Source organism: Streptomyces sp. cg35 (assembly GCF_050410835.1).
Classification (GTDB): domain Bacteria; phylum Actinomycetota; class Actinomycetes; order Streptomycetales; family Streptomycetaceae; genus Streptomyces.
This window is the reverse complement of record NZ_CP191268.1, coordinates 4843225-4953156: the sequence shown is the minus strand read 5'-3', so window position 1 is coordinate 4953156 and position 109932 is coordinate 4843225. Positions and strand designations below refer to the sequence as shown.

Sequence of the window (109932 nt, the reverse complement as noted above, 5' to 3'; positions counted from 1 at the left end):
ATGATCAGCCCCCGTAACTGAAAGCGTTACTGCACGTACGCGTATCCATCGGGGGGCGAGGTCCTGTGATCCTCACGGTCACCTTGAACACCGCGCTCGACATCACCTATCAGGTCAAGGCGCTGCGCCCGCACGCCTCGCACCGCGTCACCGAGGTCACCGAACGCCCCGGCGGGAAGGGGCTGAACGTGGCCCGGGTGCTCGCCGCACTCGGCCACGAGGTGACGGTGACGGGCTTCGCGGGCGGCGCCACGGGACGCACGCTCCAGGACCAGCTGCTCGGCTCCAAGGGCGTGTGTGACGCCCTGGTCCCCGTCAGCGGTTCGACCCGTCGCACGATCGCCGTCGTCGACGCCTCGACCGGCGACACCACCCAGCTCAACGAGCCGGGTCCGCTGATCTCCCCGGCCGAGTGGGCCGCCTTCCAGGAGACGTACGAGCATCTGCTGCGGTCCGCCTCCGCGGTGGCCCTGTGCGGCAGCCTGCCGCCGGGCGTCCCCGTCGGCGCCTACGGGACGCTGGTGCGGGCGGCGCGGGCCGCCTCCGTCCCGGTCCTCCTCGACACCAGCGGCGAACCGCTGCGCCGCGGCATCGCGGCCCGCCCCGACATGGTGAAGCCGAACGCGGACGAGCTGGCCGAACTCACCGGCTCCCACGAGCCGTTGCAGGCCATGAAGGACACCCGCAGGCGCGGCGCGCACGCCGTCGTCGCCTCGCTCGGCGCGAAGGGGCTGTGCGCCCTGACCCCGGACGGCGCCTGGCAGGCCCCCGTCCCCGAGCGACTCGCGGGCAACCCGACGGGCGCGGGCGACTCCGCGGTCGCGGGCCTGCTCTCCGGCCACGTCGAGCACCTGCCCTGGCCCCAGCGCCTGGCCCGCGCGGTCGCGCTGTCGGCGGCGACGGTGGTGGCGCCGGTGGCCGGGGAGTTCGACCGCGGGACGTACGAGTCCCTGGTCGGCAAGGTCGCCGTGGCAGAAAGAAGGGGCGCCGCCCAGGACCTGCCCGGTCCTGGGTGACGCCCCGTCAGGGTCGTGGTGCGGCTCAGCTCTTCTGGCCGTCCTTGCCGGTCAGCCACATCTGGTCGAGGTTCGCGTCGCACTGGTTGCCCTGCTCGCAGGAGACCGTGATCGCGTTCGTCCCCTTGGTGAGCTGGACGATGGCCCAGGTGTTCGTCCAGCCCTTCTCCCAGTCGCCTTCCTTGGCGCCGGCGAAGTTCTTCATGTTCAGCGGCCGGTCCTGCTTGGTGCCGTTGACGTTGATCGTCGCGTCGGAGTCCTTGCCGGGCACGCCGTAGTTCACGTACAGCCGGTAGGAGCCGTCCTTCGGGATGTCGTTGACGGTCCAGGTGACGCTCGCGCCGACCTTGTTGAACCCCGCGATGTACACCCCGCCGGCGGCCTTCGCGCCCTTGACGTCGGACGCGGTGACGGTGCCGCCGGCCAGCTTCAGCGCCTTCGCGTCGGTCTTGGGCAGGTCGAGCGGCTCCGCCGACGCCGACTGCGAGGGCGTCTCGCTGGGCTGCACCGACTGGGAGTCGCCGGACGGCTTGCCGGCCGCGTCGTCGCCCTTGTCGTCGTCCGAGCCGCTGCCCAGCATGGCGACGCCGATGCCGATGACGACGGCCGCGACCACGGCGACCGCGCCGATCAGCAGCGCCTTGGTGTTCGGACCGCGGCCCCGGCCGCCGCCACCGCGCCCGGGCGCCTGCGGCGGACCCGGCTGCGTCGGGGCGCCACCGCCGGGCATCGTCTCGGGTGCCTGGTAGTAGGCGTTCGGCTGGTTGTACGCGGCGGTCTGCTGCTGCGGCGGGACCTGCTGGCCGTACTGGCGCTCGCCGACGGTGCGGACCTGGTTGTACGAGGAGCGGGGATTCGGGTAGCCGTAGCCGCCGCCCCCGCCGCTGGGCGGGGTCGCCCCGGCCGCCTGTCCGTCGGCGTACAGATAGCCGAACGGATCGTCGTCCTCGGGCGTGGTGCTCGCGCCGTTGTTGCCGGGCGCCATCCCTGATCACTCCCTACGCGTGTGCTTACCGAGGCGAGCGTACCCGCTGCGAGTGACCCGAAGGAGTGGCCTTGACCTCACCGAAACCTGCGGACCGGGCCGCCGCGACCCGTCAGCCCGCGCGCCGGTGCTGCTTGGCACGTGATCTTTTCTCCACGTACATCCGCTGGTCAGCGGATTGCAGCACTTCTTCCGCGGTCATGCCGCAGTGGGCCCAGCCGATGCCGAAACTGGCCCCCACGCGCACCGCCCGGCCGTCCACCCGGATCGGCGGAATGATGGCGTTCCGCAGCCGGACCGCGAGGTCCTGTGCATCCGCGCGGCCGAGCCCGTCGGCGAGCACCACGAACTCGTCGCCGCCGAGCCGGGCGACCGTGTCCCCGTCCCGGACGCCGCTGGTCAGACGCCGGGCGACCTCGATGAGGACGGCGTCGCCCGCGTTGTGCCCGAACCGGTCGTTGATCGACTTGAAGCCGTCGAGGTCGCAGAAGAGGACGGCGAGGCCCTTCGTGCCGTCGTCGACGTCCTGCCCGTCCCCCTCGGGCGCGACCACGTGCACATGGTGGTCGAAGCCGTCGAACCCTTCGTACAGGCCGGACTGGTGCGGGACGGCGGCGGCGAAGTCGAAGCCGTGCCCGTTCGTGTCCGAGCCGTGCGCGGCGTGGGCGGCATGGGGGCCGTGGTCCCCGTAGGCCGCGTCGAGCGAGTCGATGGCGCTGGGCCTGCTGTCCTGCGGGCGCCGGCAGAGCCGGGCGGAGAGCCGGGAGCGCAGTTCGGCCGAGTTCGGCAGGCCGGTGAGGGAGTCGTGCGAGGCCCGGTGGGCGAGCTGCAGCTCGCGGCGCTTGCGGTCCTCGATGTCCTCGACGTGGGTGAGCAGGAAACGCGGCCCGTCGGCGGCGTCGGCCACCACGGAGTTGCGCAGCGAGACCCAGACGTACGTGCCGTCGCGCCGCCCGAGCCGCAGCTCCGCGCGGCCGCCCTCCGCGGAGGTGCGCAGCAGGGTGCCTATGTCCTCCGGGTGCACGAGGTCGGAGAACGAGTAGCGGCGCATCGCGGAGGCGGGGCGGCCGAGCAGGCGGCACAGCGCGTCGTTCGTGCGCAGGATCCGGCCGTGCTGGTCGCCGCCCATCTCGGCGATGGCCATGCCGGAGGGCGCGTACTCGAAGGCCTGCCGGAAGCTCTCCTCGCTGGCGCGCAGGGCCTGCTGCTCCCGCTCGAGCCGGACGAGGGCGCGCTGCATGTTGGCCCGCAGCCGGGCGTTGCTGATGGCGATGGCGGCCTGGAAGGCGTACATCTGCAGGGCCTCACGGCCCCAGGCGCCGGGCCTGCGGCCGTTGCGCGGGCGGTCGACCGATATGACGCCGAGCAGCTCACCGCCGGAGGCGCCGGTCGCGTACATGGGGGCGAAGAGGCGGTCGGAGGGGTGCCACTCGTCCTCGAAGCGGGGCGGCGGGCCGTCGGTGAACCACTGCGGCACGTCGTCCTCGTCGAGGACCCAGCCCTCGGTGTACGGGATGAAGCGCAGCTCGCCCCAGTCCTCGCCCATGGCCAGACGGCGGTCCCAGGAGGTGCGGGAGCCGACGCGGCCGGTGATGAGGGCCTCGGCGGCGGAGTTCCCGGCGAAGGCGGCGACGACCAGGTCCCCGTCGGGGCGTACGAGGTTCACGCACGCCAGCTCGTAACCGAGCCCGTTGACGACACCGTCGGCGACCGTCTGCAAAGTGTCGGCCAGGCTTCGGGCGGTGTTCATGTCCGCCATCACCTGGTGCAGCTGACGCAGGGTCGCAAGACGGACGTAGGGCTCCGACTCGGTCTCCATGCTCAGTTCTCCCCGAGACCTCGACAGCACTCCAGAATTCTGATCGGCTCGCTTCGCACGTGCAGGAGCACGTTCATTTCGTAGTGTCGACCGCCACTGAATCACAGCGAGCTGTGCACTCGGTACACAGGGTCAACAAAATATGGCTCCTGTGACTCAAGTCACAGCAGGATATGAAGGGTTGGAGGACGATCCCGGGGGCATTCTGTGCGTTTGCCGAACGCGGGAACCGGGACGGGACGGAGCGAACCGGAGCATATCCGCGCAGCGTCCGCCGAGGGTCCTAGGACCGGTCTCGGCCGTCGGTCCGATGTGGTGCGGCCGAGCACGGGGCTAGCGTCGGAAGCGTGTTGAAAACTCCCCCTGCCACGCCAGCACTCCCCTCCCCGCACGTCCCGTCCGCGACCCCGTCCGCCGGGCATCCTGAGGGGGTGAGCAACGACGAGTTCCGCGCCGCCCTGTCCCGTCTCGCCGCGGGTGTCGTCCTGCTGACCTCGCACGAACCCGCGCTCGACCCCGACGGCCCCGCCGGGGAGGACGCGGGCATGACGGCGACGGCCTTCATGTCGGTCTCGCTGGACCCGCCGCTGGTCCTGGTCTCGCTGCGCAACGGCTCCCGCATGGACGACCTCCTCGACGAGCAGCCCCTGTGGGCGGTGTCGATGCTCTCGGAGTCGCAGAGCCACATCGCCGGGCGCTTCGCCATGAAGGGCCGGATCAGCGACCGGCTGCTGTTCGAGGACATCCCGTACGTACGGGGCGAGCACACGGGCGCTCCGCTGGTGGGCGGGGCGCTGGCGACGCTGGAGTGCCGGACGGAGCGGCGGGTCCCCGCGGGTGACCACACCTTGGTCATCGGCCGGGTCCTCGGCGCGGCCCTGCCGAGCGCGGACGGGGGCCCGCTGACGTATTTCCGGGGGCGGTACCGGGGACTGGGCTGAGCCCCGCCCGTCACCGGGCGCTTTCGTTGACGGGTGCGGGTGAGTGAGACCCCGCCCCCCTGAGATGGCGCACGCAGTGCGCATCTCAGGGGGGCGGGGAACTGCGCGAGAAGCCCCACCGGACGCGCACCCGGCGACGAGACCGGCAAGCGGCACCCCCGTGACCGCCTACCAGTCCCGCGCGGAGCGCCCCCGCTTGGTCTCGGAGCGCGCCTTCTTCTCCCGCAACCGGCGCTCGTTGATCCCGCGGGGCACACGGGTCGGCCGGCGCGGCTTCGGCGGCGGCGCCGAGGCCTCCGCCAGCAGCGCCGCGAGCCGCACCGCCGCCGTCTCCCGGTTGCGCCACTGCGAACGGTGCTCGGAGGCCCGCACGGAGACGACGCCGTCCACCAGGCGGGACGCGAGCCGCTCCAGGGCGCGCGCCTTCCACACCTCGGGCAGCGCCTTCGTGGCGGCCAGGTCGAAGCGGAGCTCCACCTGCGAGTCGCTGGTGTTCACGTGCTGTCCGCCCGGCCCGGACGACCGCGAGAAACGCCACAGGAGCTCGGCCTCCGGAAGGACGACCGAGCCGCGGATGGGATAGGGACCGGACATGTCTCCATGGTCGCGTGCGCGGGCCGCTCCGTCACCCGGTTTTCAGCCGGGTAAAGAAAGTAAAGACACCTGGAACCTCCGGTACCCGCTTCGCGTTCATAGGGGTACGAGTAGCTTCGGCTACGCACGTACGAACTTAACGAGGGAAGGGACTCCCGCAATGGCTGTAAGCCTGTCCAAGGGTGGCAACGTCTCGCTCACCAAGGAGGCTCCGGGCCTGACCGCCGTCACCGTGGGCCTCGGCTGGGACGTCCGCACCACCACCGGCACCGACTTCGACCTCGACGCCTCGGCGATCGCGGTGAACACGCAGGGCAAGGTCTACTCGGACGGCCACTTCGTGTTCTTCAACAACAAGCAGACGCCGGACCAGTCGATCGTGCACACCGGTGACAACCGCACCGGCGAGGGCGCCGGCGACGACGAGGCGATCAACGTGAACCTGGCGGCGCTGCCCGCCGACGTCGACAAGATCGTCTTCCCGGTCTCGATCTACGACGCGGAGAACCGCTCGCAGAACTTCGGCCAGGTGCGCAACGCGTACATCCGCATCGTGAACCAGGCCGGCGGCACCGAGATCGCCCGCTACGACCTCTCCGAGGACGCGGCCACCGAGACGGCGATGGTCTTCGGCGAGCTGTACCGCAACGGGGCGGAGTGGAAGTTCCGCGCCGTGGGCCAGGGTTACGCCTCGGGCCTGGTCGGCATCGCGCAGGACTTCGGCGTGAACGTCTGATCTCGCTGAGCGGCCGAGGGGCGTACCGGCGGACGACGCCGGTACGCCCCTCGCACTCTTCTCCCGCGGGGCCGCCGGTCACGTACGAGCCCCTGGAGAAACCTCACAGGGAAACCATGGGAACCGGGAGCAACTGCCCGCTCTTGCACCGGTTTGTGATCCGCTCCCGGCGCCGGCCGCCGCCGATCACTCCGCCGCGAAGCCGTTCACGACCGTACGATCCCGTCCGTGAATCTGCGCCGCACCCTCTCCCTCGCCGTGGCGACCGCCGCCGCCGTCCCCGCTTTCTGTCTGGCCACCGCCCCGGCCTTCGCCGCCCCGGGCGTGACGGCCGAGGAGTCCGCGCGGCCGACCTACGCCGAGCTGAAGAAGGCCGCCGACGACGCGGACACGGCGTACGAGAAGGCGGCGGCCGACAAGAAGGCCGGCCTGGAGAAGCTGCACGCGCTCTTCGACGCCCTCGACCACGACGACACGAACCCGCTGCGCGCCGCCTTCCTCACCGCGGACAAGGCCGCCACGGCCGCCACGAAGGACCGGGAGAGCGCGGACGCCGCCGTCACCGCGGCCGAGGAGAAGCTCGCGAACGCGGACGAGGCCGGCAAGCCCGCCGCTCAGCAGGAGCTGGAGGCGGCCCGCACCGCCGCCTCGAAGGCCGCCGACGCCGAGCGGGAGGCCAAGGCCGAGCGCAAGAGGACGGCCGACGCGATGGACGACGCGCGCGTCGCGGCGAGCCGTGACTACAACGCCCTGATCAACGCGGAGAAGAAGGCCGCCGAGGAGAAGAAGAACGCCCACGAGGCGCTCGACACCGCCAAGGAGTGCGTGCGCACGGACGATCTGACGGTGCTGGCCGAGGGCCTGCCGCGGAAGGTCGTCGCGGGCACCACGACGGACTTCTCGCTGACCGTCGCCAACAGCACCGACCGCACCCTGACCGTGCGGCCGTTGATGCTGTTCCGGCTGGACGCCACGAACGACCGCCAGCACTTCATGACCGTCAAGTGGTCGCGCGACGGCGCCCCCTGGCAGGAGCTGGAGCAGGACAACGACCACCCGACGACCATCGAGGCGATGAAGCCCGGCTCGTCCGCCGAGGTGCGGCTGCGCCTCACCCTGGCGGAGAAGACCCCGGCCATGAAGGCGTTCGCGCTCGTGGCGGGCGACGCCGCCGACGCGTACAACCCGTGCGTGCTCGGCCCGATGAAGCGGTACGACTTCTCCGTACTGACGGCCGGCAGCGACGCCGGCACCCCGGGCGACGCCGGCCCCGGTGACGTCCCCGACAAGGACCGTCCCGAGCCCGGTCACACCCCGCAGGGCGGCACCTCCGGTGAGCCGGCCGGGTCCACCGGCGGCAGCGGCGGTCAGCAGCACGACGGCGATCTGGCCTCCACGGGATCCTCCGGTGCCGTGCCGACGCTGGCGCTCGCCGCCGGCGCCGTGGCACTCGGCGCGGGCGCCGTGGTCGTCGCGCGGCGGCGACGCACCGACGCCTGAGCCGCACCGGGCGTCCGGGGCTCCTACGCTCGCCCCATGATCCTCGAACCGCTCGACCCCGGCCCCGACCACGCGCTGCCCGGCGAGGTGCTCACCGAGGTGACCGAGCTGTACGCCGCCCACCGGGAGTTCTTCGCCCTCAGCGGTGACTTCCCCGACCCGGACGGCATCACCGCGGCGCAGGTCGCGGTCGCGCTCGCCGACGAGCTGGCGCAGCCCGGCGCCGAGGTGCTGCTCGCGCGGGCCGGCGGACGGCTCGCCGGGATCGCCGTGACGCTCGAACGGCACCCCGATCCGGCCGACCCGGACCCGTGGATCGGGCTGCTGATGATCGACCCGGCACGTCAGCGCCGGGGACTGGGGCGGGAGTTGGCGTCGGCGGTCGAGGAGCGGTTCCGGGCCGCCGGGCGGACCGCCGTGCGCCTCGCCGTGCTCGACGCCAACACGCAAGCCCTCGCTTTCTGGACCGCTCTGGGCTACACGGAGATCGACCGCCGCGCGGACATTCAACGCGGGCGTCCCTGCCGGGTGTTGAGGAAGCAGCTCGCACGCTAGGTCCTGTCAGGCGTGGTCCGGCTTCCCGTCGCCGTACAGCCAGACGTCCCAGACGTCCGCGAGCGCCTCGGCCTTGCCCGGGTTCTTCTTCTCGACGTACGCCGTGAAGTCGTCGGTGTCGGCGTTGCCGTACTTGTGGGCGGCGGGCCAGCTCTTCAGCAGGGCGAAGAACGCGGTGTCGCCGACCGTCTCCCGGATCTTGTGCAGGACCATCGCGCCGCGCTGGTAGACGGGCGTGTCCGAGACGTGCGCGGCGCTGGACGGTTTCGCGGGCGGGAAGGACCAGATGTCGGCGCCCGCCGGGCGTTCGTACAGCGCGTCGAAGGTCTGCTGGGCCGTGTCGCCGTCGTGGTCCTCGTCCCACAGCCACTCCGCGTACGTGGCGAAGCCCTCGTTGAGCCACATGTCGCGCCACGACTTCGGTGTGACCGAGTCGCCGTACCACTGGTGGGCCAGCTCGTGGACGAGGGTGCCGAGGTCGGGGGCGCCGGGGAAGACGGGCCGGTTCTGGGTCTCCAGGGCGTACCCGGCGTCGCCGTCCCGGTCGACGATCGCGCCGGTGGAGGAGAACGGGTACGTCCCGAACCGCTTCGTCTCCCAGGTGATCACCTCGGGGAGCCGGGCGAGGACCTTCTCGCTCGCCTCGGCCTCGTACGGGTCGACGGCGGTGTACACCGGCAGCCCGGAGCCGGTCGTGGAGCGGTGCGTCTCGAACCGGCCGACGGCGACGGTCGCCAGATAGCTCGCCATGGGCTGCGGCACGTGCCAGGCGTAGGTGGTGCGCCGGCCGTCGGCGGACTTCCGCTCGCTCTTCAACTCGCCGTTGGAGACGGCCTGTACGCCCTTGGGGACGGTGACCGTGATGTCGTACGTGGCCTTGTCGGAGGGGTGGTTGTTGCCGGGGAACCAGGCCATGGAGCCGGTGGGTTCGCCGAGGCCGAGCGCGCCGTCGGCGGTGCGCAGCCAGCCCTCCTCGGAGCCGTCCGGGTCGGTGATCGTGACGGGCTCGCCGGAGTAGCGGACGGTGGTGCGGAAGGTGCCGCCCTTGGGCAGTTCGTCGTGCGGGCGCACCGTCAGTTCGTGCCCGGCGCGGCTGCCCACGGCCCGCTTCCCGTCGACGGTGACCCGGTCGACGGTCAGCCCCTTGAGGTCGAGGTTGAACGCGCTGAGGTCCTGGAGCGCCTTCGCCGTGATGTCGGCCCTGCCGGTGAGGCGGCGGGTGTCCGGGTCGTAGGCGAGGGCGAGGGCGTAGTGGGTGACGTCGTAGCCGCCGTTGCCCAGCTTCGGGAAGTACGGGTCGCGCAGGCCCGCGGCGCCCGGGGTGCCGTGGACGCCGCCGGAGCAGGCCGGGAGAGCGGCGAGGGCCAGCAGGAGAGGCAGGACCACGAGGCGGTGGGGGGTGCGCACCTCGTGATCCTATGACCCCTTCCGTCCCGCGGCCGGGACCGCGCCCGGCCCCAGGACCTGTTCCCGGGCCCTCACAGGACGGCGATGCCCAACGGCCTGTCCCCGGCGGCCAGTCGGCGGGTGTCGCCGCTGTCCAGGTCGACGACGGTGAGGCCGTTCCAGTAGCCGTCGCGGGTGAAGCCGCCGGTGACGTAGGCCGTGCGGCCGTCGGCGGAGACGGTGACGTCCTCGTGCGGGCCGTCGAGCGGGATCACCTTCTCCTTGCCGTCCTTCGCGCGGACGGTGAGGGACGGGCCCTCGTCCCTGGACGGGTCGATGGGGCCCGTGCCGACGACGAGGAGGGTGCCGTCGGGGGTGATCGTGGTGCCGTGCTGGTGCGTGTTCGCCGTCATCCGCTCGATCGTCGAGCGGCCGCTGTCCGGGTCGACGACGACGAGCTTCTCGCCCTCGAAGGGGAACAGGAGCTTTCCGTCGGAGGGGCGTACGGCCGCGTAGTGCGGCTTGAGCCAGGAGCCGAGGCCGCCCTCGGTGCCGTACGGGGCGACCTCGATGCGGCGGGTGGCGTCGAGGTCGGCGGGGTCGACGACGGTGACGTCGAACGAGTCGTGGTCGGTGGCGTACACCTGCCCGCCGTCCCGCGAGACGTCGACGTCGAAGGGACGGCGGCCGACGTCGGCGGTGCCGGTCACCTTGAGGCCGCGGGTGTCGACGACCTCCAGCGTGCCGTTGCCGTCGGGCACGTTGACGCCCACGTAGACGTGCTTGCCGTCGGGCGCGAGGGCGATGCCCATGCCGCCGCCGCGGTACTCGCCGTGCGTCGGCTCGCCGAGGTTCGCCGTCTCGTACGGGACGAGGGCGGTGCGCGTACGGCGGTCGGTGTCGACGACGGCGACGCCCTCGGCGGTGGCGACCCAGGCCCGGCCGTCGTCGCCGACGGCGAGACCGTAGGGGGCGGTGCCGACCTTCACCGAGTCGATCGCGCCCTTGTCCGGGTCGATGAAGGTGACGGTGTCGGCGCCGAAGTCGGTGACGAGAAGGGTGCCGTCGGGCGTCCTTCCAACGGGCTCGGTACCGGCGGGCTGCCGCTCGGCCGGGGCCGACGGACGCGGACTCGGCTTTTCCTGCGGTGAGTTGTCGCCGGTCGCGGCGCATCCGGCGAGCAGGGCGACGGCCGTCGCGGCCAGGACCAGGCGCCTCACCGTACGGCCCGCAGCAGACCGGCGATCTCCGTGAAACCGCGCCGCTCGGCGTGCTCCAGGGCGGTGACGCCGTCGCCGTCCGGCAGGCCGGGGGTGGCGCCCGCCGTGATCAGCAGCTCCACGATCTCCTGGTGCGCGCGGCCCCCGTCGCCGAGGATCACGGCCTCCAGCAGGGCGGTCCAGCCGAGGCGGTTGACGTGGTCGACGTCGATGTCGGTCTCGCGCAGCAGGGCGCGTACGTATTCGACGTGGCCGCGTTCGGAGGCGGGGATGAGGGCGATGCCGCCGAACCGGTTGGTCACCTTCAGGTCGGGGCGGGCGGGCAGCAGGGCCCGCATCATCGCGACGCTGCCGGTGACGCCGGTGACCAGCCAGGGGCTGTCGTCGCGGTCGTCCTGGGCGTTCGGGTCGGCCCCCGCCTCGACGAGTGCCTCCGCGGCGGCGACATGGCCGTGCAGGGCCGCGAGGAGGAGGGGGGTGCGGTAGCGGTCGTCGCGGGTCTCGGGGTCGGCGCCTGCGCTCAGCGCGCTGCGGACGGTGTCGGTGTCGCCCTGGGCCGCGGCTTCGAGGAGGGTGCGGTTGTGGGGGTTCATGGCGTGCGGATCCTCGTCTGCCGGGTGCGTTCTGTCTGCCGGGTGCGCGTTGCGTCGTGGCTGGTCGCGCAGGTCCCCGCGCCCCTACTGGGGCACGGGGACCTGCTTACCCGGTACTGGGGGAACCTGCCTACCCGGTACTAGCGCAGCGCGGCCACGCCGGCCTGGGCGAACTTCTCGTCCAGGTCGCCGGAGGGCGTGCCGGCCACGCCGATGCCGGCGATCGGGGCACCCTTGGCGGCCACGGGGGCGCCGCCGCCGAGGAACAGCGTGCCGGGGATGTCCTTCAGCGTCGGGGCCTTCTCCAGGCGCTTGGCCAGCTCGGACGTCGGGGCGTTCCAGGAGACGGCGGTGAACGCCTTCTTCTGGGCGGCCTCGTAGGCCTGCGGGCCCGCGCCGTCGCCGCGCAGCGTCAGGATCGTGTTGCCGTTGCGGTCGACGACGGCGACGGAGACCTTCTGGTTCTCCTTCTTCGCGGCGTCCAGCGCGGCCTCGGCGGCCTTGGTGGCGGACTCCAGCGTCAGGTGCGTGGTCGTCGTGGTGGTGCTGCTCTTGGCGTCCGCGGCGGGGGCGGCGGCCGGGGCGGAGGCGTTCGCGGAGACCGCGCCGAACGTACCGGCGGCGACGGCGGCGATCACGGCGCCGCTGGTGACGATGGTGGAGCGGCGGGAGAGCTTCTTCATGGGGAGACTCCTGAGTTCCTGGGTGAGGGCGGGTCGGCGTGGCCGGTGTTCCTTCCGCTCTCCAGCCTGGGTCCGGAACCGGGGCAGGGCCGTCGGCGTTCCGGCTGCTCGCGGGCTGCCGAGCGGCCGATGCCGGGGTCATCCGATCGGTTGACCCCGGGGGCGCGGGGGCCCGCGACAATGGGAGTGTTTGCCCAGTTCGGAGCCGCGAAGGGAGGTGCGGGACCATGCCGGAGAGCCAGCGGGCGCGGATCGGCCGGACCGACGAGATCTTCGACATCGACGAGAGCTACGACGCGGACACCCGCCGCCTCAGCACCGTCATGCACGCCGCGTTCTTCGTGCTCCTCGCCGTGGCCCTGGCCCGCTTCCTGCTGCGCCACCCCGGCGGCGCCCGCACCCCGTGGATCATCGCGCTGTCCGCCGTACTGGCCCTGGCGTACGTCGCGGGCCTGGTGCGGGGCATCGCGGAGCGGTCCCGGGCGCGGCAGCGGCTCTGGCTGGCCCTGGTGGTCGTCCTGTGGGTGGTGCTGGTCGTGCTGGCGCCGAGCTTCGGCTGGTGCGCGGTGCCCCTCTTCTACACGGGCCTGCGCATGCTGCCGACCCGCGCCGCCCTGGGCCTGGCGGCGTTCCTGACGGTTCTGGTCGTCGCCGCGCAGCTGCGGCTCGCGGGCCGCTGGGACCTGGACCTGGTGCTCGCGCCGCCCGCCGTCACCATGATCGCCACCGCCGTGTTCCTCACGATGGAGCGGCAGGCCGCACGCCAGCGCGCCCTCATCGACGACCTGATCCGCACCCGCCGGGAACTCGCCGCGTCCGAGCGCCGCGAGGGCACGCTCGCCGAACGCCAGCGGCTGTCCATGGAGATCCACGACACCCTCGCGCAGGGCCTGTCCAGCCAGCAGATGCTGCTGCAGGCCGCGGACCGGGTGTGGGAGTCCGACCCGGGCAAGGCCCGCGCGCACGTGCGCACCGCCGGGTCGGTCGCCGAGCACAACCTCACCGAGGCCCGCCGCTTCGTGCACGACCTGGCCCCCGCCGATCTGGCGCTGGGCCTGGCGGAGGCGCTGCGCGCGGTCGCCGCCCGCGAGTCCGGCGACCGCCTCACGGTCCGCGTCCATGTCGACCCCCTCGGCGAGGACGGCCGCGTCCCGCACCTGCCCGACCGGGTCCAGGGCGCCCTGCTGCGCATCGCCCAGGGCGCCCTCGCGAACGTACGGGAGCACTCCGGCGCCGCCACCGCGGCGGTGACGCTCACGCTGCTCGACGATCAGGTGGTGCTGGACGTCGCGGACGACGGCCACGGCTTCGACCCGGCGACGGCGGCTCCGCCGGGGGTGCGGGGGCACGGTCTTCCGGCGATCCGGGCCCGGGTGAGCCAGCTCGGCGGCACCCTGTCCATCGAATCGGCGCCCGGCGAAGGAACGGTGCTCTCGGCGGCGGTCCCGCTGGATGCGGCCCCCCAAGAGGCGCGGGGAACCGCGCGACCGGCCACGACGGACGCGCACGCGGCACACAGCACACACCCGGCAGACGAGGACCCGCGGACATGACCCCGAGCAACGCTTCCAGCCCCGTCAGAATCCTGCTCTGCGACGACCACGTGGTCGTACGCGCGGGACTCCTCGCCCTCCTGGACAGCGCCGAGGACATCGAGGTGGTCGGCGAGGCGGGCACCGGCGAAGAAGCCCTCGCGCTGGCCGCCAAGCTCTCCCCCGACGTCGTCCTGATGGACCTCCAGCTCGGCGCGGGCATCGACGGCGTGGAGACGACCCGCCGTCTCACGTCCGCTCCCGGAGAGACCCCGCACGTCCTGGTCCTCACCACGTACGACACCGACGCCGACATCACCCGTGCCATCGAGGCGGGCGCCACGGGCTATCTCCTCAAGGCCGAGCGCCCGGAGGAACTCTTCGCCGCGATCCACGCCGCCGCCCAGGGCCGCACGGCCCTCTCCGCGCCCGTCGCCAGCCGCGTCATGGCCAATATGCGCAAGCCGCGGCCCAGCCTCACCGGCCGCGAGCGGGACATCCTCGCGCAGCTCGCGCACGGCCTGGGCAACCGGGAGATCGCCAAGGCCCTGTTCATCAGCGAGGCCACGGTCAAGACCCACCTGGGCCGGATCTACGACAAGCTCGGCGTGGACACCCGGGCGGGCGCGGTCGCGGTGGCGAAGGAGCAGCGGCTGCTGCCGTGAGCCGGGACGCCGCCGGTCGCCCGCACCGCGCGTCGCCGGGCCCGCGGGGGCGTGACACCATCCCTTACGTGCTCGACATCGGCTACGCCCTCTCCCGCCGCTTCCCCGACCCGCCGCAGACGGACTACCGCCGCGCGGACGTCCGCGCGCTGCGCCACGACCTGTTCTGCGGCGACGTGTACCTGGCGGACACGAAGGCGGACCGGGAGCTGTCCACAGCCTGGGGATGGGTGCCGGTGCTCGACTTCGCCTGGGCGCTGTGCGACATCGTCGAGCAGGTGGACCGCGACCCGCGCGGCAGCCGCAGCGCCACCCCGCAGTACGCGGAACTGGACTTCACCGAGTCCACCGACCGGATGCTCTTCGAGCGCCGCTTCGGCTGGGTCGACATCGAGGCCGACTGGATGCCGGGCGACGAACCGCCGCTGACCTTCTCCCACTCCGAACTGCGCCGCGAGGCACGGGACTTCCTGCACGATCTCGTCGCCGACCTCACCGACATGCACGAGGACCTGGCGGACAACCCGGCGATCTGGGACCTTCAGGCCCGCTTCCCCCGCGTCCCCGTCAAGCCCTAGACGCACCGGCCCGGAGCCGTGGAGCCCTACCCCTCCACCCGCACCCCGAGCTGCGCCGCGAACGCCGGGGCCAGGTCGAAGAGCTGGGGCGCGGAGATCACCGCCCCGCCCAGCCGGTCCACGCCCCGCGCGATGCCCAGCTCGGCCGCGCCCCGCAGGTCGACGTCCGCCAGCGTGGCGCCCGTGAGGTCGGCGCCCTTGAGGACGCACCCGGGGAACTCCACCCGCTCCAGGCGGGCGCCCCCGAAGTCCGGCTCCACCAGCACGCACCCGTCGAACACGACGTCCTTCAGCCGCGCCTTGCGCAGGTTCAGATAGTCGATCTTGCCGCCCCGGATCACCACCCGCTCCAGGGCGGCGCCGTGCAGCTGCACCCCGCCGAGCCGCGCGTCCGCCACCTCCACGTCCCGCAGTGTCGCCTCCGCGAGATCCGTGCCGACGCCCCGGATCCCGGTCAGCACCGAGTCCAGGATCCGGGCGCGGTTCAGCGCGGTCCCGTCGAAGCCGCAGCCCTCGATCGCGCAGTCCATGAACCGGGCCCCGATCCCCTCCTGCCCGGCGAAGTCCGCGCCGGCGAACTCCACGCCGTCGTAGTCCCCGTCGGGCTCCAGCCGGCCGCCGTCCGCCCACGGCACCAGCTCGGGCAGCCGCACCTCCGGCCGCCGCGCCCGCTTCACCTTCGCCACTCCGCCACGCCTGTCTGCCATGCCCCCCATGCTGCCCGCCGCCACTGACAATCCCCGGCACCGGACCGCCCTTGACCTCAACCGGACTTGAGGTCGAAGACTGGCGTCCCGGAGCCACTGATCCACGTATCCGACGGGGGAGCGCCCATGCACGCCATCCGACTGCACGCCTTCGGCCCGGCCGAGAACCTCACGTACGAGAAGACCGAGGACCCCGAGCCGGGCCCCGGCCAGGTCCGCATCGCGGTCGCGGCCGCGGGCGTGCACCTGCTGGACACCGCGATCCGCAGCGGTGTGCGGGGCCCGCTGCCCCGGCTCCCGGACCTGCCCACGATCCCCGGCCGTGAGGTCGCGGGCACCGTCGAGTCGCTCGGCCCAGGCACCGACCCGTCCTGGCTCGGCAAGCAGGTCGTGGCCCACCTCGGGTTCGCGCCCGGCGGCTACGCCGAACTGGCCGTCACGGACGCCGCCCGCCTGCACGAGATCCCGCCGGGCCTCGACGCCGCCCAGGCCGTCGCCATGATCGGCACGGGCCGCACGGCGCTCGGCATCCTCAACTTCACCGAGGTCACCCCGGAGACGGTCGCGATCGTCCCCGCGGCGGCGGGCGGCATCGGCACGCTCCTCGTCCAGTACGTGAAGCACGCGGGCGGCACGGTCATCGGCCTGGCCGGCGGCCCGGCGAAGGCGGCACAGGCCGCGGCGAACGGCGCGGACCTCGCCCTCGACTACAAGGACGCCAACTGGCCCGACCTGGCACGGGAGTTCCTCGACGCGCGCGGCGAGCGGGCCACCGTCCTCTTCGACGGGGTCGGCGGCCCGGCCGCGCTCGCGGCCCTCGACCTGCTCGGCCCCGGCGGCCACCACGTCGTCTTCGGCTGGTCCGACCAGGGCATCGGCGCCGGCGGCCCGCAGCTCCTGGACGAGACGGAACGGGCCCGCCGCGGCCTCGTCCAGGAAGAGGTCCTCGGCCCGGCGATGATGCGGAAGGCGGGCGGCGACAACCCGATCCGCACCCTGGAACTCGCCGCCCTCGACCTCGCGGGCCGCGGCATCCTGACCCCGGCCGTGCACCGCTTCCCGCTCGCCGGGGCCGCGGCCGCGCACCACGCGCTGGAGACACGGGGCACGACGGGCAAGGTCGTGCTGGAGCCGTGACCGTCAGGCGGAGCACATGACCGGCGAGCTCCCGTGCCGCGCCGCGAGCGGGCGTACCCCGGGCTCCCACTCGTAGGAGAACCGGCCGTCCACACACGGGGTCCGCGCGCGCAGCAGATAGTTCTCCACCAGCTCCTCCAGCAGGTCCTCGGCCCGCTGTTCGGCGATCCCGAGGGCCGCGGCGGCCAGCACCGGCGTGAGCCGGTCGGGGGCGCCTGGCGACAACAGCGCCTGCGCCAGGGGCCGCGCCTCGGCGGGCAGCGTCGCGAGGGTCCGGTCGAATCCGGCCCGCACGCCCAGCGGATCGCCGTCGGCGCCCGCGGACGCGAGCACCCAGGTGGTGGCCTGCAGGGCTGTCCAGTGCGGGCGGCGGCGCAGCTGCGCGGCCACGGCGAACAGCGCGCCCGGCAGTCCCCGGCACAACCCGGTCAGTCGCCGCAGGCCCTCCGGGTCCATGGTGATCCGGTGGTGGGGCACGGAGGACGTCAGCAGGTGCAGGCAGTCGGCGAACGGCAGTCCGGCCAGCTCGACGTGGACCGCCGACGAGGACACGAACAGCCGGCGGCGGCTGCCGATCACCACCGCGCAGCCGGCGCCGGACGGCAGCAGCGGCAGGAGGTCCTGCGCGTCGCACACGTCGTCGAGCACCACCAGGACGCGCAGGCCGGCGGTCCAGGTGCGGAAGAGCAGGCTCAGATCGGTCGTGCCCAGGCGCACCTGCTCCTCCGTCGCGCCGAGTCCACGCAGGAACGAGCGGAGGATCTCGGCGGGCCGTACCCGCCGGCCGGCGCCGTCCCGGAGGCGGGCGTAGAGCCGTCCGTCCGGGTAGTCGCCGCTCACCTGATGGGCGGCGTGCAGGCACAGCTCGCTCTTGCCCGTGCCGGGGGCACCGCCCACGACCACGATCGGGCGGTCCCCGCGCGCCCGGCCGGCCAGCGCCTCGGTGAGGCGGGCCAGTTGGCCGGCGCGCCCGGTGAGGCGCTCGCGCGGGGCGGGCAGGTGGCAGGGCACCCGGGTGGCGGCGGTCACGGCCGTGCGCCGTCCGGCGGGGCGCAGCAGTGCCTCGTCCGAGGTGAGCACGGCCGTGTGCAGGGCCTGGAGTTCGGGTGAGGGGTCGAGTCCCAGCTCGGTGGCGATCCGCTCACGGGCCCGCTGGTAGACCTGAAGTGCCTCGGCCCGCCGGTCCATGCGGTAGAGCGCTGTCATCAGGTTGCGCTGGGCCCGTTCGTTCGTGGGTTCCCGTGCGGTCAGCGAGGTGAGTTCGCCGAGTACCTCGTGGTGCCGGCCGAGGTGCAGGTCGGATTCGATCCGCAGGTGGTGCGCGCCGGTGCGCAGCTCGTGCAGGCGGACCGCCTCGGCCTGCAGCGTGGCCCCCTTGCGCACGTCCACCAGGGCGTCGTCCCGCCAGAGCTCCAGCGCTGCGGCCGCCGTGTCACGGGCGCCGGCGAAGTTCTCGTCGCGGAACTCCGCACGGGCCCGGTCGAGCAGCGGCTCGCACCGGAAGACGTCCACATGGTCGGCGGGCAGCGTCAGCTGGTAGCCGCCGTCGACCGTGCCCAGCAGCGGCCCGGCCCCCCGTACCGCGCCGCCGCTCCTCGGGTTGCCGAGCGAGAAGCGCTTCCTGAGCTGGTAGACGTACGTCTGCAGCGCGGTGTGGGCGCTGGCCGGCGGGTCGTCGTCCCACAGCTCGTCCATGAGCTGCTCGAAGCGCACCACCCGGCCGGCGTTCAGCACGAGCAGAGCCAGTGTCTGACGTACTTTCTGGGCGGCCGGCGCCAGATCGACGCGTTGATCGTCCTCATAGGCCTGGAGCGGCCCGAGAAGGTTGACTCTCATGAAGCTCCCCCTGACTCACGTTCGTTCGGTCCCCGTCACAGGAGTTCGTCGGCCAGCAGCTGCCAGCTCTTCGCGTACTCCTGTGCCAGCCGGGCCACCGAGTCCTTGCAGTGCGGCGGCAGGCCGGCGGCGATGTCCTCCCGGTGCCGGGCGAGTGCCGCGCCGGCCTCCATCAGACGCAGCAGCGAGCGGCCGGTCTCGGTGAACCGCAACGCCGGGTCGCGGCGCAGCATGCTGTGCAGCCGGTCCGCGTCCCGCGTCTCCTCCCCCGCCCCGGATCCGTCCGCCGGCCGCCCCCAGGCGTCCCCGCGCGCCATCCTGGCCCGCACCCCCGCGACCGTGCCCGGTGAGACGCCCGCCTGGCGGGCGATCTGCCGCAGCGACGCCTGCGGGTTCTCCCGCAGCAGCGCGGCGGCGCGCTCCCGGCCCGGACCGGGGTCCAGCGGCCGGGCCCGGCCGTCCCGGCCGACTCGTTTGTCGCCGGGCTCGGCGGCGCCGGCCAGCCGGCGCCGGATCGATGCCGTGCGGCTCGGGGACAGCCCGGCCAGTTTCGCCACCGCCCGGTCCGACCACTCGGGCCGGGCGGTGAGGATGTGCTCGGCGGCCGCGCTGCGTTCCCCCGCCGTCAGCGGCAGCCCGTGCGTGACATTGAGCGCGACCGCCAGCAGGCGGGCGTCCTCCGCGCTGCCGTCGAACCAGCGGACGGCGACCGTGGTACGGCCCCGCAGCTGCGCGGCGCGCAACCGGTGGATCCCGTCGACGACCGTCATGGACGCGCGGTGCACCAGCACCGGCGGCAGGGCTTCGCCGGCGTCCGCGAGCGCGCGGGCGTGCTCCGGGTCCTCCGTCGTGCTGCGGGGGGAGTCCGCCACCCGCAGCGCCGCGATCGGGGCCCGCTCCACCGGGGCGGTCTCCAACTCGCCGCGCAGCGCCAGCAGATGCTCCGCGTCCAGTCGCTCGGCCGACACCGTCATCGGGGCCTCCTGCCGGATCCGGTCGCCTCGGCCTACTGCCAGCCCGCGTCGTCCGACTGACGCGACGCGGCGCCGTCCGCCAGGACGTTCGTGCCCGGCGTCTGCCAGCCGGCGTCACGCGTCGACCGCTGCCAGCCCGCGTCGTCCGTGGCCGCGTGGATGTCGCGGATCTGCGACTGGGCGGCGCCTCCCGCCACCGACAGAACCGCCACGGCCGCCACTGCGAATGCTGCAATTCGACGCATCGTCGTCATGTCCCCTCGTGCATGCGCCCCGGTCAGGGGCCTTTCGGTCGCTCGTCGGGCGCCGATCGGCCCGACGACTGGATTCCACACCCGGCCGAGGGGCCTGAGAAGGGGTTTCGGGGTGGTCCCAGCGGCCATGTCCTGATCAGGACAGAGTCGGCGCCGGCTCCGCCCGCAGGAACGGCCACCCGCCGAGCTCCGGCCGGGCGGCGACCGCGCTCCACCAGGCGATGCACGCGGCCGTGCCGGCGGCCGCGGGCTCCGGGGCGAGCAGGTAGAGGCCGATGACCGGGCCCGCCCCGTCCTCCGTGTGCACGGAGACATGGCGGACCGTGGCGGCGGGGGCGGCGGACCGGACGACGGTCCCGGCCACGTCGGTGCCCGCGGGAAACGGCAGACCGTCCGGATGGGGCCCCAGGTGAATATGAACGAGGTGCATAAGCCGTCTTCGTCGTCCGGCCGGATCAAAGCCCGGCTCGGCAGGGCGATCGGCGTCACATCCCGGACGCAGATCCTTCATGTAAACTCCACAAGCATTTTTTGGAACGGGATTGTGTCCAGGGGGGAGGATCCCTTTGCTTTCTGGACTGGGAATAGACCCGGCTGCCGAGGCCGTCTACCGGACGTTGCTCGAGCAGCCGGACAGCGATGTTTCCGACTGGGCCGACGACCTCGGCCTGACGGAGCGCGAAGCACGGGAGGCACTGGACCGGCTGAGCAAGCTGGCCCTCATCAGACAGTCGTCGGCGCACGAGTCACAGGTGCGCGCGGTGAACCCCCTGCTCGGCCTCGAAGCGCTGCTCGCCCAGCAGCAGGCCGAACTCGCCGCGCACCAGCAGCGGGTGGAGGCGAGTCGCGCGGTGGTCGCCGAGACCATCGCCCAGTTCGCGCACCAATACGCCCCCGGGGCCGGCTCGGGATTCCATTTCCTTTCGGGTGTCGACGCCATCAGGGAACATCTCGAAATCCTGACCGACCGGGTCCAGGAAGAATTCCTCACCTTTGCCCCCGGCGGCCCGCAGACCGCGGAGAACATGGCGGCGTCCCGGCCGCTCAACCTCCGCCTGCTGGGACGTGGCGTACGCATGCGGACGGTGTATCTGGACAGCATTCGCCGTGACGCGGCGACCGTCGCGCACGCCGAATGGCTCGTCTCCCAGGGCGCCCACGTGCGTACCACTCCCACGCTTCCCAATCGTCTGATCCTGATCGACCGGCAGACGGCCCTCATCGCGGCCGACAGCCAGAACACCGGTGCGGGCGCCGTGGTCATCGACAATCCCGGAACAATTGCCCTGATTCACGCATTGTTCGAGACCGTGTGGCAGTCCGGACAGCTCATCGGCACCCGTCCGGAGCGCGTACCCGAGGCGCTCACCACGCACCAGACTGAGGTGCTCCGTCTCATGGCGCAAGGACTGACCGACGACGCCATCGCCCACCATCTCGGCGTCTCGGCCCGCACCGTACGCCGCACGATGGCCCAGCTGCTCACCGTGCTCGACGCCAGAAGCCGCTTCCAAGCAGGTGTGCAGGCGGTGCGGCGCGGCTGTCTGCCCAGCTCCGCCGAGTGACGCCGAGGGGGTGTCCAACCGTCCGCCGTGGACGGTTGGACACCCCCTCGCTTTTCCCGACAGGCCCTTGTCGCACCGCACTTGAGTCGCGGTTGAGCCGCCGCGGCCGGCCCCGTGCCACAGTCGGCCCATGCTTCACAGGCGTGCTGATCAATTTCTGATCGAACGGATAAAGCAAATCCGCCGGGGCCTCACGGGAACCCCGCTGATCCCTCTGGCGGACGAGCAGTGCGACATCGTCGCCAAGCTGGAATTCTGCAATCCTGCCGGAAGTACCAAGGACCGTTCGGCGCTGTGGATTCTGGAACAGGCAATAGGCCGCGGTGAGATAGCGCACGACACCACGGTGGTCGAGTCGTCGTCCGGCAATTTCGCGCTGGCTCTGGCTTTCTACTGCCGCATGCTCGGTATCTCGTTCGTCCCTGTCATCGACCCGAACTGCAACGAGGCCACCGAGGCCCAACTCCGCCTGCTCTGCGAGCGGGTGGAGAAAGTGTCCGTCCGTGATGCGGCGGGTGGATACCTGAAGACCCGGCTGTCCCGGGTCCAGGAACTGCTGGGCGAACTCAACTCGGCCTACTGGCCCAATCAGTACGCCAATCCGGATGCCCGCGACGCGCATTACCGCTTCACCGCGGGCGAGTTGATCGCGCAGGCCGGCCCGCTCGACTACCTCTTCGTCGGCGTGGGCACGGGCGGCACGATCGCCGGGCTCTCCCAGCGGATCAAGGAGGCCTACCCCGGCTGCGTGGTCGTCGCCGTCGACACCGAGGGTTCGGTGATCTTCGGGGGGCCACCGAAGAAGCGGCGGATCCCCGGCATCGGCTCCAGCATCGTGCCGCCGCTGTGCGGCCATGCGCTGATCGACCAGGTCGAGATCGTCTCCGAGGTGCGCGCCGTCGAGGCCTGCGCCGCCCTGGCCGCCAAGTACGGCCTGTACGCGGGCGGTTCGACCGGCAGCGCCTACGCCGCCGTCCAGGACTACTTCGCCCGTCACCGGCCCGGCGCGCACCGCCCCCGGGTCGCCTTCATCGCCGCCGACCGCGGCCATGCCTACGCCCAGACCGTCTACGACCCCACGTGGTTCCAGCAGCTGCGCGCGGAAGCGGTACAGCCCGCCCGCGTCGAAGCCCTGGCCGTCAACTGAAGGAGAAACACCCCGTGTCCACCCTGGCCCCACCGCCCATGACCGTGATCGGCGCGGGCGACATCGCCGCCGAGACGGACCGCAACCGCCCCGAGCTCGTCGAGGTCGTCCGCGCCGCCTACCTCGCGCACGACGCCGGACAGAGCTCGAACCCGCACAGCTCGTTCCTGCGCTTCCCGCACCAGGACCGGTCGCGCATCATCTCCCTGCCCGCCTATCTGGGCGGCGAGTTCGAGGTCGCCGGCAACAAGTGGATCGCCAGCTTCCCGGACAACACGCAGCACGGCATCCCCCGCGCCTCGGCCACTCTGATCCTCAACGACTGCGTGACCGGCTACCCGTTCGCCTGCATGGAGTCCTCGATCGTCTCGGCGACGCGGACCGCGGCCTCCGCCGTGCTCGGCGCCCAGACGCTGCTCGGCGCGCGTCGCGCCCGCCGCGTCGGCATCGTGGGCACGGGGCTGATCGCCCAGCACGTGTGGCGGTTCCTGCGGGATCTCGACTGGGAGATCGACGGCTTCCGGCTCTTCGACCTCGACCCGGCGGCGGCGGGCCGCTTCCGTGCCGTCATGTCCGAGGACACGGACGCCGAGATCGTGGTCGCCGACACGGTGGACGACGCCTTCACGGACTGTGACCTGGTGGTGCTGACCACGGTGGCCGGCGAGCCGCACCTGCACGACCCCCGGCTGCTGGCCCACAACCCGGTGGTGCTGCACCTGTCCCTGCGCGACCTCGCCCCCGAGATGATCCTCGCCGCACAGAACTTCACCGACGACGTCGACCACGCGGTACGCGAGCGCACCTCGCTGCACCTGACCGAACAGCGCACCGGCAACCGGGACTTCATCGACGGCACCCTCGGCGACCTGCTGCGGGGGCGGCTGCGCCGCCACCCCGGGCGTCCGGCGGTCTTCTCGCCGTTCGGGCTCGGCGTGCTGGACCTCGCCGTCGGCAAGTGGGTGCACGACCGGGTCGTCGCCGCCGGCCGGGGCCGCAGCGAGAGCGACTTCTTCACCGGAGTGGGGGTCTGACGCATGAGCACCTCACCCGCCCCGCAGGCCGCGGACGACCGGCACATCGTCGTGGTGAACCACGAGGACCAGTACTCGGTCTGGTTCGCCGGCCGCGAGCTGCCCGCCGGCTGGACCGCCACCGGCGCCCAGGGCACCCGCCAGGAGTGCCTGGACCACATCGAGCAGGTGTGGACCGATCTGACGCCGCGCTCCGTGCGGGCCGCACGATGACGGCCGCCGCCCTCGCACCCGCCTGGCTGCGCGGGCTGGGCAGCCGTACGCACACCGCGCGCAGCCGCCTGTTCGTCTTCCCGCACGCCGGCGCGGGCGCCTCCGCGTACCGCCTGGCGACGTACCTCCCGGACACCGTCGAGGTCTGCACGGTCCAGCTGCCCGGCCGGGAGAACCGGTTCGCCGAGCCGGCCCTGACGTCCCTGGACGACGCCGTGGCCGCGCTCGCGCCGCTCGTCGCGGACCACACCGGCCTGCCGTACGCCTTCTTCGGGCACAGCATGGGCTCCCTGATCGCCTTCGAGACGGCCCGGCGGCTGCGCGCACTCGGTGTGCGCCTGCCCGACCGCCTGTTCCTGTCGGGCATGCGCGCCCCCGGCCTGCCGGACCGCGACGTGCGGCACACGCTGCCGGACGACGAGCTTCTCGCCACGGCCGAGTTCGGCGGTGTGGACGCCGAGTTGCAGGAGCTGCTGCTGCCGCTGCTGCGCGCGGACCTGACGCTGTGCGAGACGTACACGCACCGCGACGAGGCACCCCTGGCCTGCCCCCTGACCGTTCTGGCCGGCTCGGACGACGACAGCGTCGACGGGACGGAGCTCGCCCGCTGGCGCGAGCACACCTCGGCCGACTTCGACATGCACCTGTTCCCGGGCGCCCCCCACCTCTACGTGCGCGGCGCGGAACAGCAGCTGGCACAGACGATCACGCGCACCTTCCCCGCACGGGGCTGAGAAAGGATCAGTTCATGGCGCCGACCACCCTGGTCGCACTGTGGGAGCGGCAGGCAGCCGCGACGCCCGACGCGGTCGCCGTCGTCGCGGGGGCACACCACGCCACCTACGCCGACGTGGACCGACGGGCCACGGCACTCGCCGTCGAGCTCCAGGCCCGCGGCATCGGGCCGGAGGGCCTGGTCGGCGTCTGCCTGGGCCGTTCCGTCGAGATGGTCGTGGCCCTGCTCGGCATCCTGAAGTCGGGCGCCGCGTACCTGCCTCTCGACCCGAGCTACCCGGCCGACCGGCTTCGGCACATGACCTCGGACTCGGGGGCCGGGCTGTGGCTGTGCGACGCCGAACACCGCGCTCAGGCCCTGGCGTCCGGCGCGGCCGACGTCCTGCTGGTCGAGGACCTCCCCGCGGAGCCGGCCGCACCGATCGCCCCGGCGGCACGGCCGCACCACCTGGCGTACGTCATCTACACCTCCGGCTCGACCGGCCTGCCCAAGGGCGTCGCCGTCGACCACGCGGCGATCGCCTCGTTCCTGCGGAGCGTGGCCGAGCGCCCCGGTCTCGGCGCGGACGACCGGGTCCTCGCGCTGACCCCGCTGTCGTTCGACATCTCGACGCTGGAACTGTTCCTGCCGCTGACCCGGGGCGCGACGGTCGTGATGGCCCCGCGGGCCGCCAACACCGACCCCGAGCTGCTGGCCGCCACCATCGCCGGGGAGCGGGTGAGCGTCGTGCAGGCGACCCCCACCACCTGGCGGATGCTGCTGGCGTCCGGCTGGACGGACGGGCACGGCCGGGTGCTGCTGTCGGGCGGCGAACCGCTCGACCCGCAGCTGGCCCGCGACCTGCTCGCCACGGGCGGCACCCTGTGGAATCTGTACGGGCCGACCGAGGCGACGGTGTGGGCCACCGCTGCCCGGATCGACGCCGTGACCGACCGGGTCACGGTCGGGACGGCCCTGTCCAACACCCGGCTGCACGTCGTCGACGAGGACGGGCGGGAGGCCGGACCGGGCATCACCGGCGAGCTGTGGATCGGCGGCGAGGGCGTGGCACGCGGCTACCTCGGCCGGCCCGCGCTGACCGCCGACCGGTTCGTGCCCGACCCGTTCGGGGACGCCCCCGGGCGCCTGTACCGGACCGGCGACCTCGCACGGTGGTCCGCCGACGGCACCCTGGAGGTGCTCGGGCGCAACGACCACCAGGTCAAGGTGCGCGGCTTCCGCATCGAACTCGGCGAGATCGAGGCCTGTGTGCGCAGCCACCCGCTCGTCGCGGACGCGGTGGTGTTCGTGGACCGCGAGGCCGTCGGCGGCGACCGGCTGGTGGCCTGCCTCGTCCCCGCGCACGACGCGGCGCACGCGGCCGAGGACCTGCCCCGCCAGGTGCGCGACCACCTCGCGCAGCAGCTGCCGGCCCACATGGTGGCCCAGGGCTACGCCGTCCTCGACGCCCTGCCCCGCACCCCCGCGGGCAAGGCCGACCGCGGCGCCGTCTCGCGCATCGCGTACAGCCCGGTCCGGACGGACGAGCCGCGGCCCGGCGACGCGCCCCTGCCGCCGCTCACCGCGGCGGTGTGCCGCGTGTGGGCCGACGTGCTCGGGCTCGACGACGTGTCCCCGTACGACGACTTCTTCGGTCTGGGCGGCCAGTCGCTCACCGCGGTACGGGTCGTGGCCCGGCTGCGCACCGAGCTCGGCGTGCCGGTCGACACCCAGTCGGTCTTCGCGCATCCGACACCCGCCGCGCTGGCCGCCGCGCTGGACGGTCCGGCGCCCTCGGCGACCGCGCCGATCCCCGCGGCGACGACCGCCGCACTCTCCTTCGGCCAGGAGCGGATCTGGTTCTTCGAGCAGCTGAACGAGGGGGTGCCCGCCTACCACCTGCCGGTCGTCCTGGGCCTGCCCGGCGGGCGCGTCGACCTGACGCTGCTGCAGGACTGCCTGTCCGCTCTGGTGCACCGCCACCCCGCGCTGCGCACGGCCCTCGTCGCCGTCGACGGCCGGGTCCGTCCCGAGCCGTGCGAGCCGGGCCCGGTGCCGCTGCGCCGCACCGAGGTCGCCGAGGAGGATCTGGACGCGCTGCTCACCGAGCTGATCCGAGCCCCCTTCGCGCTCGACCGCCCGCCGCTGCTGCGCGCGGACGTGCTGCGCACCCCGGACCGCGACGTCACACTGCTGACCATCCATCACATCGCCTGCGACGGGGCGTCGGTGGACCTGATGGTGCGGGAGCTGGGCGAGCTCTACACGGATCTCGCCGCCGGCCGCCGTCCCGCCCCGGCGCCGCTGCCGGTGACGTACGCCGACTACGCGGCCTGGCAGCGCGGGCGGCTCACCGGCGCCGAGCTGGAGCGGCTGCTCGGCCACTGGCGCACCCGGCTGTCCGGCGTGCCCGCCCTGGAGCTGCCGACCAGCAGGCCCCGGCCGGCCGTCGCGAGCCACCGCGGGCGCCGTGAACTGCTGCGCGTCCCCGCCGGCCTGGCGCACCGGCTGCGCGCGCTGTGCCGGGCGGAGGGCGTCACCCTGTTCATGGGGCTGCTGGCCCCGCTGCAGGTGCTGCTGGGCCGGTACGCCGACGAGAGCGACGTCGCTGTCGGCACCCTGGTCGGCGGCCGCACGCACCCCGAACTCGCGGATGTCGTCGGCTACTTCGTGAACACCGTCGTCCTGCGCACCGATGTGTCCGGCGACCCGACGTGGCGCGAGCTGCTGGGCCGTGTCCGCGAGGTCGCGCGGGAGGCCTACGCGCACCAGGAGCTGCCCTTCGAGAAGCTGGTGGCGCAGCTGTGCCCGGAGCGCGACCTGAGCCGCAACCCGCTCTTCCAGGTGCTGTTCGCCCTGCACGAGGAGCCGCCGGGCGGTGCCGTCACCGAGCTGTACGACCGCAAGGAGCTGGAGGGCCGGCTCGGCACCGCCCGCTTCGACCTCGCCTTCGACGTGACGGACCACGCGGCCGGCGCCGGTGACCTCAGCGTCTCCGTCGAGTACGCCACCGATCTGTTCGACGCCGAGTTCGTGCGGGGCCTCGGCCGGCACTTCCTGCGAGTGATCGAGCAGATGGTGTCCGGCGCCACGGCCCGGCTGTCCGAGCTGGAGATCGTCTCGGCCGGTGAGCTGCGCGCGCTCTCGCTGGGCGACCACGCCGAGCCGCTGCCCGAGCCGACCACCCTGGTGCGTCTGTGGGACCGCCAGGTGCGGAGCACCCCGGACGCGGTCTGCGTCGTGGGCGACGGCCGGTCGCTGACGTTCGCCGAGACCGACGCCCGGGCCTCGGCCCTGGCCGGGGAACTGCGGGCCAGGGGCGTCCGCCCGGAGAGCCTGGTCGGCGTCTGCCTGGAGCGCTCGGTGGAGCTGGTGGTCGCCCTGTTGGGGGTCCTGAAGGCCGGCGGCGCCTATGTGCCGCTCGACCCCGGCCACCCGGCGGACCGCCTGCAGTACCTGCTGGCCGACTCGGGCGTCCGGCTGGTCGTCACCGATCCGGAGCACCCCGCCTCGGCCCTGTTCGGCGACGGCGTGCGGCTCGTGGCGGTGGACCAGGAGCCCGGGACGGACCCCGGCCCGGCCGAGGAGGCGCAGTCGCACCACCTCGCCTACGTGATCTACACATCCGGCTCGACGGGCAACCCCAAGGGCGTCGCGATCACCCACGCCAACATCACGGGGTTCCTGGAGTGGAACCAGCGGCTGTGCCGGCTCACCGAGCGGGACCGGGCCCTGCTCAACCACTCGGTGGCGTTCGACAATTCGGTCTGGGAGATCTTCCAGTGCCTGGTGTCCGGCGCCGAGCTGCACCTGGCGGGCCCCACCGCCGCCTACGATCCCGAGGAGTTCCTGCGGGAGGTCGCCGAGCGCGGCATCACCACGCTCAACGCGACCCCTTCGCAGATGCGGATCCTGCTGGACTCCCGCACCGACCCGGCGCCCCGGCTGGCGTCCGTGCGGCTGGTGTTCACCGGCGCGGAGGCGGTGCCGCACGACGTGGCCCGCCGCATCCTGGCCGTCACCGCACCCGGGTGCCGGGTCTTCAACGAGTACGGACCCACCGAGGCGACCGTCACCTCGGCGTTCTGCCCGATCACCGAGGAACTGCTCGACCGGCACGCCCACCGCCCGAGCGTCCCGTTCGGCCGGGCGACCGACAACGCGCACCTGTACGTGCTGGACCCGCGGCTGCGCCCGGTCGCCCCGGGCTGTCGCGGCGAACTGTACGTCGGCGGCAGCGCGGTAGGCCGCGGCTATCTCGGCCGGCCGGCCCGGACTGCCGGGGCGTACCTGCCCGACCCGTACGCCGCGGAACCCGGCGCCCGGATGTACGCCACGGGCGACGTGGTGCGGCTGCTGCCCGACGGCAACCTGGTCTTCCTCGGCCGCAACGACCACCAGGTCAAGGTGCGCGGCTTCCGCATCGAGCTCGGCGAGATCGAGTCGGCGCTCCAGGACCATCCCGCCGTCGCCGACTGCGTGGTGGCCGTGCGCCGCACGCGCACCGGAGTGGACCAGCTGGCGGCCTACCTGATCCCCGAGCATCCCGGCCGCCCGGCCCCGGACCCGGCGGACCTGCGGGCCCACCTCGCAGAGCAACTGCCGCCGTACATGCTGCCGCAGAGCTACACCGCGATCGCGGAGATCCCCCTCACCCCGAACGGCAAGGTCGACCGGGACGCGCTGCCCGACCCCCGCCCGGGGACCGCCCAGGCCCCCGCCGCCCGCCGCGCCGTCACCAAGCAGCAACTGCTGGTGGCCGAGGTCTGGCGGGAGTGCCTCGGCGTCGAGGAGGACTTCGGGCCGCAGGACGACTTCTTCGACGTCGGCGGCACCTCGTTGACCGTCACCGCGGTCGCGGGCCGGCTCGGCGAACGGCTCGGGCGCCGGGTCCCCCCGGTCCTGGTCTTCAAAAACCCCACCGTCGCGGGCCTCGCCGAGGCCCTGGAGGAGGACACACAGCGATGAGCAGCACCGACAGCACGAGCGTCGTCCTCGTCGACGCCTATCCGTCGAGCTACGCGCTGGCACAGGCGTTCATGGACCGCGGCTGCGCCGTCGTCCGCGTACAGAGCACCGCGGAGGTGCCGCAGTGCTACCGCGGCACGTTCGACACCAGCGCCTTCAGCGACGACATCATCCACACCGGTGTCCTGGCCGACACCGTCGACGCCGTCGCGCGGCACGCGCCCGTCGCCGTCATCGCGGCCGGCGAGTACGGCGTCGAACTGGCCGACCGGCTCAGCGAGGCCCTCGGCGTGCCCACCAACGGCACCGCGCTCTCGCCCGCCCGACGCGACAAGTACCGCATGATCGAGACGGTCAGGGCGGCGGGGCTGCGCGCAGCCCGGCAACGGCTCGTCGAGGACGCCGAGTCGCTGAGGGACTTCCATCACGAGGTCGGCGGCCGGATCGTGGTCAAGCCGCTGCGCAGCGCGGCGAACGACGGGGTGACCGTCTGCGACACCCCCGAGGAGTCGGCGCTCGCGCTGAAGGCGATCCTGGGCGCGACGACCGTGTTCTCGGAGACCAACACCGCGGCCGTGGCCCAGGAGTACCTGGTCGGCGGCGAGTACGTGGTGGACACCGTCAGCCGGGACGGGGCGCACCGGGTCACCGACGTCTGGAAGTACAGCAAGATGTCCGTGCCCGGGGTCCGCGACCGCATCACCGGCGGCCATCTGATACCGCACGACGCGCCCCTGCGCGACCAGCTCACCGCGTACGCGTTCGGCGTCCTCGACGCTCTCGGCATCCGGCACGGCCCCGCGCATCTGGAGATCATCGTCACCGCGGACGGCCCCTGCCTGGTCGAGGTCGGCGCCCGCATCGCCGGCGCCAACACCCCGTACTACGCCGAACTCGGCGCGGGCGAGTCGCAGATCGGCTGGACCCTGGACGCCTATCTGGACCCGGAGCGCTTCCTGGCCGAGCACCGGCGCCCCTACCGGCTGAGCCGCCATGTCTCGGTGTGCTGGCCGACGGCTCCGGCCGGCGGCACCCTGCGTTCCTATCCCCTGCTCGACACGGTCCGCGCCCTGGAGAGCTTCAACAACGTGGAGATGTTCGTCCGGCCCGGCGACACCGTCGTCCAGACCGTCGACGACTCCACGAAGACCCTCGCGGTCGGCTTCGTCCACCCCGTGGCGGAGACCGTCGACCGCGACGTCAACGCCCTGCGCCATCTGGACGGGCCCGGGTTCTACGACTTGCATCGGAACTGACTGAATGAACACGCTGACCAACACCGCCCACCTCGTCGAGATCCCGGGGTTCCCGCCCTACGACCCCACGGACCCGGTGGAGAACGCCGTCATCACGCGCCTGGCGGGCAACTGGCACCGCCGCGCGACCGTCAAGCGTCAAGAGCCCCGGCTCGAGGACCTCTTCGACCCGGACCGCCCGGAGTACCCCGAGCGGATCGTGCCCTTCGCCGGGCACCCCGTCTGGGAGGGGCTGCCGCCCGAGGTGCGCAGCTCGATGCTGACCTGGGCCTGGCTCGCCTACAACCGGCACACCATCATGGCGGAGCAGCGCATCGCCAATCCCGCCTTCGCGTACGTCATCGAGGGCGAGTTCCCGTCCCTGGGCGGGCCGGCCCTGGAGGCATCGCTCGCCCAGGCCATGGTGGACGAGCAGTACCACACGCTGATGCACCTCAACGCCAGCGCGATCGCCCGGCACGAGCGCGGCATCTCGCTGCCCGACACCGTGCTGCCCGCCCCGCACATCGTGCGGCGACACGAGGAACTGCGGGCCGACTGCTCCGAGTCCTGGCAGCGCAAGCTCACCACGCTCGCCTTCGCGACCGTGTCCGAGACGTCGATCAGCGCGTATCTGCATCTGCTCGCCGACGACCCGGACATCCAGGAGATCAACTCGACGACGGTGAAGCTGCACAACCGCGACGAGATCTGCCACTCCTCGATCACCGGTGAACTCGCCAAGACCGTCTACGACTTCCTCGACAAGAAGCAGCGACGGTTCTTCGTCGACACGATGCTCACCGGCCTGGAGGCCTTCGTCGCCAACGACTACCGCACCTGGGAGCACATCCTCGCGCTGCACGGTGTCGCCGGCGCCGACCGCATGATCGACGAGGTCCGGCACGACGCACGGCGCACCAATCTGGTGCGCGACTTCAGCGGACTGCGCGGTCTGCTGTCCGAGATGGACCTGCTGGGCGAGATCGACTGGCCCTGGCAGGACGAGACCGAGGAGCGGTAGCACGTGTTCTCCACCTATCGACAGCTGTTCACCGAGCCGCGCGTCCGTCCCCTCATGGTGATCGGCCTGCTGGCCAAGATGCCGGGACTCGGCATCTCCTCGGTGCTGATCCTGCACACCGTCGGCAACCTGGACCGCGGATTCGCCGCGGGCAGTCTGGTCGCCGCGGTCTGGACGGCGGGTGCCGGTCTCGGCGCGCCCCTTCAGGGCCGCGGACTCGACCGGCACGGCCTGCGCCGGCTGCTCGGCCTGCTGGTCCTCGCGCAGGCCCTGTTCTGGGGGCTCGCCCATCTCCTGCCGTACCCGGCGCTGCTGGTCACGGCCTTCTTCGGCGGGCTGACCACGCTGCCCGCCTTCACCGTGATCCGGCTCGCCCTGGCCGGCCTGGTCACCGAGGAGAACCGGCACACCGCCTACGCGGTCGAGGCGATGACCACCGACATCGCCTACATGGCCGGACCCTCCATCGGCATCCTGCTCGCCTCGATGGCCTCCGCCACGGTGGCGTTCCTCGTGATGGGCGCGCTGCTCTTCCTGGCGGGCTGCGCCTACCTGTGGCTCAACCCGCCGCTGCAGCAGGCCCGTCCCGCCGACGGACCGAAGCCCGCCGCGCGCCACTGGCTGTCGGCCCGCATGGTGTGCGCGCTCGGCGTCACCGTCGCCTCCTCGGTCGCCGTGGTCGGCTTCGAGGTGGCCGCGGTCGGCACGCTCCAGCGGCACGGCCAGCTCGCCTGGAGCTGGCTGCTGCTGGTCCTCGCAGGCGTCGCCTCCGTGGCCGGCGGCTTCCTCTACGGCGCGCTGCGCCGTCCGCCCTCGGTCTTCATGGTGACCGCGGCCCTCGGCCTGCTGTGCCTGCCGATCGGTCTGGCGTCCCAGTGGTACTGGCTGTGCCTGATCGCCGTCCCGGCCAACCTGTTCGTCGCCCCGGCGCTGTCGGCGAGCGCGAGCGCGGTGAGCCGGCTGGCGCCCGACGACAGCAAGGGCGTGGCGATGGGCACCTATGCCAGCGCCCTCCTCATCGGCAACGTGATCGGCTCGCCGCTGGCCGGCACCTTCCTGGACCACGGCGGCCCCGTCGCCGCGTTCACCGCCGTCGGCGTGGCCACCGCCGGTCTCACGGCCCTCGCGTGGCTGTGCGACAGCCGTCTGCACGCCCGGCAGGCCCGGACCGACGCCGCCGCCGTACCGGCCGACACACTCCAGACCTCGGGAGTCCCGCAGTGAAGATCGCGATCATCGACGGTTACTCCACCGGCAGCCTGCTCGTGGACAAGCTCCGGCAGCGGGGCGTGGAGTGCGTGCACCTGCGCAGCCAGGAGATACCCCCGGCCCGGCTGCAGCCGTCCTTCGTCCCCGGCTCCTACACCCACGACCTCGGTCACTTCGCCGACCGGGCCGACGCGGTCCGGGCCCTGAAGGAGGCGCGCGTCGACCGGGTGGTCGCCGGCGCGGAGTGCGGGGTCGTGCTCGCCGACACCCTCGCCCACGAACTGGGCCTGCCCGGGAACGAGTTCACGGGCGTCGAGGCCCGGCGGGACAAGTACGCCATGGCCGAGCGCCTGGCCGCCGCCGGCCTGGCCGCCCCGACGAGCCTGCGCGCCACCGACCCGGAGACGGCCGTCGACTGGGCGCGGGCCGCCGGAACCACCGTCGTCGTCAAGCCCGCCGCCAGCGCCGGCACCGACAACGTGCACATCTGCTCCACCGCCGCCGAGGTGCGCGCCGCGGTCACCGCGGTCCTGTCCGGCGTCGACTACTTCGGCAATCCGAATCCGTCGGCCGTCGTGCAGAAGTACCTGGTCGGCACCGAGTACATCGTGAACACCGTCGCGGTGGACGGCGTACAGAAGGTCTCCGACGTCTGGCTGTCGGAGAAGACCGCGGGCCCCGACGGCGCGCCGCTCTACGACCACCAGCAGCCGTTGCCGATGCACGACCCGCGCGTGCCCGAGCTCGTCGACTACGTGGTGTCCGCCGTCGCCGCCCTGGGCATCACCGACGGCGCCGCGCACAGCGAGGTGATGCTCACCGCCGACGGCCCCGTGCTGATCGAGACGGGCGCGCGGCTCATGGGCGCCGTGCTGCCCGACGTCCTGGAGCGGTACTCCGGCACCTCGCACGTCGAGCTGCTGGCGCTCGCGCTCACCGACCCGGCGGCCTTCCACGCCTTCCGCGATCACGACGTGCGCTGGAGCCGGACCGTACGCAACGTCTGGCTGATCAACGACCGTGCGGGCACCTCCGGCGCCTGGCACGACCGCTTCACCGCCCTGCCGTCCTACGACCGGCTGGTGACGGGCGTCCGCGAAGGCGCCGAGGTGCGGCGCACCGTCGACATGGCCAGCTCACCCGGTTTCGTCTCCCTGGTCGCGGACCGCGCGGCCGACCTCGACCGTGACCAGGCCGCGATCCGCGCCATGGAGGCGGCGGGTCTGTACACGGACCGGTAGCAGGACCGGCCGGAGCCGCGCTGTAAGCCGGCTTGAACCGCGCTTGAGAAGCGCCTCCTACCGTCCCCACTCAGTGACGCCCTCGGCCCGAGGCCGACTGTGGCCGCTCGTTCCCGCCCGAACCCTCTGTGTCCCGGTTCGAAGATTGGATGTGTTTTTCTGGTGCTGATCAGCCGCAATGAAGGCAGCCGCTCGTGGCGCGAGGTCAGGGCGTCCTGCGCCGGCGTCGCCCGTGAGCTGCGGGCCCGCGGAGTCGACGGCTCCCACCGCGTCCTGCTGTCGGCCACGAACTCCACCGCCTCGGTGCTGACCACGTTCGCCCTGATGGAACTGGGCGTCTCCGTCGGCCTCGTGGACCGCGGAGTCACGCCCAACCAGTTCGCCCGCCTGGTCGAGGAGGCGAACGCCGACTTCTTCGTGTCCGACCACGAGGCGGAACAGGCCGCCTTCACCAGGCTCGACGCGACCTGGATCCCCCTGAAGGCGCTGGACGACGCGGCGGCGCACCCCACGGACGAGGTCAGCGAGCTGTCCTTCGACCGCTGGGCCGGGCGCGCCGACGCGCTGATCGTGTGGACGTCCGGCAGCCTCGGCCGCCCCAAGGGCGTGGTCCGCTCCGGCGGTTCGGTGCTGGCCAACGTCCAGCGCACCCAGGACCGCATGCGGTACACCGAGGACGACGTCCTGCTGCCGCTGCTGCCCTTCACCCACCAGTACGGCCTGTCCATCCTGCTGCTGTGGTGGCAGGCGAAGGCCTCCCTGGTGCTGCTGCCGAGCCGGCGCACCGACCTCGCCCTGGAGGCCGTCGTCGACCTGGGCGTCACCGTCGTGGACTCCGTGCCCGCCGTGTACGAGGGCGTGCTGCGGCTGCTGGACCGGGGCCGGACCAGCACCAGCCTGCTGGAGTCGGTGCGCATGTGGTGCGTCGGCGGGGAACCGCTCCAGGACGACCTGCAACGCCGCTTCACCGAGACGCTCGGCAAGCCCCTGCTCGACGGCTACGGCAGCTCCGAGGCCGGCAACATCGCCCTGGCCTCGGCCGACAACCCGTACCACTGCGGCCGCGCGCTCGACGGCATCACCGTGACCGTCGTCGACGACGAGGGCCGCCCGCTGCCCGCCGGAGAGGTCGGCGAGGTCGTCGTCCACACGCCGGACCTGATGGTCGGCATGCTGGAGCCGGGCGGCCGGGTGCGCGAGCACCAGCGCACCGTCCACCGCACCCAGGACCTCGGCCGGCTCGACGAGGACGGGAACCTGCGGGTCCTCGGCCGCAAGGCCGCCGTGCACCGTTTCGGCAACACGCTCTACCCGGACGCCATCACCGCCAAGGCCAGCGAGTGCGGCCGCCCGGTGCGGGTGGTGCCCGTGGAGAACGGCCGCTTCGGCACCGACCTCGTCTTCGTCGTCGCCGACCCGGAGGGGCAGCCGGCCGCCCACTGGCGGCGCGTCTTCGCCGGACTGGTCGCCGAGTACGAACAGCCCAACAAGGTGCTGGTGGTACCCGAGTTCCCCGAGCACACCAACGGCAAGGCCAACCTGACCGCGCTGCGCTACATGGCGCAGGCCGCACTGCGCAAGGGCGCCGAGCAGCCCGGGGAGAAGGCGAAGGAGGCCGCGTCCACCGGCCCGGCGATCCCCTTCGCCGACCGCATCACCGTGCTGCAGGACGTGGCCCGGCTGCTGAGCGAGCGCCGCGCGGAGGTGCTCAACATCCTCACCGAGGTCTCCCACCACCGTACGGCCGCGGACGAGATCGACGCCTCGATCGAGGCCCTGGAGGGTGCTGTCGCCGAGGTGTCCCGGCACAGTCCGCCCGCGGCCCGCCAGATCGCCGTGCTCATGCCGTCGAACATCCCGTTGTACGGCTACATCCTCTACGTCGTCATCCCCAGCCTGTACGGGCAGCGCATCGTCTTCCGGCCCTCGCGGATGATCGACGCGCAGACCCGCGCCCTGCACAAACTGCTCTCCACGGTCCACAGCCTGCCGCTCGAACTCGACGGCAGCGGGCAGCGCGAGTTCCTGGACAACGTCGGCAAGAAGTCCGACGTCCTGGTCTTCACCGGGTCCTACGAGAACGCCGAGCAGATCCGTGAACAGCTGCCCCGCGAGACCGTGTTCTGCTTCTTCGGACAGGGCATCAACCCGTTCGTGGTGGGCACCGACGCCGACCTGAACCGGGCGGTGGACGGTCTGATCCGGGTCCGCATGCTGAACTCCGGGCAGGACTGCTTCGGCCCGGACGTCGCCTTCGTCCACACCTCGGTGAGCGCGCAGTTCTGCAATCTGCTCACCCGCCGCGTCGAGGCCCTGCGCCACGGGAGCCCGCACGACGCCACCGCCGACTACAGCGGCATGTTCTACGAAGAGGCCTTCGACGCCACCCTGAACTACCTGCGCGAGAAGCGGGAGTTCGTCGCCGCCGGCGGCCGGATCGACTTCGTCGACCGCCATGTGCGGCCCACCGTGCTGATCCACCCGACGGACAGCCAGTTCCTGCCCCCGGAGATGTTCGCCCCGGTCTTCAACGTGGTGCCCTTCTCCTCCGCGGAGGAGCTCGCCGAGCTGCTGCGCCACCCGTACTACGCGGAACGCGCCATGGCCGCCTCGGTGTTCGGTTCCCTGCCGGGCATCGTCGAGTCCCTGCGCGAGCGCCACATGGTGAGCGTCGACGAGACGCTGATCGAGATCGAGGACGGCAACAAGCCGTTCGGCGGCCGCGGCATCCGCGCCAACTACGTCTGTGTGGACCGCAAACGGCACGCGGAACCACTGCTGCTGTCGAAGGCCGTCGCCGACCACCTCCCGGGAAAGTCATGAGCACCAGCAACGCACCCACCGCGGCCGCCGCCTGGGCGACCGCCGCATCCGTCCTGACCGCCTCCGGTGTCCGCACCGTCTTCGGCCTGCCCGGCGACGACATGTACGCCCTCCAGGCCGCGCACGACGCCGAGATCCGCTTCGTGCTCTGCCGCGACCAGCGCAACGCCGTGTTCGCCGCGACCGGGTACGCCATCCAGTCCGGCGAACCGGGCGTCGCCGTGGTCGGCAAGGGCCCCGCGGTCACCAACACCGTCACGGGCCTGCTCGAGGCCGCCGCCTCCGCGGCCCCGCTGCTGCTGCTCGCGGGCGGCACCGGCGCGCAGCACCGCGGCAGCGGCGCCTTCCAGGAGCTCGACCAGCTCGCGGTCGTCGCCCCGCTGGTGAAGTACGCGGCCCGCGTCGACCATCCCGACCGGCTGGTGCCGACCTTGCAGCGGGCCCTGCTGATCGCCCGGCACGAGCGCGGCCCGGTCTATGTGGAACTGCCCGAGCAGCTGCTCGCCGAGGCCACCGCCGCTACCCCCGAGGCCCTGGCCGCGCCGGCCGTCGCGGAGACGGCCCACGAGGTCGCCGCTCCCGTCGGCTCCGCCGCGCTGGACGCCCTGCGCACCGCCCGTCGCCCGGTGCTGGTGGTCGGCGGCGGTATGCGGCACGCCAACACCGACGGTGCGGTGGAGCGGCTGGCCGAGCGGCTCGGCGCCGCGATCGTCAGCACCGCCTCCGGCCGGGGCGCCGTCGACGAGGACCACCCGCACTTCTGCGGTCTGACCGGCCTGTACACCCCCGAGGCGGCGGCCGGGCTGTGGGCCGAGGCCGACTGCGTGGTGGCGCTCGGCAGCCGTCTGGAGGAGACGGCCACCTTCCAGTGGCCACAGGCCGTCGGGCGCGGGATCCCGGTCGTCCAGGTCAACATGGCGGCCGCCGACTTCGCGACCGCGTTCCAGGGCCCGAAGGTGCTGGCCGACGCCGGGCCGACCGTCCGGTCCTGGCTGGACCGGCTGCCCGAGCGGCCGGACGGCGGCCACTGGGCGCGCGCCGTGCACACCGAACTCGGCTCCGGGCACCGCGAGTTGCTGGCCGAACTGGCCGGCTCCCCGCAGCTGCACATCGCCGAGGTGCTGCGCGCCCTCGACGAGGAGCTGCCCGCCGATCGCATCCTGGTGCAGGAGAACGGCCTGCAGGACATGTGGTCGTACCAGTACCCGCTCTACTCCTGTGCGGCGGGCGCCGGATCCGTCGTGCCGTCGGAGCAGACCTCGCTGGGCTTCGGCGCCGCGGCCGCGCTCGGCGTCAAGCTCGCCGCACCCGGGCGGCCGGTCGTCGCCTTCGTCGGCGACGGCGCCTTCGCCATGGCCGGCGCCGACCTGCCCACCGCGGTCGCCCACAGCGGAGGCCTGCTCTACGTCGTGCTGCGCAACGGCGGCTACGGCTGGCTGCAGGTCCAGCTCGACCAGCGGCCGGAGCCGCTCGGCGACCACGCCTTCGTCGACCCCGAGACCGTCCGCGCCGAGGCGCCGGCCCTGCCGGGACTGCATCAGGTGACCGTGCGGGACAAGGCGTCCCTGGCCGGGGACGTGGCACGGGCCTGGGAGAAGTGCGCGGCCGGCGAGGTCGTCGTCCTCAACGTGCCGGTGCGCCTGGCCGACGCGATGTTCGGCGCCGACGTGGCCGGCGGGGACTTCCCCGTACTGCCGGGCGGTGAGTGAGCATGCCCGCCCACCGCAGGGTCGTCATCACCGGCTGGGGTGCCGTCACCCCCCTCGGCCTGAGCGTCGAGGAGACCTGGTCCGCGCTGATCGCCGGACGCAGCGGCATCGCGCCACTCACCGGGGTCGACACGACGGACCTCGCCACCCGCTTCGGCGGCGAGGTCAAGGGCTTCGATCCGTCCCGCCACCTCAAGCCCCCGCAGGCCCGCCGCATGGACCCGTACGCCCAGTACGCCTACGCGGCGGCCGCCGAGGCCGTGCAGCAGGCGCGCCTGGACCTGGACGAGGAGCAGGGGCAGCGCGCCGGGGTGCTGATCGGCAGCGGCTACGGCCCGATGTCCGCGCACGCCCGGCACTTCGCCGGCCTCGACGCCCACGGCCCGCGGCGGGTCAGCCCGTTCGCCCAGATCACCGGCGCCATGGACAGCGCCGCCTGCGAGATCAGCTTCCGGTACGGGATCACCGGCCCGACCCGCGCTCTGAGCACCGCCTGCGCCTCCGGCGCCGACGCCATCGGCGAGGCGGCCCGCTGGATCCGGCACGGCACCGTCGACGTGGCCGTCGCGGGCGGCGCCGAGCACATCCTCACCCGGCTCGACCTGGCCTCCAGCGGCAACGCCCGCGCCCTGTCGACCCGCAACGACGCCCCGCAGGAGGCCTCCCGCCCCTTCGACGCCGACCGGGACGGGTTCGTGATGAGTGCCGGTGCCGGAGTTCTGGTCCTGGAGTCCGAGGAGCGCGCCCTGGCCCGCGGCGCGACGATCCTCGCCGAGGTCGCCGGCTACGCCGCGACCTCCGACGCCCACCACTGGACCGCTCCCCACCCCGAGGGCCGTGGCGCCCGGACGGCGATGACCGCCGCTCTCGCCGACGCCGGCCTGACCCCCGCCGACGTCGACTACGTCAACGCCCACGGCACCTCCACCCAGGCCAACGACGCCGGTGAGACAGCGGCGATCCGGGCCGTCCTCGGCGAGCACGCCGAGCGGATCCCGATCAGCTCCACGAAGTCGATGACCGGGCACATGATCGGGGCCGCGGGCGCCGTCGAGGCCATCGTCGCCGGCCTCGCCGTCCGGCACGGAGTGGTGCCGCCGACGGTCAACTGCCACCGTCCCGTCGACCCGGACCTGAACTTCGTCCCGCACACCGCGCAGAAGCACCGCGTCGACGTGGCGATGAGCAACTCCTTCGGTTTCGGCGGGCACAACGCCGTTCTCGTCCTGCGTGCCTGGGAGGCCCACAGTGAGCACTGACGACACGACGCTGCCCGCCTACGGAATGCCGTTGCGCGCGCTGGCCAACGGCGAGGTGGACGCCGACGGCCATCTGCGCCGCAACCCCGCCGAGCTGCCGTGGAACCTGTTCCGCGTGCAGGGCCCGCTCGACGCCGGCCGCCTCGCCACGGCGGTCGAGCAGGTCACTCTCGCCACGGACGTCCTGCACCTGCGGCTGCGCTCCACTCCGGGCGGGCCGCGGCTGGTGCGCCGGGCGCCCGCCGCCCTGAAACTGGAGACCGTCGAGGTGACGGCCGCCGTGACCGACGGACGGCTCAGCGCGGAGGCGGCCGCCGTCCTCGCGCCGGTCTTCTTCGACAAGCCCGACCTGCGCCACGACCCCGTCGGCCGGATCCTCCTCGTGCGGGGTGACGACGGCGAGCAGCTGCTCGCGTTCGCCTTCGACCACTCCGTCCTGGACGGCTGGGCCCTCGGTCTGCTCACCCGGGCCGTCGCCACCGCCTACCGCAGCGGCGGCCACAGCCCGCGCGGGCGCGGCTTCGCCGACTTCGTGACCGGCCTGCCCGACGAGCGGACCCGCGAGGAGAGCCTGGCCCGCTGGCAGGACCTGCTCGCCCCCCACCCGCTGCCCGACCCGCCGCTGGGGCTGCCCGGCGCCGCCCAGGAGCCGCCCGCGTCCTACGTGAGCGACGGCCACTTCGACGGGCCGCTGCCCGAGCGGCTGGCCGCCGACCTGACCGCGGCCGCCGCCGGCACCGGACTGAGCCGCGCCGAGCTGCTGTTCGCCGCGACCGCCCTGGCCGCCGAGCTGTGGGCCGCGGGATCGCAGCCGCTGCTCAGCCTCCGGCACGGGCACACCCGCCCGGAGGACGTGCTGGTCATCGGCCCTCTCGTCGAACCCTGCGTCCTGCTGCCGCCGGACCCCGCGCCCCCGACCGTCGGAGCCTGGCTGGCCGCGCACAGCCGGACCAACGCCGCGCTGCCGCCCACGTACGGCCGCTCGATCCGTGAGGTCGCCCCGCTCGCGCCCCGCAACATCGGCGTGAACGTGCTGCCGCCCGCGCGGCCGCTGCCCCTCGGGCCCGGCGCCAGGGCGACGACCGCCTCGCGCACGTTCCTCGCCCCGCTGTGGCCGGACCAGCCGCCCGCCGAACCGTCGACCGCGGCGATCTGGCTGAACTACTACATGGACCGCCCGGACCGCGTCGAGGTGACGCTCAGCCACGACACACGCGTCGTACCGAGCCCCGGGCCGCTCCTCGACACCGTCCTCGCCGTGGTCGCCGCCGCCGCGCACGAACCGGACCTGCCCGTGGCGGATCTGCGCGCCCGCGCCGGGGACGGTGCCCCGTGACGGGCCTGCTGGCCGGCCGGACGATCCTGGTCACCGGCGTCCTCACCGACCGCTCCATCGCCTTCCACGTGGCACGGGCCGCGCAGGAGCAGGGCGCACGGGTCGTGCTGACCGGATACGGCCGCGTCTCCCTGGTCGAGCGCATCGCCCGCCGGCTGCCGGAGCCCGCCCCGGTGATCGAGCTGGACGTCACCGACGACAGGCAGCTGGCCACGCTCGCGGATCGGCTGCGCGCCCATACCGACCGCATCGACGGCGTCCTGCACGCCGTGGCCTTCGCACCGCCCGGTGCGCTCGGCGGCGGCTTCCTGACCGCTCCCCGGCAGGACGCGGCCCGCGCCTTCGACGTCTCCGCGCTCTCCCTCCAGGCGCTGACCCGCGCGCTGCTCCCGCTCATGGCGCCGGGCGCGTCGGTGGTCGGCCTGGACTTCGACGCCCGTCAGGTGTGGGCGGGCTACGACTGGATGGGCGTGGCCAAGGCGGGGCTGGAGGCCTGCGCCCGGTATCTCGCCGCCTACCTCGGCGAGCAGGGGATCCGGGTCAATCTCGTCGCGGCCGGGCCGCTGCGCACCCTCGCCGGACGGGCCACCTACGACGAGGCCACCGATCCGGCCGAGGCCGAGGCCGACTGGGACCGGCGGGCGCCGCTGGGCTGGCGGTCCGACGACTGCACGCCGGTGGCGAAGGCCTGTGTGGCCCTCCTGTCGGACTGGTTCCCGGCCACCACCGGGGAGATCCTGCACGTCGACGGCGGGGCGCACGCCATCGGGGACGGAGGGGTCCGTGCACGACACGCGCGCTGAAGTCCCGTCCTCTGTAGGCCCGTTCGAGGTCACCGCCGAGGCGATCGCCGAGTTCGCCGACGCGATCGGCGACCCGCATCCCGCGTACCGCAGCGCGGCGGCGGCCCAGGCGCTGGGCCACCCCGGCGTGATCGCCCCGCCCACCTTCACCGTGCGGCTGGCGGCCGGAGCCGAAGCGGCCGTGCTCGCCCGGCGCCCGCTCGGCCACGACTACACGTCGGCCCTCCACCTCGCGCAGGACTACCGTCACGACCGCCCCGTCCGGGGCGGTGACATCCTCACTGCCCACGGCAGGCTCGTCGAGGCGCGGCAGGCGATGGGCGGCGCCCTGGCGACGGTGGAGGTGGAGATCCGCGACGTGGACGGCACCCGCGTCACGACGTCCACCGCCCGGATCCTCTCCCGCGAACCGCTGCCCGCGCCGACGCCCTACGAGGAACTCGCCGAGCTGATCGGGCGGGACGACTTCGTCTGCCTGGGCGGCAAGGCGGCCCTGCGCCGTGGGGCGGTCTCCCACCGTCACTGCGGCGCTCTGGGCACCTCGGCGGGCGTCCGCGACACTCTGGACGCACTGAGCGGGTTCCTGGAGTCGTTCGCACCGGACGGGCGGCGCCTCGCCTCCTTCGTAGCCACCTTCGACCCGCTGCCGGACACCACGGAGCACACCTTCGAAGCGGCCGTATGGCGTCATCTTCAGGCCCTGCACGACGCGGACGGCCCCCACTCGTGGAGCGAGCACTACGACGCCGACCCCGCCTCCCCCCGTTTCGCCTTCTCCGTGGGCGGCCACCCCCTCTTCGTGGTGGGCCTGCACCCCGGTGCGTCCCGCCCGAGCCGCCGCTCCGCCCGGCCGGCCCTGGTGTTCAACTCGCATCTGCAGTTCAACGCCATGGGGCGCACCTTCTTCCGGATGCGCAAGAAGATCAGGGAGCGTGACCTGGCCCTGCACGGCTCGGTCAACCCGAGCCTGCTCACGTACCGGGACGAGGCACGGCACTACAGCGGGCGGCTGACCGAACCGGAGTGGACCTGCCCCTTCAGCGGACAGCCCGAGGAGCGCGGCCAGTTCCAGGAACGCCGGCCGTCCCCGGAGCCGGCCCCCGGCGCCGGCTAGATCCCCCGCCCCAGCAGCCGCCCCGCGATCTCCATCCCGTCGGCCGAGATCTCCCGCCCGTCCTCGACGTCCCACAGCGCGTTCTGCAGCACCCGCCCCAGCGTCCACGCCCGGGCCCGCTCCCGGTCCAGGCCCAGCACCTGCGTCATCGCGTCGAACCGCCACCGCACCTCGTCCGCCTCGAAGCGGTTGTCGAGCGCGGGCCACAGGTCGAAGCCCGGGTCCCCGGCCAGCGGCTTCGGGTCGATGGCGAGCCACGGCTCCCGCTCGCTCGCCAGCACGTTCTCGAAGTGCAGGTCCCAGTGCAGCAGCCGGTCCCCGGCCTCGTCCGCGACCTCGCGCACCGCCGCCGCGCAGGACGCCACGATCCCCCGCCGCACCGGATCGGCGATCCTCGGCAGCGCCCCCGGCACGTCCGCCAGCATCCGCGCCGCGATGTCCGCCAGGGTGCGCATCCCCTGCGGCGCGGGCCCGGCCGTGAGCCGTGCGAGCAGCTCGGCGATGACGAGGACGGCCTTGCGGGAGTCCTCCACGACGCTCAGCATCCGCCCGGAGTCGAGCCGTTCGAGCAGCATCGTGCCGGTCCCGGCGTCATGGTCGAGGAGCCGGACCGCGCCGTCCCCGCCCCACTCACGCAGCGCGACCGGCTCGCCCTCGGTCTCCTCGTCGAGGACCTGGAACTTCACCGCCGCGGGCACCCCGTCCGACCGCCGCACCACGGGCAGCACCAGCGCGGCCATCCCGTGCATGGCGGCGCCGTCGACCCGCAGGTCCCACCGCTCGACGAACTCCTCGATCCGGGCGGGCAGCGCCGCGATGAACGCGCGGCCGGCCTCCCCCGCGTACTCGTACTGCGACTCCACCAATCCGTCCGGAATGTCGATCACGTGCGCGACCCTACCGGCGTGCCTGAATCGACCATGCGTCATTTTTTCCGCCGCGCGGGCTCGTCCGTGTGGTCGTACCTGCGCAGCGCCCCCGGCACGTACCTCTGGCTGGCGGCGCTCTTCGTCACGACGGTCGCCGTGCACCACATGAGCCCGGAGTTCGAGCAGGACTTCCTGCGCCAGCGCTCCACGAACCTGCACGAACTGTCGAAGAACCCGATCCGGGTCCTGGTCTCCTCGGCGTTCTGGATCGACGGCAGCAGCTGGTGGCCGTACGCCGTGCTCTACACGGTCTTCCACGCGCAGGCGGAGCGCTGGCTCGGCACGGCCCGCTGGCTCGCGGTCGCCGCGGCCGCGCACACCCTCGCGACGCTGATCAGCGAGGGCGCCCTGCTGTGGGCGGTCCGGCACGGCCACGCGCCCACGTCCTCGGTGAACACCCTTGACGTCGGGGTGAGTTACGCGCTGGCGGGCGTCGTCGCGGTCCTCACGTACCGCATCGCGTCGCCCTGGCGGTACGCGTATCTGGCGGTGGTCCTCGTCGTCTACGGCGCTCCGCTCGTCACGGGCCGCACGTTCACCGACCTGGGCCACTTCACGTCGGTCCTGATCGGCCTGGCCTGCTACCCGCTGACGCGGGGCCGCGGCGAACCCTGGAACCCGCTGCGCCCGGCTAGGAGATCCCGGCCCGCTTGAGCACGGCCGCGAACGACGCCCGGTCGTACATCGCGTCCTCGCCGCCCCCGGCCTTCTTCCCGTCGATCGTCACGGCCGGCGTGCCCTGCACCCCGTCGTCGCGGAAGGCCCGCATCGCGTCGCCGACCCACTTCTCGTACGACCCGTCGCGCACGGCCTTGTCGAAGGCGGCGCCGCGCAGCCCGTCCACGGTGCCCGCGATCTTCAGCAGAAAGCCGTCCGTGTAGGCGTCGTCGGACTCGTCCTCGGGCTGGTTGGCGAAGACGGCGGCATGGAACTCGGCGAACCTGCCCGCGTCCACGGAGGCGCGCAGCGCGTTCGCCGCCTTCACCGAGCCCGAACCGCCCAGGTTCTTGTCGAGGAACGACGCGATCGTGTACTCGATCTTCACGTCACCGTCGGCCACCGGTCTCACCAGCGCCCGCGCGCCGCCCTCCTCGAACTTCTTGCAGAAAGGGCAGCGCGCGTCCTCGTACACCTTGACCGTGTGCGGCGCGTCCGCGTCGCCGACCGTGATGACGGCCCCGTCCGCGCGCGCGGGCAGCCCGGCGAGCCCGGCGGAGTCGTCGACGGCCCGCACCTCGGTGACCGTCTGCCGCGCCGGGCCCGAGGAAGAGCTGCCGCCGCCCGACGCGCAGGCCGCGAGCCCGGACCCGAGCCCCACCACGACCGCAGCCGTCACCGCACCCCGCACCGCGAGCCTCATACCAAATCCTCCTGAACCAGCCGGATCCGTCCAACCTACGCACGGCTCCGCCCGCGTCCACCCGCCGAACGGCCCGACCCCGCGGGACCAACGCCCTCTCCCCCCTGCCGCGAACCCCGCCCCACGCAGTAACGTCCACCGCCATGAGCAGCGCGAACAGCATCAGCGGCGGGGGCGGCCCGGCCAACGGCGGCATATCGTTCTGGTACGCGGACGACGGCATCCCCCTCGCCCGCGAGCCCCTGTCGGGCGACGCGAGCGCCGACGTCGTCATCGTCGGCGGCGGCTACACGGGGCTGTGGACGGCGTACTACCTCAAGAAGGCCGCCCCCTTCCTCCGCATCACGGTCCTGGAGCAGAAGTTCTGCGGCTACGGCGCCTCCGGCCGCAACGGCGGCTGGCTCTACAACGGCATCGCGGGCCGCGACCGCTACGCCGCCCTGCACGGCCACGAGGCGGCGGCCCGCCTCCAGCAGGCGATGAACGACACGGTGACCGAGGTCATCGACGTGGCGAAGGCCGAATCCATCGACGCGGACATCCATCACGGCGGCGTCCTCGAAGTCGCGTACACACCGGCCCAGTTGGCCCGCCTCAAGGCCTTCCACGCCACGGAGCTCTCGTACGGCGAGAAGGACCGCACCCTGCACGGCGCCCGCGAGACGGCGGACCGGATCCGGGTGGCGGGCGCGGTCGGCTCCACCTGGACCCCGCACGGCGCGCGCCTGCACCCGGTGAAGCTCCTCAAGGGCCTGGCGCGGGCGGTCGAGGACCTCGGCGTGACGATCCACGAGTCGACGCCGGTCACCGAGATCAAGCCGAAGCACGCGGTCACCCCCTACGGCACGGTCCGCGCGCCGTACGTCCTGCGCTGCACGGAGGGCTTCACCGCCTCCCTCAAGGGCCAGCGCCGCACCTGGCTCCCGATGAACTCCTCGATGATCGCCACGGAGCCGCTGACGGCGGCCCAGTGGGAGTCGATCGGCTGGGAGGGCCGGGAGACCCTGGGCGACATGGCCCACGCCTACATGTACGCGCAGCGCACCGCGGACGACCGCATCGCGCTCGGCGGCCGCGGCTTCCCCTACCGCTTCGCCTCCCGCACGGACAGCGACGGCCGCACCCAGCCCCAGACGATCGAGGCCCTCACCGAGATCCTGACCCGCTTCTTCCCGCAGCTCACCGGGGTCGGGATCGCCCACGCCTGGTCCGGCGTCCTGGGCGTCCCGCGCGACTGGTGCGCCACGGTCACCCTGGACCGCTCGACGGGCCTCGGCTGGGCGGGCGGCTACGTCGGCTCGGGCGTCGCCACCACGAACCTGGCCGCCCGCACCCTGCGCGACCTGGTCCAGCAGGACTCCGGCCAGTCGGGCTCCACGGACCTCACCACCCTGCCCTGGGTCAACCACAAGGTCCGCAAGTGGGAGCCGGAGCCCTTCCGCTGGCTCGGCGTCCACGGCATGTACGCCACGTACTACGCGGCCGACCGCCGCGAACTCACCACGCACACCGCGGACTCCTCCCGCCTCGCGAAGGTCGCGGACCGGATCGCGGGACGCCACTGAAACCGCCTGCCACCTCCCGCGACAACCCCAAGTTGTCGCGGGGGTACGGCAGTTGTTGGCCGCCCCGCCCCCGCGGGCGCTTGACTGCGGGCATGAACACAGACCTCACCCCCAAGGCCGTCGTCATCCGCTACGTCGAAGCCGTCGCCGCCGGCGACCTGGCCGTCATCACCGACTCGTTCGCCGAGGACGCCGTCTGGATCTACCCCGGCCACGACCTGCCGCTCACCGGCACCTGGAAGGGCCGCGACACGATCATCGAGGACTTCCTCGGCAAGGCCACCGGCACCCTCTTCGCCCCCGGCTCCACCCCCACCGTCACCCTCACCGGCGTCATCGCCGAGGGCGACAAGGTCGTCGCCGAATGGCACGCCGAGGGCGACGCGGCCACCGGCAGGCGCTACGACAACCGCTGCCTCGGCGTCTACACCGTGCGCGGCGGAAAGATCACCGAGGTACGGGAGTACGCGGACACCCGGCACGTGGGAGAGGTCCTGTTCGGCCTGTGACCGCCCGGGCGGGGAAGAAAGAGAGCCCCCTGTCGGATTCGAACCGACGACCTACGCATTACAAGTGCGTTGCTCTGGCCATCTGAGCTAAGGAGGCAGCCCGAGCAGTGTAACCAACCCGGAACCCTGCCCCTCGAAAATTTCGGCGAATCTCACAGGTCCCGACCTACTGACAGACCGGCCACCCCCCGGGTACGGTCCGATCAGTTCACCCGCGTGGACTAAACCAGTGCTTCACGCCGCTGCGGCAGCAGCCGTGGCGGCCCCACCTTTACAACGGATCGTCCGGCACGTTCCTGCCGGTGAAGGGGGCTTCACAGCCATGGCTTCTGTCACGTTCGACAAGGCGACCCGCGTCTACCCGGGTTCCACCAAGCCCGCGGTCGACGGCCTGGACATCGAGATCGAGGACGGCGAGTTCCTCGTCCTCGTCGGTCCCTCCGGCTGCGGAAAGTCGACCTCCCTGCGCATGCTCGCGGGTCTCGAGGACGTCAACGGCGGAGCGATCCGCATCGGTGACCGCGACGTCACGCACCTGCCGCCGAAGGACCGGGACATCGCCATGGTGTTCCAGAACTACGCGCTCTACCCGCACATGTCCGTCGCCGACAACATGGGCTTCGCGCTCAAGATCGCCGGTGTGAACAAGGCGGAGATCCGGCAGAAGGTCGAGGAGGCCGCGAAGATCCTCGACCTCACCGAGTACCTGGACCGTAAGCCGAAGGCCCTCTCCGGCGGTCAGCGCCAGCGTGTGGCGATGGGCCGCGCCATCGTGCGTGAGCCGCAGGTGTTCCTCATGGACGAGCCGCTGTCGAACCTCGACGCCAAGCTCCGTGTGTCCACCCGTACGCAGATCGCGTCGCTGCAGCGCCGCCTCGGCATCACCACCGTCTACGTCACCCACGACCAGGTCGAGGCCATGACGATGGGCGACCGCGTGGCGGTCCTCAAGGACGGTCTGCTCCAGCAGGTCGACTCGCCGCGCAACATGTACGACCGCCCGGCCAACCTCTTCGTCGCCGGCTTCATCGGCTCCCCCGCCATGAACCTGGTCGAGGTCCCGATCACCGACGGCGGCGTGAAGTTCGGCAACTCGGTCGTCCCGGTCAGCCGTGAGGCCCTCAAGGCCGCCTCCGACAAGGGCGACACCACCGTCACGGTCGGCGTCCGCCCGGAGCACTTCGACATCGTCGAGCACGGTGGCGAGGCCGCGAAGACCCTCACCAAGGACGCCAGCGACGCTCCGGCGGGCCTCGCGGTCTCCGTGAACGTGGTGGAGGAGCTCGGCGCCGACGGCTATGTCTACGGTGCCGCGCAGGTCGGCGGCGAGCACAAGGACCTGGTCGTCCGGGTCAACGGCCGCCAGGTGCCGGAGAAGGGCGCCCAGCTGCACGTCGTGCCGCGTCCGGGCGAGACCCACGTGTTCTCGACGTCGACGGGCGAGCGCCTCTCCGACTGACACCTCCGAAGTCGCCCGCAGGGCCCCGCGCTTCGGCGCGGGGCCCTGTGCGTACGCCCACGTTGTCGACAAATACCCCGGCAAATAAGACATTTAGGCCAGTGGCGTCAACGCCTAGGCAAAGAAACGTAGTTGTCCGTCGCTCGGTCGAGTGACTAAATGTCGCCAAATCATCACCGACCGCTACGCTCACTCGCGTGACGCACTCCGCTAACTACACCCAGAAGCCGCGCCGAGCCCGGGGCCGGGGCCCCGCCCGCCGCGCCGCCCGCACGCTCGCGTTCGTCCTGCCGGTGATGCTGGTGCTCTCCGGGACGCTCGCGGTCACCCGAGTCAACTGGTCCGGGAGCTCCTCGGACTCCATCCTCACGGCTTCCTCACAAGATGTCTCCGCGCGCGCCAAGTCGCGCGCCCCCCAGGACATCCTGCGCGACCGTCTCCTCCAGGAACTCCAGGAGGAGAACCCCGGCGTCGCGCTGACCCATCTCCAGCAGGAGATCGACCGCCGTCCCTCGCTCGCCAAGCACTGCATGTCGATCGCGAAGGCCCTGGGCCGCGCCGCCGTGCAGGCGTACGGACCGGCCCGCGCGCAGGGGTACGCCCGCCCGGTGTGCGACACCTCCTTCGCCTCGGGGGTGGCCGGCTTCCGCGCCTGAGCGCCCATGAGCTCGCGACAGCCCCGGCGGGCCGTGCGCACGTACAGTTCCGGTCATGACGACCGCTGAACCGGCCGCGCACGGCCCGCACTCGTATCCGCACCGCCCCACGCAGGCCGTCGTCCTGGCGGGCGGCCAGGGCTCGCGCCTGCGCCCGTACACCGACGACCGGCCGAAGCCCATGGTGGAGATCCCCGGCACGGGGACGCCGATCATCGGCCACCAGCTGACCTGGCTCGCCGAGGAGGGCGTCACCGACGCGGTCGTCTCCTGCGGCCATCTCGCCGAGGTCCTCCAGGAGTGGCTGGAGGAGGCCGAGCTGCCGCTGCGCGTCACGACGGTCGTCGAGAAGGAGCCGCTGGGCCGCGGCGGCGGCCTGAAGTTCGCGGCCGCGCACCTCCCCCACCAGGACCGCCCCTGGTACGCGACGAACGGTGACATCTGGACCCGGTTCTCGCTGCGCGAGATGGCCGACTTCCACCACGAGCGCGAGGCCACCGCGACCCTGGCACTGGCCCGGCCGCGCATCCCCTGGGGAGCCGTCGAGACGGACGCGTTCGGCCACATCACCGACTTCGTCGAGGCCCCGCCGTCGCCGTTCCTCATCAACGCCGGCCTGTACGTCTTCTCCCCCGAGTTCGCGTCCCTGCTCCCGGACCTCGGCGACCACGAACGCACCACGTTCCCCCGCCTGGCCCGCGCCAAGAGCCTGGCCGGCTTCCCGATCCCGCAGGGCGCGTACTGGCGGGCGATCGACACGGCGAAGGACCTCAGAGAGGCCGCCAAGGAGCTGTCCGCGCTGGGGCGTTGACCTCCGAGACGCATACGGCGACGGGGCCCGCACAAGAATCGTGCGGGCCCCGTCGCCGTACGGGAGGAACCGGATCAGCCGAGGATGCCGCCCACCAGGCCCGGCTTCTTGTCGGCGCCACCGTCGGAACCGCCGGACGACGAGCCGCCGTCCGAGGTGCCGCCGGTGCCCGTACCGCCGGACGTCGGCGCGCCACCGGTGCTGGCCGGGGGCTGCTGCGGCGTCGTCTGCTGCGGCGGGGCCTGACCGGCCGTGGTGCCCTGCGTCTGGCTGGGCGTGGTGCCCGCGCCGGTGGTGCCGGCGGTCTCCCGGGCGGCACCGCCGGGCGCACTCGGCGCGCCGGACGGGCTCGCCGTGGTGCCCTGCGTCGGGGACGACTCGGCCGCCGACGGGCTCGTGGACTGGCGCTGCTTCTTGCCGGGCTCCGAGGGAAGCGGGGAGCCGGGCAGCTCGTTGCGCGGGGCGTCGCCGGGGCCGGGCGCGGTGACCCGGTCGGCGTCGCGGACGGCACCGCCGAGCAGCGAGCCGATGAGCAGCGTGCCACCGATGACGAGCGTCGCGATGACCGTGCCGCGGCGCAGCACGTAACGGCGCAGGTCCCACAGGGCGGTGCGCGGTCCGAGCCGCCGCCAGGCACCGCCCGCGAGCCGTCCGTCGATCGAGTAGACCGGGGCACCGGCGATGATCAGCGGCGACCAGGCGGCGAGGTAGATGATGTCGGGCGCGTCGTAGACGGGGACGGTCTTCCAGCTGACGGTGAGCAGCAGCGCGGCCGAGAGCAGCGCGCCGAACACGGCGGCGACCCGCTGCCACAGGCCCAGGACGGTGAGCACACCGACGATGACCTGCAGGAACGCGATGACGAGTCCGGCGCCGACCGGGTGCTGGAGCGCCCAGTCGCGCATCGGCTCGGCGAGCCGCGCTCGCCGCCGTCGAAGTAGACGGGGTCGCAGAGCTTGCCCATGCCCGCGTAGATGGAGATGAATCCGAGGAAGACGCGCAGCGGAAGGAGGACGACGCCGAGGTTCATCCGGCGTCCGGGGTAGTAGGCGTGCCGGACGGGGCCGTAGCGCCGGGCGGCGGTGGTCTCCTGCTCCGACTCGTCGTCGGGTCCGTCGAACTCCTCGTCGTCGTAGGGGAGCCGGTCGAGCTCGCCGGTCTCCTCGAAAGCGCTGCCCGCCTGCCGCATCTGCTGCGGCAGGATCCGGGGGCCGTCGCCGCCCTGCCCGACGACGGGCGTCTGCGCGGTGGGCTCACCGTCGTACAGATCGAGGTCGTCGGCGAGGTCGCGGTCGAGGTCGACGCGCGGGATGACCTGCGTGGCACCGCCGTCGTCCGGCTCGCCCGCGCGCCGCGCGGACTGCAGGAGGCCGCTGGCGGCGAGGTCCCCGCCGCTCATGACGACGCGGCGCCGCCGGGCACCCGGGGTGCCCGCGGCCGTGATGACAGGGACGCGCGTGGTCGCCGCGTCGGCTCCGGAAACGCGCAGGGCGTTCATGTGCCGTGCGATGCGCGGGAGTTGCGTCTGCTGCGCCCTGGGAAGCTGCACGCGGAAACTCGCGTGGTTGACGATGACCTGCGCCGGGTCGCACGGAACCTTCACCATGCTCAGCGCGGGAGCGTCGTCGAATCCCGACGAGCGGTCCCCCGAGGGTGTGCGGGGCGTTCTGGTGTCCACACTCATCTAACCGAGTGATGTGTGTTTAGGACACTGCCTTGACCGCACCGAAATGTCCGGGCCCCGTCAAGGTCATGGGGCCCGGACCGGACGGAGGGCTCAGGCGCGGCGGCGCGCCGCCTCGTACAGCACGACTCCCGCCGCGACACCGGCGTTCAGCGACTCGGCGCCGCCCGGCATCGGAATGCGGACCCGGAAGTCGCACGTCTCGCCGACCAGGCGGGACAGGCCCTTGCCCTCGCTGCCGACCACGATGACGACCGGGCCGCTGAGTGCCTCCAGGTCACCGATCTCGTGGTCGCCGTCCGCGGCCAGGCCCACGATGGCGACGCCGGCCTTCTTGTACTGCTCCAGGGCGCGCGTCAGGTTCGTCGCGCGCGCCACCGGGGTGCGCGCGGCGGTGCCCGCCGACGTCTTCCAGGCGCCCGCGGTCATCCCGGCCGCGCGGCGCTCGGGCACGACGACCCCGTGCCCGCCGAACGCGGAGACGGAACGGACGACCGCGCCGAGGTTGCGCGGGTCGGTGACCCCGTCGAGCGCGACGATCAGCGGGTCCTGGCCCTCGTCGTAGGCGGCGGCGACCAGGTCCTCCGGGTGCGCGTACTCGTACGGCGGGACCTGGAGGACGAGGCCCTGGTGGTTGAGCCCGTTGGTCATGCGGTCGAGCTCGGGGCGGGGGGCCTCCATCAGGTGGATGCCGCCGCGCTCACCGGCGAGCTGCAGCGCCTCGCGCACGCGCTCGTCGTTGTCGATGAACTGCTGCACGTACAGGGTGCTCGCGGGCACGCCCTCGCGCAGCGCCTCGACGACCGGGTTGCGGCCCACGACCATCTCGGAGGCCGACTTGCCGCGCGGGCCGCCGGTGCGGCTGGAGGGGCGGCGGGCGGCCTGCTTGGCCTGGGCATTGGCGATGCGGTTCTTCTTGTGGCCCTTGCGTGCCTCGGCGGGCGGGGTCGGGCCCTTGCCCTCCAGGCCCTTGCGCCGCTGGCCGCCACTGCCGACCTGCGCGCCCTTCTTGCCGGACATGCGGCGGTTGTTGTTGGCGGCCATGACCTACCTGTCTCTTACGTGAATGTGTCGGTGTACGTCTATGAAGTGTGCCGCCCGATCGCGCGGGCGGCACATTCACCGGATGTCAGCGCGGTCCGAGGGACCAGCGCGGCCCCGACGGGCTGTCCTCGATGACCAGGCCGGACTGGCCGAGCTGGTCGCGGATGGCGTCGGCGGTGGCCCAGTCCTTGCGGGCGCGGGCCGACTCGCGCTGGTCGAGCACGAGCCGGACGAGCGTGTCGACGACGCCGTGCAGGTCCTCGCCGCGGTCGCCCTCGCCGGCCCAGTGCGGGTCGAGCGGGTCGAGGCCGAGGACGCCGAGCATGGCGCGCACCTCGGCGAGGCGGGCGACGGCGGCTTCCTTGTCGTCGGCCGCGAGCGCCGAGTTCCCCTGCCGGACCGTGGTGTGCACGATGGCCAGGGCCTGCGGGACACCCAGGTCGTCGTCCATCGCCTCGGCGAACGCGGGCGGCACCTCGTCGGCCGGGTCGACGACCCCGCCGGCCTTCTCCGCCACGCGCTGGATGAAGCCCTCGATGCGCGCGAACGCCGACTCGGCCTCGCGCAGCGCTTCCTCGCTGTACTCGATGGTGGAGCGGTAGTGCGGGGTGCCCAGGTAGTACCGGAGCACGATGGGCCGCCAGTGCTTGACCATCTCGGAGACGAGGACGCTGTTGCCCAGCGACTTCGACATCTTCTCGCCGGACATCGTGACCCACGAGTTGTGCACCCAGTACTTCGCGAACTCGTCGCCGAAAGCCTTGGCCTGCGCGATCTCGTTGTCGTGGTGCGGGAAGATCAGGTCGATGCCGCCGCCGTGGATGTCGAAGGCGGAGCCCAGGTACTTGTGGGCCATCGCCGAGCACTCCAGGTGCCAGCCGGGCCGGCCCCGGCCCCACGGCGTCTCCCAGCTCGGCTCGCCCGGCTTCGCGGACTTCCACATGGCGAAGTCGCGCGGGTCGCGCTTGCCGGTCTCGCCCTCGCTCTCGGGCTGCAGCAGGTTGTCCAGCTCCTGGTTCGACAGCTCCAGGTAGCCGGGGAAGGACCGCACGTCGAAGTAGACGTTCCCGTCGGCCTCGTACGCGTGGCCGCGCTCGATGAGGCCGCGCATCATCTCGACCATCTCGGTGACGTGGCCGGTGGCGCGCGGCTCGTACGTCGGCGGCAGGCAACCGAGCGCCGTGTAGGCGTCGTTGAACGCCCGCTCGTTCTCGTACCCGATCGACCACCACGGCCGGTTCTGCTCGGCCGCCTTCTTGATGATCTTGTCGTCGATGTCCGTCACGTTGCGCACGAACGTCACGTCGTAGCCGCGGTACGTGAACCAGCGGCGCATGATGTCGAAGTTCAGTCCCGACCGGATGTGCCCGATGTGCGGGGCCGCCTGGACGGTAGCGCCACACAGGTAGATCGAGACACAGCCCGGCGTGAGCGGGGTGAAGTCACGGATCTGCCGGGCGCTGGTGTCGTACAGGCGAATAGTCACCCCTCCAGGGTAGTGGGCCCGGAGGGGTGCCATGGGCCCGCCGGTGTCACAGCCTGCCGACGACCTTGCGTGCCCTCACCCGTACGACGACCCGCTGGGCGTCGTCGGCGGACGTCGGGTTGAACTCGGCGTACTTCTTGCCGGTGTACTTGAGGGACAGCTCGTCGATGAGCTCCTGGCCGCCTTCGGTGGTGATGTCGGCGGTGCCGCGGATCTCGGCGTACGTGTACGGGTTGTCGGCGGGCTGCACCAGGACCGTCACGCGCGGGTCGCGGCGCAGGTTCTTCTCCTTGCGGCGGTCGACGGTCGTGGAGAACAGGACGTCGTCGCCGTCGCGCTTGACCCACACCGGGGAGACCTGGGGGCTTCCGTCGGGCTGGATGGTGGCGACGTTGATGAAGACCTTGCTGTCGAGCAGTGCCTTGAGCTCGTCGGACAGCTGGGCGGACATGTGCTCACTCCTTCTCGGAGGACTTCTCGGGGGTCGGTTGACGCGTACCCGATCCTGCGGGAACACCCCGGGGCGCCGCGGCATTTCGCCGCCGATTGCGCGCGGGTGTCACCCACCGGGACAGGACCGCCGAGGCCAGCGGAACCGCCGCGAGCGCCGACCAGAGCGCGGGCGCGGGCAGGGTGAGCAGCGCGCCCGTGGCGGCGCTGCCGGCGAGCACGGCGAGCCCGGAGACGGAGGAGAGCGCGCCGGTGGCGAGGCCGAGGTGCCGTTCGTCGACGAGGTCGGGGACGAGGCCGCGGGCCGCGGGGACCAGGAGCATCTGGCCGAGCGTGAGCAGGACGACCAGGGCGCAGGCGGGCGCCAGGGCGTACGCGCCGTGCCGCGGGAGCCAGGCGGCGCTCGCCGCGACCGCCGCGAATCCGGCGGCGACGAGGACGAGTCCCCGGGTCAGCGCGGTGCGCGGGGCGAGGCGGCCCGCCGACCAGCGGGTGACGGGCAGCTGGGCGCCGACCACGAGCAGGGAGGAGAGGGCGAACAGCGGGCCCACCGCGTCCTGCGAGCCGGTGGTGCGGGTGAGCTCGACGGGCAGGGCCAGGTAGAGCTGGTTGTAGGCGATGAGGTAGCCGCTGTACGCGAGGCAGAGCGCGAGGAAGCGGGGGCGCGTGAAGAGGCCGCGGACGGCCCCGGCAGCGGCGGCGGGCCGGGCGCGTTCGGGCTGCCGGCGCGGCATGAGGCGGGCGTGCCCGGCCAGGACGGCGACGAAGACCAGGGCGCCCGCCAGGCACGCGGCGCGGAACCCGGCGAACAGCAGGGCCGTGCCGAGCAGCGGTCCGAGGAACGCGCCGGCCTGCCCGGCGGCCGAGAAGACACCGAGGACGTGGGCGCGCGGGAGGCCGGTGGCGCGCTCGTGGCGGACGGCCTCGCGGGCCGTCTCCGACTCGACGGCCGGGGAGAACAGGGCGGCGGCGAACCCGACGAGGACGACCGCTGCGACCACGGTGGCCGTGGTGGCGGCGAACGCGAGCCAGACGAATCCGGCGATGCGCAGGGCGCAGCCCGCGAGCACCACCGGGCGCGGGCCGAACCGGTCGGTGAGCGCGCCGCCCACGACGAAGAGGCCCTGCTGGCTGAAGGTCCGCAGGCCCAGGACCAGGCCGACCGCCCAGCCCGCGAGCCCGATGCCGTCGGTGAGGTGGGTGGCGAGGTAGGGCAGGACGGCGTAGAAGCCGAGGTTGAAGCAGAGTTGGGTGACGGTCAGCATCAACAGGTAGGCGTTCAGGTCGCCGATGCGCAGCCGTCTCGGGTGGGCCCGGTTCACGGGCGGTTCGCCGTGGCGGGTCCGGTCGTCCGTCGGGTGCGGCGCCGTCGTGGCCTGCCGCGCCGTTCCCCGCGCCCCTGGGGAGCCGAGGCCAGCGCCACCATCGCGCCGACGCACGCCAGCGCCGCCGCAGGGGCCAGGACCGACCACGGCGCCCGTTCCGCGTACGGCAGGTTCTCCATCAGGAGGCGGCCCCATTCGGGGGCGGGCGGCTGGGTGCCGAGGCCGAGGAAGCTGAGGGAGGCGAGGGCCAGGGTCGTGGGGGCCAGGCGCAGTGCCGCGTGCCGGGCGACCGGCGGCAGCACCCCGGTCAGGACGTGGTGGCGCAGGATGTGCCACGGCCCGGCGCCGTGCACGAGGGCGGCCTCGACGTGGCCGGAGGCCCGCTCCGTCTCGGCGAGGGCCGCGGTGTGCGCGGCGAGCGGCGCCCAGCCGACCGCGGCGACGGCGACGGCCGCCCCGGTCATGCCCGCGCCGAAGAGACCGGTGACCAGGAGCCCGGCGAGGATCGCGGGCAGCGCGTTGGCGACCTCGGTGAGGCCCGCGGTCCAGCGGGCCAGGCCCAGGGCCACCCCGGCGACGAAGCACGCCGCGCACACCGCCGCCGCGACGGCGAGGGTGCGCAGGGCGCCGTGTCCGAGCCGGGCGAGCACGTCCCGGCCGAGCGCGTCCGTGCCGAAGGGGTGCGCGCCGGACGGCGGGGCGAGCCGCGCGGCCAGGTCGACCTGGAGCGGGTCGCGGGTCAGCCCCCACACGATCACCGCGAGGAGCGCGACGGCCAGGGCCCCGGCCGCGTACCGCCGTGCGGGCCCGCCGCCGCGCTGCGGGGCCAGGCCGGGCAGCGCCCCCGCCTTCAGGGCCGGGCCGAGCAGGCGCCGCCGGACGAGCCCGACGACGACGGCGGCCGTCACCCCGAGCGCGAGGAGGACGATCAGGCAGCCCTGCAGGAGCGGCAGGTCCAGGTCGAGGGCCGCGGCGACGGCGGTGCCGCCGAGCCCCGGGATCGCGTAGACGGCCTCGACGGCGGCCGCGGCGCCGGTCAGGCCGACCACGGTGAGGCCCGCCTGCGGCAGCACCGCGGGCAGGGCGCGGCGCGCCGCGTGCCGGGCGATGCGCGCGCGGGGCATGCCGTTCGCCCGCCAGGTCCGCACCCAGGGTTCGGCGAACGCGGCGGGCAGCGCGTCCTGCCCGAGCCGCCCGAGGACGGCGCCCGCGGGGATGCCGAGGGCGAGCGCCGGCAGCACGGCCGAGGCGGGCGACTGCCAGCCCTGCGCGGGGAACCAGCCGAGCCGTACGGCGAAGAGCGTCGCGAGGACGGAGGCGAGCAGGAACTCGGGGAGCGCGGCGAGGATCCCGGCGCCCACCCCGTTCGGCGGCCGGGTGGCGCCGCGGCGCAGCGGCGGCAGGCACAGGGCGACGGCCACGACGACGGCGACCACCATCGCGTACGCCATCAGCGACACCGACACCCCGAAGGCGGCGGACACGTCGGCGCCGACGTCGGCGCCGGTCACCCAGGAGGCGCCGAGGTCGCCGTGCGCCAGGCCGCGCAGCCACTGCCCGAGGAAGGTGAACGGGCCCTCCCCCAGGCCCAGCTGATCGCGCACCTCGGCGAGCTGCCGCGGGGTCGTGGGCGCGTCGCCGTAGCGCGCGTGCAGCACGGTCAGCGCCGGGTCGGTGCGGGTCAGCCAGGGCAGCAGCGCGGTGACGGCGAGGAGTCCGCCCGCGGCGAGGACCCGTCCGATCGCGGTCTTCATGCGGAGCGCGTCTCCAGACCGACGAACTGTCGCTCGTAAGGGTCGAGGACGACTCCGCGCACCCCGGCGCCGACGCCCTGCAGATGTTCCTCGTGGACGACCGGCACGGCCGCGTCGGTGCGCAGGATCGCGGCCTCGGCGGCGAGCACGGCCCGCTGCCGTTCGGTCCCGGCGAGCCCGGCGGCCGCGCGCACGGCGGCGTCCACGGCCGGATCGCGCAGCTGGGAGATGTTGAAGCTGCCGCCGCTCGTGAAGTCGGAGGCGAGGTACGAGACCGGGTCGCCGGTGTCGAGCGCGGTGGAGCGCGACATCAGGAACGCGTCGTAGTCCCCGTCGAGCGCCCCGGCCTCCAGGCGCGCGTAGTCCTTGACGACGAGCCGCACCCGGAACCCGGCCCGCTCCAGCTGCTGCTGGAGCGCGGCGGCGACCTCGGGCAGCTCGGCCCGGTTGGTGTACGTGGCGAGCGTGAGGCGCTGCCCGCGCGGCGTCGCCGCCTTCGCGCGGCCGGTGACCGGGAGCTGCTTGCCGTCGGCCCAGGCGAACCCGGGGCCGAGCAGGCCGGTGGCGCGCTCGGCGTACCCCTCGTAGACGCTGCGCGCGAGCGCCGAGGTGTCCATGGCCTCGCGCACGGCGGCCCGCAGCCCGGCGTCGGCGAGCGGCCCGGTCCGCGTGTTCAGGTACAGGGTGGTGGTGCGCACGGTGGCGACCTTGCGGGCCCGGTCGCCGAGGACCAGGGCCTGCGCGGCGGGCACGAACTCGGCGAGCTCGATCTGGCCCGAACGCAGCGCGTTGGCGCGGGCGTTGTTGTCGGCGACGAAGGTGACGTCGACGCCGCGCGCCGCCGCCTTCCCGGCCCAGTGCCCGTCGAACCGGTCGAGCGTCGCGGACACCGCGCCGTTCAGCCGCGTCAGCGCGAACGGGCCGGTGGCGTGGCCGACGGGGTCGACCGCGCCGTCCTTCCCGTACGCGGCCGGGGAGAAGACGGCGAGGGACGGGTTGGCGAGCCGTGCGGGCAGCAGCGGATCGGCGGCGCCGGTGCTGATCCGCACGGTCCGCTCCCCCACCGCGCTCGCGGTCAGCTCCACGTCGCTGAGCACGCGCGGCCGCACCTCGGCCCGCCCGGCGGCCCGCAGCGCGCCGACGACGGCCGGCGCGGTGACGTCCCGGCCGTCCTGGAACCGCGCGCGGCGCAGCGTGAACTCCCAGGTCCTGGAGCCCGTACGGGTCCACTTCGCGGCCAGCGCCGGATGGATCACCCCGTCGGTGTCCATGCGGGTGAGCCCGTCGACGACGGCGAGCCGGCTGAGCAGCAGCCCGTCGTCGCCGTACGGGGACAGGCCCTGGGTGGGCGCGAAGGCGAGGTCGACGGCGATCCGGCCGCCGCGCGCGGTGCCGGTGAACGAACCGCAGGCACTGGTGAGCCCGATCCCGGCCGCCGCCAGCAGAAAGCCGCGGCGGCGCATCAGGCGACGGGCACGGGGACCGGCGCGGGCAGCGGCAGTTCGAAGTGGACGATGCCCTGGCCGCCGCCGGGCAGCTCGCGCTCGTCGCAGACCTCGTGGGCGAGGGCCCGCCAGAACGGTTCGGCGCCGGTCACGGCCGGGTCGGTGTGCAGGTAGAGCCGCTCGTATCCGCCGACGGCCGCGGCGAAGTCGGTCAGCTCGCGCACGAGGGCGCGGGCCAGTCCGTGCCGCCGGTGCTCGGGGCGTACGTAGATGCGGCACAGCTGGGCGGTGCTGCCGGACGGGAAGCGGTCGGCGACCCACTGCGGGTTGGGCGGCGCGGCCGGGCCGCGGTCGCGCACCCCGCCGGTGGCGACGATCTCCCCGCTCGGCACGTGCTCGGCGACGAGCAGGGTGCACCGCTCGGGGCGCAGATAGGCGGTGGCCGGGTCGATGATGTCGGCGTGCCAGCGCGGCACGTACCCGGACCTCAGATCGCGGTACACGGTGTCCAGCATGACGGCCCGGGCCCCGTCCACATCGCCGTCACCGGCCACGCGGATCACGTATTCACCCATTGCCTGACACTGCCTCACCACGACCGGACACCTGCCCAGCCATGCTAACTGCAACTGATGTGCAGCAAGCCGCCGGTCAGGAGCCGGCCGGGGTCCGCACCACCAGCGCGGTCGCGATCGCCATCAGGCCCTCGTCCCGGCCGGGGAAGCCGAGCCCGTCGGTGGTCGCGCCGGACACGGAGACCGGCGCCCCGGCCGCCTCCGACAGCACCTTCTGCGCCTCGTCGCGCCGCTTGCCGATCTTGGGGCGGGGGCCGACGACCTGCACCGCGACATTGCCGACGGTGAACCCGGCCTCGCGCACGATGCGCGCGGCCTCGGCCAGCAGGGTCAGCCCGCCGGCGCCGGCCCACTCGGGCCGTCCGGTCCCGAAGTGCTGCCCGAGGTCACCGAGCCCGGCGGCCGAGAACAGGGCGTTGCAGGCGGCGTGCGCGACGACGTCGGCGTCGGAGTGCCCGGCGAGCCCGGGCCCCTGGCCCTCCCACTTCAGCCCGGCGCACCACAGCTCACGGCCTTCCTCGAAGGCGTGGATGTCGGTCCCGATGCCGACCTGCGGAAGGACCATGTGGCCAGAGTGGTCAGAACCCATCGTTGGCCCTCCTGCGGGCGAGTACGGCCTCGGCGAGGACCAGGTCGAGCGGTCGCGTCACCTTGAACGCCTCCTCGTGCCCGGGCACGAGCACGACCTGCAGGCCGAGCCGCTCGACCATGCTGGCGTCGTCGGTGACGTCGTCGGTGACGGTCTCGTGGGCGCGCACGAGCGTGGCGTGGTCGAAGCCCTGGGGCGTCTGCACGGCGCGCAGCCGGGCCCGCACGGGCGTCGCGACGACGGGCTCGGGCGAGCCGTCGGCCGTCGGCACGACCTCCTTGACGGTGTCCGCGAGCGGCAGCGCGGGCACGACGGCCGGTGCCCCGTCGCGGACGGCCTCGATGACCGCGTCGACCGTGTCGACCGGGACCAGCGGCCGGGCCGCGTCGTGCACGAGCACGATGTCGATGCCGGGCGGCAGCGCGTCGAGCCCGAGCTTCACGGACTCCTGGCGCGACTCGCCGCCCGGCACGACGGCGAAGTCGGTCCGCTCGGGCAGGGCGTGGTCGGCGAGCAGGCTCTTGACCTCGGCGGCGCCGTCCGGCGGCGCGACGACCACGACGAGGGAGACGGAGCGGGACGCCGCCATGGCGCGGACGGCGTGGATCAGCATCGGGGTGCCATTGAGCGCGCGGAGCGCTTTGGGGGCGCCCGGACCGAGGCGTACGCCCCGTCCGGCGGCCGGAATCACGACCGCGGTGCGGGCGCCACCGGCAACGGGACGCGTTTCGTCAGACATCGCTTCCGTTCAGGTTTGTACGCTCGGGGGTGGTGGGTATGGCCACATCGTGTCGGGCGCGACTTCTTGACCGGACCCTTCCGTGACACTGGTCGAGCCAGCTGCCCGGGCCCGGCACACCCAAAGCGGGCGTTCCCGCCAGGGATATCCGGCAGGAATATGCGGGGGATGTGCGGGTACGAACATGCCGCAGCGCCCGGCGACACGATCAGCGTCAGCGGGCGCCACGGCATTGTTCCTACGCGGCGGCAGCGCGTATCAGGACGCGAGAACCTCGTCGAGCAGGGCCTCGGCCTTGTCCTCGTTCGTGTTCTCCGCGAGAGCGAGCTCGCTCACCAGGATCTGGCGAGCCTTGGCGAGCATGCGCTTCTCACCCGCGGACAGTCCGCGCTCGCGCTCGCGACGCCACAGGTCACGCACGACTTCCGCGACCTTGATGACATCGCCCGAAGCGAGCTTCTCCAGGTTTGCCTTGTAACGGCGCGACCAGTTCGTGGGCTCCTCGGCGTACGGCGCGCGCAGTACCTCGAAGACCCGGTCGAGCCCGTCCTGACCGACCACATCACGCACGCCGACGAACTCCGCATTGTCCGCTGGCACACGTACCGTCAGGTCGCCCTGGGCGACCTTCAGCACCAAGTAGGTCTTGTCCACGCCTTTGATCTGGCGAGTTTCGATAGCCTCGATCAGCGCGGCCCCGTGATGGGGATAGACCACGGTGTCGCCAACCTTGAACGTCATGTGACAGGTACCCCTTCCGTGGCTATCCAGGGTAACACGGAAACGGCGGGTTCTGAATGGCGTTTTCGCAGGTCAGGGCATATCTCGGGGCTTGACAACAACAACAGGAACGTGCTGCGGAGGGGTAGCGGAGCACGGTATTCGCAGGTCGGAGCGGCTCTCCGGCGGAGCCGAAACACGTACGTTACGGCTGGCCGAACAGGGCCTCAAGGGGTCGAACGTCCCGGTTTGCGTAGTTCGAAGCGATGAACTTCCGCTACTCCGTTCGTGGACCCGGAGGTCCGTTCGAGACGAATCCGGAATTGATCACCGCGATTCCCGGCTCCGAGTGATCGTTTTTCCGGACCGTCATGCATTCCTTACCGGAAATCCGCACGAGCCGCTGGACTGCGGTTATGTGAATGATGAACAGGGTGCCAATGGTGACCGTGGGGAGTGCGGGGAGCACGGGGTGTTCCGCTGCCGTCCGGCGGTGCTCCGCACGCCGTGACGGGGTCTTGGGGCGGGTCGGGTGCGATGACCTCGGAACGGCTCGGTAGCCTAAGGCCGCTGACAGTCCCTTAGGACGGCTTTACACACCTTGGATGCCGTCCGCTCCGCCCACGTTCAAGGAGATGCCGCCGCCGTGAGCAGCAGCCTTCGACGCGGCGCCCTCGCCGCCGCCGCCATCGCGTTCTCGATCGCCTCGCTCGCTGCGTGCGGTGCCGGCAGCAACGCCCAGACGCTCGAGGTCAAGCCGGACAACGCCGCGACCTCGGTCGGTGACATCAAGATCCAGAACGCCACCGTCATCACGCAGCCGGACCGTACGTCCAAGGGCCCGGCCGTGATCACCGCGACGCTCTTCAACAACGGCACCACGAACCAGACCCTCGACTCGGTCACGGTCGACGGTGTCGGCAAGACCGCGAAGCTGACGGGCGCCAAGGGTGGCTCGACCATCACGGTCCCGGCCGGCGGTTCGGTCGTCCTCGGCGGCAAGGGCAACGCCTCCGCCGAGCTGCCCAACAGCCGGACCGCGGTCCTCGACGGGAACGCCCAGGCGATCACGTTCGGGTTCAGCAAGACCGGTGACGTGAAGATGAAGGCGTTCGTGGTCCCGGCCGAGAGCTACTTCGAGAAGTGGGGGCCGAGCGAGATGCCGGCGACGCCGAGCACCTCGGCCTCGCCGTCCACCTCCGCCTCCGAGTCCGCGTCGGGCTCGCCGTCCCCGTCGGGCTCGGCTTCGGACACCGCGTCGCCGAACGCGGGCGCCACGGCGTCGGCCTCGCACAGCGCCGCGGGCCACTGAGCCGGTAGCCACGCGTACAACGCCTGAGGGCGGACCCCGAGCGATCGGGGTCCGCCCTCAGGCGTTGTACGGGGCCGCGCAGGCGGCGGCCTACGGCTCGAACTTGTAGCCCAGGCCGCGCACCGTCACGAGGTAGCGCGGGGCCCCCGGGTCCGGCTCGATCTTGGCGCGCAGGCGCTTCACGTGGACGTCCAGGGTCTTGGTGTCGCCGACGTAGTCCGCGCCCCAGACCCGGTCGATGAGCTGCATACGGGTCAGGACGCGGCCCGCGTTGCGCAGCAGCATCTCCAGGAGGTCGAACTCCTTCAGCGGGAGGTCGACCTTGGAGCCGGAGACCGTGACGACGTGGCGGTCCACGTCCATCCGGACCGGGCCCGCCTCCAGGGCCTGCGGGGCGACCTCCTCGGGCTCGCCGCGGCGGCGCAGGACGGCCCGGATGCGGGCGACCAGTTCGCGGGAGGAGAAGGGCTTGGTGACGTAGTCGTCGGCTCCTATTTCGAGACCGACGACCTTGTCGATCTCGCTGTCCTTGGCGGTCACCATGATGACCGGGACGTTCGAGCGGCCGCGCAGCTGGCGGCAGACCTCCGTGCCGGGCAGGCCGGGCAGCATCAGGTCGAGCAGGACGAGGTCGGCGCCGTTGCGCTCGAACTCGTCGAGGCCGTCGGGCCCGGTGGCCGCGATGGCGACCTCGAAACCCTCCTTGCGGAGCATGTACGACAGGGCGTCGGAGAAGGACTCCTCGTCCTCTACGACGAGCACTCGGGTCACGGAAGGACCTCCGGGGCGGCAGGAATGGATTCGTATGCGGTTGTGTGGTCGGGCCCGTGTGCGTCGTCTTCGTCGCGTACGTCTCCGGGGCCTGTGGCTCGAAGGGTCTTCTGGGGACCGCGGGTGGCGGCCGCCTCGGGCAGCCGCAGCGTGAAGGTGGAGCCCTGCCCCTCGGAGCTCCACACCGTGACCTCGCCGCCGTGCGAGGCGGCCACGTGCTTGACGATGGCGAGGCCGAGGCCGGTGCCGCCGGTGGCCCGGGAGCGGGCCGGGTCGACGCGGTAGAAGCGCTCGAAGATGCGCTCCTTGTCCTTGTCGGAGATGCCGATGCCCTGGTCGGTGACGGCCACCTCTATGAGGTCCCCGCCGGGTGCGGTCACCCGGCGCGCGGCTATGCCCACGCGCGTGCGGGCCGGCGAGTAGTTGACCGCGTTCTCCACCAGGTTCCCGAGGGCGGCGGCGAGCTGGCCGCGGTTGCCCCAGATCTGCAGGTCGGCGGTGCCTCCCGCGGCCATGGTGATCTGTTTGGTGGCGGCGGGCTGGCGGCAGCGGTCGATGGCCTCGGCGACGAGCTCGTCGACGCGGACCGGTTCGGCGTCCTCCAGCGGGTCGTCGTTCTGCACCCGGGAGAGGTCGATGAGCTCCTGGACCAGGCTGGTCAGGCGGGTCGCCTCGATCTGCATGCGGCCGGCGAAGCGCTCGACGGCCTCGGGGTCGTCGGAGGCGTCCATGACCGCCTCGGAGAGCAGGGAGAGGGCGCCGACCGGGGTCTTCAGCTCATGGCTCACGTTGGCGACGAAGTCGCGCCGTACAGCCTCGATGCGCCGGGCCTCGGTGAGGTCCTCGACCAGCAGCAGCACGAGCCGGGAGCCGAGCGGGGCGACGCGGGCCGACACGGCCAGGGCGTCGCCGCGGCCCGTGCCGCGCCGGGGCAGGTCCAGCTCGACCTGGCGTATCTCGCCGTCGCGCCGGGTGTCGCGGGCCATCTGCAGCATCGGCTCGACCGCGAGCTTCCCGCCGCGGACGAGCCCGAGGGCGTACGCCGCCGAGCTGGCCTTGACCACGCTGTCGCCCTCGTCGAGGACGACGGCGGAGGAGCGCAGGACCGAGAGGACCGTGTCGACACCGGGCGGAAGGACCGGGTCCGTGTGCAGGGAGGTGCGGGTGGGGCGCTTCTGGTCGCGTTCGCTCCAGCGGAACGCCAGCATGGCGATGACACCGGTGCACACTCCGGCGATCGCTGCTGCTGCGGCGACCGCCGCGTTCACGTCCATGTCTTCAGGTTATGCGGGGTGAGCCGGTCCTCCACAGCCGTCCGGGTGGTAGCTCGAACACTCGTCGCCCAGAGTTCACCTTGGATACGGGGTTGGTTCACTTGGGGTGCCGGATTCGGACGCGTACAGGGCCGAACGTGGGACCGTGGGGCTGATCCGGCCGCACGGAGAGAGAGGGAACGTTCGTATGCGTGACGCGTACCACGAGGAACTTGACTCGATCGGCGAGGGCCTGGTCGAGATGGCCCGCCTTGTCGGGTCGGCGATCGGGCGCGCCACCACGGCCATGCTCGACGCCGACCTGAAGCTCGCCGAGAGCGTGATCGCCGCCGATCAGAAGGTCGACGATCTGCAGCACGACCTGGAGGCGCGGGCCATAGCCCTGCTGGCGCGGCAGCAGCCGGTGGCGACCGATCTGCGGATCGTGGTCACCTCGCTGCGGATGAGCGCCGATCTGGAGCGGAGCGGGGACCTGGCGCAGCACGTCGCCAAGCTGGCGCGGCTGCGGTTCCCCGAGCGGGCCGTGCCGCACGACCTGCACGCGACCATCCTGGAGATGGGCCAGCTCGCGCAGCGTCTGATGGCGAAGGCCGCCGAGGTGATCATCACCAAGGACGTCGATCTGGCGATGCAGCTGGAGCAGGACGACGACGAGATGGACCAGCTGCACCGCACGCTCTTCCAGCACCTGATGGACGAGAAGTGGAAGCACGGCATCGAGACGGCCGTGGACGTGACGCTGCTGGGCCGCTACTACGAGCGGTTCGCCGACCACGCGGTCTCGGTCGCCAAGCGCGTCGTGTACCTGGTGACGGGTGAGCACGCGGACGAGGTGCAGGCGTCGGCCGCGGCCGTCGAGACCGCCTGACGGCACCTTCCGGTCCGTACGCCGGGGCCCCGCACCCCTGCCGGGTGCGGGGCCCCGCGGTGTCCGCCGGCGGGTCAGCCGCAGCAGCCGCCGCACTGGCACGGCGATCCCGACTGGCAGCCGCAGCCGCAGCCCGAGCCGCAGCCGCAGGCCCCGAGCAGCACCAACTGCGGGACGGGACGGCTCACTTGGACGGCGGCGACCGGCGCTTCGGGTGTCCGGTCGGGCCTGGGGGACTCGGCAGCCATGGGTTCCCTCCTCGGTGGCCTCCGCGGTGGAGTACCTCCCCCATTGCATGCCCAGCCGGACGGGCGCATCAACGGCGCATACGAGCGCGGCAGTTGACCACTGTGTGTCCAGCGGTGCCGATGGGGAGCAGGACGAGCACCGTTGCGGGTGCGAGTGCTTCGGCCGTCTTGGGCTGGCCGTCCGTTCGTCGCGGGCCCTACGGTGCGACGGTGACCCATGTGATCGTCCTCAACGGTGGCTCCAGCTCCGGCAAGTCGGGCATCGCCCGCTGCCTCCAGTCCCTGCTCCCCGGGCCCTGGCTCACGCTCGGCACCGACACTCTCGTCGACGCGCTGCCGTCGTCCGGCGCGGGCATCGACTTCGGGGCCGACGGCTCGGTGACCGTCGGGCCCGCGTTCCGCGAGGTGGAGGCCGCGTGGATCGCCGGGGTCGCCGCGATGGCGGCGGCCGGGGCGCGGGTCGTCGTGGACGAGGTGTTCCTGGGCGGCCCCGCCTCCCAGGACCGCTGGCGGACGGCCCTGCGGGGCCTGGACGTGCTGTGGGTCGGAGTGCGCTGCGACGCCGGGGTCGCGGCGGGCCGGGAGGTGGCCCGGGGCGACCGGGTCGCCGGGATGGCGGCGGCGCAGGCGGAGCTGGTGCACGAGGGCGTGACGTACGACGTCGTCGTCGACACGACGCGGACCGAGGCGCTGGAGTGTGCGCGGGAGATCGCGCGTCGCGTCGGCTGACGGCGACGGTCCCGGTACCGGTACCGGGACCAGGATTTCGGTACCGGTGGGGCCGGGGTCAGTCCTGGTGGACGACGTTCGTCCCCGGGCCGCCGGAGAGCGTGTCCCTGCCGGGGCCGCCGTACAGCCTGTCGTTGCCGCTGTTCCCGTACAGGGTGTCGTCGCCGCTGTTGCCGTACAGGACGTCGGCGCCCTTGCCGCCGTACAGGAAGTCGTTGCCGGTCCCGCCGTGGATCAGGTCGTCGCCGTCGTCGCCGGACAGGTTCTGGTCGGCCGCGCCCCCGTGGATGACGTCGTCGCCCGCGTCGCCGTGCACGGAGCTCGCGTCGCCGTCGGCGGTGAGCGCGTCGTCGCCCGCGCCGCCCTGCACGACGGCCCCGCCGCCGGCGGCGTGCACCGTGTCGGCGCCGTCGCCGCCGAGGACCACCGCGGCGGCGCCCACCGTGATGTCGTCGTCGCCCGCGCCGCCGAGCACGGCGTTGCCGTCGACGGTGCCGGTGTCGGTCAGCCGGTCGGCGCCTTCGCCGAGGCTGATCGAGGCGAAGTTGTAGGTCTGGCCGGTGGCGTTGTCGTAGCTGACGACGTCGTCGCCGTCGCCGAGGTCCAACTTCAGTGTGGCGTACGGGTCCTGGCTCTCCAGCGTGGTGACCGTGCAGGAGACCTTGGTGCGGTCCGCGCCGTCCGGGTACGCGCAGCCGGTCCCGGCGTCGACGGGGACGACGTCGTCGATCACATAGGTGATGTCCGCGGAGCCCTCGGTCCTGGAAGCCGTGACGGCCGCCTGGTTGGTCTGCCCGGCGGCGGCGGTGTAGACGGCGAAGTGGCCGCTGGAGTCGAGCGCGGCGGTGGCCGACGGGGTCGCGGCGGCGGCCGGGCCGCCGAGGACGGCCGGGGCGGCGAGCCCCGCGCCGAGAGCGAGGGTCAGCGCGGACGCGGCACGTAACGTCCGGCGGCCGATGAGGTGAGCGAGCATGACGAGCCTCCGTGGGGAGTGTGTGTCTCCGACGACCACAAGTGACTCGCCGAGGCGCCCCTTGGTTGCACCCCGCACATACGCCGCCGCGAGCTGCCCGCACATGGTCTGACCTGTGTCGATGGGTGAATCTATGGCGGCAGTACATCTACTGGCCGGGCATGCTTCGACGGAAGTTCACGGGGCGTCGTGCTGCTCGGCCTACGCCCATGACGACTGCCCCGCCGGGTGCTTACTGGGAGCGGCGGCCGAGCACACAGAACTCGTTGCCCTCGGGGTCCGCCATGACCACCCACGACTGCTCCCCCTGGCCGATGTCGACACGCCGGGCGCCGAGACCTTCGAGACGGGCCACCTCGGCGTCCTGGTCGTCGGGCACGAAGTCGAGGTGCAGCCGGCTCTTGGACTTCTTGCTCTCCTCCAGCAGGACGAACTCCAGCCCCGGCCGGCGATCCTGCTCCGGGCGGATCGCGAACTCCACGTCAGAGGTGTGGACGACAACCCAACCCAGCGCGTCGGCCCACCACTTGCCCAGGGCCTCCGGGTCCTCGGCGTGAACGATCACGTTGTGCCATTCCAAGGTCATCAGCCGAGCCTAGGCTCACCGGGGCCGTCCGCGCAGCGCAGTATTGCCAGTTGATGCCGGACCGCGGCGGTCACCCTGCGTTCGTCGTCGGTGGCGAGCAGGTCGAGCAGGGCCCCGCGCAGGACCGCCAGCGTCAGGGTGCGGCGGGCGGCACCGTCCTCTCCCCCGCGTTCCGGCTGCGGCTGGCAGGCGGCCAGCACGTCGAGCCAGTCGTCCACGGTGGCCTTGGCGAACCCGGCCCAGGGGCCGTCGGGCTCGACGAGGGAGCGGGCGTACGCCTCGGCCCACAGCCGCAGCAGCGGGCGGTGCTCCTCGGCACTGAGCCACCCCCACACCTGCTCGGCCGCGGGAACCAGGCCGACCGGGCCGTCGGCCGGGCGCAGGCTCGCCAGGAGCGCCAGTTCGTCGGTGCGGGCCCGCTCCAGCAGCGCTCGCACGAGTCCGTCCTTGTTGCCGAAGAGGAACATCAGCACGCGGGTGCTGGAGCCGATGGCCTCGGCCAGCGGGCGCAGCGACAGATCGGCCAGACCGTGCGCGAGCGCGTACTCGTAGGCGGCTTCGAGCAACTGGGTCTGGCGTGCGGACGGGTTTGCCGTCTTCGGGGGCATGGTCCTAGCCTAAGCCAACTGAAACAGTCGTGTCAGTAACGTAGAGCAACACATGGTTCCGGAGAGTGCGCAATGCCCAAGGAAGCCCCTCAGCGGCAGGCCGTGATCCGCCGCGCCGACCGTCCTGGCGACCTGGGCTGGGTGGTGATGGCCCACGGCGAGCTGTACGCGCGGCAGTTCGGCTTCAGCACCGATTTCGAGGTTCTGGTGGCCAAGATCGTCGGCGACTACGCGGCCAAGCACTCCCCGGCCGGCGAGGCGGCCTGGATCGCCGAGGTCGACGGCGAACGCGCGGGCTGCGTCTTCCTGGTCGCCGACGACCGGCCGGGAGTGGCCAAGCTGCGCGTCCTGCTCGTCACCCCGGCCGCCCGGGGGCTCGGCCTCGGCACCCGCCTCGTCGAGCAGTCCCTCGCCTTCGCCCGCGAGGCCGGCTACCGGCAGGTGACCCTGTGGACCACCGACAACCTGGTCTCGGCCCGCCGGATCTACGAGCACTTCGGCTTCACCCTCACGACCGAGGAACCCCACGCCGGTTTCGGCCGCGCTCTCGTGGGCCAGCACTGGGATCTCGACCTCTGAGGCGACCCTGGGAGCTGCTCCTGCTGAGGGCTTGCCGGATGCGCGCGCCACCGCGGCATCACATCCCCTCCCCACCACGCATGTCGAAGGCCCCTGACCGATGGTGCTGGTCAGGGGCCTTCAACACGCGCGGTGCCCGTCGATGGCGGCCGTTCCCCGCCGGGCCCTGGTCTACCGGGCACGGATGCGGCACGGTCGCCCCTCGCGGGCGCAGCTCAATTCGTGTGAGTCCGACCGTCGCGGACCCACGTCACCATGGTCAGGGCCGCGGTGACGAACATGAGAACGCTGAAGGTGGCGACGGATTGGACGTACTGCTCATAGCCGTTTGCACGGAGCTGGAGCGCGAGGGAACCGAGTGCGGTTCCGAGCATGGCGGTCACGGCGGCCATGGCGACGAACGGGCCCTTCGTCATTGGTACTTCCCCCAAGCCAAGAGACGACTGATCACCCTTGAGGCTACCTGTCCCCATGCCGGGAGTACCTGCCAAAGCCCCCGCCCCGCGAAGAACTCGCAGGTCGGGGGCTTTGGGTGTCGGGCTACTTCTTCTTGCCCTGAGTGTTGCCGGGGATCTTAGTGACCTGGGTTTTTGCTGATCAGGGGCAGTGGGTTCGGGCGCCTGGCGGTCGTCGTTGGTCGTCATTGGCCACAGTTGAGCAGCCTCGGACGGCCCAGGGACGGCCCAAACAGCCGGCCGACTCAGACCTCACTCATCCGGTAGGGCTCAGGCAACAGCGACAGCGGCACGCCAAGCACGCGTCCCAATAGGGCTCGTGCAACCACCTCGCGCTCTGTGTTCGGTTGGCCTGTTCTCATCGAAAGAATCAAGCGGTCCCGGGTGACGACAGCAGCACCCGTGAAGCTTGGGTCGGCGATCGAAGACTCCTCCAACGTGACGGCCAGTTCAGCGAGAAGCTCAGCCAGAGGGACGTCGAGAAGACGCTGAGGACTCAGCACCCTCTTGGCGTAGCCAGCCGTCCGCATTGGCATCTGCGCTTCGTCGTGCCTTGTCACGGGCCCATCTCCCTCAGCTGGCCTTGAACGGGTCGCCGGAGGTCTCCCCCAGGTTCGTTCCAGAACAACACCACGCTGAACGATGTCCCCGAAACGGTGAGGACAGAGACATCAGTGCGAGGACTGCGCTCAGGACATCAGCTTGGGAAGCTCTGGTGATCTAGGCGGAGTTGGCGGTCTGACCTGCGACGAAGTGGCATTCTGAGCCTCGACGCTGATGGCCCGTTGCACCGCCGTTTCCCGTAGTTCCCCGCCCAACCTGGCACGGGTCTGGCACGCCTGGCGGAACTCACCTGTCCTGGACGGAAAGGGCCCTGTACTCGTCCCATCCGGCCTCCGTCAGCGCCCACGGGTCGCCGTATGTCTTGAACGGCTTGAGTAGGCCAGCCTTGACCATCCGGTTCCGCTGCCAAGCCGTTCGGTTCTCCCACTTGATCTCGCCGTTGGACGGCTGTGGCAGGAGATCGGTATCAGTAAGTTGTGATCCGTACCGATCCCGCATGCGCCGAAGCACCGCTTGCTTCGAGCCTGCTCCGCTCATCTCGCCGAGGGTCGTGAGGAGCCAACGACCAAGCACCTCATGAGGTGTCAGGTTCATGTGGTCAATCTAGGATCGCGACACTAGCGGCGTCCGTTGAACCGGTGATCCTGTCGAAGACGTGAGGTCGGTGGAACGGCGGCTGCGTCGCCCAGTCCGCCACGCCCTGCGCCCTATCCGAACCGCGAGTCCTTGTTCTGCGCAAAGTCCGCGCACCCGACCACCCACGAGCGGTGATCTACATACGAGGGTTCCGCCAACTCTCTCCTCCTGTACATGGCATCACAGCTCAGCTCGACCTCGTCCCGGCTGCGTGTGTCCGTGGGGATGTACGTATCGGCGAAGGAGTCGTGGCACCCCGCCAGGTAGCTCTTCTTGTCGAGGCCCCCCGTATCCGCCCCGCCGTCATTCGTCACAGCGATGGCGACACCGGCGATGGCGAGGCCGGCGACTATGCCGACGAGGATCCGTCGCGTCTGCTGTCCCATGTCCCCTCCCTCGTCTCGGCAGGCTAGGGGTTCAGGCCGAGAATGCCTGCAACGATGCGGTGGAGGTATTAGACGGCGCCCGACCCCAACACCCAAGCCTTGATGGAGTCGCAGCTACGGCTGCACGCCTTCCCGTACTTGGGTACGCGTCCGCTCGGCTCCTTCCAGCCTGCGCATGTCCGCGACTGGGTGCGCCAGCTCCAAAAGAACGGCGTCAGGGGGTCGTATGCCCGGACGATCTACTCCAACGTACGGGCTGCTTTGAGCGCAGCCGTGGACGACGGACACCTTCCCCGGAACCCCTGTGCTGCCCGGTCCGTCCGGCCGCCGGTCGTCGACACGAAGCGCGTGCTCCCGTGGACGTCAGAGCGAGTCTTCGCTGTCCGGGCCAGCAGGCCCGAGCGCTTCCAAGCCATGGTCGACCTGGGCGCCGGTTGCGGGCTCCGCCAAGGCGAGATCCTCGGTGTCGCAGTCGACGCGATCGACTTCGAGTCGGACACGCTCCACGTGGTCCAGCAACTCAAGCTGAGCCGCAGCAAGGCCGTGTTCGCCCCGCCCAAGGGCGGCAAGCTGCGGGATGTACCGCTTCCCGGTCCGGTCGCTGACGCGCTTCGCACCCACATGAAGCGGTTCCCGCCTGTCGAGGTCACCTTGCCGTGGAAGGTGGCGGACGGGCCGCCAGTGACCAAGCGACTGGTCTTCACCGGGCCTCGGGGCGGTCACGTCTGGCGCACCTCGCTGAACGAGGAGGCGTGGAAACGTGCCCTGGCTGGCGCCGAGGTGATCCCTGTTCCTGAACGCGGACAGCCGTACGCCGAGTCCCGCGAGAACGGCATGCACGCACTCCGGCACTTCTACGCCTCGGTGCTCCTGGACGCCGGGGAGAGCATCAAGGCCGTCGCCGAGTACCTCGGGCACTCGGACCCTGGGCTCACGCTCCGCGTGTACGCCCACCTGATGCCGTCGAGCCAGGAGCGAACCCGCAAGGCCATCGCGTCTGTCTTCGAACAGCCACATGAAGGTTCCTCTTCTACTCCCCGCTTCACTCGGGAAATGTCACCCTTCTGGTTCGCGACTACTTGTTCACGACTACCGGCTCCCAACCTATTTCCCAAACAACTCCCGTTCGCTTCACTTCATAAGTGTCACTCTTCCAGTTCGCGACTACTTGTTCACGACTACCGGTTCCCAACCTATTTCCCGAACAACTCCCGTTCGCTTGTCTTCGCCACTAGTGTCCAACCTCCGATCCGCCCCATCCCACATCTACTGAAGTTCTACTCCAACGTTCTGAGACTCATGACTTCTCACCTAGTAAGGTGCGACGCTTCATGGCTGTTCAACGCCTGGAAGTGGAGACGTACAGACACCTCGAAGTGCAGACGTACAGACGCGCACAAGTCTCGAAGTGCAGACGTCTCGAAAAGTCTCTCCGAGAGACAACCAGAACCAGAAGACAGTGAGCAAACATTGCAACCTTGCACCCACTCCACAAACGGAACAGGCCCCTCCGGGGAATAACGGGTTCGCGCACAACAGGTTTTGCACATCAGAGGCGCGACGGGCTAAAGTCCTGCCGCACCGAAAAAGAGGGGCCACCCCTAGCCCGGGCGGCCCCTCACCCCCTTCGGTGCATTCATCGCTCCATCGACAGGAGAAATCATGAAACCCAAGGAGACGTCTATGGTGCCACGGCATACGCTCCAGATCGACCTCGCGCCTCGGGAGCTGCCGTTCTGGCTCCTCGCCGCTGGCGGAGCTGCACTGAGCGCACACGCAGGGGTCGCTCCCGTCTTCACGCTGCCCACGCTCTTCCTCGTGACGGTCCGGGCCCGCATCCGTCTCGTCTAGCCCCACGACCCAGAGGCGGCCCCAGCCCACCAAAAAGCCCCTCACCAGCAGCAAACCTGCTGGTGAGGGGCTCCTTCGTAGGCGCTTACTTCTTCTTGCCCTGATTCTTGACCGCCTCGATCGCCGCCGCGGCCGCGTCCGGGTCCAGGTACGTGCCGCCCGGCTTCACCGGCTTGAAGTCGGCGTCGAGCTCGTAGGAGAGCGGGATGCCCGTCGGGATGTTCAGGCCGGCGATGTCCGCGTCGGAGATGCCGTCGAGGTGCTTGACCAGGGCGCGGAGCGAGTTGCCGTGGGCCGCGACCAGGACCGTCTTGCCGGTCAGGAGGTCGGGGACGATGCCGTCGAACCAGTACGGGAGCATGCGGACGACGACGTCCTTGAGGCACTCCGTCTGCGGGCGCAGCTCCGGCGGGAGGGTCGCGTAGCGCGGGTCCTCGAACTGGGAGTACTCGGCGTCGCGGTCGAGCGGCGGCGGCGGGGTGTCGTAGGAACGGCGCCACAGCATGAACTGCTCCTCGCCGAACTCGGCGAGGGTCTGCGCCTTGTCCTTGCCCTGCAGGGCGCCGTAGTGGCGCTCGTTCAGGCGCCAGCTGCGGTGGACGGGGATCCAGTGGCGGTCGGCGGACTCCAGCGCCAGCTGGGCCGTGCGGATCGCGCGCTTCTGGAGCGAGGTGTGGACCACGTCGGGGAGCAGGCCGGCGTCCTTGAGCAGCTCACCGCCGCGGACCGCCTCCTTCTCGCCCTTCTCGTTCAGGTTGACGTCCACCCAGCCGGTGAACAGGTTCTTCGCGTTCCATTCGCTCTCGCCGTGGCGGAGGAGGATCAGCTTGTACGGTGCGTCGGCCATGGTGCCGAGCCTAATCGACCGCCCTCGTCGCCGCCGATTGACGGTGGTCGTCAATTGAGTGGCCCCCTCATATACCCCGGTCGTAAGTTACGTATGCCTGCCACACCGCTTACATAGACCCCGGGGGATGCACCCATGTCAGTCGCCGCGCTCAGACGTGCCGCCAAGGACTCTGTCGCCGGGCTCCCCCGCGAGTTCTGGTGGCTGTGGACCAGCACGCTGGTCAACCGGCTCGGCGGCTTCGTCCTGACCTTCCTCGCGCTGTACCTGACCGCGCAGCGCGGCTTCTCGGCGGCGTACGCGGGGCTCGTCGCCTCGCTCATCGGGCTCGGCGGCGTCATCGCCTCGATGCTGGGCGGGGTGCTCGCCGACCGGCTCGGGCGGCGGCCGACCCTGCTCGGCGCCCAGCTCGCCACCGCCGTGACCGTCGCCGTCCTGGCCTTCGTGCGCGACCCGGTCGGCATCGCCGTCACGGGCTTCGTGCTCGGTCTCGCCTCGAACGCGTCGCGGCCCGCGATCCAGGCGATGATGGCCGACATCGTGCGTCCCGAGGACCGGGTGCGGGCGTTCTCCCTGAACTACTGGGCGATCAACCTCGGGTTCGCGGTCTCCTCGGTCTACGCCGGTTTCCTCGTCGCCCAGAGCTACACCTTCGGGTTCCTCGTCGAGGCCGGGATGACCCTCGCGTGCGCCTGCGTCGTCTTCGCGAAGGTCAAGGAGTCGCGGCCGGAGCGCACCGCGGTGTCCGGCGTTCCCGCGCCGCCCGTCACCATGGGCACGGTGCTGCGCGACGGCCGCTTCATGCTGATGGTCGGCCTGTCCTTCCTCGTCGCCGTCGTCTTCACGCAGAGCTCGGTGGGGCTGCCGATCGTCATGGGCGAGACCGGGTTCTCCAGTGCGGACGTGGGGCTCGTCGCCGCGGTCAACGGCGTCGTGATCGTCGCCCTGCAGATCCCGCTCACCCGGTTCATCGAGCGGCGCGACCCCGGCCGGCTGCTCGCCGTCTCCTCGCTCCTCATCGGCTACGGCTTCGCCCTCACCGCCTTCGCCGGGTCGCTGGCCGCGTACGCGCTGACCGTCGTGGTGTGGACCCTGGGCGAGATGATCAACGCGCCGACCCAGTCCGGCCTCGTCGCCCGGCTCGCGCCCGCCGAGGGCCGGGGCCGCTACCAGGGCGTCTACACGATGTCGTGGTCGGCGGCCGCGCTGGTCGCCCCGCTGGCCGGCGGCTGGGTGCTCGACTCCGCCGGGGCCGGCTGGCTGTGGGCGGGGTGCGCGGCGCTCGGCACGGTGACCGCGTTCGGGTACTGGATGCTGATGCGGGGCCTGCCCGCGCAGGAGTCCGCGCAGGTCGCGGCGGTGCCCCGGATCGTGGAGAACGCCCCGGCTTGACGCGGCAGTCGGGCGGGTACGGAACCGTACATGTCCGAAGTCTCCAGGACCGACGAAGCGCCCAGAACCCTCGTGGGCGGCGTCGAAGTCGACGTGCCCAACAGCATTCCCGCGATCCGTGCGGCGCTCCCCACGCGGCGCCGCACGGAGTTCGACAAGGCCATCAACGCGGCCGGGGTCGACGAGATCCACGCCGTCATGCGGCACTGGATGCTGGAGGCCGTGCCCGACCCCGAGGCCGACGCGATCCTGGCCCGGCTCGCCCGCGACGAGGCGGAGAGGCGGGGCCCGGCTTGAGCCGTCGCCGCAGGCGCAGTGCCTGCCGAATCGCGTACGCCCCGCCCGCCGACGACACGCTGGCCAAGATGAGAGACGCCGACGCGTTCCGCACCGAGATGGCCCGCACCCTCGCCCACGACCCGTACGGACACGGCTCCAGCTCGGTGGCCGGTGAGCGCGACCGCCGCGAGGCGACGATCGGCGGGGCGATCGTCCTGTACTACGTCTCGGGGACCGTGCTCACCGTGACCGTCGTGCGGATGGTCGCGCTCGGCTAGCCCAGCGGGAGCTCGCGTTGGGCCTCGTACAGGTTGCGCGGGCGGACCACGTCCGTCGTCCCGTACAGCTCCAGACGGGAGCCCAGGTCACCCGTGAAGTCGGGGACGTCGCTCTGGTCGAACTCGCGGACCGTGTTGATGCCGACCGTCGCGCTCCACGGCGCGAGTTCGTCGATCCGCATCAGTCCCGCCCGCTCATTGGTGACCCTGATGTTCCAGTGGGTGAAGCGCGCCCCGAACAGCGGACCGGCGGACGCGTCGCCGCCGTGCCGGCCGTTGTTGTTCACGGTGATGTCCGTGCGGACGCATCCGAACGGCATGCCGCGGTGCGAGTCGAAGGTCCCCATCTCCATCACGCCGCGCGACCAGACGTTGTACGAGGACAGGCCCTCCACGTTGATGCCGTGCAGCTGTGTGCCGGAGGGGGCCGGGACCGTGCGGTCGGCGACGGTGAAGTCCTCGATCAGGTTGTCGTGCGCGCCCTCGCGGCAGAAGTACGGGTGGTGCGCGCCGCGTCCGCCGACCTTCGTGCGGCGCAGGGTCGAGGCCGAGGCGGCGACGAGGCCGAAGCCGTTGTCGACGTTCCACACCGTGACGTCGTCGACCCAGCAGTCGTACGTGCACTGGAGCGTGACGCCGTTGTAGCCCTTGTCGAGCAGGTGCGGCGCCTGCGGGGTCTCGACGGCTTCGAGGGTCAGGCCTTCAACTCCCGCGCCGGTCAGGGCCGTTACGTGGGTGGTGATCCGCGGGTCCCACTCGGGGCGTACGTCGAGGGGCAGCGGGCGCTCGAAGGTGACCCGGCTCCCCCGCACCGAGGCGATCCGCACCGGCCACTCGTAGGGGACGTACGAGGTCAGCTTGGTCTTGTCGTCCCAGTAGTAGGCCTCGGGGCCCGGGCCGCCGCCCGCCATGTGCTCCAGGAGCGTGTGGTCCGCGTCGTCGGCGAGCCGGAGCAGGACCAGGTCGCCCTTGCGCAGCTCCCCGGCGTCCGCGACCGTCACCGACCAGGAGCCGCGCCGGGCCGGTGCGACGGTCGTCAGGGTCCGCCATTCGTCGCGCTTGTTGCCGGTCCAGCCCTCGAAGGGCCAGGCCTTCGCCCTGATGGCGTCCGTGAGCGTACGGAACCGGTCCTCGGGGCAGAGCCAGACCAGGCCGCCCGCCCAGGACCAGGAGGACTTGTCGCCGCCGTAGCGGGAACCGTAGACGCCGATGAGTTCGGTGAGGTTCCTGGTCGCGTGGAGCTTCGTGCGGTCGCTGCCCGCGCCCTTGAGGACCACGTCGTCGTGGCCGATGTGGATCAGGCCGTCGATGCGGTACGTGCCCGGACTCAGGAGCACCGTGCCCCCGCCGGCCCTTCCGGCAGCGGCGAGGGCACGGTTGATCGCGGGGGCGCAGTCGGTCGTGCCGTCGGCGACCGCGCCGTAGGACTCGGCCCGCAGGACGCGGCCCGGGCGTGCGAGGCGGCGGCCCGTGCGGTGTCCGGCGCGGCCGACGTACGGGATCTGCGGGTGGGTGAAGGGAGCCTTGGTGAACTCGCGCCAGATGGGCGGGACGTGGCCCTGGCCGGCGGTGCCGCCCGCGCTCGCGGCGGAGGGGCCGGCTCCGATTCCGGTGACGGCGGTGGCCGCCACCGCGATCGCCCCGCCCAGCACGCCGCGTCTCCTGAGGTCCCGCACCGCTGCCACCCTTCACCGACGTACAGATATATGAACGACGTTCACGTGAGTGCCGGGCGCGAGCATGCCACGTGGGCCGCGGGCGCGGAAGAGGTCGGACGGCAGTCGATCGGGGTGGCGGGTCGGGCTACTTGGAAGGGCGCTCGATCAGATGCGTGAACGCGTCCAGGTTGCGCGTGGATTCGCCGCGCGAGACCCGCCACGCGTACTCCCTGCGGATCGCGGTCGCGAAACCGAGCTCCAGGAGGGTGTTGAACGCGCCGTCGGCCGCTTCGAGTACCGAGCCGAGCAGCCGGTCGAGCTCGTCGGGCGTGACGGCGGCGAGCGGGAGCTTGCCGGTCAAGTAGACGTCGCCGAGCTGGTCGACCGCGTAACTCACGCCGTACAGGCGGAGGTTGCGCTCCAGGAGCCAGCGGTGGACGCCGGCCTCGTTCTCGTCCGGGTGGCGGATCACGAAGGCGTTCAGGGACAGGCTGTGACGGCCCAGGCGCAGCGAGAGCGTCGTGGAGAGCTTGCGGGTGCCGGGCAGCTTGACGACGTACGAGCCCTGCTCCGGGCTCTCCCACTCCAGCTCGGCGTCCTTGAGCGTGGCCTCGACGATCTCGGCGGCGGTGGGGTGGTCAGCCAGGTGGTCAGCCATGGTGCGAGGGTACGTGACGGCGGTGTTCCTGCATGGCGGCGGTGTACACGTCGGCCGTCGCGGACGCGGCCGTGTCCCAGCCGAAGGACTGGGCGTGCCGGGCGGCCGCGGCCCCCATGCTGTCCACCAGGTGGGGGTGGTCGGCGAACTCGCGCAGCACGCGCGCGTAGCGGGCAGGTTCGTGGCCGTCGACCAGGAAGCCGGTCGTCTCGTGCCGCACGGCTACGGGCAGACCGCCCACGGACGCGGCCAGGACGGGCGTCCCGGCGGCCTGCGCCTCGATCGCGACGAGCCCGAACGACTCGTTGTAGGACGGCATCACCAGGAGGGAGGCGGCGCGGAACCAGTCCGCGAGCTGGTCCTGGCCGACCGGCGGGTGGAAGCGGACGACGTCCGCGATGCCGAGCCGGGCGGCGAGCTTCTGCAGGGCGGCGGGCTTGGCGAGGCCGCTGCCGCTGGGGCCGCCGACCACCGGGACGACGATCCGCGAGCGCAGCTCGGGCCGCTCGTCGAGCAGGACGGCGACGGCCTTGAGCAGGATGTCGGGAGCCTTGAGCGGCTGGATGCGGCCCGCGAAGAGGGGCACGAGCGCGTCCTGGGGCAGGCCGAGGCGGGCCCGGGCGGCGGCCCGTCCGTCGCCGATCCTGAACCGCTCCAGGTTCACGCCGGGGTGGACGACCGCGACCTTGCCGGGGTCGGCCTCGTAGTGGCGGACGAGCTCGTCGGCCTCTTCGGCGGTGTTCGCGATGAGCCGGTCGGCGGCGCGCACGATCTGGGTCTCGCCGATCACGCGGGCGGCGGGCTCGGGGGTGTCGCCCTCGGCCAGCGCCGCGTTCTTGACCTTGGCCATGGTGTGCATGGCGTGCACGAGCGGCACGCCCCAGCGCTCGGCGGCCAGCCAGCCGACGTGCCCGGACAGCCAGTAGTGCGAGTGCACGAGGTCGTAGTGCCCGGGGCGGTGGCCCGCCCACGCCTGCATCACGCCATGGGTGAAGGCGCACAGCTGGGCCGGCAGCTCCTCCTTGGCGAGGCCCTCGTAGGGGCCCGCGTCCACGTGGCGGACCAGGACGCCGGGGGCGAGCTCGACCTCGGGAGGCAGCCCGCCCGTGGTGGCGCGCGTGAAGATCTCGACTTCCACGTTGATCGCGGCGAGGCGCTTGGCCAGCTCCACGATGTAGACGTTCATCCCGCCCGCGTCGCCCGTGCCGGGCTGGTGCAGCGGTGAGGTGTGCACGCTGAGCATGGCGATCCGGCGGGGGCGCCGGTGGCCACCGGGAAACCTCAGCCGGGCCGGAGCCGCCCCGGAGCGGCGGAACCTGGTCACGTACTGGCTCACGTGGCGGGCCCTCCTTGGTAGGGCGAACAAGCGGTACAGCGGGCACGGCTCGAAGAGGGCGCAGGCCCTCTTCCAAGGGCGGCAACGCCGGAGGACGCCCCTCCATTTCCAGTTTGCCGAATCATTACCGTTCGGGCCTCAACCAAAGTCGCTCCCCGCGCAGCGCATACCCTCGTATCCATGGCCCCGCGTACCCCCTCTCGCCCCGTGGGAACAGTGACGCGAGGCACCACCAACCCCAACCGGCTCCGCCGCATGGACCGCTGGATCGCGGCCGTGCACGGGGCCGCGCTGCGGCGCGCGGACGACCCGGTGGCGGTCGACCTCGGCTACGGGGCGGCGCCCTGGACGGCCGTGGAGCTGCTGGCCCGGCTGCGCGGGGCCGCGCCCCGCACCCGCGTGGTCGGCATCGAGATCGAACCGGCCCGGGTCGCGGCCGCGAAGCCGTACGAGAGGGAGGGGCTCACCTTCCGGCACGGCGGCTTCGAGCTGCCCCTGGCGGCGCCGCCGGTGCTGATCCGCGCCGCGAACGTGCTGCGCCAGTACGACGAGGAGCAGGTCGCCGGGGTCTGGGAGCGGCTGTGCGGGCGGCTCGCGCCGGACGGCCTGCTGGTGGAGGGCACCTGCGACGAGATCGGGCGGCGGCACGTGTGGGTGGCGCTGGGTCCGCGGGGTCCGCGCACGGTGACGTTCGCGACCCGCCTCGGCTCCCTGCACACCCCGTCCGATCTGGCCGAGCGCCTGCCGAAGGCGCTGATCCACCGCAATGTCCCCGGCGAGCCGGTGCACGCGTTCCTGCGGGACTTCGACCGCGCGTGGGCGGCGGCCGCGCCCTACGCCTCCTACGGGGCACGGCAGCGCTGGATCCGTACGGCACGGGCTCTGACGGCCGACTGGCCGGTGGTGGACGGCCCCGCGCGGTGGCGCCAGGGCGAACTGACGCTGACCTGGGACGCGTTGGCGCCCCGCGCGTAGTTCACCCACCGATGGGCAGTCGGTAACCGCTCGCCGGGAACGATCACAGGGCGCCGTTCGTCACATCGTGCGGGGTCTGTCGTATTCGGCGCGCACGTGGCACCATCCCGGAAGCGCACGCATGTTACTGACGGTAAATCAGGTTTGTCTCGGCTGTGGGGGCGGAGCGGATGAGCAAGCGGAGCACGACGACGATGGCGGCCGTGGCGCTGGTGTGTGCCGTGACCGTGCTGACGGCGCCGGCCGTGGCCTACGCGGCACCGTCTCCCGAGCCGTCCCCTTCGGGCTCCCCCTCGGCCACCGCGTCAAGTGCGCCCGAGAACAAGGATCTTGAGGCTGTCCGCAAGAAGATCGAGAAGCTGTACCACGACGCGGCGGTCGCCACCGACGAGTACAACGCGGCGGAGGAGAAGGCCGACAAGCAGTCCGTCGAGATCGTGAAGCTGGCCCAGCGGATCGCGGCGGGGCAGAAGAAGCTGGAGCGCCTGCAGAGCAGCGCGGGCGCGGCGGCCCGCGAGCAGTACCGCACGGGCGGGATCCCGCGCGAGGCGCAGTTCATGCTCTCCGGCGACCCGCAGCAGTTCCTCGACAACGCGGGCCGGGCGTACCAGGGCCAGCAGGCCACGAAGAACCTGCTGGCCGAGCTGAAGCAGACGCAGGAGGATCTCGCGCAGTACGCCGAGGACGCCTCCGCCAAGTGGAAGGACCTGGAGGCGGGCCGCAAGAAGAAGGCCGCCGCCAAGAAGAAGATCGAGAAGCAGATCAAGGAAGCGCAGGCGCTGGAGAGCACGCTCGAGAAGAAGGAGCGCGAGCGGCTGCGCAAGCTGGAGGAGGAGGCCGAGCAGAAGGCGCAGACGGCCTGGCTCTCCTCCGGCGTCCTGAAGGAGATCAACGGGCGGGCGACGAAGGCGGGCAAGGCGGCCGTGGAGTTCGCCACCGCCCAGCTGGGCAAGCCGTACGTATGGGGCGCCGAGGGCCCGAAGTCGTACGACTGTTCGGGGCTGACCTCGCAGGCGTGGGCGGCGGCCGGGCAGCCGATCCCGCGCACGTCGCAGGAGCAGTGGAAGCAGCTCAAGCACATCGACATCCAGGACATGCGCCCGGGCGACCTGATCATTTATCACGACGACGCCAGCCATGTCGGGATGTACATCGGCGATGGCGCGATCATCCACGCGCCCCGCCCCGGGCGGACCGTGACGGTCGCCGGAGCCGGTTCGATGGCGATACTCGGAGTCGTCCGGCCGGACGCCTGAGGCCCGCTCCCCGGCCCGGGGGCGGTGACCTGCGACACGTGACCCAGGGCACTCGTGCGACTGCGGTTCCGCCGCTCCGGCGTGATGTTCGTCATCCCTCGACGGACCGCACCCGGCCCGAACCTGCCCAATTCCGGTGCCGCTTGCGGCATATGACTCTGGCCGTTCGCCGTTCACCATTCCGTTGAAGCGCCGGGTACCGCTAAGGTCCCCGTCTGGTGGACGAGGACCTTCGTCCCACCGCGCCCTCGGGGGGAGGGAAGGAAACCAAGCGATGCCCGTACCCGTACCGCGGCAGAGAGCGATCCCGGCCGTGGAAGGTGGTCAGGCTCACGCTGCGCCGACTACAGCGACCACGCAGGCCGCGGAACTGCCCCGGCAGACGACCGACCACACCGCGCCGGCACCCGGCCCGTCCGGACTGACGCTCCTGGTCATCGAGGACGACCCGGCCGGGTCCCTCAGCATCCCGGAGATGCCCGACGCCGCGGGCAAGCCGATCCGGGTGCGCACCGCCCGCAACCTCACCGAGGCCGAGCGGCTGCTCACCCATGACGTCAACTGCATCCTGCTCGACCTCGCGCTGCCCGGCGCGAAGGGGGACGACCCCGACGCCGACGAACTGGCGACCCTGCGGCACGTGCTGCGCCTCGCGCCCCGGCACGCCGTCCTGGTGCTGACCGCGTCCGGCGACGCCGAGCGCGGCGCCGAGGCGGTGCGCGTGGGCGCCCAGGACTACCTGTTCCGCGACGAACTGGACGCGCGCCTGCTGGGCCGGGCCGTCCGCTACGCCGTCGAGCGCAAGCGCGCCGACACCGCCCAGCGCAAGCTCACCGAGTCCCGTATCCGCGCCCAGGAGAACGCCCGCCTGGAGCGCGGCCTGCTGCCGACGCCGCTGCTCGACGGCTCCTCGCTGCGCTTCGCGGCGCGCTACCGCCCGGGCCGCTCCCGGGCGCTGCTCGGCGGCGACTTCTACGACACGGTGCGCACGTCCGACGGCACGGTCCACGCGATGATCGGCGACGTCTGCGGGCACGGCCCCGACGAGGCCGCTCTCGGCGTCGAACTGCGCATCGCCTGGCGGGCGCTGACCTTCGCGGGGCTGTGCGGCGACGAACTGCTCTCGACCCTCCAGCAGGTCCTGGAGCACGAGCGGGAGAGCGACGAGATCTTCGCGACCCTGTGCACGGTGGACATAGCGCCCGACGGCCGGCGCGCGGGCCTGTGCCTGGCCGGCCACCCGTCGCCGCTGATCGCGAGCCCGGGGCGGCCGGCGACCCTGCTCCCGTACGAGAACAGCGGCCCGGCCCTCGGGCTGCTGCCGAAGGCCCGCTGGCCGCGGATGCAGGTGGAGCTGGGGGCGTCCTGGAGCCTGATGCTCTACACGGACGGTCTGATCGAGGGCCGGATCGGCGAGGGCAACCAGCGCCTCGGCCAGGAGGGCATGGTGGAGATGATCCGCCGCCGCCGGGCCGACGGCCTGCGCGGCGAGGAACTCCTCGAAGCGTCCATGAACGAGGTCCGTGACCTCAACGGCGGCGACCTGACGGACGACGTGGCGGTGCTGCTGCTGGACCGCTGACGGCTCGCGGAGCGGGGTCAGCGACCGCCGTTGTACGGACCGTACGGGCCGTCGCTGCTGGAGCCCCCGCCGCGACGGCCGCCACCACCGGTGACCTGCTTGAGCGCGGGCCGCACGTCCACGAAGAACACGATCGACGCGACGAGCCCCGCCAGCTGCAGGAACAGCATCGGCACCAGCAGGTTCACCGCGACGGCGATCCCGAGGATGATCATCCAGAACGGCTTGGTCTGCTTGCTCGCGGCGCGGTAGGCGTCCTCGCGGGCCAGGGCGGCCAGCACGAAGGCCGCGACGGCGATCACCAGCATGGCGAGGTACAGCAGTCCGATCAGGCTGTTGAATCCTGACATCAGCACAACGCCTCACCACCCAATCCCGTCGTCCGGTCGCCCGGCACGTCCCGTATGCGGGCCACCGTACCCGCACAACGAGCCGGGCACGCGCTACGTGCCCGGCTCGTGATGCACGCCTTACTTGCCGGGCGGCGTCGACCCCGTGCTCTTCTTCGCGGGCGCCGTCTTCTTGGCGGCCGGCGCCTTCTTCGCGGCGGGCTTCTTCGCGGGCGCGGGCTTCTCGGCGACCGGGGTCTCCTTGACCTCGGGCTCCGGCTCGACGGCCACGGCGATCTCGGTGATCTCCTCGGCGGCCTCGCCGCGCCAGGCCTTCACGGCCTCCTCGCCGTGCTCGGCGACCTTCTCGTACGTCTCACGCGCCTTGACGGCGGCCTCGGCGGCGAGGCCGACACCGCGCAGCGCGAGGTCCTGAGCGGTCTCGCCGAACTTCTTCAGGTCGGTGTCGAGGGCGGCGACGAACTCGTTCACTTTCGTCGTGACGGTCGCCTGGGCCTCCTTCGCCCGGGCGGCCGCCTTGTCCTGCACGTCCTTGGGGTCGGTGTTGCGCACGGCCTCGAAGCGCGCGGGCGCCTCGGTCCGCAGCTGCTCGACCAGCCCCGGCACCTTCTTGGCCTGCTGGTACGCCAACTCGGCGGTACCGGCGGCGAAGTAGAGCGGGGTCGGGTCGGAGAAGGTCTTGCGCAGGTCGTCCTTGATGGCCATGGCGTGGTCCTCCCGGATCACATCTACTGCTTGCTCGAGGGCTCGGCATCGCCTCCGGCGCTGCCGCTGTCGCCGGTCCCGTTCTCGTTCCTGAAGGACTCGTAGATCTGCAACAGGACTTGCTTCTGGCGCTCGTTGAGGGAGGGGTCGGCGAGGATCACCGCACGTGTCTCCACCTCGTCCCGCTCCCGCTCCGCGTCGAGGATGCCGGCGCGCACGTACAGCGTCTCCGCAGAGATCCGCAGCGCCTTGGCGACCTGCTGCAGCACCTCCGCGCTCGGCTTGCGCAGCCCGCGCTCGATCTGGCTGAGGTACGGGTTGGACACCCCGGCGGCATCGGCGAGCTGACGGAGCGACAGCTGCGCGTTGCGACGCTGCTCGCGCAGGTACTCGCCGAGACTTCCGACGTTGAGCGATGCCATGCCCCGATACTGCCGCACCGGCGCTAACTATTGCAAGCGACTGCTTGCAAAAGTGTTCCATGCCACCGCCGGGCTCGCCGCTAACGCAAGCGGGCCAGCACATGGGCGTCGAGGAAGCCCCGTTCGGAGGCCGGATCGTGGAGCAGCCGGGCGAACGGGTCCAGCCCGGCCGCGGTCAGCAGTTCGGCGAGGCGGTCCACGGGCCAGCTGTAGGCAGGCGCCACCTTGTGGTCGAAGCGGACCGGCTCGGGCCCCTCGGTCCCGAAGAACGAGACCAGGAGCAGGCCTCCCGGCGCCAGGACGCGGACCTGCTCGGCGAGCAGCGCGGGCAGTCCTTCGGGCGGGGTGTGGATCATCGAGTAGTGGGCCAGCACACCGCCGAGGGCGTGGTCCTCGACCGGCAGCGCCTCCATGCGCGCCTCGTCGAACTTCAGCGCCGGATGCGCCCGCCCGGCGTGCTCGACCATGCCGGGCGAGAGGTCGAACCCGACGGCGTCGAGACCCAGTTCGTGCAGCATGGCCGTCAGATGTCCGGGCCCGCAGCCGACGTCGGCCGCCCGCGGATTCCCCGTCGCGCGCACCAGCTCGGCGAAGGTGCCGATCATGGCCCGCGCGAAAGGCTGCGTCTCCAGCCGGTCGGCGAACATCGACGCGTACAGGTCGACGACCCCGTCGTAGGCCGCCCTGGTCTCACCGTGATGCTCCGCCACGGGCCGACGCTAACACTCGCGCAGGCACGCAGTCGTTCCCGGATCAGGGCCGGCCGAGAACCCGCCGCTGCCGGCCGCCACCGCCTCGTGCGCACGGATCCTCTCCCCCTCCGCGAGGACCGTGACGTCGTGCGCCGCGGGCGCGCCGAGCCGCCGGGCCCCTACCTCCCGGCGGTCGGCGACCACGTCGCCGTCGAGGGACGCGTCGGCGCAGGCGCCCCCGCTACGCCACGTCGAGCGCCGTGCCGTACAGCCGCGTCACCCTGATCCGGATGACGACGCGGCGCTCGGCGACCATCTCCGCCAGGAACGCCTCCTCGCCGTCGGCGTCGACGAAGTTCCGTGCCACGGAGAGGAGTTCGCGTCCGACCGCGTCCCCGGGGCGCTCGCTCGGCCCGGTGACCTCGGCGTCCCCCTCGGCGACGGCGAAGGCGAAGTCGTCCCGACGGACGTGCAGCGCGGCATGCGGATCGGCGCGGAAGTGGCGGGGTTTGAGGCGCCCCTCGGTCGTGGAGACGCGCAGCAGGTTCTCGTCCGGGCTCCAGTCGTACAGGACCGTGGACAGGTGCGGGTGGCCCGTGCCGCGGACGCTGGCGAGGGTGCCGAAGCGCCCTTCCTGGAGGATCTGCCGGAGCTCGGGCTCGGTGAGGGGACGAGGGGCGGGGCCGGACATGGAGGTTCTCCTTCTGTTCGTACGCGGGGAAGGGCGAAGGGGCGGGGCCGGCCGGTCAGGCCGCTGCCGCCGGGGCGGCGGCCGTCGAGGCGGGTCCGGGTGTCCCCGGCACGGGGCGCCGAAGCATCAGCAGCGCGACCACGAACGCCGCCGCGATCAGCCCGGCCCCGACGGCGAACGCGAGGCGGTAGCCGCCGGTGAGTGCCGCCGCCCGTGCAGCGCCGTCCGCGATCAGGGAGTCGGTGCGGGTCGCGGCGAGCGTGGACAGGGCGGCGACGCCGAGGGCCATGCCGATCTGCTGGGTGGTGTTGAACAGGCCGGAGGCGAGCCCGGCGTCCTCCTCGTCCGCGGCGGACATGCCGAGCCCGGCGAGCATCGGCAGGACGAGCCCGCCGCCGGAGACCAGCAGCATCACGGGCAGCAGATCGGGGACGTACGCCCCCTGCACGGGCACCCGGGCGAGATACCCGAGGGCGCCCGCGAGCAGCACGAGCCCGGCGAGGAGCACCCGCCGCTCCCCGAACCGGGCCGCGAGCCGCGCCGAGACGCCGAGCGAGACCGCCCCGATCATGACGGCGGCGGGCAGCATGGCGAGGCCGGTCCCCAGTGCCCCGTACCCGAGCACCTGCTGCATGTAGAGCGCGGCGAGCACCTGGAAGGCGAACATCGCGGCGAGCGTGAGGACCTGCGTGACGTTGGCGGCGACGACGGTGCGCGAGCGCAGGACGCGCAGCGGCATGAGCGGGGTACGCGCCCGGGCCTGCCGCACGACGAACGCGGCGACCAGGACGAACGAGCCGCCGATCAGCCCGACGGTCCGGCCCGAGCCCACCCCGTACTCCTCGATCTGGACGACGCCGTAGATCCCGAGCATCAGCCCGCCGGTGATCAGCAGCGCACCCCACGCGTCGGCCCCGGCGCGCAGTCCGAGTCCTCGGTCGGCGGGGAGCGCGGGCACGGCGAGGGCGAGGACGGCGGCGCCGACGGGCAGGTTGATGAAGAAGATCCAGTGCCAGTCGAGGACATCGGTCAGGACGCCGCCGAGCATCTGCCCGATCGAGGCCCCGGCGGCCCCGGTGAAGCTGAACACCCCTATGGCACGGGCCCGTTCGTGCGGGTCGGTGAAGAGGGTGACGAGGATGCCGAGGCCGACCGCGGCGGCCATCGCGCTGCCGACGCCCTGCAGGAAACGGGCGGCGAGGAGCACGCCGGAGCTGGTGGCGAGCCCCGCGAGGAGGGAGGCGGCGGTGAACACGGCGGTGCCCGCAAGGAACATCCGCTTGCGGCCGAGGAGGTCGCCGAGCCGCCCGGCGAGCAGCAGCAGGCTGCCGAAGGCGATGAGGTAGGCGTTCACCACCCAACTCAGCTGTGTGGGGCTGAAGTCGAGATCGTCCTGGATGGCCGGCAGGGCGACGGTGACGATCGATCCGTCGAGGATGATCATCAGGGCCCCGGTGGCGATGACACCGAGGGCGAGCCAGCGCGAGCGGCTCCGGGGAGCGACGGGTACGGCAGAGGCGTCGGATACGGCGGACACGGCAGCGGTCCTCCCGAGTCGGGCCACCACCCCCACCGGGCGGCGACGACAGCACGACCGTAACAGATAGTTCCGTTGCAGACTATCTATCTCGGGATCAGCTGTGGACTACCCTGGACGCCATGACCGCCATGACGCCCGCGCCGACCCGGACCAGGCCGGACCTCTCCTACCTCCTGGACCACACCAGCCATGCGCTGCGCACCCGGATGGCCGCGGCGCTCGCCGAGATCGGTCTGACGGCGCGGATGCACTGCGTGCTCGTGCACGCGCTGGAGGAGGAGCGCACCCAGAACCAGCTGGCCGAGATCGGCGACATGGACAAGACGACGATGGTGGTGACCGTCGACGCCCTGGAGAAAGCGGGCCTCGCCGAGCGCCGCCCGTCCAGCACGGACCGGCGGGCGCGGATCATCGCGGTGACGCAGGAGGGCGCGCGGACGGCGGCGCGCAGCCAGGAGATCGTGGACCGCGTCCACGAGGAGGCGCTGGCGGCGTTCCCGCCGGGCGACCGGGAGACGTTCCTGCGCCTGATGCATCACCTGGCGGACGGCCACCTGAGCACGCCGGCTCCGAGTCCGGCCCCGGCGCGGCGGCCCCGGCAGCGGAGCTAGCGCACCGACGGCTCCGGCCAGGGCCACGGGGTCCCGCCGCTCAACCGCCGCGGGTGCTCGATGCGCCCGGCCCGAACGGCAGCGGCCGGCTGTGCACCACGTCCAGCCGGGACACGGCCCGGGTCAGGACGACGTACAGCCGCTCCATGCCGCGCGCCTCGGCCTCCGTGATGGCGGCCGGCTCGACGGCGACCACGTGGTCGTACTCCAGCCCCTTCGCGACGGTCGCGGCGAGCACGGCGACCCGGGCCCCGAGCTCCTCCGGACCGGCCGCCGCGACACCCTCGGCAGCCAGCGCCTCGCGCAGCCGCGGCACGTCCGGCTCGGCGGCGATCACCCCCACCGACCCCTCGTGCGCGAGGGCCCGCCGCACGGCCGCGACCGCACCCCGCACCGCGTCGTCGACCCGCTCCACCCTCAACTCCCCGTCCCCGCGCAGGGAACGAGCGGCGGGGACGTCCACGTCGATCCGCTCCAGCACCTGGTTGGCCAGCGCGACGACGGCGGCCGGCACCCGGAACCCGGTCGTCAGCGGCACCACCGCCGTCTCCGGCTTCCCCAGGTGCCCGAGCAGTTCGCCCCAACTGCGGGCCGCCCACGGCGTGGTGCCCTGCGCCAGGTCACCGAGCACGGTCAGCGAACCGAAGGCCGCCCGCCGCGCGACGGCCCGCGCCTGCATCGGCGACAGGTCCTGCGCCTCGTCGACGACGATGTGCCCGTACCCCTCGGGGTGGTCGAGCAGCCCGGCGATCTCGTCGAGCAGCACGAGGTCGGCGGCGGACCACTTCGCGGACTTGTACGAGCGCGGGGGCCGGGCCCAGAGCACGGCCCGCCGCTCGTCGGCATCCAGCACCCCGTCGGCGGCCCGCGCCAACTCCGCGCTGTCGGACAGCAGTCGGCACAGCACTTCCTCCGGCCGCACCCGGGGCCAGACGCCGTCCACGTACGCGCTCATCGCCCGTGACCGCCCGATCCTCTGCAGCCAGAGCCTGGTCGCCGTCACGCCCCGCCGCTCGGCCCGCTCCTGGACGTACCGCACGGCCCGGCTGCGCACGCGCTCGCGCCCGACGGCGTAGGGCGGGTCCTCGTCGCGTACGGTCTCCACGATCCGGCGCAGCTCGCCGAGCGGCACCCGCCACCGGTACGAGCCGTCCGGCACGGCGAGGGCGTCGGTGACCCCGTCCGCCGAGACCCGCGCGTACAGCGCGCGCCGCACCACCCGGGCCATCCGGACGTCGTGCTTGACGACGGCCGCGGCCTCCTCGTCGTGGCCCCGCACCTCGCCGTGCGCGACGAGTTCCTCGACGGTCGACCGGCGCACCCCGGTCTCGCCGAGCGCGGGCAGCACGGCGGAGATGTAGGAGAGGAAGGTCCGGTTGGGTCCGAGGACCAGCAGGCCGCCCCGCTGGATGCGCTGCGGGAACGTATAGAGCAGGTACGCGGCCCGGTGCAGGCCCACCGCGGTCTTCCCGGTGCCGGGCGCGCCCTGCACGCACAGGGAGGTGGCGAGCCCCGCGCGCACCAGGTCGTCCTGCTCGGGCTGGATGGTGGCGGCGATGTCGCGCATCGGCCCGACCCGGGGCCGCTCGATCTCCCCGGCGAGGATCCGGCTGCCGGCGCCGTCCTCCCCGGCGGCCAGCCGCTCGTCCTCCAGGCTGGTCAGATCCGCGGACTCGCCGAGGCTCCCCGGCGCCCATCCGAACCGCCGCCGTACGTCCACACCCTGTGGATCCTTGGCGCCGGCCTGGTAGAACGCCCGCGAGACCGGTGCCCGCCAGTCGACCACGAGGGGCGGTGCGGCCGGGTGCTCCGTGATGCGCAGCCGCCCCACGTGATAGCTCTGCCCGGCGTGCTCGCCGAAGGCCCCGAAGTCGAGCCGGCCGAAGAAGAGGGGCGCCTGCGGCAGTTCCCGGAGCCCCTTGGCGTGACTGCGCAGCTGGTACCCGAGGACCTCGGCGTCGGCACCGGAGGCGGAGGCGTTCTCACCGATCACGACCTGCTCGTCGGCGCCCTCGACCATGGCGGCGAGGGCGGCGCGGCAGGTGTCGTGGAAGCGGCGTTCGGCGTCGAGGGCAGGGGCGGGCGCGGGCTCGGCGGAGGTCATCCACCCAAGATAACGCAACCGAGTAACATTTCTTACTGAGTAAAAATCTCAGTGTCCCCGCCCGCGCTACGCGTACCGCGCCCCGATCCCCTCCTCCAGCTGCCGGAACCCCAGCCCGGCGGCGCGCACCGCGTCCGCCTCGACCTCGTCGGCGGACTCACCGGCCGCGATCCGCCGCCCGTTCTCCTGCGCCAGGATCCGCTGCACCGCCACGATCTGCCCGGCCGCGAGCCGCGCCTCGCCCGCCGGCCCGCCCAGCGCGTCGGCCAGCGCCCGCTCCGACCGCTCCTGGTACCCGTACAGCCGCGCCACCAGCGAGGGCGTGCCGTACAGCAGCCGCTGGTACGCGAGCACCGCCGGGTGGTCGCACAGCCCGGTCACCGGGTCCCGCCGCTCCAGCCCCGCCAGGAAGTGCCGCCGCAGCGCCCCGAGCGCCGGCTCCCCGTCCGCCCGCCCCGCCACGACCCGGGCCGCCTCGTCCTCGTGGTCGGCGAACCGGTCCAGGACGAGGTCCTCCTTGGCCGGGAAGTACCGGAACAGGGTCGGCTTGGACACCTCCGCCGCGGCGGCGACCTCCGCGACGGACACCTTGTCGTACCCCTTCTCCAGAAAGAGCCGGATGGCGGTCTCGGAGAGGGTCTGCCGGGTGCGCTGCTTCTTGCGTTCGCGGAGGCCGGGGGTGGAGGCGGGGGTGGTCATGGTTGTGCAGGGTAGCCGCGGTACCAGTCCGTGAGCGCGGCGCGGACGGCCCGCACGGACGGCACGCCCTCCAGGGCCAGCGGTACGGCGCCGCGCGCCAGCACCCCGTGCAGCCCGGCCGCCGTACGCCACAGCCCGGCCGCGTCGGGCACACCGTCCGCCCGCAGCGCGAATCCGCACCGGATCACGTCGGTGAACACCGACTGCGCGCGCTTGAAGCCGAGCAGCAGCGGCAGGTCGCGGCGCCAGCCGGCCGAGGTGCCCGGCCTGACCGCCTCCACGGCCTCGCACCACAGCCGGGTCACCTCGCGCTCCTGCGGCACCGGGTACCGCATCAGGTGCAGATGGGTGGCCAGGTCGTACAGCGGATCGCCGAACATGGCCAACTCCCAGTCGATGACCCAGAGTTCGCCCCCTGAGTCGACGATCAGGTTCTCCCGGTGCAGGTCCCCGTGCACCAGGCAGAACGGCCGCTCGCACAGCCCCGCCACGAAGCGCCGCAGCCGGCGGAAGGCGTCCTCGTCGACACCGAGGGCGCGGAACAGCCCGCCGAACTCGTCGGTGTGGGCCGCGTAGACGCTCTCCTCCACGAAAGTGATGAGGCCGTCCAGACAGGCCGCCGTGTCCTCCTCGGCCCCCCGGCCGACCGGAGTGTGGCCGCGCTCGATGCGCACGGCGCGGTCGTGGATCGCGACCAGTTCCCGGAACACGTCGACGATCTGCTCCACCAGGCGCCCGGGCACGGGCTCCCCCGCCGGACGCAGCCGGGCCAGGGTCTCCCCCTCGATGAAGCGCTGCAGTCCCGCGCCGCCGACCTCGATGAACTCCGGGACCCGGGGCACGCGCGGGCTCACCGCACGCACGACGTCCGCCTCCGAGGCGAAGCACCGGCGGTCGAACCGGACGAGACCCCCGCGGGCCGCCCGGCTCTTCCAGCGGACCGGCCGGGCCCCCTGGCCCGTGCCCAGCGGAAAGACATAGGTCTCGTGGTGCGAGCCCGTCAGCGGACCCTCGACCGCCGAGGCGTCACCGCAGAGTTCCACCGCCGACCGCCAGGCCGCACTCGTGCTGCCGTTCGAGAAGACCCGCATGAGAGCTCAGCATCAACGGCGCACCGGGCCGCCGCAACGGTGAACCCCTCTCACGGCTCATCCGTTGCGCGAGTGGGCCGGTTTTCGTGCCAGCGGCGCAGCGCCTCGACGGCCGCCGCCGGGTCCGGGCCCTCGCCCTCCAGGCTCAGCGGCTTCCAGGCCCGCTCCATCGCGCGGCACACCCGGCGCCCGGCCGCGGCGAAGTCGGACTCCGTCGGCGTCTCCCCCAGCGCGAGGGCCGCCCGCATCACGTCCGGGAACACCGACTGCACGTACTCGAAGTCCAGATAGTGGGAGAGGTCGGTCTCCATGCCGCGCGTCATCTTCTCGAGCCCGGCGTCGCGCATGGCCCCGGCCCAGAAATCGATCATGGCGCGGCGCTCGGCGTCGTCGTAGTCCATCCGCACCAGATGGGTCGCCAGGTCGTGCAACGGATCGCCGTACGAGGCGAGTTCCCAGTCGATGACGCACAGCCGCTCCAGCCCGTCGGGGGCCGGCGCGACGAGCACGTTGCCCCGGTGGATGTCGGTGTGCAGCAAGGCGAAAGGGCGGTCCGTCAGACCGTCCGTCAGACGTTCCATGAACGACTCGATCGCGTCGTCCGGCACCCCGACGGCGCGGAAGAGATCCCCGAAGCGCTCCTCGTTGACCCGGTGCACCTTGTCGTCGGCGAACTTGGCCAGCCAGCCCAGGAACTGGCGGCTGCTGCCCCGCTCGGGCCAGAAGCTCTCGGGCAGCTCCGGCAGCGCCTCGACCGGTACGGACGCCAGCCGCGCGAAGAAGCCCGCGAGAGCCTTCAGCCGCTCCTCGCCCACGGGGCCGTCGGGCCGGACGGCCGAGAGCGGCTCTCCCACCACGTACGAGTGCAGGGACCATTCTCCGAAGTCGGCCAGGCACCGCGGGACCTGGGGGACCCAGCCGGTCACCGCGCGCAGCACGTCCGATTCGCGGCGCCACAGCCGCGGCACCACTTCCACGGTCTTCACCGGGGTGCGGAACTTGCCCCGGACCCCGAACGCCCAGAGCCCCACGCCGAGCAGTACGGCCAGCGGAAATCCCAACGGCACGATCACATTGATGTTGTGATGGCCCGTCACCACCTCGCCGCCCTCGGCGCGACGCCGTGCCTCTGCGAGCCTGCGGATCAGCGCCTGGAGCGCTCTGCGGTGCAGGGGTGACGACATGAGCGCACAGAGTAGCGTCTGAGGCGCTCGATCTCACAGCGTGTCACTATCTGGACGGCATCGTTTCTTGCCGCCTGACGCCTTCGCTTCCTGCCTGACGCGATGCCGCATCCCGCCCGTTCCGGCACCGGTTCAGTCCAGCGGCCGGGCCACGTACTCCCAGACCCGGTCGAACATCAGCTGTTCGGCGTCCACCAGAGCCTGCCCCTGGCCGCCCCTGGCCGACTCGAAGGCGAACATCTCGGTCTCCGCGCCCTCCACGTCGCGCAGCCACAGCGTCTCCCTGAAGTCGCCCACTTCGACGTCCCGCAGGTACCGGCCGGGGACGTAGTGCCCCATCAGGAGTTCCTGCCGGTTCAGCAGGTACACCTTGCGCGTCGGCGTTCCGCGCAGCGTCCGGAACTCCACGCTCACGTCGACACCGGCGTCCTTGCGCAGCTTCTTGAGCACCCCTTGGAGGATGGTGCGGTGGGAACGGCCCTGCAGTCGGTTGCGCTGGTCGATGACCGCGTCGAGTTCGGCGTCGTGGCCCCAGCCCTTCTCCGGGGCCGGGTAGTCGAGGCGCTCGTCGGCGCGGGGCAGCATCACGCGCACCCGCACCGACCGCGGCACGACGGCCTGCTCGTAGATCTCGCGCAGCGGCTGCCCCAGACAGAGCACCAGCGTCTCCGCGGTCAGGCTCACCACGTCCAGGCGGACGTCCTTCGCGCCGAAGGCCCGCACGAGACGGGGCCCCAGAATGCTGCGCGCCGACTGCGCGGTGTGGGTCGAGGGGATGGTGCCCGCCGCCACCAGCGGCGGACTTCCCTTGGTCACGTTCGACAGCAGGCCGTCCGCCTGCAGCCGCTGCAGCGCCTGACGCACCACGCCGCGCTCCACGCCGAACTCCTCGGCGAGCGCGGCCTGCGTGGGCAGCCGGTCCCCCGCCTTGAGCTCACCGGAGCGGATCCGGCGGCGCAGGATGTCGGCGATCTCTTCGGAGGTGGTTCTGGGAGCGGGTCCGGTCTTGTCGTTCATCACGACCTCCTCCCCTTGCGCCGTGCCAAGTTCCCTCAACTCTACGTCGGTTGGCAGCCAACTCCTCCGGGCTTTCCGGCCGACGCGGGAACGAGCAGGTCAGGGGTGCTGACGCAGAAGCTTCAGGATCGGCTCCAGGTCGTACACGACATGCCCGGCCCCCGCCTTCCGCAACCGCTTCTCCTTCTCCTCATTGCGCGCGTAGCCAAGAAACGCGACACCGGCGGCCGCCGCCGCGGCGCAGTCCGAGGAGGCGTCGCCGATCATCAGGGCCTGGCCGGGGGCGGCCCCCATGGCGCTCAGGGCCCGGTTCAGGCAGTACGGGTCGGGCTTGAGGAGGTTCAGGTCCTGCGTCCGACCGTAGATGTGCGGCTCGAAGCACACGGAGAGCTCACGGCCGGCGAGGTACCGCCGGACCGCCTCGGGCGAGTTGTTGGTCGTGATGGCCAGCCGGGCGCCCACGGCGGACCAGGTCCGGACGAGCGGATCCGCCCACGGTGTGGGCCACGCCGTGGGGACCGCCGCCAGCTCCTGCTCGGTGAGACGTTTCTCCATCTCCTGCACAAGGTCGCTGCCCGGCTGCTGCCGCGCCAGCCGGGCGAGGACGGCGTGCGGGTCCTGGACCGACCGGTCCTCCTCCGTCAGCAGCTCTCCCAGCCCGTGCGCCTCCAGCCACTCCTCCTGCCCCTGCGCGATCTCCGTCGCCGGGCGCCCCGCGAACAGCCGGCAGATCGGCCCGTCGAAGTCGAAGAGCACATACCGCGCTCCCCGGACGAGGCCGGCCACCGCGTCGCTCAATTCCCGGTGGGGTTCGCTCTCTTCGGCCACCGGAACAGTCTCCTTGGTCGCATCTGAAGTCACTAGGAGAGTGTCAGGTCGGACGTGATGGTTTCCCAGAGGGCGGTGAACCACTTCTGCGACTCCTCCACGAACGCGCGGTCCCGGTGGCCCGCGCGCTTCTCGAAGGAGAACAGCAGGGCCTGGGTGCCCGTGGCGGCGTACATCTCCAGCTTGGTGCCGCTGTCGATCTCCTCCTCGCGGCGCGTGACCATGTAGTACGAGAGGAGTGCCTCCGCGTCGTTGAGCAGGTAGAGCTTGACCGGGGGCGTGAACGGCAGGGCGCGGAAGGTGACCTGGACGTCGATGCCGTGGGAGGAGCGCAGGGAGCGGAGGTTGTGCCGCAGGACCTGGCCCTGGGCGTTGCGGGTGGCGAGCCAGCGCCGGTGGACCGCCTCGTCGTCGCTCCCGTGGGTTCCGCTCGCGGCGTCGGGGTCCGGGACCGGCACCGGGAAGGCCAGGTCGATGTCGCGGCTGGGCAGCAGGATGCGTACGTCGATGGACTCGGGGCGCATCCGGCCCTCGTGGATGAGGCGCAGCGGCTCGCCGAGGGCCAGCATCAGCGTCTCGGAGGTCATGCAGACGGCGTCGATGTGCACCTTGGGCGAGGTGAAGGCCTCCACCAGGCGGGGGGCCAGCGCGACCATGCTGGGCTGCGGTTCGTCGCGGCCGGGTGACGCCGTGGCGATGCGCGGCGGGCTGCCCTTGCTGACGTTGCTCAACAGGCCGTCGGTCTGCAGGAGTTGGAGCGCCTGACGGACGGTGCCGCGCTCCACGCCGAACTCCTCGGCGAGCGTGGCCTGGGTGGGCAGCCGGTCGCCCGCCTTCAGGCGGCCGGACCTGATCCGTTCCCGCAGGTCGTCAGCGATCTCCTGGGGCGAGAGCTTTCTGCTGCCGTTCAGTGTCGCGTCTGCCATGTCTGCCACGCTCTCCTGGGTCACAACCAAACGCTACAACTTCCGTTTATTTGGCGGGAGTTGTTGATGGCTTGTTTATTACTGGCGACCAAGTGGGGACAACCATAATGCAGTTGGTTGCCAACTTGGCGCAAGGTGGCCAGGGGTGGCAGCCGGTCGGACCAGCCGATCAGCAGTATCTGGCTTCATCCAGCTCCACCGATGCCGTAGCCGATGAAGGAGGAAACGTCATGCCTTTCCTGAGCCTCCTCTCCGCGGTGTTCGTGATCACCTTCGAGCAGCTCGTCCAGTGGCACTACGGGCCGGCCGGGATCGCCGGTCTGCTCCTGCTGACCGTCGGCGTCAAGACCAGGAACGCCACGTGCAGTTCCGTGGGCGCCGTCCTGCTCGCGATCATGGTGGCCGGCCCCGCGCTCCACTGAACCACCTGTCAGGCCTTCAGGAACTGAGCGTCAGCTCCGAACTGATCGTGTTCCAGAGGCTGTTGAACCAGAGGTGGGACTGCTCCACGAACGTCGTGTCGCGCAGTCCCGTCCCCTGTTCGAACGCGAAGAGCATCTGCTGGGTTCCCTGCGCGTCGTAGACGTCCACCCGCTCGTGGTCGAGTTGCTCGCCGCGCCGGGTCAGCGTGTAGTACGCGAGCAAGGCCTGGGTGTTGTTGAGCAGATACAGCTTGACCGGCGGCGTGAACGGCAGCGCCCGGAACGAGACCTGGACGTCGATGCCGTGCGTGGCGCGCAGGGCCAGCAGATGGTGCCGCAGCACCTGGCCCTGCGCGTTGCGCTGCTCCAGCCAGTTGCGCCGCAGCAGGCCGCCCGTCACTCCATCGGCTTCCACCGCGGCGTCGGCGGGCGCGGGGAAGGCGATCTCGATGTTCCGGCTGGGCATGAGCACGCGCACGCGGACCTTGGCCGGTTTTATACGGCCCGCGTGGATCTGGCGCAACGGCTCTCCCAGCGCGAGCGTCAGCGAGACCGACGTCAGGCACAGGGCGTCGATCTCCACGTCCTGCTGCCGGAACGCGGCCCCGACCCGCTGGGACAGCGCGACCATCGTCGGCTGCGGGGCCGCGCCGGGACCGCCGAACGCGGCCTGCGGGTTCTCCGCGACGGTAGCCGGACTGCCCTTCGACACGTTGGCCAGCAGATGTTCGGACTGGAGGATGCGCAGCGCCTGACGTACGGCGGAGCGCTCCACCCCGAAGTCGTCCGCCAACTGAGCCTGTGTGGGCATCCGTTGGCCGGGACGAAGAAGCCCGTTGCGAATCCGGGCGCGCAGCTCATCAGCCACGTCGCGGTACGTCCACTGCGTCCGCTGCGGCTGGGACCGTCCATTGACGGCGGCATAGTCCCCACTCACAACCAAACACTACAACTTCCCGCCATCTTCGGGGAGTTGAGAAGAAGGTGGTTATGAGACGGACTACAGCGGAGATAAGTATCAGTGAGTTGGTGACCAACTTCAGCGACATGGTCGGACAATCTCGGGGGTTGGCGTCGATCAGTCAGGTTGGTCTACGTCACCGCGATGCCGCGGGAGTTGGTCACCACTCGGACCCGAAGGAGGTACGTCCCCATGCCGGTCCTCGCCATCCTCGTCGCCGCTCTCGCCATCGGATTCGAGCAGCTCATCCAGTGGAAGTACGGCCCGATGGGCATCATCGCCTTCGTCGTGCTGTCCATCGGGCTCAAGGCCAAGAACACCATGATCAGCAGTATCGGGGCCGTCGTCCTCGTCATGCTGCTGGCCCAGAACGGCTGACCGGGCTTCCTTCCGGAGGGGAGCCGGGAGCCCGGTCGGTCTTCGACCACGTACGTCAGAACACGTCGGGGCACCACGGTCGCCGCGGCGTACGCAACAGGGCGTCGGCCACCGCGGCGGCGCCCGCCTCCTCCTCCGTCAACCGGCCCAGGGCGGCCAGCCGCACCGCGGACGCGTCGCCCAGCCACAGCGCCCCCAGCTCACCGATGTCGAGCGTGAGGTGGGGAGCCGCGGCGCTCGGCTCACAGACCGCTCCGTCGGGCGCCGCCACCAGCCGGAACCGTCCGCCGGCGAGCCCGGCCCGGTCCCGCACCTCCAGGACGAGCTCCCCGCTCGCCTCGTACGACCGCGCCTCCAGGGCCCGTACGACATCCAGGATCCGCACCCACAGGAAGTCGGCCTGCGTCACGACGCAGGCCGCGCGCGGGTCGGGCAGCAGGTGCGGGACCAGGTCGTCGGGGGCCCGGCCGCCGGTCCTGACCGCGGTGACCCAGTCGATCGAGCAGACGTGGTGCCACAGCGCCCGCTCGGCGGCCGGCGTGACGCCCGTCAGCTTCAGCACGGTCGCCGTGTTCCCCGGCATCTTGGCGTCGCCCCAGTGCCCGTCGGCCTTGAAGACGACCAGCCCGTCCACCTCGCCGCGCGCGTTGCGGTACACGGCGTGGAACGGCTCGGTCCAGGTGTCCTCCGGCGTCGGCCACAGGCCGGTCTCGTACTGCCACCAGAAGTCGTCGCGGGAGACGACACCGGCGACCCGGGCGGACAGCCGCTCGTGCAGCTCGGGCCCGATCTTGCGCACCTCGTCGGCGTCGGCCGGGTCGATCCGGCCGCCGTCGTCCGGACCCGACCAGCGCGGGTCGAGACCGGCCCGCGGCACATCGATCTCCCACTCCGTGGTGGTGGTCGCGGGCCCGAACCCGTACCGCCCGTAGATCCGGTACTCGGCGGCGATCAGCGTCGCCGCGACGTCGCCGCGCTCCTTGGCCTCGGCGAGGTCGGCGGCCATCATGCGGCTGAGCAGGCCACGACGGCGGTGGGTCGGGCTGACCGTGACGTTCGTGACCGCATCGGTGGGGACCGTGGCCCCGCCGGGGACGCTGAGGCGCTGCGCGAAGGAGCGGAACGTGGCGACCTGCCGGATGCCGTCACCGCCGCCCGCCGGGGCGAAGGCGGCGCGGGTGCGGGCGAGGTCGAAGTGGGCGCGGCGCTTGGCGACCGTCTCCGGGGACGTGGCCGGCGAGCGCAGGAATCCGGTGTTGAGGGCGCGGCACCAGGCGGGCAGCTCGTCCTCGGTGAGGGGGCGTACGTCGATGTCTTCGGCGGCGCGGGTGGTCATGGGAGCCACGTTAGGCGGGGCCGGCGCCGTGCGTCGCGGGGATTTCCGCCGTGGCTGCGCCGGTCCGGCGGCAGGGGGCGGGCAGGCGGTGGCCCACCGGCCGGCTCCGCCCGCACCCGCCCGGCCCGTCAGCCGTCCAGCAGGTCGTCGACCTGGGCCTCGCCGTCCCGGTAGCGGCGCGCGATCTCCGCGCTGCAGTCGTCCGCGGTGCGCTGCAAGTGCTGCCGGCGCCGCGAGACCTGCTGCTCGTAGCGGACGAGCCGGCCCATCGCCGCGTGCAGCTCGTCGTCGGTGCGGGCCGCGAGGTCGGACAGCTCGACCTCGGAGAGCATCTCGGCGGCCAGCCGCCGGAACTCCTCGCTGTGCGGCGTGCCGAGCGTGACGTGCCGGGCCGACGAGCGGTGCTGGGTCGGCTGGTCGCGCAGGATCTCCGAGAGCCGGTCCAGGACCGGTGACTCGGGGTCGCGGCGGCCGGCCAGCTCGGCCCGCAGGATGTCGATGCGGCCCTGCAGCAGCCGACGCACGTAACTGAGGTCCGCCTCGTCCTGCTGGGACTCACGGCGCACTCGGCGCAGCTCGGGCAGGCGCAGGCCCGGCAGATCGTGCTCCGGAACGGCCGGCAGCTCCGGGCTGTCGGTGCGCTGCACGGGCGGCCGGGCCATCGGGGCGGCCCGCCCGGTGTGGGCCGGGGAGACGGGCTCCCCGGGCAGGCCCGTACTCGGTGTGTGGCTCACTGCCTGAGCATCCATGGTTCGCTAACCGTCCCCTCGACCGGACTGACGCCGCACGCCACCGGCGCACCACGTGTGAGCATCGTGCCACTCCCGGTGCCCGCTCTGTGCGCGAGTACCCCATATCCGCCCCGGATGGGCGGTTCGGGAGCACGGCATGATGGCCGTATGCGTGCAGTAGTACAAAGAGTGGACGGCGCGAGCGTCGTCGTGGACAAAGAAGTGGTCGGCGAGATCAAGGGCGAGGGCCTGTGCGTCCTCGTCGGGGTCACGCACGAGGACACGAAGGAGAAGGCGGCCCAACTGGCCCGCAAACTCTGGTCGGTGCGGATGCTCGCCGACGAGAAGTCGTGCAGCGACATCGACGCGCCGCTGCTCGTGATCAGCCAGTTCACGCTCTACGGCGACGCGCGCAAGGGCCGCCGCCCCACCTGGAACGCGGCGGCGCCCGGTGACGTCGCCGAGCCGCTGGTCGACGAGGTCGTGGCGCAGCTGCGGGCGCTCGGCGCGACCGTGGCCACGGGCCGGTTCGGGGCGCAGATGCGGGTGTCCCTGACGAACGACGGCCCGTTCACGGTGCTGCTGGAGATGTAGCCCCGGAAGGAATCAGGGCTCTACGACGACCTCCTGCGCCGCCGCCGTGGTCTGTGCCATCAGCTCGGCGTCCACCGGCACGTTCCGCTTCACCAGCGCGAGCGCGATCGGGCCGAGCTCGTGGTGGCGCACGGACGTCGTCACGAAGCCGATCTTCCGGCCCTCGGGGCCGTCCGCCGCGAGCCGCACCTCGGCGCCCTGCGGGGGCAGGTGCACCTCGCTGCCGTCCAGGTGCAGGAAGACGAGCCGCCGCGGCGGCTTGCCCAGGTTCTGCACCCGGGCGACGGTCTCCTGCCCGCGGTAGCAGCCCTTCTGCAGGTGGACGGCCGAGCCGATCCAGCCCAGCTCGTGCGGGATGGTGCGGTGGTCGGTCTCGAAGCCGAGCCGCGGCCGGTGCTGCTCGACGCGCAGCGCCTCGTACGCGAGCAGCCCGACCGCCGGGCCGTGCTCCGTCACGTACGACTCCAGGTCACCGCGCGGCAGGAACAGGTCCCGCCCGTACGCGGTCTCGCGCACGGCCGCTCCGTCCGGCACCGGCGCGATGGATCCGGCGGGCAGGTGCACGACGGCGAACTCGCCGGTGACGTCGGCCACGTCGACCCGGTAGAAGAACTTCATCGACTCCAGGTACGCGAGGAGCGCCTCCTGCGTGCCCGGCTCGACGTGCGCCCACGTCGTCGTGCCGTCGTCGACGAGGTACAGGGCGTGCTCGATGTGGCCGTTGGCGGAGAGGATCAGCGCCTCGGTCGCCTGCCCCGGCGGCAGGTCGGTGACGTGCTGGGTCAGCAGCAGGTGCAGCCAGCTCAGCCGGTCGTCGCCGGTGACCGTGAGCACGCCGCGGTGCGAGAGGTCGACGACGCCCGCCCCGTCGGCGAGGGAGCGCTGCTCGCGGAACAGGTCGCCGTAGTGCGCGGCGACGCCTTCGTCCACGCCTTCACCGGGGACGGCACCGGGCAGGGTCAGCAGGGGGCTCTTCATGTTCACAGAGACTACGACGAGCGGGCGGACGCGCTTATTCCTGCGCGGCTGTTCCTGCCGGCTGTTCCTGACCCGCCGCACGGTCCTCGGCGCAGTTCTCGCAGCGGCCGAAGATCGCGAAGTGCTTGAGGTCGGTGTCGAAGCCGAACTGCGAGCGCAGCTTCGCGGTGAACTCCCCGGCCACGTCGACATCGGCCTCGATGACGTTCGTGCAGTCCCGGCACACCATGTGGATGTGGTGGTGCCGGTCGGCGAGGTGGTACGTGGGCGCCCCGTGCCCCAGGTGCGCATGGCTGACGAGCCCGAGCTCCTCCAGGAGCTCCAGGGTCCGGTACACCGTGGAAATGTTGATCCCCGACGCCGTCCTGCGCACTTCGCACAGGATGTCGTCGGGGGTCGCGTGCTCCAGGGCGTCCACGGCCTCGAGAACAAGCTGACGCTGGGGCGTCAGCCGGTAGCCGCGCCGCCGCAGATCACTCTTCCAGTCGGTTCCCTCGGTGCTCACCACACCGTCGAGTCTAGAACCACCCGGAGGGAGCGCGGCTTCGGCTACTTGAAGAAGGCGATGCCGTCGTCGGGCATGTCCGGGAGGTTGCGCGCCATCTCGGCGACCTCCTCCGGCGAGACGACCTTCTTGAGCTGGGCCGACATGTAGGGGCGCAGCGGGACCTCGGGGGTCTGCTTCTCGCCGACCCACATGAGGTCGCTCTTCACATAGCCGTAGAGGCGCTTGCCGCCGCTGTACGGGCCGGAGGCCGCGGTCCGGGCGACCGCGTCGGTGGCCAGGTCGATCTGCGGCTTCTTGTCGGCCAGCTCGCCGTACCAGACCTCGACGACGCCGTCGTCGCGGACCATGACGACCTCGACCTTGCGGTCCTTGCCGACCCGCCAGTAGCCGGCCTCGGACTCCAGCGGCTTGACCTTGTTGCCGTCGCTGTCGAGGACCCAGCTGTGCGAGTGGTACTCCAGGAAGTCCCGCCCGTCGTGGGTGAAGGAGACCTCCTGGCCGAAGTTGGCCTTCTCGGCGCCCGGGAAGTCGGTGACGCCGGCGCCCGCCCAGTTGCCCAGGAGGAACGCGAGCGGGACGAGATCGGGGTGCAGGTCGGACGGGATCTGGATCATGATCTGGGATTCCTAGAGGGAGGTCAGCGCTGGCCCTGGTACAGCTTCTTCACGGTCAGACCGGCGAAGGCGAGCACGCCGACGCAGACCAGGACAAGGAGGGCGGAGAAGAAGGCCTCAAGCACGGGTGCTCCTCGGTGAGCGGCACTAGCGGAGCTAGCGGAACGTATGCGGACACAGAGCCGGACCCCACTGTAGTCGCGTGGGGTCCGGCGCTCTCGGTGAGGTCAGCCGAGCAGCTGATTCTGCAGGACGACGGTCTGCTGGAAGGGGATCTTCGGGGCACCGCCCTTGCGGGACTGCACGACGAGGGCGAGCACGTCACCGGACTGGATGTAGGCCTGGCGGACCTGCTCCTCGCCGTAGGGGCGGGTCTCCTCGTAGAGGTTCAGCTTCGTGTACCGCACGAAGGTGCCGATGTCCCCGGTCCAGGAGAAGTCCTCCTCGGTGGTATCGGCGCCGATCACCGCGTCGGTGCTGCCCGTGGCGTTCGCGGTGTACTCGCGCGCGAAGGCGCCCGTGTTGAAGCGCAGCAGGTAGATGCGGGTGCGTGTGCCGTCGGGCATGGTCCAGCCACGGGCGGCGACATGCCGCAGGCCGCCGTCCTTCAGCGCCTGCGCGAGATCACCGCGGGCGTCCTTCTCGTAGGCCTTCAGGTACGTCGCCGTGGGCAGCCAGCCCTTCTTGCCGGCCAGCGCCTTGTCCTCGGTAGCGCCCGCGGGCGCGGGCAGGACCAGGTCGCGCAGGTCCGCGAAGTGCTCCTCGCGGGCGTTCCGGTCGGCGAAGGCGGCCGGGGCGCCCGAGGGCAGCGGCGGCTTCTCGATCACCGGGTAGTCCCAGCGGCCGTCGCTCTCGGTGGCCAGGCCCGGCAGATCGCCGCGGGTCTGCTGCGTGACGCCGTACGCGGCCCCCGCGCCGACCGCCGCGAACACGACGACGGCCGCGGTCCAGCGCAGGGCGGCACGCAGCACGCGGCGGTCCTTCTGCACCGGGGCCGGAGCCTGATCCGCATCCGGAGCCGGAGCCGGAGCCGGGATCAGGGCCTGCGGCGGTTCGGAGGTGAGCTGCGTCGTCGGCTCGGGCACCGACCGGGGCGGCTGTGGTGGCTGGGTCATACGAGCTCCCCCCGCGACGAGATGTGGTCGAGCTGCTGCGCCAGAAGCGTGGCGACCGCCTTGCTGTCGATCGACTTGGGGCCGTACGCGGTGGCGGTGACCAGGAGGTCGTCCTCGTACGCGCTGCACAGCAGCAGATCGAGTTTGGTGTCCTTGTCGCGGGGCGCCCGGAAGCAGTCCGCCGTGCGGTGACCCTTGATCTTCGGCCCCTTGGTGAAGCCGCCGAACGAGCGCAGGAACTCCGACCGGAACGACGTGAGGTCGCGGCCCGCCTGCCGGTTCTGCAGTTGGGCGAGCTGGATCTCGACGACGTAGTTCTCGTCGTAGTCGGCGTAGGGGCTGGTGTTGTCGGAGGCGTAGCTGCGCATCGCCAGGCCCTTGAGCTTCAGCTTGTCGATGGACCTGCGCTGGGCGTCGCGCTGGCGGGCGGGCAGGTCGTCCGCGCTCTTCTTGAAACGGGCCACGGCTTCCGGCCCGGTGATCGCCTTGTCGTTGCCGAACTCGTCGATGTCGGGTCCGGGGACGTAGCCCTCGGGCATCGGCAGCAGGCGCGCGATGAGGTCGCCCTTGGCGCCGGACTCACCGCCGGCCCGCTGCTTCTGCTGCTGCGGATCGCCCCACACCTTGGTGGAAACGGTGCGGTCGGCGTCGTTCACCTTCATCACGGTGAAGCCGGTGCCGCCCACGACGGCGAGCAGGACGGCGCAGGCGATCACGGCGGCGGGCCAGCGGCGCCCGCGGACCGGCGCGGAAGCGGGGTCCGGGGCGGGGGCAGGGGCCGGGAACTGGTCGCTCACAGGCGCTCCAACTGCCGCTCGGCGAGGTTCATCGCGGTCTTCTTCGGGATCGGCTTGGTGTCGTAGAACCAGATGTCCATGACGATGTCGCCGCGCGAGGCGAGCGCTCTGGCCCGGTACCAGGGCAGATAGCCGGGCTTGGTCTGCGGGCGGTCGAAGACGTAGACGCGGCCGTCGGTGCTGCCGGGGATCGGCTCACCGTCGTTGCCCGCCCATTCCCGCTCGCCCATGTAGCTCTGCTGGCTGCTGAGGAACTCGCGGGAGCCGAGCTGCTCCGCGTCGCGGAACTGGACGAGGTGGACCTCGGTCGCGGACCGGCCCTTCTCCCAGGCGATCAGGGCGGCCCGGCGGAAGGAGCCGTCGGACAGCTCGCTGAACATGTAGTCCGGCTCCTCGAAGTCGTTCGCGTAGCCGTACTGGTTGCGCCAGCCCTGCACGGAGTCCGACTTCTGGGTGCCCGCGGGCCGCGCGACGAGCAGTTTGCGCAGGTCGCCGTCGGTGCGGACGCGGTGGTCACCGGTGGCGGCGAACACCTGCCGCGCCGTGCCCCCGGCCTGCGTGACCTTCTTCTGGGCGAGCGGCGGCAGCGGGTCGGGCGCGCGGCCGGCCTGCACGACGAAGCCGGTGCACACTCCCGCGACGGCACCGAGCACGGCGGCGCAGGCGATCAGCAGGGTGGTCCGGCCGCGTCTGCGCGCCGGACGCGGTGCCTCGGGCACCGACTGCGGCTCCGCGGGCGGCGCCTCCGGCACCGTTTGCGGAGCTTGTACGTAATCCAACGGGTCCCCCCACGGAACTCGAGGCGCGGATTCCGTATCCGCGCGCACAGGAGACCCACAAGGACCCGTGCTGGTTGCACGGATGTTGATAACGAAAGCGCTTCGGGCGGTCCTACCGGCCGCGCCGCAGCCGCAGCAGTCGTGCGACCGCGTCCAGCCAGCGGGCCGCGTCCGCCTCGGCCACGGGCGTGGCCGAGGTCTGCGCCGCGCTCTCCAGCCAGGCGCGCAGGAGCGCGGACGCCTCCGGGGACGGCAGGGGTTCGGGCAGCGCGGCCGCGTACCCGAGGCCGCCCGCGCGGACGATCTTCGCGATGTACTCCACGGAACGCGGCCGCACACCGAGCCGCCCGAGGGTGACGGCGGCGGCGACCGCACCGTCGCCGAAGAGGGCGGTGCGGAAGGCGTCCTGGGTGAGCCCGTAGCGGAGCAGGGCGGACACGTCGGTGGCGGCGAGCACCTCGTCGTCGGTGCGCGGCGCGCGGTCGTCGGGCATGGTCGCTTCCGTTTCCGTTCCTGTTCCGTCCTGCTCTGTCCGGGGTCCGGGTCAGCGGACGGTGATCGTGTACTCGTAGTAGGCGGCTTCCTGGTCGGACGTGTCCGGGGCGGCGGTGGCCGTCGGCACCGGGCTCGCGCTCACGTCCGCGGCGCTGTGGCACCGGCCGTAGGGGCAGAACAGCAGCTTCACCGTGGTCCTGCCGGTCCCGGCCGCCTCGAAGTCGAAGAACTGGGCCCCGTCACCGCTGCCGATGAGGTCCTCGTCGCCGCCGTCCTCGTCCTCGCGTCTGCCCCGGTACGTGACGACGCCGCTGTCCGGGCGCGGGTCGGCCAGGTACCAGTTCTGGCCGAGGGCGGGGCTGGCCGGGACTTCCAGGGAGAACGTCTCGCCGCTGTCGACGGTGATGCTCCGCTCCCCCGGGCCGTGGGCGGCGGGCCCGGCGGAACCGCCGCACCCGGCGAGGGCGAGGAGGGCCGCGGCCACGGCGGGCGTCGCGCGTACTGCGTTTGTCATCTGCACGATCGGTCTCAGTCCTGCTCAGTCCTGCTGGATGTAGACGCGGTTCACGTCGCCCTTGTTGGCCTTGGAGTAGCGGTCGTCGGTAGCCGCCTCCAGATCACCGTTGACGAAGTCGTCCTCGCTGATCCAGGTGGTGGTGCCCCACGGGTTGTAGACCTGGAGCATGCCGTCCTCCTGCCCGATGATCATCAGGCTGTGACCGTGGCGGTTGCCGTCGGAGTCCTCACGCGTGATGTTGATCGGCACGGGCTTGCCGTCGGCGACGGACCTCTCGATGTCGGGGAGCAGGTCGCGGCGGTCGTCGGCGCTGCCCGTCTCCTGGGTGTCGTACGTGTCGCCGGTGCGCGGGCCGAGCTCCTTGTCGGAGATCTCCTCCTGCCCGTCGGCGTCCATGCCGGCCGGATGGCGGTCCCACCACCAGCCCGAGTAGTCGCCGTCGCCCTCGTCGTTCATCCGGAACTGCTCGTCGTGCAGGCGCTCGCGGAAGCGGTCGGGGTCGTCGTCCGTGCCGTCGGGGCCGCCGGTGAGCTCCAGGGCGTACACCGGGTCGACGAGGGCGCGGGCGGTGACCGTCGAGGACGGGACGCAGGTCTCGTCGTCCTGCGACCAGTGCTCGTCGCCGTACTTCTGGTCCTCCTGGCCGGAGTCGGAGGTGGTGGCGATCGGCGTCAGGTGCGACTGGAGCCAGGCCGGGTCCTTGCCGTGGATCTTCCCACCGAAGTCCTCGACCTCGTCGACGCCGTACCCGGCCGCGAGGGCCTTCATCAGGTACGCCTTCTCCTGCGGCGACGTGGCGTCCGCCAACAGCCGCTCCATGCGCGCCCGTTCGGCCGGTGACATGTTCTCCATGGCGCGGCCGGAGCGTTCGAGGTCGTTGGCGGTGAGGATCTCGTTCAGCTCGGGGTCGCCGGTGGCGTTGCTCGTGTCGGCGAGGACCAGGCGGTCGGCGGCGGACAGCTCGTCGGTGGCCATGTGCCCCGCCCGCGCCTCGGCCGCGTACTTGTCGAGGTCACGGGCCGCCTTGCGGGCGGCGTCGTCGGCCTTGGCGGCGGCCGCCTGCAGGTCCTCGACGCCCTCGGTGGCCAGTGCGCGGGCCCGCTTGCGCGCCGACTCCTCGCCGTCGTCCTCGTGCAGGTCGTCGAACCAGCCGTCCTTGTCGCCGAGCATGCCGCGCGCCCGGTGCAGCTTGCCGCGGCCCTGGGCGTCGCGCTTCTGGGCGACGGTCAGCGCGTCGGAGAGCGTGCTCAGGGCGCGGCCGCCGGCCCGGAACGCCTCGATCATCTGCTGGGCGTCGCGCGCGGCGGCGGTCACCACCTGGGCGGCGGTCACGCTCGTGTCGCCGAGCCACACCTGCGGCAGGCCCTTGCGGGCGACGGCGTCGATCCGGTCGTGCGCCTTGTCGGCCTCGTCGGTCTGCCCGCTGTACCGGCGGCCGAGCGCGTCGAGAACGGCCGGGTCGCCGACCGGCGCGAGCACGCCGAGCGCGTCGTCGACGGCGTCGATCAGATCGTTCTTGCTGTCCGCGGAGGAGACCTTGGAGTGCAGCTCCGCGAGGCGGCTGCGCCGGTCGGTGGTGGATTCCGTCGTCATGCGTGCGGCCCGCCCCGTCAGTAGTCGCTCAGCGCGGAGGGCCGCGCGGCGTGGGCCGGCTGCGTGGAGAGGCGGCTGTCCCCGGCGGGCACGGCCCGCGCCTTGTCCCGTACGTCGATGTCGGAGCCCCGGTACGCACGGCTGGACAGCCGCACCTTGTCGGCCAGTTCGTGCAGCGCCGCCTCCAGGACCTCGGTCTCGGCCTGCCAGGCCGCGGCGAACGCGTTGAAGGCGGGCCCCGAGTCGGCCCCGCCGAGGGTGTCCTGCGGGTAGCACATCGTGCTCTCGACGGCCCGGCCTATCGCGCCGACGTCGTCACCCGCCCCGTCCAACTCCTTGGCCTGCCCGGCCATTGCGCCGTGCTGAACCTGATAGCCCTCCGCAGAGGTCACCGGCCCTCCCCCGTGTCCGTGCCTCAACAGCCGTGCGGCGACGCGCTGTTACCGCATGTCGCTGACGTCCCGGAAGCTAGCACAGGCGTACGCACCCGCCCCTCGGACAGCACAGAGCCCACACATCAGCGGCCCGCTCAGGGGCCCCGCCGCTTCTTCCCGTCCAGCTCGTCCCACCACTCGTCGGACTTCTGGTCGCCGGAGGGGTCGTCCCACCAGCGGTCCTCGGGGCCGCGCCGGTTCGCGACGACGGCGGCGACAGGCGGGATGACCATGGCGACGACGCACATGGCGACGGCGGCGGGCACGGACCAGAGCCGTACGACGCCCCACGCCAGGACGAAGAGGGCGATGCAGACGCCCATCATGGCGAAGTAGACGTGCTTTCGCCGCGCGTACATGTCTCCAGCGTAAGCCCGTGAGAAGGGCTCACGGCAAGCCGAAGGACCGCACCCCGTACCAGTGGCGTCCAACCCCCGGGGGTGCGGCCCTTCAGCCGTTCGGTGCGCGTCGCGGCGCCGCCGTCACACGGCGATCGCGACCTCCGCGAGCCCG

112 protein-coding genes, 1 tRNA gene and 2 pseudogenes (1 of these 115 only partly in view) are annotated in these 109932 nt (G+C 72.2%); 47 read left to right on the top strand and 68 right to left on the bottom strand.

Annotation, left to right across the window (positions count from 1 at the left end; translation table 11 throughout):
- Positions 1 to 65 precede the first annotated feature (65 nt).
- Positions 66 to 1016, top strand: coding sequence for a 1-phosphofructokinase family hexose kinase (locus ACQUQD_RS22580; protein ID WP_428953942.1), 951 nt, complete (start codon positions 66 to 68; stop codon positions 1014 to 1016).
- Positions 1017 to 1041: 25 nt separating this feature from the next.
- Here the strand turns inward: ACQUQD_RS22580 and ACQUQD_RS22575 are convergent, their stop codons facing one another.
- Both ACQUQD_RS22575 and cdgB read right to left on the bottom strand, forming a co-directional pair.
- Positions 1042 to 2001: a carbohydrate-binding protein gene (locus tag ACQUQD_RS22575; RefSeq protein WP_428953941.1), complete on the bottom strand. Its 960-nt coding sequence runs from the start codon at positions 1999 to 2001 to the stop codon at positions 1042 to 1044.
- A gap of 112 nt (positions 2002 to 2113) precedes the next feature.
- Positions 2114 to 3820, bottom strand: a complete 1707-nt coding sequence (gene cdgB / locus ACQUQD_RS22570; protein WP_428953940.1) for a diguanylate cyclase CdgB — start codon at positions 3818 to 3820, stop codon at positions 2114 to 2116.
- A gap of 347 nt (positions 3821 to 4167) precedes the next feature.
- On the opposite strand from cdgB, the gene ACQUQD_RS22565 reads away from it, so the two are divergent.
- Positions 4168 to 4761: a flavin reductase family protein gene (locus ACQUQD_RS22565; protein ID WP_428953939.1), complete on the top strand. Its 594-nt coding sequence runs from the start codon at positions 4168 to 4170 to the stop codon at positions 4759 to 4761.
- A gap of 168 nt (positions 4762 to 4929) precedes the next feature.
- Here ACQUQD_RS22565 and arfB read toward each other — a convergent pair whose 3' ends face one another.
- Positions 4930 to 5355, bottom strand: coding sequence for an alternative ribosome rescue aminoacyl-tRNA hydrolase ArfB (gene arfB / locus ACQUQD_RS22560; protein WP_428953938.1), 426 nt, complete (start codon positions 5353 to 5355; stop codon positions 4930 to 4932).
- Positions 5356 to 5515: 160 nt separating this feature from the next.
- Here arfB and ACQUQD_RS22555 point away from each other — a divergent pair, with 160 nt between their 5' ends.
- The 3 genes from ACQUQD_RS22555 to ACQUQD_RS22545 all read left to right on the top strand — a co-directional run bounded on the left by ACQUQD_RS22555 (position 5516) and on the right by ACQUQD_RS22545 (position 8146).
- Positions 5516 to 6091 (top strand): TerD family protein, encoded by a 576-nt coding sequence (locus ACQUQD_RS22555; RefSeq protein ID WP_428953937.1) that lies wholly within the window; start codon positions 5516 to 5518, stop codon positions 6089 to 6091.
- Between the two features lie 228 nt (positions 6092 to 6319).
- Positions 6320 to 7591, top strand: a complete 1272-nt coding sequence (locus tag ACQUQD_RS22550) for a hypothetical protein (protein WP_428953936.1) — start codon at positions 6320 to 6322, stop codon at positions 7589 to 7591.
- 36 nt (positions 7592 to 7627) lie between these two features.
- Positions 7628 to 8146 carry a GNAT family N-acetyltransferase gene (locus ACQUQD_RS22545; protein ID WP_428953935.1) on the top strand — a complete coding sequence of 173 codons (519 nt, stop codon included), beginning with the start codon at positions 7628 to 7630 and terminating at the stop codon, positions 8144 to 8146.
- Between the two features lie 6 nt (positions 8147 to 8152).
- On the opposite strand, the gene ACQUQD_RS22540 is transcribed toward ACQUQD_RS22545, so the two are convergent.
- The 4 genes from ACQUQD_RS22540 to ACQUQD_RS22525 all read right to left on the bottom strand — a co-directional run bounded on the left by ACQUQD_RS22540 (position 8153) and on the right by ACQUQD_RS22525 (position 12028).
- On the bottom strand, positions 8153 to 9553 hold the full coding sequence (locus tag ACQUQD_RS22540; RefSeq protein ID WP_428953934.1) for a M1 family metallopeptidase: 1401 nt from the start codon (positions 9551 to 9553) through the stop codon (positions 8153 to 8155).
- Positions 9554 to 9624: 71 nt separating this feature from the next.
- Positions 9625 to 10752: a beta-propeller fold lactonase family protein gene (locus tag ACQUQD_RS22535; RefSeq protein ID WP_428953933.1), complete on the bottom strand. Its 1128-nt coding sequence runs from the start codon at positions 10750 to 10752 to the stop codon at positions 9625 to 9627.
- Positions 10749 to 11345, bottom strand: coding sequence for an ankyrin repeat domain-containing protein (locus tag ACQUQD_RS22530; RefSeq protein ID WP_428953932.1), 597 nt, complete (start codon positions 11343 to 11345; stop codon positions 10749 to 10751). The genes ACQUQD_RS22535 and ACQUQD_RS22530 overlap by 4 nt, the downstream gene beginning before the upstream one ends.
- Positions 11346 to 11485: 140 nt before the next feature.
- Positions 11486 to 12028: a GlcG/HbpS family heme-binding protein gene (locus ACQUQD_RS22525; protein ID WP_428953931.1), complete on the bottom strand. Its 543-nt coding sequence runs from the start codon at positions 12026 to 12028 to the stop codon at positions 11486 to 11488.
- 227 nt (positions 12029 to 12255) lie between these two features.
- Between ACQUQD_RS22525 and ACQUQD_RS22520 the strand changes: the two genes are divergently transcribed.
- From ACQUQD_RS22520 to ACQUQD_RS22510, 3 genes are all read left to right on the top strand, one after another.
- Entirely contained in the window at positions 12256 to 13581 is a 1326-nt protein-coding gene (locus ACQUQD_RS22520; RefSeq protein ID WP_428953930.1) for a sensor histidine kinase, read from the top strand.
- Positions 13578 to 14225, top strand: a complete 648-nt coding sequence (locus tag ACQUQD_RS22515) for a response regulator (RefSeq protein WP_428953929.1) — start codon at positions 13578 to 13580, stop codon at positions 14223 to 14225. The genes ACQUQD_RS22520 and ACQUQD_RS22515 overlap by 4 nt, the downstream gene beginning before the upstream one ends.
- Before the next feature lie 68 nt (positions 14226 to 14293).
- On the top strand, positions 14294 to 14803 hold the full coding sequence (locus ACQUQD_RS22510) for a hypothetical protein (RefSeq protein WP_428957628.1): 510 nt from the start codon (positions 14294 to 14296) through the stop codon (positions 14801 to 14803).
- Positions 14804 to 14829: 26 nt separating this feature from the next.
- Here the strand turns inward: ACQUQD_RS22510 and ACQUQD_RS22505 are convergent, their stop codons facing one another.
- On the bottom strand, positions 14830 to 15510 hold the full coding sequence (locus tag ACQUQD_RS22505; protein ID WP_428953928.1) for a pentapeptide repeat-containing protein: 681 nt from the start codon (positions 15508 to 15510) through the stop codon (positions 14830 to 14832).
- 126 nt (positions 15511 to 15636) lie between these two features.
- Between ACQUQD_RS22505 and ACQUQD_RS22500 the strand changes: the two genes are divergently transcribed.
- A complete protein-coding gene (locus ACQUQD_RS22500) occupies positions 15637 to 16647 on the top strand; it encodes a zinc-binding dehydrogenase (protein ID WP_428953927.1) in 1011 nt (336 codons plus the stop codon).
- Positions 16648 to 16650: 3 nt separating this feature from the next.
- Here ACQUQD_RS22500 and ACQUQD_RS22495 read toward each other — a convergent pair whose 3' ends face one another.
- From ACQUQD_RS22495 to ACQUQD_RS22480, 4 genes are all read right to left on the bottom strand, one after another.
- Positions 16651 to 18483, bottom strand: coding sequence for a BTAD domain-containing putative transcriptional regulator (locus ACQUQD_RS22495; RefSeq protein WP_428953926.1), 1833 nt, complete (start codon positions 18481 to 18483; stop codon positions 16651 to 16653).
- A 35-nt stretch (positions 18484 to 18518) separates the two neighbouring features.
- The gene (locus ACQUQD_RS22490) at positions 18519 to 19457 is read right to left on the bottom strand and encodes a ParB N-terminal domain-containing protein (RefSeq protein WP_428953925.1); all 939 of its coding nucleotides are present in this window, start codon (positions 19455 to 19457) and stop codon (positions 18519 to 18521) included.
- Between the two features lie 32 nt (positions 19458 to 19489).
- Positions 19490 to 19711: a hypothetical protein gene (locus tag ACQUQD_RS22485; protein WP_428953924.1), complete on the bottom strand. Its 222-nt coding sequence runs from the start codon at positions 19709 to 19711 to the stop codon at positions 19490 to 19492.
- A gap of 136 nt (positions 19712 to 19847) precedes the next feature.
- Positions 19848 to 20141, bottom strand: a complete 294-nt coding sequence (locus tag ACQUQD_RS22480) for a hypothetical protein (protein ID WP_428953923.1) — start codon at positions 20139 to 20141, stop codon at positions 19848 to 19850.
- Positions 20142 to 20328: 187 nt separating this feature from the next.
- Here ACQUQD_RS22480 and ACQUQD_RS22475 point away from each other — a divergent pair, with 187 nt between their 5' ends.
- The 16 genes from ACQUQD_RS22475 (at position 20329) to gntA (ending at position 43106) form a co-directional block, all read left to right on the top strand.
- On the top strand, positions 20329 to 21276 hold the full coding sequence (locus ACQUQD_RS22475) for a helix-turn-helix transcriptional regulator (protein WP_428953922.1): 948 nt from the start codon (positions 20329 to 20331) through the stop codon (positions 21274 to 21276).
- Between the two features lie 130 nt (positions 21277 to 21406).
- Entirely contained in the window at positions 21407 to 22423 is a 1017-nt protein-coding gene (gene sbnA / locus ACQUQD_RS22470) for a 2,3-diaminopropionate biosynthesis protein SbnA (RefSeq protein WP_428953921.1), read from the top strand.
- 38 nt (positions 22424 to 22461) lie between these two features.
- Positions 22462 to 23457 carry a 2,3-diaminopropionate biosynthesis protein SbnB gene (sbnB, locus tag ACQUQD_RS22465; RefSeq protein ID WP_428957627.1) on the top strand — a complete coding sequence of 332 codons (996 nt, stop codon included), beginning with the start codon at positions 22462 to 22464 and terminating at the stop codon, positions 23455 to 23457.
- Positions 23458 to 23460: 3 nt separating this feature from the next.
- Positions 23461 to 23670 (top strand): MbtH family protein, encoded by a 210-nt coding sequence (locus ACQUQD_RS22460; RefSeq protein ID WP_428953920.1) that lies wholly within the window; start codon positions 23461 to 23463, stop codon positions 23668 to 23670.
- Complete coding sequence (locus ACQUQD_RS22455; protein ID WP_428953919.1) at positions 23628 to 24404, top strand: thioesterase II family protein; 777 nt, start codon at positions 23628 to 23630, stop codon at positions 24402 to 24404. The genes ACQUQD_RS22460 and ACQUQD_RS22455 overlap by 43 nt, the downstream gene beginning before the upstream one ends.
- A 14-nt stretch (positions 24405 to 24418) precedes the next feature.
- Positions 24419 to 29353 carry an amino acid adenylation domain-containing protein gene (locus tag ACQUQD_RS22450; protein WP_428953918.1) on the top strand — a complete coding sequence of 1645 codons (4935 nt, stop codon included), beginning with the start codon at positions 24419 to 24421 and terminating at the stop codon, positions 29351 to 29353.
- Positions 29350 to 30609, top strand: coding sequence for an ATP-grasp domain-containing protein (locus ACQUQD_RS22445; RefSeq protein WP_428953917.1), 1260 nt, complete (start codon positions 29350 to 29352; stop codon positions 30607 to 30609). Before ACQUQD_RS22450 ends, ACQUQD_RS22445 begins: the two co-directional genes overlap by 4 nt.
- Before the next feature lie 4 nt (positions 30610 to 30613).
- A complete protein-coding gene (locus ACQUQD_RS22440) occupies positions 30614 to 31612 on the top strand; it encodes an AurF N-oxygenase family protein (protein ID WP_428953916.1) in 999 nt (332 codons plus the stop codon).
- 3 nt (positions 31613 to 31615) lie between these two features.
- Entirely contained in the window at positions 31616 to 32836 is a 1221-nt protein-coding gene (locus ACQUQD_RS22435) for an MFS transporter (protein WP_428953915.1), read from the top strand.
- Positions 32833 to 34062, top strand: a complete 1230-nt coding sequence (locus ACQUQD_RS22430; protein ID WP_428953914.1) for an ATP-grasp domain-containing protein — start codon at positions 32833 to 32835, stop codon at positions 34060 to 34062. The genes ACQUQD_RS22435 and ACQUQD_RS22430 overlap by 4 nt, the downstream gene beginning before the upstream one ends.
- A 162-nt stretch (positions 34063 to 34224) precedes the next feature.
- Complete coding sequence (locus ACQUQD_RS22425) at positions 34225 to 36885, top strand: aldehyde dehydrogenase family protein (protein WP_428953913.1); 2661 nt, start codon at positions 34225 to 34227, stop codon at positions 36883 to 36885.
- Positions 36882 to 38594 carry a thiamine pyrophosphate-binding protein gene (locus ACQUQD_RS22420; protein ID WP_428953912.1) on the top strand — a complete coding sequence of 571 codons (1713 nt, stop codon included), beginning with the start codon at positions 36882 to 36884 and terminating at the stop codon, positions 38592 to 38594. The genes ACQUQD_RS22425 and ACQUQD_RS22420 overlap by 4 nt, the downstream gene beginning before the upstream one ends.
- A 2-nt stretch (positions 38595 to 38596) precedes the next feature.
- Positions 38597 to 39853 (top strand): beta-ketoacyl-ACP synthase II, encoded by a 1257-nt coding sequence (fabF, locus tag ACQUQD_RS22415; protein ID WP_428953911.1) that lies wholly within the window; start codon positions 38597 to 38599, stop codon positions 39851 to 39853.
- Positions 39843 to 41189 carry a condensation domain-containing protein gene (locus ACQUQD_RS22410; protein WP_428953910.1) on the top strand — a complete coding sequence of 449 codons (1347 nt, stop codon included), beginning with the start codon at positions 39843 to 39845 and terminating at the stop codon, positions 41187 to 41189. The genes fabF and ACQUQD_RS22410 overlap by 11 nt, the downstream gene beginning before the upstream one ends.
- The gene (gene fabI / locus ACQUQD_RS22405; protein WP_428953909.1) at positions 41186 to 41992 is read left to right on the top strand and encodes an enoyl-ACP reductase FabI; all 807 of its coding nucleotides are present in this window, start codon (positions 41186 to 41188) and stop codon (positions 41990 to 41992) included. The genes ACQUQD_RS22410 and fabI overlap by 4 nt, the downstream gene beginning before the upstream one ends.
- Positions 41973 to 43106: a guanitoxin biosynthesis heme-dependent pre-guanitoxin N-hydroxylase GntA gene (gene gntA / locus ACQUQD_RS22400; RefSeq protein ID WP_428953908.1), complete on the top strand. Its 1134-nt coding sequence runs from the start codon at positions 41973 to 41975 to the stop codon at positions 43104 to 43106. Before fabI ends, gntA begins: the two co-directional genes overlap by 20 nt.
- On the opposite strand, the gene ACQUQD_RS22395 is transcribed toward gntA, so the two are convergent.
- Positions 43103 to 43993, bottom strand: a complete 891-nt coding sequence (locus tag ACQUQD_RS22395; protein ID WP_428953907.1) for an aminoglycoside phosphotransferase family protein — start codon at positions 43991 to 43993, stop codon at positions 43103 to 43105. The genes gntA and ACQUQD_RS22395 overlap by 4 nt on opposite strands.
- A 33-nt stretch (positions 43994 to 44026) precedes the next feature.
- On the opposite strand from ACQUQD_RS22395, the gene ACQUQD_RS22390 reads away from it, so the two are divergent.
- Positions 44027 to 44689, top strand: coding sequence for a rhomboid-like protein (locus tag ACQUQD_RS22390; RefSeq protein WP_428953906.1), 663 nt, complete (start codon positions 44027 to 44029; stop codon positions 44687 to 44689).
- Here ACQUQD_RS22390 and ACQUQD_RS22385 read toward each other — a convergent pair.
- Positions 44667 to 45395: a DsbA family protein gene (locus ACQUQD_RS22385; protein WP_428953905.1), complete on the bottom strand. Its 729-nt coding sequence runs from the start codon at positions 45393 to 45395 to the stop codon at positions 44667 to 44669. The two genes, ACQUQD_RS22390 and ACQUQD_RS22385, sit on opposite strands and share 23 nt — an antisense overlap.
- A 143-nt stretch (positions 45396 to 45538) precedes the next feature.
- Here ACQUQD_RS22385 and ACQUQD_RS22380 point away from each other — a divergent pair, with 143 nt between their 5' ends.
- Entirely contained in the window at positions 45539 to 46960 is a 1422-nt protein-coding gene (locus ACQUQD_RS22380) for an NAD(P)/FAD-dependent oxidoreductase (RefSeq protein WP_428953904.1), read from the top strand.
- A 92-nt stretch (positions 46961 to 47052) separates the two neighbouring features.
- Complete coding sequence (locus ACQUQD_RS22375; protein WP_428953903.1) at positions 47053 to 47469, top strand: nuclear transport factor 2 family protein; 417 nt, start codon at positions 47053 to 47055, stop codon at positions 47467 to 47469.
- Positions 47470 to 47492: 23 nt separating this feature from the next.
- Here ACQUQD_RS22375 and ACQUQD_RS22370 read toward each other — a convergent pair.
- Positions 47493 to 47566 (bottom strand) — tRNA-Thr (locus ACQUQD_RS22370).
- A 225-nt stretch (positions 47567 to 47791) separates the two neighbouring features.
- Between ACQUQD_RS22370 and ACQUQD_RS22365 the strand changes: the two genes are divergently transcribed.
- The 3 genes from ACQUQD_RS22365 to ACQUQD_RS22355 all read left to right on the top strand — a co-directional run bounded on the left by ACQUQD_RS22365 (position 47792) and on the right by ACQUQD_RS22355 (position 50395).
- Positions 47792 to 48928 (top strand): ABC transporter ATP-binding protein, encoded by a 1137-nt coding sequence (locus tag ACQUQD_RS22365; protein ID WP_428953902.1) that lies wholly within the window; start codon positions 47792 to 47794, stop codon positions 48926 to 48928.
- Between the two features lie 197 nt (positions 48929 to 49125).
- Positions 49126 to 49584 carry a hypothetical protein gene (locus ACQUQD_RS22360; RefSeq protein ID WP_428953901.1) on the top strand — a complete coding sequence of 153 codons (459 nt, stop codon included), beginning with the start codon at positions 49126 to 49128 and terminating at the stop codon, positions 49582 to 49584.
- A gap of 55 nt (positions 49585 to 49639) precedes the next feature.
- A complete protein-coding gene (locus ACQUQD_RS22355) occupies positions 49640 to 50395 on the top strand; it encodes a nucleotidyltransferase family protein (protein WP_428953900.1) in 756 nt (251 codons plus the stop codon).
- A gap of 74 nt (positions 50396 to 50469) precedes the next feature.
- On the opposite strand, the pseudogene ACQUQD_RS22350 reads toward ACQUQD_RS22355, so the two are convergent.
- From ACQUQD_RS22350 to ACQUQD_RS22300, 11 genes and pseudogenes are all read right to left on the bottom strand, one after another.
- Positions 50470 to 52079, bottom strand: a pseudogene (locus ACQUQD_RS22350) (DoxX family protein).
- 93 nt (positions 52080 to 52172) lie between these two features.
- Entirely contained in the window at positions 52173 to 53123 is a 951-nt protein-coding gene (gene rlmB, locus ACQUQD_RS22345) for a 23S rRNA (guanosine(2251)-2'-O)-methyltransferase RlmB (RefSeq protein WP_428953899.1), read from the bottom strand.
- An 85-nt stretch (positions 53124 to 53208) separates the two neighbouring features.
- Positions 53209 to 54609 (bottom strand): cysteine--tRNA ligase, encoded by a 1401-nt coding sequence (gene cysS, locus ACQUQD_RS22340; protein ID WP_428953898.1) that lies wholly within the window; start codon positions 54607 to 54609, stop codon positions 53209 to 53211.
- A 46-nt stretch (positions 54610 to 54655) separates the two neighbouring features.
- Positions 54656 to 55060 (bottom strand): PPOX class F420-dependent oxidoreductase, encoded by a 405-nt coding sequence (locus ACQUQD_RS22335; protein WP_428953897.1) that lies wholly within the window; start codon positions 55058 to 55060, stop codon positions 54656 to 54658.
- Positions 55061 to 55064: 4 nt separating this feature from the next.
- Positions 55065 to 56324 carry an MFS transporter gene (locus ACQUQD_RS22330; RefSeq protein ID WP_428957626.1) on the bottom strand — a complete coding sequence of 420 codons (1260 nt, stop codon included), beginning with the start codon at positions 56322 to 56324 and terminating at the stop codon, positions 55065 to 55067.
- A 53-nt stretch (positions 56325 to 56377) separates the two neighbouring features.
- Positions 56378 to 58138 (bottom strand): ABC transporter permease subunit, encoded by a 1761-nt coding sequence (locus tag ACQUQD_RS22325; protein WP_428953896.1) that lies wholly within the window; start codon positions 58136 to 58138, stop codon positions 56378 to 56380.
- Positions 58135 to 59601, bottom strand: a complete 1467-nt coding sequence (locus ACQUQD_RS22320) for an ABC transporter substrate-binding protein (RefSeq protein WP_428953895.1) — start codon at positions 59599 to 59601, stop codon at positions 58135 to 58137. Before ACQUQD_RS22320 ends, ACQUQD_RS22325 begins: the two co-directional genes overlap by 4 nt.
- Positions 59601 to 60158 carry a GNAT family N-acetyltransferase gene (locus tag ACQUQD_RS22315; RefSeq protein WP_428953894.1) on the bottom strand — a complete coding sequence of 186 codons (558 nt, stop codon included), beginning with the start codon at positions 60156 to 60158 and terminating at the stop codon, positions 59601 to 59603. Before ACQUQD_RS22315 ends, ACQUQD_RS22320 begins: the two co-directional genes overlap by 1 nt.
- A 76-nt stretch (positions 60159 to 60234) precedes the next feature.
- Complete coding sequence (gene ispF, locus ACQUQD_RS22310) at positions 60235 to 60723, bottom strand: 2-C-methyl-D-erythritol 2,4-cyclodiphosphate synthase (RefSeq protein WP_428953893.1); 489 nt, start codon at positions 60721 to 60723, stop codon at positions 60235 to 60237.
- 13 nt (positions 60724 to 60736) lie between these two features.
- The gene (gene ispD, locus ACQUQD_RS22305) at positions 60737 to 61486 is read right to left on the bottom strand and encodes a 2-C-methyl-D-erythritol 4-phosphate cytidylyltransferase (protein ID WP_428953892.1); all 750 of its coding nucleotides are present in this window, start codon (positions 61484 to 61486) and stop codon (positions 60737 to 60739) included.
- Positions 61487 to 61744: 258 nt separating this feature from the next.
- Positions 61745 to 62227 (bottom strand): CarD family transcriptional regulator, encoded by a 483-nt coding sequence (locus tag ACQUQD_RS22300; protein WP_003953493.1) that lies wholly within the window; start codon positions 62225 to 62227, stop codon positions 61745 to 61747.
- 625 nt (positions 62228 to 62852) lie between these two features.
- Between ACQUQD_RS22300 and ACQUQD_RS22295 the strand changes: the two genes are divergently transcribed.
- A complete protein-coding gene (locus ACQUQD_RS22295; protein WP_428953890.1) occupies positions 62853 to 63518 on the top strand; it encodes a DUF461 domain-containing protein in 666 nt (221 codons plus the stop codon).
- 90 nt (positions 63519 to 63608) lie between these two features.
- Here ACQUQD_RS22295 and ACQUQD_RS22290 read toward each other — a convergent pair whose 3' ends face one another.
- Positions 63609 to 64289 carry a response regulator transcription factor gene (locus ACQUQD_RS22290; RefSeq protein ID WP_018527980.1) on the bottom strand — a complete coding sequence of 227 codons (681 nt, stop codon included), beginning with the start codon at positions 64287 to 64289 and terminating at the stop codon, positions 63609 to 63611.
- On the bottom strand, positions 64286 to 65563 hold the full coding sequence (locus ACQUQD_RS22285) for a sensor histidine kinase (protein WP_428953889.1): 1278 nt from the start codon (positions 65561 to 65563) through the stop codon (positions 64286 to 64288). The genes ACQUQD_RS22290 and ACQUQD_RS22285 overlap by 4 nt, the downstream gene beginning before the upstream one ends.
- Positions 65564 to 65750: 187 nt before the next feature.
- Here ACQUQD_RS22285 and phoU point away from each other — a divergent pair, with 187 nt between their 5' ends.
- Positions 65751 to 66431, top strand: a complete 681-nt coding sequence (phoU, locus tag ACQUQD_RS22280; RefSeq protein WP_428953888.1) for a phosphate signaling complex protein PhoU — start codon at positions 65751 to 65753, stop codon at positions 66429 to 66431.
- Positions 66432 to 66505: 74 nt separating this feature from the next.
- Here phoU and ACQUQD_RS22275 read toward each other — a convergent pair whose 3' ends face one another.
- Entirely contained in the window at positions 66506 to 66679 is a 174-nt protein-coding gene (locus ACQUQD_RS22275) for a hypothetical protein (RefSeq protein ID WP_428953887.1), read from the bottom strand.
- A 219-nt stretch (positions 66680 to 66898) separates the two neighbouring features.
- On the opposite strand from ACQUQD_RS22275, the gene cpt reads away from it, so the two are divergent.
- Positions 66899 to 67408 carry a chloramphenicol phosphotransferase CPT gene (gene cpt, locus ACQUQD_RS22270; protein ID WP_428957625.1) on the top strand — a complete coding sequence of 170 codons (510 nt, stop codon included), beginning with the start codon at positions 66899 to 66901 and terminating at the stop codon, positions 67406 to 67408.
- 58 nt (positions 67409 to 67466) lie between these two features.
- Here the strand turns inward: cpt and ACQUQD_RS22265 are convergent, their stop codons facing one another.
- The 3 genes from ACQUQD_RS22265 to ACQUQD_RS22255 form a co-directional block, all read right to left on the bottom strand.
- Positions 67467 to 68381 (bottom strand): calcium-binding protein, encoded by a 915-nt coding sequence (locus ACQUQD_RS22265; RefSeq protein ID WP_428953886.1) that lies wholly within the window; start codon positions 68379 to 68381, stop codon positions 67467 to 67469.
- 232 nt (positions 68382 to 68613) lie between these two features.
- The gene (locus ACQUQD_RS22260; RefSeq protein ID WP_428953885.1) at positions 68614 to 68967 is read right to left on the bottom strand and encodes a VOC family protein; all 354 of its coding nucleotides are present in this window, start codon (positions 68965 to 68967) and stop codon (positions 68614 to 68616) included.
- Entirely contained in the window at positions 68967 to 69575 is a 609-nt protein-coding gene (locus ACQUQD_RS22255; RefSeq protein WP_428953884.1) for a TetR/AcrR family transcriptional regulator, read from the bottom strand. The genes ACQUQD_RS22260 and ACQUQD_RS22255 overlap by 1 nt, the downstream gene beginning before the upstream one ends.
- A 72-nt stretch (positions 69576 to 69647) precedes the next feature.
- Between ACQUQD_RS22255 and ACQUQD_RS22250 the strand changes: the two genes are divergently transcribed.
- Positions 69648 to 70154 (top strand): GNAT family N-acetyltransferase, encoded by a 507-nt coding sequence (locus ACQUQD_RS22250; protein WP_428953882.1) that lies wholly within the window; start codon positions 69648 to 69650, stop codon positions 70152 to 70154.
- A 215-nt stretch (positions 70155 to 70369) separates the two neighbouring features.
- Here ACQUQD_RS22250 and ACQUQD_RS22245 read toward each other — a convergent pair whose 3' ends face one another.
- The 4 genes from ACQUQD_RS22245 to ACQUQD_RS22230 form a co-directional block, all read right to left on the bottom strand.
- A complete protein-coding gene (locus tag ACQUQD_RS22245; protein ID WP_428953881.1) occupies positions 70370 to 70570 on the bottom strand; it encodes an SCO3870 family protein in 201 nt (66 codons plus the stop codon).
- A gap of 284 nt (positions 70571 to 70854) precedes the next feature.
- Complete coding sequence (locus ACQUQD_RS22240) at positions 70855 to 71169, bottom strand: hypothetical protein (protein ID WP_428953880.1); 315 nt, start codon at positions 71167 to 71169, stop codon at positions 70855 to 70857.
- 289 nt (positions 71170 to 71458) lie between these two features.
- On the bottom strand, positions 71459 to 71767 hold the full coding sequence (locus tag ACQUQD_RS22235) for a winged helix-turn-helix domain-containing protein (protein ID WP_428953879.1): 309 nt from the start codon (positions 71765 to 71767) through the stop codon (positions 71459 to 71461).
- 113 nt (positions 71768 to 71880) lie between these two features.
- Entirely contained in the window at positions 71881 to 72195 is a 315-nt protein-coding gene (locus ACQUQD_RS22230; protein WP_428953878.1) for a hypothetical protein, read from the bottom strand.
- A gap of 81 nt (positions 72196 to 72276) precedes the next feature.
- Here ACQUQD_RS22230 and ACQUQD_RS22225 point away from each other — a divergent pair.
- Both ACQUQD_RS22225 and ACQUQD_RS22220 read left to right on the top strand, forming a co-directional pair.
- Positions 72277 to 73206, top strand: a pseudogene (locus ACQUQD_RS22225) (tyrosine-type recombinase/integrase); the annotation flags it as partial.
- Positions 73207 to 73878: 672 nt separating this feature from the next.
- Positions 73879 to 74046: a hypothetical protein gene (locus ACQUQD_RS22220; protein WP_428953877.1), complete on the top strand. Its 168-nt coding sequence runs from the start codon at positions 73879 to 73881 to the stop codon at positions 74044 to 74046.
- 85 nt (positions 74047 to 74131) lie between these two features.
- On the opposite strand, the gene ACQUQD_RS22215 is transcribed toward ACQUQD_RS22220, so the two are convergent.
- Entirely contained in the window at positions 74132 to 74893 is a 762-nt protein-coding gene (locus tag ACQUQD_RS22215; RefSeq protein ID WP_428953875.1) for a phosphoglyceromutase, read from the bottom strand.
- A gap of 135 nt (positions 74894 to 75028) precedes the next feature.
- Between ACQUQD_RS22215 and ACQUQD_RS22210 the strand changes: the two genes are divergently transcribed.
- From ACQUQD_RS22210 to ACQUQD_RS22200, 3 genes are all read left to right on the top strand, one after another.
- Complete coding sequence (locus ACQUQD_RS22210) at positions 75029 to 76285, top strand: MDR family MFS transporter (protein WP_428953874.1); 1257 nt, start codon at positions 75029 to 75031, stop codon at positions 76283 to 76285.
- Between the two features lie 30 nt (positions 76286 to 76315).
- A complete protein-coding gene (locus ACQUQD_RS22205; RefSeq protein WP_428953873.1) occupies positions 76316 to 76582 on the top strand; it encodes a hypothetical protein in 267 nt (88 codons plus the stop codon).
- Between the two features lie 68 nt (positions 76583 to 76650).
- On the top strand, positions 76651 to 76842 hold the full coding sequence (locus ACQUQD_RS22200) for a hypothetical protein (protein ID WP_428953872.1): 192 nt from the start codon (positions 76651 to 76653) through the stop codon (positions 76840 to 76842).
- On the opposite strand, the gene ACQUQD_RS22195 is transcribed toward ACQUQD_RS22200, so the two are convergent.
- The 3 genes from ACQUQD_RS22195 to mshA all read right to left on the bottom strand — a co-directional run bounded on the left by ACQUQD_RS22195 (position 76839) and on the right by mshA (position 80494).
- Complete coding sequence (locus ACQUQD_RS22195) at positions 76839 to 78494, bottom strand: glycosyl hydrolase family 28-related protein (RefSeq protein ID WP_428953871.1); 1656 nt, start codon at positions 78492 to 78494, stop codon at positions 76839 to 76841. The two genes, ACQUQD_RS22200 and ACQUQD_RS22195, sit on opposite strands and share 4 nt — an antisense overlap.
- 151 nt (positions 78495 to 78645) lie before the next feature.
- Positions 78646 to 79158 (bottom strand): YbjN domain-containing protein, encoded by a 513-nt coding sequence (locus tag ACQUQD_RS22190; protein WP_428953870.1) that lies wholly within the window; start codon positions 79156 to 79158, stop codon positions 78646 to 78648.
- Positions 79151 to 80494 (bottom strand): D-inositol-3-phosphate glycosyltransferase, encoded by a 1344-nt coding sequence (gene mshA, locus ACQUQD_RS22185; protein ID WP_428953869.1) that lies wholly within the window; start codon positions 80492 to 80494, stop codon positions 79151 to 79153. The genes ACQUQD_RS22190 and mshA overlap by 8 nt, the downstream gene beginning before the upstream one ends.
- Positions 80495 to 80674: 180 nt before the next feature.
- Here mshA and ACQUQD_RS22180 point away from each other — a divergent pair, with 180 nt between their 5' ends.
- The 3 genes from ACQUQD_RS22180 to ACQUQD_RS22170 all read left to right on the top strand — a co-directional run bounded on the left by ACQUQD_RS22180 (position 80675) and on the right by ACQUQD_RS22170 (position 84307).
- A complete protein-coding gene (locus ACQUQD_RS22180) occupies positions 80675 to 81469 on the top strand; it encodes a class I SAM-dependent methyltransferase (RefSeq protein ID WP_428953868.1) in 795 nt (264 codons plus the stop codon).
- 170 nt (positions 81470 to 81639) lie between these two features.
- Positions 81640 to 82725 carry an NlpC/P60 family protein gene (locus ACQUQD_RS22175; protein ID WP_428953867.1) on the top strand — a complete coding sequence of 362 codons (1086 nt, stop codon included), beginning with the start codon at positions 81640 to 81642 and terminating at the stop codon, positions 82723 to 82725.
- Positions 82726 to 82999: 274 nt separating this feature from the next.
- Positions 83000 to 84307: a PP2C family protein-serine/threonine phosphatase gene (locus ACQUQD_RS22170; RefSeq protein ID WP_428953866.1), complete on the top strand. Its 1308-nt coding sequence runs from the start codon at positions 83000 to 83002 to the stop codon at positions 84305 to 84307.
- Between the two features lie 17 nt (positions 84308 to 84324).
- On the opposite strand, the gene ACQUQD_RS22165 is transcribed toward ACQUQD_RS22170, so the two are convergent.
- The 6 genes from ACQUQD_RS22165 to ACQUQD_RS22140 form a co-directional block, all read right to left on the bottom strand.
- A complete protein-coding gene (locus ACQUQD_RS22165; RefSeq protein WP_428953865.1) occupies positions 84325 to 84663 on the bottom strand; it encodes a DUF2516 family protein in 339 nt (112 codons plus the stop codon).
- A gap of 114 nt (positions 84664 to 84777) precedes the next feature.
- Positions 84778 to 85362, bottom strand: coding sequence for a hypothetical protein (locus tag ACQUQD_RS22160; protein ID WP_428953864.1), 585 nt, complete (start codon positions 85360 to 85362; stop codon positions 84778 to 84780).
- A gap of 23 nt (positions 85363 to 85385) precedes the next feature.
- Positions 85386 to 85784 carry a helix-turn-helix domain-containing protein gene (locus ACQUQD_RS22155; RefSeq protein ID WP_428953863.1) on the bottom strand — a complete coding sequence of 133 codons (399 nt, stop codon included), beginning with the start codon at positions 85782 to 85784 and terminating at the stop codon, positions 85386 to 85388.
- An 80-nt stretch (positions 85785 to 85864) separates the two neighbouring features.
- Positions 85865 to 86494 carry a class I SAM-dependent methyltransferase gene (locus ACQUQD_RS22150; RefSeq protein ID WP_428953862.1) on the bottom strand — a complete coding sequence of 210 codons (630 nt, stop codon included), beginning with the start codon at positions 86492 to 86494 and terminating at the stop codon, positions 85865 to 85867.
- Between the two features lie 223 nt (positions 86495 to 86717).
- Positions 86718 to 87167 (bottom strand): TIGR03618 family F420-dependent PPOX class oxidoreductase, encoded by a 450-nt coding sequence (locus ACQUQD_RS22145; RefSeq protein ID WP_428953861.1) that lies wholly within the window; start codon positions 87165 to 87167, stop codon positions 86718 to 86720.
- A 55-nt stretch (positions 87168 to 87222) separates the two neighbouring features.
- Positions 87223 to 88704: an MFS transporter gene (locus tag ACQUQD_RS22140; RefSeq protein WP_428953860.1), complete on the bottom strand. Its 1482-nt coding sequence runs from the start codon at positions 88702 to 88704 to the stop codon at positions 87223 to 87225.
- 122 nt (positions 88705 to 88826) lie between these two features.
- Between ACQUQD_RS22140 and ACQUQD_RS22135 the strand changes: the two genes are divergently transcribed.
- Positions 88827 to 89318 carry a MarR family winged helix-turn-helix transcriptional regulator gene (locus ACQUQD_RS22135; protein ID WP_428953859.1) on the top strand — a complete coding sequence of 164 codons (492 nt, stop codon included), beginning with the start codon at positions 88827 to 88829 and terminating at the stop codon, positions 89316 to 89318.
- A gap of 40 nt (positions 89319 to 89358) precedes the next feature.
- Here ACQUQD_RS22135 and ACQUQD_RS22130 read toward each other — a convergent pair whose 3' ends face one another.
- From ACQUQD_RS22130 to ACQUQD_RS22100, 7 genes are all read right to left on the bottom strand, one after another.
- Positions 89359 to 91422: a HelD family protein gene (locus ACQUQD_RS22130; RefSeq protein WP_428953858.1), complete on the bottom strand. Its 2064-nt coding sequence runs from the start codon at positions 91420 to 91422 to the stop codon at positions 89359 to 89361.
- Positions 91423 to 91488: 66 nt separating this feature from the next.
- Positions 91489 to 92121 carry a TetR/AcrR family transcriptional regulator gene (locus tag ACQUQD_RS22125; protein WP_428953857.1) on the bottom strand — a complete coding sequence of 211 codons (633 nt, stop codon included), beginning with the start codon at positions 92119 to 92121 and terminating at the stop codon, positions 91489 to 91491.
- On the bottom strand, positions 92118 to 93212 hold the full coding sequence (locus ACQUQD_RS22120) for a phosphotransferase (RefSeq protein WP_428953856.1): 1095 nt from the start codon (positions 93210 to 93212) through the stop codon (positions 92118 to 92120). Before ACQUQD_RS22120 ends, ACQUQD_RS22125 begins: the two co-directional genes overlap by 4 nt.
- Before the next feature lie 50 nt (positions 93213 to 93262).
- Entirely contained in the window at positions 93263 to 94396 is a 1134-nt protein-coding gene (locus ACQUQD_RS22115) for a phosphotransferase (RefSeq protein ID WP_428953855.1), read from the bottom strand.
- 132 nt (positions 94397 to 94528) lie between these two features.
- Positions 94529 to 95413 carry a winged helix-turn-helix domain-containing protein gene (locus ACQUQD_RS22110; RefSeq protein ID WP_428953854.1) on the bottom strand — a complete coding sequence of 295 codons (885 nt, stop codon included), beginning with the start codon at positions 95411 to 95413 and terminating at the stop codon, positions 94529 to 94531.
- A gap of 99 nt (positions 95414 to 95512) precedes the next feature.
- Complete coding sequence (locus ACQUQD_RS22105; protein ID WP_428953853.1) at positions 95513 to 96325, bottom strand: HAD family hydrolase; 813 nt, start codon at positions 96323 to 96325, stop codon at positions 95513 to 95515.
- Positions 96274 to 97167 carry a winged helix-turn-helix domain-containing protein gene (locus ACQUQD_RS22100; protein ID WP_428953852.1) on the bottom strand — a complete coding sequence of 298 codons (894 nt, stop codon included), beginning with the start codon at positions 97165 to 97167 and terminating at the stop codon, positions 96274 to 96276. The genes ACQUQD_RS22105 and ACQUQD_RS22100 overlap by 52 nt, the downstream gene beginning before the upstream one ends.
- A 230-nt stretch (positions 97168 to 97397) precedes the next feature.
- Here ACQUQD_RS22100 and ACQUQD_RS22095 point away from each other — a divergent pair, with 230 nt between their 5' ends.
- Positions 97398 to 97589 (top strand): hypothetical protein, encoded by a 192-nt coding sequence (locus ACQUQD_RS22095; RefSeq protein WP_428953851.1) that lies wholly within the window; start codon positions 97398 to 97400, stop codon positions 97587 to 97589.
- Between the two features lie 16 nt (positions 97590 to 97605).
- Here ACQUQD_RS22095 and ACQUQD_RS22090 read toward each other — a convergent pair whose 3' ends face one another.
- Positions 97606 to 98532, bottom strand: coding sequence for a winged helix-turn-helix domain-containing protein (locus ACQUQD_RS22090; RefSeq protein WP_428953850.1), 927 nt, complete (start codon positions 98530 to 98532; stop codon positions 97606 to 97608).
- 210 nt (positions 98533 to 98742) lie between these two features.
- Between ACQUQD_RS22090 and ACQUQD_RS22085 the strand changes: the two genes are divergently transcribed.
- On the top strand, positions 98743 to 98928 hold the full coding sequence (locus ACQUQD_RS22085) for a hypothetical protein (protein ID WP_428953849.1): 186 nt from the start codon (positions 98743 to 98745) through the stop codon (positions 98926 to 98928).
- Positions 98929 to 98983: 55 nt separating this feature from the next.
- On the opposite strand, the gene ACQUQD_RS22080 is transcribed toward ACQUQD_RS22085, so the two are convergent.
- Together ACQUQD_RS22080 and ACQUQD_RS22075 are read right to left on the bottom strand one after the other, a co-directional pair.
- Entirely contained in the window at positions 98984 to 100264 is a 1281-nt protein-coding gene (locus ACQUQD_RS22080; protein ID WP_428953848.1) for a GNAT family N-acetyltransferase, read from the bottom strand.
- 128 nt (positions 100265 to 100392) lie between these two features.
- Entirely contained in the window at positions 100393 to 101013 is a 621-nt protein-coding gene (locus ACQUQD_RS22075; protein ID WP_428953847.1) for an ABC transporter substrate-binding protein, read from the bottom strand.
- Positions 101014 to 101163: 150 nt separating this feature from the next.
- Here ACQUQD_RS22075 and dtd point away from each other — a divergent pair, with 150 nt between their 5' ends.
- A complete protein-coding gene (gene dtd / locus ACQUQD_RS22070) occupies positions 101164 to 101589 on the top strand; it encodes a D-aminoacyl-tRNA deacylase (protein ID WP_428953846.1) in 426 nt (141 codons plus the stop codon).
- 12 nt (positions 101590 to 101601) lie between these two features.
- On the opposite strand, the gene ACQUQD_RS22065 is transcribed toward dtd, so the two are convergent.
- The 12 genes from ACQUQD_RS22065 to ACQUQD_RS22010 form a co-directional block, all read right to left on the bottom strand.
- Positions 101602 to 102567, bottom strand: coding sequence for a YgfZ/GcvT domain-containing protein (locus tag ACQUQD_RS22065; protein ID WP_428953845.1), 966 nt, complete (start codon positions 102565 to 102567; stop codon positions 101602 to 101604).
- A gap of 34 nt (positions 102568 to 102601) precedes the next feature.
- Positions 102602 to 103075 (bottom strand): Fur family transcriptional regulator, encoded by a 474-nt coding sequence (locus ACQUQD_RS22060; RefSeq protein WP_428953844.1) that lies wholly within the window; start codon positions 103073 to 103075, stop codon positions 102602 to 102604.
- Positions 103076 to 103116: 41 nt separating this feature from the next.
- Positions 103117 to 103689, bottom strand: coding sequence for an FABP family protein (locus tag ACQUQD_RS22055; protein ID WP_428953843.1), 573 nt, complete (start codon positions 103687 to 103689; stop codon positions 103117 to 103119).
- Between the two features lie 227 nt (positions 103690 to 103916).
- Positions 103917 to 104804 (bottom strand): hypothetical protein, encoded by an 888-nt coding sequence (locus tag ACQUQD_RS22050; RefSeq protein WP_428953842.1) that lies wholly within the window; start codon positions 104802 to 104804, stop codon positions 103917 to 103919.
- Positions 104801 to 105601: a hypothetical protein gene (locus ACQUQD_RS22045; protein ID WP_428953841.1), complete on the bottom strand. Its 801-nt coding sequence runs from the start codon at positions 105599 to 105601 to the stop codon at positions 104801 to 104803. The genes ACQUQD_RS22050 and ACQUQD_RS22045 overlap by 4 nt, the downstream gene beginning before the upstream one ends.
- Complete coding sequence (locus ACQUQD_RS22040) at positions 105598 to 106320, bottom strand: hypothetical protein (protein WP_428953840.1); 723 nt, start codon at positions 106318 to 106320, stop codon at positions 105598 to 105600. The genes ACQUQD_RS22045 and ACQUQD_RS22040 overlap by 4 nt, the downstream gene beginning before the upstream one ends.
- A 172-nt stretch (positions 106321 to 106492) precedes the next feature.
- Complete coding sequence (locus ACQUQD_RS22035) at positions 106493 to 106873, bottom strand: hypothetical protein (protein ID WP_428953839.1); 381 nt, start codon at positions 106871 to 106873, stop codon at positions 106493 to 106495.
- A 51-nt stretch (positions 106874 to 106924) separates the two neighbouring features.
- Entirely contained in the window at positions 106925 to 107389 is a 465-nt protein-coding gene (locus ACQUQD_RS22030) for a protease inhibitor I42 family protein (protein ID WP_428953838.1), read from the bottom strand.
- A 24-nt stretch (positions 107390 to 107413) separates the two neighbouring features.
- The gene (locus ACQUQD_RS22025) at positions 107414 to 108985 is read right to left on the bottom strand and encodes a peptidoglycan-binding protein (RefSeq protein WP_428953837.1); all 1572 of its coding nucleotides are present in this window, start codon (positions 108983 to 108985) and stop codon (positions 107414 to 107416) included.
- A gap of 17 nt (positions 108986 to 109002) precedes the next feature.
- Positions 109003 to 109377, bottom strand: a complete 375-nt coding sequence (locus ACQUQD_RS22020; protein ID WP_428953836.1) for a type VII secretion target — start codon at positions 109375 to 109377, stop codon at positions 109003 to 109005.
- A 137-nt stretch (positions 109378 to 109514) separates the two neighbouring features.
- The gene (locus ACQUQD_RS22015; RefSeq protein ID WP_428953835.1) at positions 109515 to 109778 is read right to left on the bottom strand and encodes a DUF3099 domain-containing protein; all 264 of its coding nucleotides are present in this window, start codon (positions 109776 to 109778) and stop codon (positions 109515 to 109517) included.
- A gap of 123 nt (positions 109779 to 109901) precedes the next feature.
- Positions 109902 to 109932, bottom strand: partial view of a DUF1416 domain-containing protein gene (locus tag ACQUQD_RS22010; RefSeq protein ID WP_127832476.1) — the 3' end only. Its footprint extends 257 nt past the window's final position; 31 of the gene's 288 nt are visible here — the last part of the coding sequence; its start codon lies off the right edge, out of view — the gene reads right to left on this strand; it ends in the stop codon at positions 109902 to 109904.

Excerpts from the sequence above, each read along its gene's own strand:
- ACQUQD_RS22100 (WP_428953852.1), bottom strand. The coding sequence starts at position 97,167 with ATGGCAGACGCGACACTGAACGGCAGCAGAAAGCTCTCGCCCCAGGAG.
- ACQUQD_RS22110 (WP_428953854.1), bottom strand. The coding sequence starts at position 95,413 with ATGAACGACAAGACCGGACCCGCTCCCAGAACCACCTCCGAAGAGATC.
- ACQUQD_RS22420 (WP_428953912.1), top strand. The coding sequence starts at position 36,882 with ATGAGCACCAGCAACGCACCCACCGCGGCCGCCGCCTGGGCGACCGCC.
- rlmB (WP_428953899.1), bottom strand. The coding sequence starts at position 53,123 with ATGGCCGCCAACAACAACCGCCGCATGTCCGGCAAGAAGGGCGCGCAG.
- ACQUQD_RS22460 (WP_428953920.1), top strand. The coding sequence starts at position 23,461 with ATGAGCACCTCACCCGCCCCGCAGGCCGCGGACGACCGGCACATCGTC.
- sbnB (WP_428957627.1), top strand. The coding sequence starts at position 22,462 with ATGACCGTGATCGGCGCGGGCGACATCGCCGCCGAGACGGACCGCAAC.
- ACQUQD_RS22440 (WP_428953916.1), top strand. The coding sequence starts at position 30,614 with ATGAACACGCTGACCAACACCGCCCACCTCGTCGAGATCCCGGGGTTC.
- ACQUQD_RS22485 (WP_428953924.1), bottom strand. The coding sequence starts at position 19,711 with ATGACGACGATGCGTCGAATTGCAGCATTCGCAGTGGCGGCCGTGGCG.
- ACQUQD_RS22230 (WP_428953878.1), bottom strand. The coding sequence starts at position 72,195 with ATGGGACAGCAGACGCGACGGATCCTCGTCGGCATAGTCGCCGGCCTC.
- ACQUQD_RS22145 (WP_428953861.1), bottom strand. The coding sequence starts at position 87,167 with ATGTCCGGCCCCGCCCCTCGTCCCCTCACCGAGCCCGAGCTCCGGCAG.
- ACQUQD_RS22505 (WP_428953928.1), bottom strand. The coding sequence starts at position 15,510 with ATGGCAGACAGGCGTGGCGGAGTGGCGAAGGTGAAGCGGGCGCGGCGG.
- ACQUQD_RS22205 (WP_428953873.1), top strand. The coding sequence starts at position 76,316 with ATGTCCGAAGTCTCCAGGACCGACGAAGCGCCCAGAACCCTCGTGGGC.
- cdgB (WP_428953940.1), bottom strand. The coding sequence starts at position 3,820 with ATGGAGACCGAGTCGGAGCCCTACGTCCGTCTTGCGACCCTGCGTCAG.
- ACQUQD_RS22365 (WP_428953902.1), top strand. The coding sequence starts at position 47,792 with ATGGCTTCTGTCACGTTCGACAAGGCGACCCGCGTCTACCCGGGTTCC.
- ACQUQD_RS22325 (WP_428953896.1), bottom strand. The coding sequence starts at position 58,138 with ATGAAGACCGCGATCGGACGGGTCCTCGCCGCGGGCGGACTCCTCGCC.
- ACQUQD_RS22050 (WP_428953842.1), bottom strand. The coding sequence starts at position 104,804 with ATGACCCAGCCACCACAGCCGCCCCGGTCGGTGCCCGAGCCGACGACG.
- ACQUQD_RS22525 (WP_428953931.1), bottom strand. The coding sequence starts at position 12,028 with ATGAAGAAGCTCTCCCGCCGCTCCACCATCGTCACCAGCGGCGCCGTG.
- ACQUQD_RS22170 (WP_428953866.1), top strand. The coding sequence starts at position 83,000 with ATGCCCGTACCCGTACCGCGGCAGAGAGCGATCCCGGCCGTGGAAGGT.
- ACQUQD_RS22255 (WP_428953884.1), bottom strand. The coding sequence starts at position 69,575 with ATGCCCCCGAAGACGGCAAACCCGTCCGCACGCCAGACCCAGTTGCTC.
- ACQUQD_RS22385 (WP_428953905.1), bottom strand. The coding sequence starts at position 45,395 with ATGAGGCTCGCGGTGCGGGGTGCGGTGACGGCTGCGGTCGTGGTGGGG.
- ACQUQD_RS22210 (WP_428953874.1), top strand. The coding sequence starts at position 75,029 with ATGTCAGTCGCCGCGCTCAGACGTGCCGCCAAGGACTCTGTCGCCGGG.
- ACQUQD_RS22065 (WP_428953845.1), bottom strand. The coding sequence starts at position 102,567 with ATGAAGAGCCCCCTGCTGACCCTGCCCGGTGCCGTCCCCGGTGAAGGC.
- ACQUQD_RS22080 (WP_428953848.1), bottom strand. The coding sequence starts at position 100,264 with ATGACCACCCGCGCCGCCGAAGACATCGACGTACGCCCCCTCACCGAG.
- ACQUQD_RS22450 (WP_428953918.1), top strand. The coding sequence starts at position 24,419 with ATGGCGCCGACCACCCTGGTCGCACTGTGGGAGCGGCAGGCAGCCGCG.
- ACQUQD_RS22300 (WP_003953493.1), bottom strand. The coding sequence starts at position 62,227 with ATGACGTTCAAGGTTGGCGACACCGTGGTCTATCCCCATCACGGGGCC.
- ACQUQD_RS22330 (WP_428957626.1), bottom strand. The coding sequence starts at position 56,324 with ATGCTGACCGTCACCCAACTCTGCTTCAACCTCGGCTTCTACGCCGTC.
- ACQUQD_RS22500 (WP_428953927.1), top strand. The coding sequence starts at position 15,637 with ATGCACGCCATCCGACTGCACGCCTTCGGCCCGGCCGAGAACCTCACG.
- ACQUQD_RS22265 (WP_428953886.1), bottom strand. The coding sequence starts at position 68,381 with ATGCTCGCTCACCTCATCGGCCGCCGGACGTTACGTGCCGCGTCCGCG.
- ACQUQD_RS22520 (WP_428953930.1), top strand. The coding sequence starts at position 12,256 with ATGCCGGAGAGCCAGCGGGCGCGGATCGGCCGGACCGACGAGATCTTC.
- ACQUQD_RS22545 (WP_428953935.1), top strand. The coding sequence starts at position 7,628 with ATGATCCTCGAACCGCTCGACCCCGGCCCCGACCACGCGCTGCCCGGC.
- ACQUQD_RS22055 (WP_428953843.1), bottom strand. The coding sequence starts at position 103,689 with ATGATCCAGATCCCGTCCGACCTGCACCCCGATCTCGTCCCGCTCGCG.
- ACQUQD_RS22480 (WP_428953923.1), bottom strand. The coding sequence starts at position 20,141 with ATGCACCTCGTTCATATTCACCTGGGGCCCCATCCGGACGGTCTGCCG.
- ACQUQD_RS22075 (WP_428953847.1), bottom strand. The coding sequence starts at position 101,013 with ATGGATGCTCAGGCAGTGAGCCACACACCGAGTACGGGCCTGCCCGGG.
- ACQUQD_RS22180 (WP_428953868.1), top strand. The coding sequence starts at position 80,675 with ATGGCCCCGCGTACCCCCTCTCGCCCCGTGGGAACAGTGACGCGAGGC.
- ACQUQD_RS22445 (WP_428953917.1), top strand. The coding sequence starts at position 29,350 with ATGAGCAGCACCGACAGCACGAGCGTCGTCCTCGTCGACGCCTATCCG.
- ACQUQD_RS22220 (WP_428953877.1), top strand. The coding sequence starts at position 73,879 with ATGGTGCCACGGCATACGCTCCAGATCGACCTCGCGCCTCGGGAGCTG.
- ACQUQD_RS22390 (WP_428953906.1), top strand. The coding sequence starts at position 44,027 with ATGCGTCATTTTTTCCGCCGCGCGGGCTCGTCCGTGTGGTCGTACCTG.
- ACQUQD_RS22495 (WP_428953926.1), bottom strand. The coding sequence starts at position 18,483 with ATGAGAGTCAACCTTCTCGGGCCGCTCCAGGCCTATGAGGACGATCAA.
- ACQUQD_RS22215 (WP_428953875.1), bottom strand. The coding sequence starts at position 74,893 with ATGGCCGACGCACCGTACAAGCTGATCCTCCTCCGCCACGGCGAGAGC.
- ACQUQD_RS22555 (WP_428953937.1), top strand. The coding sequence starts at position 5,516 with ATGGCTGTAAGCCTGTCCAAGGGTGGCAACGTCTCGCTCACCAAGGAG.
- ispD (WP_428953892.1), bottom strand. The coding sequence starts at position 61,486 with ATGTCTGACGAAACGCGTCCCGTTGCCGGTGGCGCCCGCACCGCGGTC.
- sbnA (WP_428953921.1), top strand. The coding sequence starts at position 21,407 with ATGCTTCACAGGCGTGCTGATCAATTTCTGATCGAACGGATAAAGCAA.
- ACQUQD_RS22380 (WP_428953904.1), top strand. The coding sequence starts at position 45,539 with ATGAGCAGCGCGAACAGCATCAGCGGCGGGGGCGGCCCGGCCAACGGC.
- phoU (WP_428953888.1), top strand. The coding sequence starts at position 65,751 with ATGCGTGACGCGTACCACGAGGAACTTGACTCGATCGGCGAGGGCCTG.
- ACQUQD_RS22115 (WP_428953855.1), bottom strand. The coding sequence starts at position 94,396 with ATGTCGTCACCCCTGCACCGCAGAGCGCTCCAGGCGCTGATCCGCAGG.
- dtd (WP_428953846.1), top strand. The coding sequence starts at position 101,164 with ATGCGTGCAGTAGTACAAAGAGTGGACGGCGCGAGCGTCGTCGTGGAC.
- ACQUQD_RS22250 (WP_428953882.1), top strand. The coding sequence starts at position 69,648 with ATGCCCAAGGAAGCCCCTCAGCGGCAGGCCGTGATCCGCCGCGCCGAC.
- ACQUQD_RS22015 (WP_428953835.1), bottom strand. The coding sequence starts at position 109,778 with ATGTACGCGCGGCGAAAGCACGTCTACTTCGCCATGATGGGCGTCTGC.
- ACQUQD_RS22245 (WP_428953881.1), bottom strand. The coding sequence starts at position 70,570 with ATGACGAAGGGCCCGTTCGTCGCCATGGCCGCCGTGACCGCCATGCTC.
- ACQUQD_RS22175 (WP_428953867.1), top strand. The coding sequence starts at position 81,640 with ATGAGCAAGCGGAGCACGACGACGATGGCGGCCGTGGCGCTGGTGTGT.
- ACQUQD_RS22320 (WP_428953895.1), bottom strand. The coding sequence starts at position 59,601 with ATGCGCCGCCGCGGCTTTCTGCTGGCGGCGGCCGGGATCGGGCTCACC.
- ispF (WP_428953893.1), bottom strand. The coding sequence starts at position 60,723 with ATGGTCCTTCCGCAGGTCGGCATCGGGACCGACATCCACGCCTTCGAG.
- ACQUQD_RS22130 (WP_428953858.1), bottom strand. The coding sequence starts at position 91,422 with ATGACCTCCGCCGAGCCCGCGCCCGCCCCTGCCCTCGACGCCGAACGC.
- ACQUQD_RS22085 (WP_428953849.1), top strand. The coding sequence starts at position 98,743 with ATGCCGGTCCTCGCCATCCTCGTCGCCGCTCTCGCCATCGGATTCGAG.
- ACQUQD_RS22515 (WP_428953929.1), top strand. The coding sequence starts at position 13,578 with ATGACCCCGAGCAACGCTTCCAGCCCCGTCAGAATCCTGCTCTGCGAC.
- ACQUQD_RS22355 (WP_428953900.1), top strand. The coding sequence starts at position 49,640 with ATGACGACCGCTGAACCGGCCGCGCACGGCCCGCACTCGTATCCGCAC.
- ACQUQD_RS22030 (WP_428953838.1), bottom strand. The coding sequence starts at position 107,389 with ATGACAAACGCAGTACGCGCGACGCCCGCCGTGGCCGCGGCCCTCCTC.
- fabF (WP_428953911.1), top strand. The coding sequence starts at position 38,597 with ATGCCCGCCCACCGCAGGGTCGTCATCACCGGCTGGGGTGCCGTCACC.
- ACQUQD_RS22155 (WP_428953863.1), bottom strand. The coding sequence starts at position 85,784 with ATGGCATCGCTCAACGTCGGAAGTCTCGGCGAGTACCTGCGCGAGCAG.
- ACQUQD_RS22575 (WP_428953941.1), bottom strand. The coding sequence starts at position 2,001 with ATGGCGCCCGGCAACAACGGCGCGAGCACCACGCCCGAGGACGACGAT.
- ACQUQD_RS22375 (WP_428953903.1), top strand. The coding sequence starts at position 47,053 with ATGAACACAGACCTCACCCCCAAGGCCGTCGTCATCCGCTACGTCGAA.
- ACQUQD_RS22200 (WP_428953872.1), top strand. The coding sequence starts at position 76,651 with ATGAGAGACGCCGACGCGTTCCGCACCGAGATGGCCCGCACCCTCGCC.
- ACQUQD_RS22315 (WP_428953894.1), bottom strand. The coding sequence starts at position 60,158 with ATGGGTGAATACGTGATCCGCGTGGCCGGTGACGGCGATGTGGACGGG.
- ACQUQD_RS22275 (WP_428953887.1), bottom strand. The coding sequence starts at position 66,679 with ATGGCTGCCGAGTCCCCCAGGCCCGACCGGACACCCGAAGCGCCGGTC.
- ACQUQD_RS22260 (WP_428953885.1), bottom strand. The coding sequence starts at position 68,967 with ATGACCTTGGAATGGCACAACGTGATCGTTCACGCCGAGGACCCGGAG.
- ACQUQD_RS22235 (WP_428953879.1), bottom strand. The coding sequence starts at position 71,767 with ATGAACCTGACACCTCATGAGGTGCTTGGTCGTTGGCTCCTCACGACC.
- ACQUQD_RS22125 (WP_428953857.1), bottom strand. The coding sequence starts at position 92,121 with ATGACCACCCCCGCCTCCACCCCCGGCCTCCGCGAACGCAAGAAGCAG.
- ACQUQD_RS22285 (WP_428953889.1), bottom strand. The coding sequence starts at position 65,563 with ATGGACGTGAACGCGGCGGTCGCCGCAGCAGCAGCGATCGCCGGAGTG.
- ACQUQD_RS22035 (WP_428953839.1), bottom strand. The coding sequence starts at position 106,873 with ATGCCCGACGACCGCGCGCCGCGCACCGACGACGAGGTGCTCGCCGCC.
- ACQUQD_RS22530 (WP_428953932.1), bottom strand. The coding sequence starts at position 11,345 with ATGAACCCCCACAACCGCACCCTCCTCGAAGCCGCGGCCCAGGGCGAC.
- ACQUQD_RS22335 (WP_428953897.1), bottom strand. The coding sequence starts at position 55,060 with ATGTCCGCCCAGCTGTCCGACGAGCTCAAGGCACTGCTCGACAGCAAG.
- arfB (WP_428953938.1), bottom strand. The coding sequence starts at position 5,355 with ATGTCCGGTCCCTATCCCATCCGCGGCTCGGTCGTCCTTCCGGAGGCC.
- ACQUQD_RS22095 (WP_428953851.1), top strand. The coding sequence starts at position 97,398 with ATGCCTTTCCTGAGCCTCCTCTCCGCGGTGTTCGTGATCACCTTCGAG.
- ACQUQD_RS22135 (WP_428953859.1), top strand. The coding sequence starts at position 88,827 with ATGACCGCCATGACGCCCGCGCCGACCCGGACCAGGCCGGACCTCTCC.
- ACQUQD_RS22025 (WP_428953837.1), bottom strand. The coding sequence starts at position 108,985 with ATGACGACGGAATCCACCACCGACCGGCGCAGCCGCCTCGCGGAGCTG.
- ACQUQD_RS22190 (WP_428953870.1), bottom strand. The coding sequence starts at position 79,158 with ATGGCTGACCACCTGGCTGACCACCCCACCGCCGCCGAGATCGTCGAG.
- ACQUQD_RS22120 (WP_428953856.1), bottom strand. The coding sequence starts at position 93,212 with ATGCGGGTCTTCTCGAACGGCAGCACGAGTGCGGCCTGGCGGTCGGCG.
- ACQUQD_RS22160 (WP_428953864.1), bottom strand. The coding sequence starts at position 85,362 with ATGGCCATCAAGGACGACCTGCGCAAGACCTTCTCCGACCCGACCCCG.
- ACQUQD_RS22490 (WP_428953925.1), bottom strand. The coding sequence starts at position 19,457 with ATGACGGTGTCGGCCGAGCGACTGGACGCGGAGCATCTGCTGGCGCTG.